108 protein-coding genes and 2 tRNA genes (2 of these 110 running past the window's edge) are annotated in these 111353 nt (G+C 68.1%); 38 read left to right on the forward strand and 72 right to left on the reverse strand.

Going from position 1 to position 111353, the window contains the following annotated elements; translation table 11 throughout:
* The 3 genes from OJF58_RS25820 to OJF58_RS25830 form a co-directional block, all read right to left on the reverse strand.
* A protein-coding gene (locus tag OJF58_RS25820; protein ID WP_300780737.1) for a branched-chain amino acid ABC transporter permease crosses the window boundary here: on the reverse strand, nt 1-58 show its beginning. It extends 908 nt beyond the left edge of the window; the window shows 58 of its 966 coding nt (coding positions 1-58); its start codon is at nt 56-58; the stop codon falls past the left edge of the window.
* Entirely contained in the window at nt 58-912 is an 855-nt protein-coding gene (locus OJF58_RS25825; RefSeq protein ID WP_300780739.1) for a branched-chain amino acid ABC transporter permease, read from the reverse strand. Before OJF58_RS25825 ends, OJF58_RS25820 begins: the two co-directional genes overlap by 1 nt.
* Before the next feature lie 144 nt (nt 913-1056).
* Nucleotides 1057-2229, reverse strand: a complete 1173-nt coding sequence (locus OJF58_RS25830) for an ABC transporter substrate-binding protein (RefSeq protein WP_300780742.1) — start codon at nt 2227-2229, stop codon at nt 1057-1059.
* A gap of 96 nt (nt 2230-2325) precedes the next feature.
* Here OJF58_RS25830 and OJF58_RS25835 point away from each other — a divergent pair, with 96 nt between their 5' ends.
* Genes OJF58_RS25835 through OJF58_RS25845 form a run of 3 tightly spaced genes read left to right on the forward strand, consistent with a single transcriptional unit; the run spans nt 2326 to nt 5108 of the window.
* Complete coding sequence (locus OJF58_RS25835; protein WP_300780743.1) at nt 2326-3378, forward strand: alcohol dehydrogenase; 1053 nt, start codon at nt 2326-2328, stop codon at nt 3376-3378.
* A complete protein-coding gene (locus OJF58_RS25840; protein WP_300780744.1) occupies nt 3375-4337 on the forward strand; it encodes a class I SAM-dependent methyltransferase in 963 nt (320 codons plus the stop codon). Before OJF58_RS25835 ends, OJF58_RS25840 begins: the two co-directional genes overlap by 4 nt.
* Before the next feature lie 42 nt (nt 4338-4379).
* Nucleotides 4380-5108: a glutathione S-transferase family protein gene (locus OJF58_RS25845; protein WP_300780746.1), complete on the forward strand. Its 729-nt coding sequence runs from the start codon at nt 4380-4382 to the stop codon at nt 5106-5108.
* On the opposite strand, the gene OJF58_RS25850 is transcribed toward OJF58_RS25845, so the two are convergent.
* On the reverse strand, nt 5095-5838 hold the full coding sequence (locus tag OJF58_RS25850) for a TlyA family RNA methyltransferase (protein WP_300780747.1): 744 nt from the start codon (nt 5836-5838) through the stop codon (nt 5095-5097). The genes OJF58_RS25845 and OJF58_RS25850 overlap by 14 nt on opposite strands.
* 132 nt (nt 5839-5970) lie before the next feature.
* Between OJF58_RS25850 and OJF58_RS25855 the strand changes: the two genes are divergently transcribed.
* Nucleotides 5971-6714: an SDR family oxidoreductase gene (locus OJF58_RS25855; protein ID WP_300780748.1), complete on the forward strand. Its 744-nt coding sequence runs from the start codon at nt 5971-5973 to the stop codon at nt 6712-6714.
* Between the two features lie 55 nt (nt 6715-6769).
* The gene (locus tag OJF58_RS25860) at nt 6770-7432 is read left to right on the forward strand and encodes a peroxiredoxin (protein ID WP_300780749.1); all 663 of its coding nucleotides are present in this window, start codon (nt 6770-6772) and stop codon (nt 7430-7432) included.
* Nucleotides 7433-7721: 289 nt separating this feature from the next.
* On the opposite strand, the gene dxs is transcribed toward OJF58_RS25860, so the two are convergent.
* From dxs to OJF58_RS25875, 3 genes are read right to left on the reverse strand one after another with little or no spacing between them, the layout of a single operon-like run.
* On the reverse strand, nt 7722-9635 hold the full coding sequence (dxs, locus tag OJF58_RS25865) for a 1-deoxy-D-xylulose-5-phosphate synthase (protein ID WP_300780750.1): 1914 nt from the start codon (nt 9633-9635) through the stop codon (nt 7722-7724).
* A 44-nt stretch (nt 9636-9679) separates the two neighbouring features.
* Complete coding sequence (locus tag OJF58_RS25870; RefSeq protein WP_300780751.1) at nt 9680-10588, reverse strand: polyprenyl synthetase family protein; 909 nt, start codon at nt 10586-10588, stop codon at nt 9680-9682.
* A gap of 17 nt (nt 10589-10605) precedes the next feature.
* Nucleotides 10606-10860, reverse strand: coding sequence for an exodeoxyribonuclease VII small subunit (locus tag OJF58_RS25875; protein WP_300780752.1), 255 nt, complete (start codon nt 10858-10860; stop codon nt 10606-10608).
* A 266-nt stretch (nt 10861-11126) separates the two neighbouring features.
* Between OJF58_RS25875 and OJF58_RS25880 the strand changes: the two genes are divergently transcribed.
* On the forward strand, nt 11127-12059 hold the full coding sequence (locus OJF58_RS25880) for an IclR family transcriptional regulator (protein WP_300780753.1): 933 nt from the start codon (nt 11127-11129) through the stop codon (nt 12057-12059).
* A gap of 16 nt (nt 12060-12075) precedes the next feature.
* Nucleotides 12076-12552 carry a PaaI family thioesterase gene (locus tag OJF58_RS25885; protein WP_300780754.1) on the forward strand — a complete coding sequence of 159 codons (477 nt, stop codon included), beginning with the start codon at nt 12076-12078 and terminating at the stop codon, nt 12550-12552.
* Between the two features lie 3 nt (nt 12553-12555).
* Here the strand turns inward: OJF58_RS25885 and OJF58_RS25890 are convergent, their stop codons facing one another.
* The 14 genes from OJF58_RS25890 to OJF58_RS25955 all read right to left on the reverse strand — a co-directional run bounded on the left by OJF58_RS25890 (nt 12556) and on the right by OJF58_RS25955 (nt 22955).
* Complete coding sequence (locus tag OJF58_RS25890) at nt 12556-13578, reverse strand: NAD(P)/FAD-dependent oxidoreductase (protein ID WP_300780755.1); 1023 nt, start codon at nt 13576-13578, stop codon at nt 12556-12558.
* 70 nt (nt 13579-13648) lie between these two features.
* A tRNA-Met gene (locus tag OJF58_RS25895) sits at nt 13649-13725 on the reverse strand.
* 62 nt (nt 13726-13787) lie between these two features.
* Nucleotides 13788-14918: a tRNA 2-thiouridine(34) synthase MnmA gene (gene mnmA / locus OJF58_RS25900; RefSeq protein ID WP_300780756.1), complete on the reverse strand. Its 1131-nt coding sequence runs from the start codon at nt 14916-14918 to the stop codon at nt 13788-13790.
* Nucleotides 14919-14962: 44 nt separating this feature from the next.
* Nucleotides 14963-15460, reverse strand: a complete 498-nt coding sequence (locus OJF58_RS25905; RefSeq protein WP_300785420.1) for a glycine zipper domain-containing protein — start codon at nt 15458-15460, stop codon at nt 14963-14965.
* 42 nt (nt 15461-15502) lie between these two features.
* Entirely contained in the window at nt 15503-16156 is a 654-nt protein-coding gene (locus OJF58_RS25910) for a hypothetical protein (protein ID WP_300780757.1), read from the reverse strand.
* Nucleotides 16157-16211: 55 nt separating this feature from the next.
* Nucleotides 16212-16418, reverse strand: coding sequence for a Fe-S cluster assembly protein IscX (gene iscX / locus OJF58_RS25915; RefSeq protein WP_300780758.1), 207 nt, complete (start codon nt 16416-16418; stop codon nt 16212-16214).
* 9 nt (nt 16419-16427) lie between these two features.
* Nucleotides 16428-16763, reverse strand: coding sequence for a ferredoxin family 2Fe-2S iron-sulfur cluster binding protein (locus OJF58_RS25920; protein WP_300780759.1), 336 nt, complete (start codon nt 16761-16763; stop codon nt 16428-16430).
* A gap of 13 nt (nt 16764-16776) precedes the next feature.
* A complete protein-coding gene (gene hscA / locus OJF58_RS25925; protein WP_300780760.1) occupies nt 16777-18672 on the reverse strand; it encodes a Fe-S protein assembly chaperone HscA in 1896 nt (631 codons plus the stop codon).
* On the reverse strand, nt 18669-19181 hold the full coding sequence (hscB, locus tag OJF58_RS25930; protein WP_300780761.1) for a Fe-S protein assembly co-chaperone HscB: 513 nt from the start codon (nt 19179-19181) through the stop codon (nt 18669-18671). The genes hscA and hscB overlap by 4 nt, the downstream gene beginning before the upstream one ends.
* A gap of 20 nt (nt 19182-19201) precedes the next feature.
* Nucleotides 19202-19597 (reverse strand): iron-sulfur cluster assembly accessory protein, encoded by a 396-nt coding sequence (locus tag OJF58_RS25935; protein WP_300780762.1) that lies wholly within the window; start codon nt 19595-19597, stop codon nt 19202-19204.
* A gap of 36 nt (nt 19598-19633) precedes the next feature.
* A complete protein-coding gene (iscU, locus tag OJF58_RS25940; protein ID WP_300780763.1) occupies nt 19634-20065 on the reverse strand; it encodes a Fe-S cluster assembly scaffold IscU in 432 nt (143 codons plus the stop codon).
* Nucleotides 20066-20095: 30 nt separating this feature from the next.
* Nucleotides 20096-21334, reverse strand: a complete 1239-nt coding sequence (locus OJF58_RS25945; protein ID WP_300780765.1) for an IscS subfamily cysteine desulfurase — start codon at nt 21332-21334, stop codon at nt 20096-20098.
* Nucleotides 21335-21352: 18 nt separating this feature from the next.
* Nucleotides 21353-22474 carry a cysteine desulfurase family protein gene (locus OJF58_RS25950; RefSeq protein ID WP_300780766.1) on the reverse strand — a complete coding sequence of 374 codons (1122 nt, stop codon included), beginning with the start codon at nt 22472-22474 and terminating at the stop codon, nt 21353-21355.
* Nucleotides 22475-22481: 7 nt separating this feature from the next.
* Nucleotides 22482-22955, reverse strand: a complete 474-nt coding sequence (locus tag OJF58_RS25955; protein ID WP_300780768.1) for an Rrf2 family transcriptional regulator — start codon at nt 22953-22955, stop codon at nt 22482-22484.
* Between the two features lie 244 nt (nt 22956-23199).
* Between OJF58_RS25955 and OJF58_RS25960 the strand changes: the two genes are divergently transcribed.
* Complete coding sequence (locus OJF58_RS25960; protein ID WP_300780769.1) at nt 23200-23874, forward strand: alpha/beta hydrolase; 675 nt, start codon at nt 23200-23202, stop codon at nt 23872-23874.
* Between the two features lie 11 nt (nt 23875-23885).
* Here OJF58_RS25960 and OJF58_RS25965 read toward each other — a convergent pair whose 3' ends face one another.
* Nucleotides 23886-24968 (reverse strand): anhydro-N-acetylmuramic acid kinase, encoded by a 1083-nt coding sequence (locus OJF58_RS25965; RefSeq protein ID WP_300780771.1) that lies wholly within the window; start codon nt 24966-24968, stop codon nt 23886-23888.
* Between the two features lie 82 nt (nt 24969-25050).
* On the opposite strand from OJF58_RS25965, the gene tyrS reads away from it, so the two are divergent.
* A complete protein-coding gene (tyrS, locus tag OJF58_RS25970) occupies nt 25051-26304 on the forward strand; it encodes a tyrosine--tRNA ligase (RefSeq protein ID WP_300780772.1) in 1254 nt (417 codons plus the stop codon).
* Here tyrS and OJF58_RS25975 read toward each other — a convergent pair.
* Nucleotides 26301-29432 (reverse strand): DUF3971 domain-containing protein, encoded by a 3132-nt coding sequence (locus tag OJF58_RS25975; RefSeq protein WP_300780774.1) that lies wholly within the window; start codon nt 29430-29432, stop codon nt 26301-26303. The genes tyrS and OJF58_RS25975 overlap by 4 nt on opposite strands.
* Before the next feature lie 91 nt (nt 29433-29523).
* Here OJF58_RS25975 and OJF58_RS25980 point away from each other — a divergent pair, with 91 nt between their 5' ends.
* The 3 genes from OJF58_RS25980 to OJF58_RS25990 all read left to right on the forward strand — a co-directional run bounded on the left by OJF58_RS25980 (nt 29524) and on the right by OJF58_RS25990 (nt 33948).
* The gene (locus tag OJF58_RS25980) at nt 29524-32478 is read left to right on the forward strand and encodes a bifunctional [glutamine synthetase] adenylyltransferase/[glutamine synthetase]-adenylyl-L-tyrosine phosphorylase (protein ID WP_300780775.1); all 2955 of its coding nucleotides are present in this window, start codon (nt 29524-29526) and stop codon (nt 32476-32478) included.
* Nucleotides 32475-32951, forward strand: coding sequence for a thioredoxin-dependent thiol peroxidase (gene bcp, locus OJF58_RS25985; protein WP_300780776.1), 477 nt, complete (start codon nt 32475-32477; stop codon nt 32949-32951). The genes OJF58_RS25980 and bcp overlap by 4 nt, the downstream gene beginning before the upstream one ends.
* A gap of 199 nt (nt 32952-33150) precedes the next feature.
* Nucleotides 33151-33948, forward strand: coding sequence for a response regulator transcription factor (locus OJF58_RS25990; protein ID WP_300780778.1), 798 nt, complete (start codon nt 33151-33153; stop codon nt 33946-33948).
* Nucleotides 33949-33967: 19 nt separating this feature from the next.
* On the opposite strand, the gene OJF58_RS25995 is transcribed toward OJF58_RS25990, so the two are convergent.
* Nucleotides 33968-35278, reverse strand: a complete 1311-nt coding sequence (locus OJF58_RS25995) for an MFS transporter (protein ID WP_300780779.1) — start codon at nt 35276-35278, stop codon at nt 33968-33970.
* Between the two features lie 177 nt (nt 35279-35455).
* Here OJF58_RS25995 and OJF58_RS26000 point away from each other — a divergent pair, with 177 nt between their 5' ends.
* Entirely contained in the window at nt 35456-35977 is a 522-nt protein-coding gene (locus OJF58_RS26000) for a pyridoxamine 5'-phosphate oxidase family protein (protein WP_300780780.1), read from the forward strand.
* A gap of 145 nt (nt 35978-36122) precedes the next feature.
* Here the strand turns inward: OJF58_RS26000 and OJF58_RS26005 are convergent, their stop codons facing one another.
* The gene (locus OJF58_RS26005; RefSeq protein WP_300780782.1) at nt 36123-36965 is read right to left on the reverse strand and encodes an amidohydrolase family protein; all 843 of its coding nucleotides are present in this window, start codon (nt 36963-36965) and stop codon (nt 36123-36125) included.
* A 169-nt stretch (nt 36966-37134) separates the two neighbouring features.
* Here OJF58_RS26005 and OJF58_RS26010 point away from each other — a divergent pair, with 169 nt between their 5' ends.
* Both OJF58_RS26010 and OJF58_RS26015 read left to right on the forward strand, forming a co-directional pair.
* Nucleotides 37135-37599: a YbaK/EbsC family protein gene (locus OJF58_RS26010; RefSeq protein ID WP_300780783.1), complete on the forward strand. Its 465-nt coding sequence runs from the start codon at nt 37135-37137 to the stop codon at nt 37597-37599.
* Nucleotides 37600-37647: 48 nt separating this feature from the next.
* Nucleotides 37648-37893 carry a hypothetical protein gene (locus OJF58_RS26015; protein ID WP_300780785.1) on the forward strand — a complete coding sequence of 82 codons (246 nt, stop codon included), beginning with the start codon at nt 37648-37650 and terminating at the stop codon, nt 37891-37893.
* A 22-nt stretch (nt 37894-37915) separates the two neighbouring features.
* Here the strand turns inward: OJF58_RS26015 and OJF58_RS26020 are convergent, their stop codons facing one another.
* Together OJF58_RS26020 and OJF58_RS26025 are read right to left on the reverse strand one after the other, a co-directional pair.
* The gene (locus OJF58_RS26020; protein ID WP_300780786.1) at nt 37916-38116 is read right to left on the reverse strand and encodes a hypothetical protein; all 201 of its coding nucleotides are present in this window, start codon (nt 38114-38116) and stop codon (nt 37916-37918) included.
* An 83-nt stretch (nt 38117-38199) separates the two neighbouring features.
* Nucleotides 38200-40107 (reverse strand): AsmA family protein, encoded by a 1908-nt coding sequence (locus OJF58_RS26025; RefSeq protein WP_300780788.1) that lies wholly within the window; start codon nt 40105-40107, stop codon nt 38200-38202.
* A 158-nt stretch (nt 40108-40265) separates the two neighbouring features.
* Between OJF58_RS26025 and OJF58_RS26030 the strand changes: the two genes are divergently transcribed.
* A complete protein-coding gene (locus OJF58_RS26030; protein ID WP_300780790.1) occupies nt 40266-40508 on the forward strand; it encodes a hypothetical protein in 243 nt (80 codons plus the stop codon).
* A gap of 11 nt (nt 40509-40519) precedes the next feature.
* Here OJF58_RS26030 and OJF58_RS26035 read toward each other — a convergent pair whose 3' ends face one another.
* Entirely contained in the window at nt 40520-41494 is a 975-nt protein-coding gene (locus OJF58_RS26035) for an aldo/keto reductase (RefSeq protein ID WP_300780791.1), read from the reverse strand.
* Between the two features lie 552 nt (nt 41495-42046).
* On the opposite strand from OJF58_RS26035, the gene OJF58_RS26040 reads away from it, so the two are divergent.
* The 4 genes from OJF58_RS26040 (at nt 42047) to OJF58_RS26055 (ending at nt 45314) form a co-directional block, all read left to right on the forward strand.
* On the forward strand, nt 42047-43654 hold the full coding sequence (locus OJF58_RS26040; protein ID WP_300780792.1) for a GMC family oxidoreductase N-terminal domain-containing protein: 1608 nt from the start codon (nt 42047-42049) through the stop codon (nt 43652-43654).
* Nucleotides 43655-43770: 116 nt separating this feature from the next.
* Nucleotides 43771-44319 (forward strand): hypothetical protein, encoded by a 549-nt coding sequence (locus OJF58_RS26045; RefSeq protein ID WP_300780793.1) that lies wholly within the window; start codon nt 43771-43773, stop codon nt 44317-44319.
* Between the two features lie 57 nt (nt 44320-44376).
* On the forward strand, nt 44377-45018 hold the full coding sequence (locus tag OJF58_RS26050; RefSeq protein ID WP_300780795.1) for a phosphatase PAP2 family protein: 642 nt from the start codon (nt 44377-44379) through the stop codon (nt 45016-45018).
* Between the two features lie 131 nt (nt 45019-45149).
* Entirely contained in the window at nt 45150-45314 is a 165-nt protein-coding gene (locus OJF58_RS26055) for a hypothetical protein (RefSeq protein WP_300780796.1), read from the forward strand.
* A 2-nt stretch (nt 45315-45316) separates the two neighbouring features.
* Here OJF58_RS26055 and OJF58_RS26060 read toward each other — a convergent pair whose 3' ends face one another.
* From OJF58_RS26060 to OJF58_RS26085, 6 genes are all read right to left on the reverse strand, one after another.
* Nucleotides 45317-45715 carry a VOC family protein gene (locus tag OJF58_RS26060; protein WP_300780797.1) on the reverse strand — a complete coding sequence of 133 codons (399 nt, stop codon included), beginning with the start codon at nt 45713-45715 and terminating at the stop codon, nt 45317-45319.
* A gap of 17 nt (nt 45716-45732) precedes the next feature.
* Entirely contained in the window at nt 45733-47946 is a 2214-nt protein-coding gene (locus tag OJF58_RS26065; protein ID WP_300780799.1) for a molybdopterin-dependent oxidoreductase, read from the reverse strand.
* A 64-nt stretch (nt 47947-48010) separates the two neighbouring features.
* Nucleotides 48011-49183: an isovaleryl-CoA dehydrogenase gene (locus OJF58_RS26070; protein WP_300780800.1), complete on the reverse strand. Its 1173-nt coding sequence runs from the start codon at nt 49181-49183 to the stop codon at nt 48011-48013.
* A 9-nt stretch (nt 49184-49192) separates the two neighbouring features.
* Nucleotides 49193-49636 carry a hypothetical protein gene (locus OJF58_RS26075; RefSeq protein WP_300780802.1) on the reverse strand — a complete coding sequence of 148 codons (444 nt, stop codon included), beginning with the start codon at nt 49634-49636 and terminating at the stop codon, nt 49193-49195.
* Between the two features lie 67 nt (nt 49637-49703).
* Nucleotides 49704-51989, reverse strand: a complete 2286-nt coding sequence (locus OJF58_RS26080) for an NADP-dependent malic enzyme (protein WP_300780804.1) — start codon at nt 51987-51989, stop codon at nt 49704-49706.
* An 87-nt stretch (nt 51990-52076) separates the two neighbouring features.
* Nucleotides 52077-52161, reverse strand: a tRNA-Leu gene (locus tag OJF58_RS26085).
* A gap of 99 nt (nt 52162-52260) precedes the next feature.
* Here OJF58_RS26085 and lipB point away from each other — a divergent pair.
* Nucleotides 52261-52947 (forward strand): lipoyl(octanoyl) transferase LipB, encoded by a 687-nt coding sequence (gene lipB, locus OJF58_RS26090; protein ID WP_300780806.1) that lies wholly within the window; start codon nt 52261-52263, stop codon nt 52945-52947.
* On the opposite strand, the gene OJF58_RS26095 is transcribed toward lipB, so the two are convergent.
* The 8 genes from OJF58_RS26095 to OJF58_RS26130 form a co-directional block, all read right to left on the reverse strand.
* Entirely contained in the window at nt 52925-53206 is a 282-nt protein-coding gene (locus OJF58_RS26095; RefSeq protein ID WP_300780807.1) for an acylphosphatase, read from the reverse strand. The genes lipB and OJF58_RS26095 overlap by 23 nt on opposite strands.
* A gap of 150 nt (nt 53207-53356) precedes the next feature.
* Complete coding sequence (locus tag OJF58_RS26100; protein WP_300785403.1) at nt 53357-55309, reverse strand: acetyl/propionyl/methylcrotonyl-CoA carboxylase subunit alpha; 1953 nt, start codon at nt 55307-55309, stop codon at nt 53357-53359.
* An 80-nt stretch (nt 55310-55389) separates the two neighbouring features.
* The gene (locus OJF58_RS26105; protein WP_300780809.1) at nt 55390-55608 is read right to left on the reverse strand and encodes a 2TM domain-containing protein; all 219 of its coding nucleotides are present in this window, start codon (nt 55606-55608) and stop codon (nt 55390-55392) included.
* A 10-nt stretch (nt 55609-55618) separates the two neighbouring features.
* Complete coding sequence (locus OJF58_RS26110; protein ID WP_300780810.1) at nt 55619-57151, reverse strand: acyl-CoA carboxylase subunit beta; 1533 nt, start codon at nt 57149-57151, stop codon at nt 55619-55621.
* A 76-nt stretch (nt 57152-57227) separates the two neighbouring features.
* Entirely contained in the window at nt 57228-58100 is an 873-nt protein-coding gene (locus tag OJF58_RS26115; protein WP_300780811.1) for a phosphonopyruvate hydrolase, read from the reverse strand.
* Nucleotides 58100-58819, reverse strand: a complete 720-nt coding sequence (locus OJF58_RS26120) for an ATP12 family protein (protein ID WP_300780812.1) — start codon at nt 58817-58819, stop codon at nt 58100-58102. The genes OJF58_RS26115 and OJF58_RS26120 overlap by 1 nt, the downstream gene beginning before the upstream one ends.
* A gap of 43 nt (nt 58820-58862) precedes the next feature.
* Nucleotides 58863-60887: an AsmA family protein gene (locus OJF58_RS26125; RefSeq protein WP_300785404.1), complete on the reverse strand. Its 2025-nt coding sequence runs from the start codon at nt 60885-60887 to the stop codon at nt 58863-58865.
* A 14-nt stretch (nt 60888-60901) separates the two neighbouring features.
* Nucleotides 60902-61921 (reverse strand): RluA family pseudouridine synthase, encoded by a 1020-nt coding sequence (locus tag OJF58_RS26130; RefSeq protein WP_300780813.1) that lies wholly within the window; start codon nt 61919-61921, stop codon nt 60902-60904.
* 35 nt (nt 61922-61956) lie between these two features.
* Here OJF58_RS26130 and OJF58_RS26135 point away from each other — a divergent pair, with 35 nt between their 5' ends.
* Both OJF58_RS26135 and OJF58_RS26140 read left to right on the forward strand, forming a co-directional pair.
* Nucleotides 61957-62886: a dienelactone hydrolase family protein gene (locus OJF58_RS26135; protein WP_300780815.1), complete on the forward strand. Its 930-nt coding sequence runs from the start codon at nt 61957-61959 to the stop codon at nt 62884-62886.
* Nucleotides 62883-64379, forward strand: a complete 1497-nt coding sequence (locus tag OJF58_RS26140) for a L,D-transpeptidase family protein (RefSeq protein WP_300780816.1) — start codon at nt 62883-62885, stop codon at nt 64377-64379. The genes OJF58_RS26135 and OJF58_RS26140 overlap by 4 nt, the downstream gene beginning before the upstream one ends.
* A 217-nt stretch (nt 64380-64596) precedes the next feature.
* Here OJF58_RS26140 and OJF58_RS26145 read toward each other — a convergent pair whose 3' ends face one another.
* The 4 genes from OJF58_RS26145 to OJF58_RS26160 all read right to left on the reverse strand — a co-directional run bounded on the left by OJF58_RS26145 (nt 64597) and on the right by OJF58_RS26160 (nt 71589).
* Nucleotides 64597-65883, reverse strand: a complete 1287-nt coding sequence (locus OJF58_RS26145; RefSeq protein ID WP_300785405.1) for a replication-associated recombination protein A — start codon at nt 65881-65883, stop codon at nt 64597-64599.
* A gap of 89 nt (nt 65884-65972) precedes the next feature.
* Nucleotides 65973-67334, reverse strand: a complete 1362-nt coding sequence (locus OJF58_RS26150; protein ID WP_300780817.1) for a Do family serine endopeptidase — start codon at nt 67332-67334, stop codon at nt 65973-65975.
* A gap of 39 nt (nt 67335-67373) precedes the next feature.
* On the reverse strand, nt 67374-70808 hold the full coding sequence (locus OJF58_RS26155; protein WP_300780818.1) for an LAGLIDADG family homing endonuclease: 3435 nt from the start codon (nt 70806-70808) through the stop codon (nt 67374-67376).
* 31 nt (nt 70809-70839) lie between these two features.
* Nucleotides 70840-71589 (reverse strand): lysophospholipid acyltransferase family protein, encoded by a 750-nt coding sequence (locus OJF58_RS26160; RefSeq protein WP_300780819.1) that lies wholly within the window; start codon nt 71587-71589, stop codon nt 70840-70842.
* 72 nt (nt 71590-71661) lie between these two features.
* On the opposite strand from OJF58_RS26160, the gene OJF58_RS26165 reads away from it, so the two are divergent.
* Nucleotides 71662-72408 carry a zinc-ribbon domain-containing protein gene (locus tag OJF58_RS26165; protein WP_300780820.1) on the forward strand — a complete coding sequence of 249 codons (747 nt, stop codon included), beginning with the start codon at nt 71662-71664 and terminating at the stop codon, nt 72406-72408.
* The gene (hpt, locus tag OJF58_RS26170) at nt 72408-72971 is read left to right on the forward strand and encodes a hypoxanthine phosphoribosyltransferase (protein ID WP_300780822.1); all 564 of its coding nucleotides are present in this window, start codon (nt 72408-72410) and stop codon (nt 72969-72971) included. The genes OJF58_RS26165 and hpt overlap by 1 nt, the downstream gene beginning before the upstream one ends.
* Before the next feature lie 44 nt (nt 72972-73015).
* Here hpt and OJF58_RS26175 read toward each other — a convergent pair whose 3' ends face one another.
* Genes OJF58_RS26175 through argH form a run of 3 tightly spaced genes read right to left on the reverse strand, consistent with a single transcriptional unit; the run spans nt 73016 to nt 78263 of the window.
* Entirely contained in the window at nt 73016-75556 is a 2541-nt protein-coding gene (locus OJF58_RS26175) for a TIGR02302 family protein (protein WP_300780824.1), read from the reverse strand.
* Nucleotides 75557-75570: 14 nt separating this feature from the next.
* Nucleotides 75571-76836, reverse strand: a complete 1266-nt coding sequence (gene lysA, locus OJF58_RS26180; protein ID WP_300780825.1) for a diaminopimelate decarboxylase — start codon at nt 76834-76836, stop codon at nt 75571-75573.
* Nucleotides 76833-78263: an argininosuccinate lyase gene (gene argH, locus OJF58_RS26185; protein WP_300780827.1), complete on the reverse strand. Its 1431-nt coding sequence runs from the start codon at nt 78261-78263 to the stop codon at nt 76833-76835. Before argH ends, lysA begins: the two co-directional genes overlap by 4 nt.
* 151 nt (nt 78264-78414) lie before the next feature.
* Here argH and OJF58_RS26190 point away from each other — a divergent pair, with 151 nt between their 5' ends.
* Both OJF58_RS26190 and OJF58_RS26195 read left to right on the forward strand, forming a co-directional pair.
* Complete coding sequence (locus tag OJF58_RS26190) at nt 78415-79341, forward strand: glycosyltransferase family A protein (RefSeq protein ID WP_300780828.1); 927 nt, start codon at nt 78415-78417, stop codon at nt 79339-79341.
* 42 nt (nt 79342-79383) lie between these two features.
* Nucleotides 79384-79953, forward strand: coding sequence for a TlpA disulfide reductase family protein (locus OJF58_RS26195; protein ID WP_300780830.1), 570 nt, complete (start codon nt 79384-79386; stop codon nt 79951-79953).
* Between the two features lie 87 nt (nt 79954-80040).
* Here OJF58_RS26195 and OJF58_RS26200 read toward each other — a convergent pair whose 3' ends face one another.
* Together OJF58_RS26200 and OJF58_RS26205 are read right to left on the reverse strand one after the other, a co-directional pair.
* Complete coding sequence (locus OJF58_RS26200) at nt 80041-81564, reverse strand: NAD(P)/FAD-dependent oxidoreductase (protein ID WP_300780831.1); 1524 nt, start codon at nt 81562-81564, stop codon at nt 80041-80043.
* A gap of 12 nt (nt 81565-81576) precedes the next feature.
* Complete coding sequence (locus tag OJF58_RS26205) at nt 81577-83061, reverse strand: M81 family metallopeptidase (RefSeq protein WP_300780832.1); 1485 nt, start codon at nt 83059-83061, stop codon at nt 81577-81579.
* Nucleotides 83062-83092: 31 nt separating this feature from the next.
* Between OJF58_RS26205 and OJF58_RS26210 the strand changes: the two genes are divergently transcribed.
* The 5 genes from OJF58_RS26210 to OJF58_RS26230 all read left to right on the forward strand — a co-directional run bounded on the left by OJF58_RS26210 (nt 83093) and on the right by OJF58_RS26230 (nt 88952).
* The gene (locus OJF58_RS26210) at nt 83093-84028 is read left to right on the forward strand and encodes a hypothetical protein (RefSeq protein WP_300780834.1); all 936 of its coding nucleotides are present in this window, start codon (nt 83093-83095) and stop codon (nt 84026-84028) included.
* Nucleotides 84029-84291: 263 nt separating this feature from the next.
* Nucleotides 84292-85284, forward strand: coding sequence for a quinolinate synthase NadA (gene nadA, locus OJF58_RS26215; protein ID WP_300780835.1), 993 nt, complete (start codon nt 84292-84294; stop codon nt 85282-85284).
* Between the two features lie 11 nt (nt 85285-85295).
* Nucleotides 85296-86837, forward strand: coding sequence for an L-aspartate oxidase (locus OJF58_RS26220; protein ID WP_300780836.1), 1542 nt, complete (start codon nt 85296-85298; stop codon nt 86835-86837).
* On the forward strand, nt 86803-87654 hold the full coding sequence (gene nadC, locus OJF58_RS26225) for a carboxylating nicotinate-nucleotide diphosphorylase (RefSeq protein WP_300780837.1): 852 nt from the start codon (nt 86803-86805) through the stop codon (nt 87652-87654). Before OJF58_RS26220 ends, nadC begins: the two co-directional genes overlap by 35 nt.
* A 191-nt stretch (nt 87655-87845) precedes the next feature.
* Nucleotides 87846-88952 carry an amidohydrolase family protein gene (locus OJF58_RS26230; RefSeq protein ID WP_300780838.1) on the forward strand — a complete coding sequence of 369 codons (1107 nt, stop codon included), beginning with the start codon at nt 87846-87848 and terminating at the stop codon, nt 88950-88952.
* Nucleotides 88953-89102: 150 nt separating this feature from the next.
* Here the strand turns inward: OJF58_RS26230 and OJF58_RS26235 are convergent, their stop codons facing one another.
* The 9 genes from OJF58_RS26235 to OJF58_RS26275 form a co-directional block, all read right to left on the reverse strand.
* Nucleotides 89103-89573 (reverse strand): hypothetical protein, encoded by a 471-nt coding sequence (locus OJF58_RS26235; protein WP_300780839.1) that lies wholly within the window; start codon nt 89571-89573, stop codon nt 89103-89105.
* Between the two features lie 46 nt (nt 89574-89619).
* Entirely contained in the window at nt 89620-90501 is an 882-nt protein-coding gene (locus tag OJF58_RS26240) for a 3-hydroxybutyryl-CoA dehydrogenase (protein ID WP_300780840.1), read from the reverse strand.
* A gap of 9 nt (nt 90502-90510) precedes the next feature.
* Nucleotides 90511-91446 carry an FAD-binding protein gene (locus tag OJF58_RS26245; RefSeq protein WP_300780841.1) on the reverse strand — a complete coding sequence of 312 codons (936 nt, stop codon included), beginning with the start codon at nt 91444-91446 and terminating at the stop codon, nt 90511-90513.
* A 2-nt stretch (nt 91447-91448) separates the two neighbouring features.
* A complete protein-coding gene (locus OJF58_RS26250; RefSeq protein WP_300780842.1) occupies nt 91449-92198 on the reverse strand; it encodes an electron transfer flavoprotein subunit beta/FixA family protein in 750 nt (249 codons plus the stop codon).
* 224 nt (nt 92199-92422) lie between these two features.
* Nucleotides 92423-93010 (reverse strand): cob(I)yrinic acid a,c-diamide adenosyltransferase, encoded by a 588-nt coding sequence (locus OJF58_RS26255; protein WP_300780843.1) that lies wholly within the window; start codon nt 93008-93010, stop codon nt 92423-92425.
* A gap of 4 nt (nt 93011-93014) precedes the next feature.
* Nucleotides 93015-93227 carry an HIG1 domain-containing protein gene (locus OJF58_RS26260; protein WP_300780844.1) on the reverse strand — a complete coding sequence of 71 codons (213 nt, stop codon included), beginning with the start codon at nt 93225-93227 and terminating at the stop codon, nt 93015-93017.
* A 95-nt stretch (nt 93228-93322) separates the two neighbouring features.
* Nucleotides 93323-94744, reverse strand: coding sequence for an NAD(P)/FAD-dependent oxidoreductase (locus tag OJF58_RS26265; protein ID WP_300780845.1), 1422 nt, complete (start codon nt 94742-94744; stop codon nt 93323-93325).
* Nucleotides 94741-95382, reverse strand: a complete 642-nt coding sequence (locus OJF58_RS26270; protein ID WP_300785406.1) for an HAD family phosphatase — start codon at nt 95380-95382, stop codon at nt 94741-94743. The genes OJF58_RS26265 and OJF58_RS26270 overlap by 4 nt, the downstream gene beginning before the upstream one ends.
* A gap of 153 nt (nt 95383-95535) precedes the next feature.
* Entirely contained in the window at nt 95536-96423 is an 888-nt protein-coding gene (locus tag OJF58_RS26275) for a TauD/TfdA family dioxygenase (RefSeq protein WP_300780846.1), read from the reverse strand.
* 90 nt (nt 96424-96513) lie between these two features.
* Here OJF58_RS26275 and OJF58_RS26280 point away from each other — a divergent pair, with 90 nt between their 5' ends.
* Nucleotides 96514-97245 carry a helix-turn-helix domain-containing protein gene (locus tag OJF58_RS26280; protein WP_300780847.1) on the forward strand — a complete coding sequence of 244 codons (732 nt, stop codon included), beginning with the start codon at nt 96514-96516 and terminating at the stop codon, nt 97243-97245.
* A gap of 104 nt (nt 97246-97349) precedes the next feature.
* On the forward strand, nt 97350-98234 hold the full coding sequence (locus OJF58_RS26285) for a phytanoyl-CoA dioxygenase family protein (protein WP_300780849.1): 885 nt from the start codon (nt 97350-97352) through the stop codon (nt 98232-98234).
* A gap of 25 nt (nt 98235-98259) precedes the next feature.
* Here OJF58_RS26285 and OJF58_RS26290 read toward each other — a convergent pair whose 3' ends face one another.
* From OJF58_RS26290 to ccrA, 3 genes are all read right to left on the reverse strand, one after another.
* Nucleotides 98260-98907 (reverse strand): LysE family translocator, encoded by a 648-nt coding sequence (locus OJF58_RS26290; RefSeq protein ID WP_300780851.1) that lies wholly within the window; start codon nt 98905-98907, stop codon nt 98260-98262.
* Nucleotides 98908-98921: 14 nt separating this feature from the next.
* Entirely contained in the window at nt 98922-99620 is a 699-nt protein-coding gene (locus OJF58_RS26295; protein WP_300780852.1) for an HAD family acid phosphatase, read from the reverse strand.
* 347 nt (nt 99621-99967) lie between these two features.
* Nucleotides 99968-101257, reverse strand: a complete 1290-nt coding sequence (ccrA, locus tag OJF58_RS26300; RefSeq protein WP_300780854.1) for a crotonyl-CoA carboxylase/reductase — start codon at nt 101255-101257, stop codon at nt 99968-99970.
* Between the two features lie 206 nt (nt 101258-101463).
* On the opposite strand from ccrA, the gene OJF58_RS26305 reads away from it, so the two are divergent.
* The 3 genes from OJF58_RS26305 to OJF58_RS26315 all read left to right on the forward strand — a co-directional run bounded on the left by OJF58_RS26305 (nt 101464) and on the right by OJF58_RS26315 (nt 102931).
* Entirely contained in the window at nt 101464-102054 is a 591-nt protein-coding gene (locus OJF58_RS26305) for a hypothetical protein (protein ID WP_300780855.1), read from the forward strand.
* A gap of 80 nt (nt 102055-102134) precedes the next feature.
* On the forward strand, nt 102135-102461 hold the full coding sequence (locus OJF58_RS26310; protein WP_300780856.1) for a metalloregulator ArsR/SmtB family transcription factor: 327 nt from the start codon (nt 102135-102137) through the stop codon (nt 102459-102461).
* A complete protein-coding gene (locus OJF58_RS26315) occupies nt 102458-102931 on the forward strand; it encodes an SRPBCC family protein (RefSeq protein ID WP_300780857.1) in 474 nt (157 codons plus the stop codon). The genes OJF58_RS26310 and OJF58_RS26315 overlap by 4 nt, the downstream gene beginning before the upstream one ends.
* A gap of 6 nt (nt 102932-102937) precedes the next feature.
* Here OJF58_RS26315 and OJF58_RS26320 read toward each other — a convergent pair whose 3' ends face one another.
* The 7 genes from OJF58_RS26320 to gltX form a co-directional block, all read right to left on the reverse strand.
* On the reverse strand, nt 102938-103222 hold the full coding sequence (locus tag OJF58_RS26320; RefSeq protein WP_300780858.1) for a DUF427 domain-containing protein: 285 nt from the start codon (nt 103220-103222) through the stop codon (nt 102938-102940).
* 156 nt (nt 103223-103378) lie between these two features.
* Nucleotides 103379-103999 (reverse strand): glutathione S-transferase family protein, encoded by a 621-nt coding sequence (locus OJF58_RS26325; protein ID WP_300780859.1) that lies wholly within the window; start codon nt 103997-103999, stop codon nt 103379-103381.
* A gap of 49 nt (nt 104000-104048) precedes the next feature.
* Nucleotides 104049-104516 (reverse strand): SRPBCC domain-containing protein, encoded by a 468-nt coding sequence (locus tag OJF58_RS26330; protein WP_300780860.1) that lies wholly within the window; start codon nt 104514-104516, stop codon nt 104049-104051.
* A gap of 22 nt (nt 104517-104538) precedes the next feature.
* Nucleotides 104539-105228 carry a DUF899 domain-containing protein gene (locus OJF58_RS26335; RefSeq protein WP_300780861.1) on the reverse strand — a complete coding sequence of 230 codons (690 nt, stop codon included), beginning with the start codon at nt 105226-105228 and terminating at the stop codon, nt 104539-104541.
* Between the two features lie 26 nt (nt 105229-105254).
* The gene (locus OJF58_RS26340; protein WP_300780862.1) at nt 105255-105611 is read right to left on the reverse strand and encodes a metalloregulator ArsR/SmtB family transcription factor; all 357 of its coding nucleotides are present in this window, start codon (nt 105609-105611) and stop codon (nt 105255-105257) included.
* Nucleotides 105612-105817: 206 nt separating this feature from the next.
* Nucleotides 105818-107149 carry a cysteine--tRNA ligase gene (gene cysS, locus OJF58_RS26345; protein ID WP_300780863.1) on the reverse strand — a complete coding sequence of 444 codons (1332 nt, stop codon included), beginning with the start codon at nt 107147-107149 and terminating at the stop codon, nt 105818-105820.
* 248 nt (nt 107150-107397) lie between these two features.
* The gene (gltX, locus tag OJF58_RS26350) at nt 107398-108729 is read right to left on the reverse strand and encodes a glutamate--tRNA ligase (protein ID WP_300780864.1); all 1332 of its coding nucleotides are present in this window, start codon (nt 108727-108729) and stop codon (nt 107398-107400) included.
* A gap of 81 nt (nt 108730-108810) precedes the next feature.
* Here gltX and OJF58_RS26355 point away from each other — a divergent pair, with 81 nt between their 5' ends.
* Complete coding sequence (locus tag OJF58_RS26355) at nt 108811-109785, forward strand: tripartite tricarboxylate transporter substrate binding protein (RefSeq protein WP_300780865.1); 975 nt, start codon at nt 108811-108813, stop codon at nt 109783-109785.
* 6 nt (nt 109786-109791) lie between these two features.
* On the opposite strand, the gene OJF58_RS26360 is transcribed toward OJF58_RS26355, so the two are convergent.
* Together OJF58_RS26360 and OJF58_RS26365 are read right to left on the reverse strand one after the other, a co-directional pair.
* Complete coding sequence (locus tag OJF58_RS26360; protein ID WP_300780866.1) at nt 109792-110241, reverse strand: hypothetical protein; 450 nt, start codon at nt 110239-110241, stop codon at nt 109792-109794.
* A 65-nt stretch (nt 110242-110306) separates the two neighbouring features.
* Nucleotides 110307-111353, reverse strand: the 3' portion of a protein-coding gene (locus OJF58_RS26365; protein WP_300780867.1) for a long-chain-fatty-acid--CoA ligase. The gene runs 666 nt beyond the window's last position; only the last 1047 of its 1713 coding nucleotides appear in the window; the start codon falls outside the window, past its right edge — the gene reads right to left on this strand; it ends in the stop codon at nt 110307-110309.

Raw genomic sequence — 111353 nt, forward strand, 5'->3', positions numbered from 1 at the left:
AGGCGATCTCCAGCCAGCGCCAGCGTACGCGCCGCGCGAGGCTTGTTGCCGCCGCCATCAGCGCGGCCGGGCGAACAGGCCGTGCGGGCGCAGCACCAGCACGGCGATCATCACGAGGTAGATGACGAAGGCGCCGATCGCCGGCACGTAGTACTTGCCGGCCACGTCGGCGATACCGAGCAGCAGCGAGGCGACGAACGGCCCGGCGACCCCCGACGTCCCGCCGACCGCCACGACGATCAGGAAATAGATCATGAATTTCAGCGGGAAGTTGGGATCGAGGCCCAGGATCTCGGTGCCCAGGGCGCCTCCCAGCCCTGCCAGTCCCGAGCCGACCGCGAAGGTGATCGCGAAGACCGTGCCGACCGGGATGCCGAGCCCGCGCGCCACGCGCGCATCGTCCACGGCGGCGCGCAGGCGGCTGCCGAAGCGGGTGCGCGTGAGCCCGAGCTGCAGGCCGATCGCCAGCGCGCCGCACAGCACGATGATGAAGGCGCGATAGATTCCGACATTGACGCCGAGCAGCTCGACGCGTCCCAGCAGCCAGGCGGGAAGCCTGACATTCTGCTGGCTCGATCCCATGGCCCAGGTCGTTCCCGACACGGCCATGAAGACCAGACCGATCGAGAACAGCACCTGATCGAGATGGCTGCGACGGTACATGTGCCGATAGAGCGTGCGCTCCAGGACGATCCCCGCCAGAGCCGCCACGGCGAACGCGACCGGCAGGCAGGCGAGGAACGGCACGCCGGCGCGGTCCATCAGCAGGACCGTCGCATAGCCGCCCGCCATCGCAAAGGCGCCATGGGCAAGGTTGACGAAGTTCATCAGGCCGAGCGTCACGGCAAGCCCGCAGGCCAGCACGAACAGCAGCATGCCGTAGGCCACGCCGTCGAACAGGATCGTGGCCATGGCTAGGCAGCGCTCGACATCACGACGCCGTGCGGTGTCGTTCCGAGGCCGAAGGCCGGGAGATCTTTCCGGCGACGGAAAAGATCCCTCGCTGCGCTCGGGATGACACGGCGCTCCTCGGCGAGCCTGTACGACAATGCCCTGCTACTTCTTCTTCGCCGCCTTCACCGGGTCCTTCACGTTGGGGATGGTCTCGAACTCGACGTTGTAGAGCTCGCCGTCGACCTTCCCGACCTTGCGGATGTAGATGTTCTGGACGATGTCGCGCGTCTGCGGGTCGATCGAGATGGGGCCGCGCGGGCTTTCCCAGGCCATGCCCTTGATCGCCGCCATCAGCTTGTCGCCGTCGGTGTTGCCGTTGGTCTTCTTCAGCGCCGCGTAGATCAGATGCATGCCGTCATAGCCGCCGACCGCCATGAAATTCGGTCGCATGCCGTTGTTGGCCTTCTTGAAGGCGGCGACGAACGCCCTGTTCACGGCGCTGTCGTGATTGGCGGAATAATTGTGCGCATTGATGACGCCGACCATCACGTCCCCCATGCCGTTGAGCTGGTCGTCGTCGGTGACGTCGCCGGTCGCGATCAGCTTGACGCCGGACTTGTCGAGGCCGCGCTCGACGAACTGCTTGACGAACTGCGCGCCTGTGCCGGAAGGCACGAACACGAACAAGGCATCGGGCCTGGCGTCGGCCACTTTCTGCAGCACGGGCGAGAAGTCGGGGCTGCGCATGGGCACGCGCAGGTTCTCGACGATGGTGCCGCCCTCGCCCTTGAACGTCTCGCTGAACGACTTCTCGGCATCGATGCCGGGGCCGTAGTCGCTGACCAGCGTCACCACCTTCTTGATGCCGTTCTTGTAGGCCCATTGCGCCATCGGCACCGACGATTGCGCCAGCGTGAAGCTGGTGCGGGCGATATAGGGCGACGCCTCGGTGATCGAGGACGTGCCGGCGGCCATCACGATCTCGGGCACCTTTGCCTGGGTGGCGATCGGCGCCGTGGCGAACGCCGACGGCGTGATGCCGAAGCCGGCAAGGAAGGCGACCTTGTCGTTGACGACCAGCTCCTGGGCCAGCCGCTTGGTGACGTCGGGCACGCTGGTGTCGTCCTTGAGGATCACTTCCACCTTCTTGCCGGCGACCGTCGTGCCGTTCTGCGCCTGATAGAGCTTCACCGCGGCGTCGATCTGCTTGCCGGTCGAGGCCTGCTGGCCGGTCATGGGAAGGATCAGGCCGACCTTCACCGTGTCCTGCGCGGACGCGACCGAAGGAGCCAGCGCCAGCGCAGCAAGGGCGGCCGTGACGTCACGCCTCAGCATTTGTTTTCCTCCCAAACAATCTTGCGTGGCGAACTACTAGCACAAACCGTCCGCGGATGCTCTATGCTCCGTCGAGCAAAGCAAGGGAGCCGTCGCATGAAGAGCTACAAGGTCGTCGAATTCGGCCAGCCGCTGCAGCGCGTCGAGGAACCGACGCCCGCACCCCAGGGCACCGAGGTGCTGGTCCGCATCACGGCGGCCGGCGTCTGCCACAGCGACGTGCATCTCTGGGAGGGTTTCTTCGACATGGGCGGCGGCAACAAGTACTCGACCGCCAAGACCATGAATCCGCCGCGCATCATGGGTCACGAGATCGTGGGCGTCGTCGAGGCGGTCGGGCCCGACGCGAAGGGCGCCAAGGCCGGCGACAAGGCGGTGGTCTATCCCTGGATCGGCTGTGGCAAGTGCTGGTACTGCGAGAACGGCACGGAGAATCTCTGCCCCACCCCGCGCGCGCTCGGCGTCAACAAGGACGGTGGCTATGCCGACCACGTGCTCGTGCCGCACGCCAAATATCTCTATCCCTACGGCAATCTGCCCGACGAGCTCGCCTGCCTCTATGCCTGCTCCGGCATCACCGCCTTCGGCGCGGTGAAGAAGGCGGTGGGCCACGACGCCGGCCGGCCGATCCTGGTGATCGGCGCCGGCGGCGTCGGCCTGATGGGCGTGCGCTTCGCCAAGGCCGTGCTGGGCCGCGAGCCGATCGTGGCCGACATCGACGAGAACAAGCGCAAGCTCGCTCTGGACAACGGCGCCTGCGCCGCCGTCGATCCGCGCGAGAAGGAAGCGCGCAAGCAGGTGATGGACCTCACCGGCGGCGCCGGCGTCGGCGCGGCCATCGACTTCGTCGGCGCCGAATCCAGCGCTCAGTTCGGCTGGCGCGCGCTGGGTCGCGGCGGGCGGCTGATCGTGGTCGGCCTGTTCGGCGGCTCGTTCAGCGTGCCGATGCCGATGTTCGCCTTCACCGGCAACCAGATCATGGGCTCGGTCACCGGCACGCCGGCCGAGATGAAGGAGATGATGGATCTCGTCACCGCCGGCAAGGCGGCGCCGGTGCCGATCGTCAGGCGCAAGCTCGACCAGGCGGACGCGACGCTGCAGGAGCTGCGCAAGGGCCTGATCATGGGACGCGCCGTCCTGGTGCCGTGAGCCAGGCCGGCGGCGCCCTCGCCTACGCCTTCGATTCCGGAGCGCTCGCCCACAAGCGAGCGTTCTTCTTGCGCGCCGAGCCTCTGCCCTTCGAGGATGTCGATGCCGAGCAATCGTTCCGGCCGGTCTATCTGAGGCTCGGGCGCGCATCGCCACGGATCGAGCGAGGGTCGTACGAACAGGGCCTGGTGCTGCTGACAAAGCACAAGGAGGAGAACTTCGCCAATATCGCCCGCGGCTGGGCGTTGCTGGCCCCGGGCGGCACGCTCGTCTGTGCCGGGGCCAACGAGGACGGCGCCGCCAGTCTGGAGAGACAGGCCGACAAGGTGTTCGGCCTCGCCGGCACGCTGTCCAAGTTCCACAGTCGCGTGTTCTGGTTCGCGAAGAGCGACCGACCGCCGCCCGACTTTTGGCGCGGGCTGGGGCATCTGCAGCCGGTGGCTGACGGGCGTTGGCTCAGCCAGCCCGGCATCTTCAGTTGGGATCGGATCGACGATGGTTCGGCCCTGATGGCGCAGCACCTGCCAGAGGGCCTCTCGGGCCGGATCGCTGATTTCGGCTGCGGCTGGGGCTACCTGGCGCGCCGCGTGCTCGACGGCTCGCCCGGCCTGCAGCACCTCGACCTGATCGACGCCGAGCACCGTGCCCTCGAAGCCGCCCGCGCCAATGTCGTGGACGGGCGTGCGCGGTTTCATTGGCTCGACCTCACCAGCGAGCCCGCGCCCGCGATCTGCGATGCCATCGTCTGCAATCCGCCCTTCCATGCCGGACGCGCCGCGACGCCCGCACTCGGCCAGAAGATGATCGAGGCCGCCGCTCGCGCCCTCAGGCCCGATGGACGCTTCTACATGGTGGCCAACCGCGGCCTGCCCTACGAGGCCGTGCTCGGCGCGCACTTCACGTCGTTCGAGACGCTGGCCGACAACAACAAGTTCAAAGTGACATGCGCCATCCGCTAGCATGGAGGCGATCATGGTTCGAGCTTCCGGAGGAGAGTGCGCATGACGACCGCCATGCCGATCAAGCTGTTCCAGTTTCCGCGCATGTTCGGAATCCCGAACGTCAGCCCGTTCTGCTGCAAGCTCGAGACCTGGTTGCGCATCACGGGCATCCCCTACGAAGTGATCGACACGCCCAACCCGCGCAAAGGTCCCAAAGGCAAGGTGCCGTTCATTGAGGACGGTGGTCGGCGGATCGGGGATTCCTCCCTGATCATCGATCATCTCGTGAGAACCCGCGGCGTCGACCCCGATGCCCGGCTGGATGCCGCGCAGCGCGCGACGGCGCTCCTGGTGCAACGCACGCTCGAGGAGCACTACGCCTTCGTGATCCTCTACACGCACTTCATCCGCACCGAGGGTTGGCAGTGCATGAAAAGCACGTTCGACCGCGTCCCGACCATCGTCCGACCGCTCGTCAGCGGTCTGGTGCGCCGAAACATGCGCAAAATACTGCGTCTGCAGGGTCTGCTGCGGCATTCCGACGATGAGATCATGGAGGCGGCTCGGCGCGACTGGCAGGCGGTCCTCGAGGTCATGGGCGACGGGCCGTTCTTCTTCGGAGACGAACCTGCCGGCGTGGATGCGATCCTGTTCGGCACGCTGGCCACCTCGCTGCTGACACCGGTTCCCTCGCCCGTTCGGGACTTCCTCGGGACCCAGCCCAGGCTCCTTGCCTATACCCACAGCATGAAGGCGCGCTTCTTTCCGGAGTTCGCTACTGGCAGCTGAAGCAGCCGGCGATCAGGAACTCCTTGTTGCCCTCCGCGCCGGTGATCGGGCTCTCCGTCACGCCGAGCACCTGCCAGCCGCGCTGCTCGCCCAGCCAGCGGCGGATCGTATCGCACACTTCTCGATGCAGCGTCGGCTCCCGCACGATGCCGCCCTTGCCGACACGACCCCTGCCCACCTCGAACTGCGGCTTGATCAAGGCCACGAGATGCGCCCCCGGCTTGGCCAGCGCCAACGCCGCCGGCAGGGCGGTGCGAAGCCCGATGAAGGAGGCATCGCAGACGACGAGACCGACCGGCTCGGGAACCTCTGCCGTCGTGACGTCGCGGATATTGGTCCTTTCCAGCGACACCACGCGCGGATCACGGCGCAGCTTCCAGGCAAGCTGGTTGGTCCCGACATCGATCGCATAGACCCTGGTCGCGCCACGCTGCAGCAGGCAGTCGGTGAAGCCGCCGGTCGATGCGCCGACATCGAGCGCGACGCGACCCTCGACCGGAATGGCAAAGTGATCGAGCGCCTTCTCGAGCTTCAGCCCGCCGCGCGAGACATAAGGATGCGGCTGGCCGCGCACTTCGAGCGGAGTCTCGTCGCCCACGCTCTGCCCTGCCTTGTCAAGGCGCCGGTCGTTGGAGAAGACCAGCCCGGCCATGACCAGCCGCTGCGCTGCCGTCCGCGTTTGTGCCAGGCCGCGCTCGACCAGCGCGATGTCGAGCCGTTTCCCCGCCATGGCCGGCTACCCTTCGGGTGGCGAGCAACGGTTGGCCGGCTCGCCGACGATGTTCGACCGATTGCATATCGGCCAGGTGCGATGCATGTCATCCTCCGCCGCCTGCAACCTACCAGACGGGAGCGCCCGGTCATGAGCATGAAACTTCTCGATGGCGAGCGCGCGCTGGTCACTGGATGCGGCGGCGGCATCGGCCGGGGCATCGCCAGGGCGCTGAAGGCCGAGGGCGCCACGGTCCTGGGCAGCGACATTGTCGCGCCGCCGGCCGAAGACGGCATCGACTTCCTCGCCGCCGATCTCGTCGAGGCCGATGGCTGGCGCGTGCTGCTCGACGGCGCCCTGCAACGGCTCGGCTCGATCTCGTTGTTCGTGCATGCCGCGAGCCCGCGGCGCCAGGAGGTCGATACGCCGCTCAATGTCAACGAGCAGGTCTGGGACGCCATGCTCGGCGTCAACCTGCGCTCGGCCTTCTTCCTCGCACGCGAGATCGGCCGGCACATGCGCGACGGCGGCATCCGGGGCCGCATGCTGATGGTGACGTCGCAGCACCGCCTGATGCCGCGCAACCTGCCCCATTACAGCGCCGCCAAGGCCGGCATGACCATGGCGATGAAGGAGCTGGCGCGCGTGCTGGCGCCGCATGGCATCCGGGTGAACGCCATAGCGCCCGGCGCCATCCCCGGCGGCGGGTTCGTCGCCGGGAATCTCGACGAGCTGGTGGCGCAAATCCCGCTCGGCCGTGCGGGCACTCCTGACGACGTCGCACAGGTCGCCGTGGCGATCCTGTCGGAAAGATTTGGTCGCTATGTGGTGGGGACGACGGTAGAAGTCGATGGTGGACTGGGTCTCGCAAGCTGGATTCCTGCTCGGGCTTGACCGCAGGGCAGCGGCGCGTTGAGCTAGTCCATCCATCCACCATTGGGGGTTCATCATGACGTTGCGCATCAATTCAACCGCGCCCGACTTCAAGGCCGACACGACGCAGGGGCCGATCGAGTTCCACAAGTGGATCGGCGACGGCTGGGCGATCCTGTTCTCGCACCCCAAGGACTTCACGCCCGTCTGCACCACCGAGCTCGGCTACATGGCGGGCCTCAAGCCCGAGTTCGACAAACGCAATACCAAGATCATCGGCCTCTCGGTCGACCCGGTCGCCAACCATTCGAAGTGGGCGAAGGACATCGAGGAGACGCAGGGTCACGCCGTCACCTATCCGATGATCGGCGATCCCGAGCTCAAGGTGGCGACGCTCTACGACATGCTGCCCGAGGGCGCCGGCACGACCTCAGAGGGCCGCACGGCGGCCGACAATGCGACCGTGCGCTCGGTGTTCGTCATCGGCCCGGACAAGAAGATCAAGGCGATGCTCACCTATCCCATGAACACGGGCCGCAACTTCGACGAGGTGCTGCGCGTGCTGGATTCGGTGCAGCTCACGGCCAAGCACATGGTGGCGACGCCGGTGAACTGGAAGAACGGCCAGGACGTGATCATCCCGCCGGCCGTGTCGGACGCCGAGGCCAAGACCAAGTATCCGAATGGCTGGAAGACTCTGAAGCCCTACCTGCGGATCGTGGCGCAGCCCAAGGGCTGAGCTGCATCGCGACCTCTGGCGCTGGTCGGCAGGCGACCTCGCACGGGGAATCCTGAACGATGCTCGAGCGGCATCGATCGCTTCGCGCGACTGACGTATGAGCAACTGGAGTTGCGCGCTCCGATGAGCGCTCGGAGGATGCACTGCAACCACTCCCGTGTCATCCCTCGCTGTGCTCGGGATGACACCTATTTTTTGTGGCGCCCAGTGCAGTTTAGTTCCCGAGGGTCGGCGTGGCGGTCACGAACTCCAGTGGCGCGATCTTTCGGCTTCTCCCGAAGCGCCGGTCTCAGCCCCGCGCGCGTTCGGCCTGCCGGCCGAGCGCGGCGAGCGCCGTCGCCACGATATGCGGCGCGTCGAGGCCGGCCCACTCGTACTGGCGCTTGGGCGCGGCATGGTCGACGAAGCGGTCGGGCAGCACCATGGGCCGGATCTTGAGGCCGTGGTCGAGCATGCCGGCCGTGGCCAGGAACTGCAGGACGTGGCTCGCGAAGCCGCCGACCGAGCCCTCCTCCACCGTGATCAGCACTTCGTGCTCGCGGGCAAGACGGCCGATCAGGTCCGTGTCGAGCGGCTTGGCGAAGCGCGCATCGGCCACCGTCGTGCTGAGGCCCTTGGCCGCGAGATCCTCCGCCGCCGCCAGGCTGTCGGCGAGCCGCGTGCCGAGGCTCAGGATCGCGATCTTGCTGCCTTCGCGCAGGATGCGTCCCTTGCCGATCTCGAGCGGCGTGCCCTTCGCGGGAAGCTCGACCCCGACGCCTTCGCCACGGGGATAGCGGAAAGCCGACGGGCGGTCGTCGATCCTCGCCGCCGTCGCCACCATGTGCATCAGCTCGAGCTCGTCGGCCGCGGCCATGACGACGAAACCGGGCAGGCAGCCGAGATAGGCGACGTCGAAGCTGCCGGCATGGGTGGCGCCGTCGGCGCCCACGAGCCCTGCGCGGTCGATGGCGAAGCGCACGGGCAGCTTCTGGATCGCCACGTCATGCACCACCTGGTCGTAGGCGCGCTGCAGGAAGGTCGAGTAGATCGCGGCGAACGGCCGGAAACCTTCGCAGGCCAGGCCGGCAGCGAAGGTGACGCCATGCTGCTCGGCGATGCCGACGTCGAAGCAGCGGTTGGGAAAGCGCTCGGCGAACTTGTCGACGCTGGTGCCGGACGGCATCGCCGCGGTGATGGCGACGATCTTGTCGTCCGTCTCCGCCTCGGCGATCAGCGCCTTGGCGAACACCGCCTGGTAGGCCGGCGCGTTGGCCACCGGCTTCGCCTGCTTGCCGGTGATGACGTCGAACTTCACGACACCATGATATTTGTCGGCGCTGTTCTCGGCCGGCGGGTAGCCCTTGCCCTTCTGCGTGACCACATGGACGAGGATCGGCTTGTCGAGGTCGCTGTCGCGCGCGTTCTTCAGGATCGGCAGAAGATGGTCGAGATTGTGACCGTCGACCGGACCGACATAGTAGAAGCCGAGCTCGTCGAACAGCGTGCCGCCGGCCACGAAGCCGCGCGCGAACTCCTCGGCCCGCTTGGCCGCCTTCTCGAGCGGCCTCGGCAGGGCTTCCGCGAACGACCGGCCGATATTGCGCAGCGTCACATAGGGCCGGCCCGACAGGAGGCGTGACAGATGGCCCGACATCGCGCCGACCGGCGGGGCGATCGACATGTCGTTGTCGTTCAGCACGACGATCAGCTTGCTGCGCAGGGCGCCGGCATTGTTCATCGCCTCGTACGCCATGCCGGCGCTCATCGCCCCGTCGCCGATGACCGCCACCACGCGGTTGTTGCGGCCGGCGAGATCGCGACCGACGGCCATGCCCAGACCGGCCGAGATCGAGGTCGACGAATGCGCGGCGCCGAACGGGTCATATTCGCTTTCGCTGCGGCGCGTGAATCCCGACAGCCCGCCCTCCTGGCGCAAGGTGCGGATGCGGTCGCGCCGGCCGGTGACGATCTTGTGCGGGTAGGCCTGGTGGCCGACGTCCCAGATCAGCCGGTCGCGCGGCGTGTCGAAGATGTAATGCAGCGCCACCGTGAGCTCGACCACGCCGAGACCCGCACCGAGATGGCCCCCCGTCACGGACACGGCGGAGATCGTCTCCTGGCGCAGCTCGTCGGCGAGCTGGCGCAACTGGTCGGGCCGCAACCGACGGATGTCGGTGGGCGTGGCGACCGTATCGAGAAGCGGCGTGGTGCTTTGAGTCATGAAACTGGTGTGCCCTTGGAACTCACTATAGCCTTCTGCTACGTTCAGGCGCGCCGCGAAACGACAAAATCCGCCGCCTGCCTCAGCAAATGCGCGGCAGGGCCGAAGGGTTCAAGATGTGCCTTCGCCTGGGTCGCCAGCAACATCGCCTGGGCGCGGGCCCGTTCGAGGCCGAGAATCGACACGAAGGTGGCCTTGCCGGCCGCCCGGTCCTTGCCGGGCGTCTTGCCGATCTCCTCCGCGCTGCCTTCGACATCGAGCAGGTCGTCGACGATCTGAAACGCGAGGCCGAGGTCGTGTGCATAAGCGGACAATGCGAGCCGCGACGGCTCGGCCGCCTTGCCGAGGATCGCGCCGGCGGTGCAGGAGAAGGAGATCAGCGCCCCCGTCTTGAGCCGCTGCAGGCGCGTGATGGCACCGATCGACATGTCCGGTCCCTGCGTCTCGGCCAGCAGATCGAGCATCTGGCCGCCGACCATGCCATGGGCGCCGGCGGCCTTCGCGAGCTCGGCCACCAACACCGTCCGCACCGCCGGATCGCCATGCGTGTCCTCGTGCGCCAGCACCTCGAAGGCGAGCGCCTGCAGGGCGTCGCCGGCAAGGATGGCCGTCGCCTCGTCGAACTGCTTGTGGCAGGAGGGCTTGCCGCGCCGCAGGTCGTCGTCGTCCATGGCGGGCAGATCGTCGTGGATCAGCGAATAGGCGTGCACGAACTCGATGGCGCTGGCGGTGCGCATCGCGGCGAGCGCGCCGACCTTGAACAACGTGGCGCCTGCCAGCACGAAAAAGGCCCGCAGGCGCTTGCCGCCGCCGACGCTCGAATAGCGCATCGCCTCGAACACGCGGGCTTCGCCGGTTTCCCCCTTGGGAAGCAGGCGTTCCATGGTGTGCTCGACCGACTCGGCGGCAAACGCCAGGGCGGCACTGAAGTCGCGATACGACGACAACGGCATGGGAAGCGGGATCGGCCTCAGGTCAGCTCGGCAGGCTGGCTGCTGACCGAGCCATCCGCGGCGAAGACGATCTTCTCCACTTTCATCTTGGCTTCCGCAAGCTTCTGCTCGCAGTGCTGCTTCAGCAGGGCGCCACGTTCGTAGGCCGAAATGGCCTCGTCCAGCTTCACCTGCCCGCGCTCGAGCTGCTGGACGATGCCTTCCAGCTCCTTGAGGGCATCCTCGAAGGACAGGCTCGCGATATCCTTGGGCAAGGTCGGTTCTTTGGCCAATTTCGTTCTCTCAGAGTGGGCGGCGCATGCTAGCCGCCGATGCTGGCCGGGGCCAGCGGCGCGGTGGGGAAAGCATGCAAATTGAGCGGCAAAAGGGAAGTCGCGGCCGGTTCGACAACCCCTGAGGCCCAAAACCCGCGATTGCAGCATGGCGGCTTTGCATGTTCGCAGGCCAAAATCGGCTTCGCGGCGTTGCAGCAAGGCTGACGGAATGGCAGCTTTCGGACAGAAAATAAACGGCCATTCACCACAGGAGAAGAACGCACATGGGCAATGTCAGCCACCTCGTCACGCGAACCGCGGCCCTGCAGAGTTCCCTCGAGAATGGACTCGGCGAAGGCCTTCCGTCCAAGGACCGCCAGTTCGTCACCGCCTTGGCACGTGGCCTCGACATCCTCCGCGCCTTCCACGCCGGCGAGGGCATGCTGGGCAACCAGGAGATCGCCCACCGCACCGGCCTGCCCAAGCCGACCGTGGCCCGGCTCACCCATACCCTGACCGAGCTCGGCTACCTCAACTATATTCGTCGCTTCCGCAAATATGAGCTCGGTGCGTCGGTGCTGGCCCTCGGCTACGCGGCGATCTCCAGCATGGACGTCCGCCGCGCCTCGCGCGGCCCGCTCGAGCAGCTCGCGCACGCCCTCAACGCCTCGACCGCGCTGGGCGGCCGCGACCGTCACTCGATGATCTATCTCGAGGCCTGCCGCGGCCCGTCGGTCGTCGCGATCACCCACGACGTCGGCACGCGCGTGCCGATGGCCTCGACGGCGATGGGTCGAGCCTATCTCTTCTCGCTGCCCGACATCGATCGCAACAAGCACATCGACGCCATCCGCCGCCGCTGGCGCGACGACTGGACCAAAGTGAAGACCGGCATGGAGCGCTCGTTCAAGGAGCTGGCCGACCGCGGCTTCTGCGTCACCTGGGGCGACTGGCTGCCGGAGCTCTGCGGCGTCGGTGCACCGCTGCGCAACACCGACGGCACGGCCGCCTACGCCATCAATGCCTCGGCGCCGATCTATCAGATCAGCCGCGACCGGCTCGAGGCCGACTGGGGCCCGCGCCTGGTGAAGGTCGCTCGCGACATCCGTACCGCCATGGCGGCACAGCCCGCGGCGACCCAGCCGATGACGGCCGCGCCCGTGCGTCCGATGATGGGTGGCCAGCGCCCGCCGATGGCCGCGATGGCGCGCCGCTGATATCGCCGGCAAGCAGATGGCAATCCAACGACCGGCCGACGCTCGGCCGGTCGCGCCTTATGAGTTCCGCGGCTTCAACGGTCTGATCGGCCACGAGGTCGTGGCCTGGCGGCCGGGCTTCGTCGAGATGACGCTCAAGGTGCGGCCCGAGTTGTGCAACGCCAACGGCCTGCTGCATGGCGGCGTGCTGATGACGCTGCTCGACTCGGCCAGCGGCTTTGCCTGCACCTTCAACGAAACGGCGACCGCGCGGCGGCTTTCGGTGACGCTCGCCTTCACGACGCAGTTCATCAAGGCCGCGCGCGACGGCGACGTGCTGGCCATTCTCGGCGCCTGGCGCCCCTCGGCCAGCCAGAGCACCTTTGCCGCCGAGACCGAGATCTACGACCAGCGCGACGATCTGATCGCGACCGGCGCCGGGACCTTCCGCTATCTCAAGGGCGAGCGCAGCGACGGCGTGCTGCGGTTTCTCGACCGGCAAGCCGCCGAGTGAGGGTCAGGCCGTCGGCACGCCCGACGTCGTCGAATATTCGAAGTGCAGCGGCTGCTCGGGATGGACCAGCGCATAGGCCGAGCGGGCCGCGATGGCCGCCTCGGCGAAGCCGGTCAGGATGAGCTTCAGCTTGCCGGGATAGGTGACGACATCGCCGATGGCGAAAAGGCCGGGCTTGTCGGTGGCCGCGGTCGCCGGATCGACCACGATCTGGTTGCGCTCGAGCGCCACGCCCCAGTCGGCGATCGGTCCGAGCGACATGGAGAGGCCGAAGAACGGCAGCAGGATATCCGCCTCGATCTTCTTCTCCATCCCGTCGAGCGTGGCGACATTGACGGCCGTGAGCCGGCCGTCGGCACCGTCGAGGCTGTGAAGCTGATACGGAACCACGAGGTCGACCTTGCCCGCCTTTGCCAGCGCCCTGAGCTTCGCCTCGCTCTCGGGCGCGGCGCGGAACTTGGCGCGGCGATGGACCACCGACACGCGCCCCGCGATCTCGCCGAGCGACAACGCCCAGTCCACGGCGCTATCGCCGCCGCCCGCGATCACGACGCGCTTGCCGCGAAACGCCTCGCGCTGCGTGACATAGTAGAAGACGCTTTTTCCTTCGAACGTCTCGATGCCGTCGAGCGGCGGGCGATTGGGTCCGAAGGCGCCGACGCCCGCCGCCACGATCACGGCCCTGGCCTGCAGGACGGTGCCCCTGGAGGTGGTCAGCCGCCAGAAGCCGCCGGTCGTCGCCTCCAGCGACTGGACCTGCTGGCCGAGATGATAGACCGGATGGAAGGGCGCGGCCTGCGCGCGCAGCCGCACGATCAACTCGGCGGCCTCCAGGCGCGGAAAGCCGGGAATGTCGTAGATCGGCTTTTCCGGATAGAGCGCCGTGCATTGGCCGCCGACATCGTCGAGCACGTCGACGACGTGGCACTTGAGCCGCACCATGCCGCACTCGAACACGGCGAACAGGCCGACCGGCCCTGCGCCGACGATGACGACGTCGGTCTGGTGCGTGTGTCCGTTGGTCATGATCCTAAGGTGGCGGAGCCGCGCCACAAATGAAAGGCCCCGGCCGGACGATCGACCGAGGCCTGGAATTTGGTAGCTGGGGGCGGACTTGAACCGCCGACCCCGGCATTATGAGTGCCGTGCTCTAACCAGCTGAGCTACCCAGCCATGGGTGCGGGCTTTTATGCGGGTCCGGCGCGCAGAGTCAAGGAAGCGGGGATGGTCGAGCTTCAGGCCGCGAAGCGCCGGATGAAGCCGCCGCCCAGGACGCGGCTGCCGGCCGCACCGTCGTAGATGACGCAAGCCTGGCCTGGCGAAACGCCGATCTCGGGTTCGGCGAAGCGGACGGCAAGCGAAGCGGCCTTGCGGAAGACCTCGGCGGCACGCAGCGCCTGCGAGGAGCGCACACGCACCCGGACGGGCAGCGGCGCGAGCAGATCCGGGCCGAGCCAGTTCACGTCGTCGAGATCGATCTCGTGTCGACCGAGCGCCTCTCGCGGCCCGACGACGACGCGGCGCGTCTCCGGCTCGAGCCTCACGACATAGCGCGGCTCGCTGTCGGTGCCGTTGCACCCGCCCAGCGCCAGGCCGCGGCGCTGGCCGACCGTGAAGCCCATGACGCCGTCGTGCCGGCCGAGGACCTTGCCGGCCATATCGACGATCTCGCCCGGATCGTTCGCCTCGGGCCTCAGCTTCTGCACCACTGAGCGATAGTCGCCGTGCGGCACGAAGCAGATGTCCTGGCTGTCGGGCTTGTCGGCCACGGCGAGTTCGAAACGCTCGGCGAGCGCCCGCGTCTCGCTCTTGGACAGAGCGCCCAGAGGGAAGCGCAGGAGGTCGAGCTGTGCGGCCGTGGTGCCGAACAGGAAATAGCTCTGGTCGCGCCCGGGATCGCTGCCGCGATGGAGCTCCGGCCCCGCCTTTCCCATCACGCGACGGACATAGTGCCCGGTCGCCAGCGCATCGGCGCCGAGGTCCCGCGCCGTCGCGAGCAGATCGCGGAACTTCACCGTCCGATTGCAGGCGATGCAGGGGACCGGCGTCTCTCCGCGCACGTAGGAGTCGGCGAAGGCGTCCATCACCTCGCTGCGGAAGCGGCTCTCGTAGTCGAGGACGTAGTGCGGGATGCCCAGCCGGTCGGCCACCTCGCGGGCGTCGCGAATGTCCTGCCCGGCGCAGCAGGTCCCGGTCCTGCCTGTCGCTTCGCCGTGATCGTAGAGCTGCAGCGTGATTCCCACGACATCGTAGCCCTGCTCCTTCAGGAGCGCCGCCACGACCGACGAATCGACGCCGCCCGACATGGCGACGACCACGCGGGTCTCGTCCGGCGCCTTGTCGATATCGAGGGAATTGCGGGTCATGGCCGGGCCTATATAGGCGCCGGGATCGAGGCCCGCCAGCGCCGCTAGTCGCGGCGGTAGCTGGTGTCGCGCACCGCCTTGGCCACCCCGTTGCGGTCGTAGACGATCACCACCCGATCGCCCATCTGCACGTCGCCGTCGTCCGGCTGGGCGATCGTCACGCGCGAGCCGTCGTCCTTGCGCACCGTGACCTCGATGCCGCGGCGATAACCGCTGTTCTGGTCGACCGCCGTGCCGGCGATGCCGCCCGCGACCGCGCCCAGGAGGCCACCGACGACGGCGCCGCCGACCGAGTTGGTGGTGGCGGCGCCGATGGCCGCGCCGCCTGCGGCACCCAGGCCGCCGCCGACCATGGTGCCGTTGTTGAGGCCGGACCGGCCGCGCAACGGCACCTCGCGGATCGAGACGACCCGGCCGGTCTCGCCGCGATAGCCGCCGGCGCTCTGGACGACGCCGGGTTGCACGCCCTGGCTCTCACAGGCTCCGAGCATCGTCGCGAGCGCCAACGGCAGAAGCAAACCGAGAAGCCACTTCGCAGACATCGCTCTATCCTCTTTCGATTTGGGGCACAGGACGCCCCAAATCTAGTCGGTGTTACGCGAAGTGTCGCGCACGACTTTCGGCACCCCGTCGCGGCCCTGGACGATCTGCACCCGATCGCCGAGCTGGATATCGCCATCGTCACGCTGCGCGACCGTGACCTTCTGGCCGTCGTCCCTCTGCACCGTCACCTCGATTCCCTGGCCGCCATAGGCGCCGCCGCCGTGATGGCTGTCGAAGATCGTGCCCACGATCGCGCCGCCGATGGCGCCGAGCAGGCCGCCCACGATGCCGCTGCCCAGCGTATGGCCGGTGACCGCCCCGATCGTCGCGCCGCCCGCGCCGCCCAGCAGACCACCGAGCATGGCACCGTTGCCCGACCGTCCTCCCGAGCCGCGAAGACCGACCTCGTTGATCGACACGACGCGGCCCCTCTCGCCGATCGCGGCCGCCTGCGGCTGCGAGCCGGCATATGTCGGCCCCGACATCGGCCCGCCGGTCGCCGACGCGTTCTGAACATAGCCCTGGTTGGAGCCATAGCCGGGATTGGGCACGTAGGTCTGGCTTGCGCCGGGATAGCCCGGCGACGGGCCGGATCGGCTGACAATGCCGGGCTGGACGCCGTTGGATGCGCACGCCGCAAGGCCTGCTGCCATCACGAGTGGCAGCGCCGATCTCAGCAAGCTGTTGCCCCTCATAGTCCCCTCCAGCACCACTGTACGGAAGGAATTGAGACCGATTTGGGGCAGTCCGTCAGCCTCTCTCTTCGATCCAGGCGGCCTGGATCGCTTCGAGGATCTTCTCGTTGGAGCGCCCCGCGTCGTCGTCGAAGTCCGGCAATTCCATCACCCAGCGGTGCAAATCGGTGAATCGCAGATTGACATTGTCGGCGTCGGGATGGCGTTCCTCAAGCTCTATCGCGATATCTTGAACGTCGGTCCAGCGCAGCTTCCGGGCCATTGCCTCCCCCTACTTGTCGACCATCATGTTGCGGGTCGCCGCGGGCAGTTTCACGACCAGCCCGTCGAGCGCTTCGCTCATGCGGATCTGGCAGCCGAGGCGCGACGTATGGGTCAGCCCGAAAGCGAGGTCCAGCATGTCCTCCTCGTCCTCGCTCGCCGGCGAAAGCTTGGCGAACCATTGCGGTTCGACGACGACATGACACGTCGAGCAGGCGAGCGAGCCTTCGCAGGCCCCCTCGATATCGACACCGTTGCGATGGGCGATCTCGAGCACCGACAGGCCGATCGGGGCATCCACCTCCTTGCGCGTCCCGTCCTTCAGAATGAACGTCATCTTCGGCATCGAAACGACCTCGTCACTCTCCGACCCGGCGTTCCAGGTCGCTCATCGACAGCCCCGACAGCGCCTCGCGGATGCCGCGATCCATGCGCCGTTCGGCGAACGGCTTGGCAAGCGCCTCGAGAGCCTCCGCCGCGGCATTGATCTCCTCGCGATCCTCCCCGGCCATCGCCGTCTCGAGGCGGCGGCGCGCCTCGTCGAGCACACCGCGCTCCTCGTCCGAGAGCAGATTGCCATCCCTGGCGAGCGCGCCTTCGAGCGCCAGCAGGTTCCGCCGGGCTTCGATCCGCGCCTCCGTCAGCAGACGCTGCGTCATGTCCTCCTCGGCATGCTCGAGGCTGTCGTAGAGCATGTCGGCCATGTCCTCGTGGCTGAGGCCGTAGGACGGCTTCACCTCGATGCGCTGCGCCACGCCCGTGGTGCGCTCCTGCGCCGACACGGTGAGCAGACCGTCGGCATCGACGGCGAAGGTCACGCGGATGCGCGCAGCGCCCGCGGTCATGGGCGGGATGCCGATCAGCTCGAAGCGGGCGAGGCTGCGGCAATCGGCGACCATCTCGCGCTCGCCCTGCACGACATGGATCGCCATCGCCGTCTGGCCGTCCTGATAGGTGGTGAACTCCTGCGCGAGCTGCACCGGGATCGGCGTGTTGCGCGGCACGACCTTCTCGACGAGCCCGCCCATCGTCTCCAGCCCCAGCGAGAGCGGCGTGACGTCGAGCAGCAGCGTATCGGAGCCGCCGGTCAGCGCCTCGGCCTGCAGGGCCGCGCCCAGCGCCACGACCTCGTCGGGATCGATGTCGACGAGCGGCGGCTTGCCGGTCATCTCGGCAACGCGGCGGCGCACCAGCGGCACCCTCGTCGAGCCGCCGACCAGCACGACGCCGTGGATCTCGCCGGCCGCCATCGCGGCATCGGCCAGCACGTGCCGCGCGATCTCGATGGTGCGGCGGACAAGGCCGTCGATCATGGCGTCGAACTCGGCGCGGGTGATCGCATGGAAGGATGGCACGCCGCCCAGTTCCAGGCGCCCCGAGGTCCTGTCGCGCTCGGACAACTGCTCCTTCATCTGCCGCGCGAGCGCGAGCGCCGTCTTCACCGCGCCCTCGTCGATCTGCTCGGCGATGCCGTCGCGCTTGCGCTCGGCCAGCATGCGCTCGGCCAGCGCGCGATCGAAATCGTCGCCGCCCAGCGCCGTGTCGCCGCCGGTCGCGAGGACCTGGAACACGCCCTTCTCCAGCCGCAGCAGCGAGAAGTCGAAAGTGCCCCCGCCGAGGTCGTAGACCGCGTAGAGCCCCTCCGATCCCTTGTCGAGACCGTAGGCCAGGGCCGCCGCGGTGGGCTCGTTGACCAGCCGGAGCACCTCGAGCCCGGCGACGCGCGCGGCGTCGCGCGTGGCCGTGCGCGCGGCATCGTCGAAGTAAGCCGGCACGGTGATGACCGCGCGCTCCACGGGCTTGTCGAGCGCCGCCTCGGCGCGTTGACGCAAAGCCTTCAGGATCTCGGCCGAGATCTCGACCGGCGAACGGGGCTTGCCGGCGATGCGCAGCTTCACCATGTCCGTCTCGCCGCTGCCCGGCTCGATCTCGTAGGGCAGCACGCCGGCCACCGCGTGGAGATCGGCCGCACCTCGTCCCATGAGGCGCTTCACCGATGCCACCACATTACGGGGCTCCTGCGCCATCAGCACGCGCGCCCGATCGCCCACCACGACGCCGCCCGACTGCGGGTAGCCCACCACCGACGGCACCAGCGACCGGCCCGTCTCGTCGTGCAGGGCGGCGGGCTTGCCGTCGCGTGCGATCGCCACCACGGAATTGGTCGTGCCGAGATCGATGCCGACCGCCAGCGTGCCCTCGCCGGCATGTGGCAGGGGCGTCTCGCCCGGTTCGTGGATCTCAAGCAGGGTCATGCCTTCGCTCGTTCGAGATTGGTCCGTCGCGCCCGCGCTTCCTCGGCGAACTTGTCGAGATAGCGCAGGCGAAGGAGCGCTTTTCTGAGAGCGCCCCTGTCGTCCCGCGAGAACAAACCGGAGAGGGCCGACAGCGCATTCGCCATGTCGCCGCGCGCCTTCCCGGCCAACGCCTCGACGGCCTCGATCGTGTCCGCCTCCTGCAACGCCTCGCGCGCCTCCATGGCCTCCATGAGAAGCTCGGGATCGTCGATGGTCTTGCCGTCACCCGGGAGCTCGACCCCCTTGAGGCCCGCGAGATAGATCGCGCGGCTCAGCGGGTCCTTCAGCGTGCGGTAGGCGTCGTTCAGCGCCGCCGCCTCGGCGGATGCCCGCGCCTTCTCCTCAGGCGGTCTGGCGACGAAGCGGTCGGGATGCCACTGGCGCTGTCGGGCGAAGTAGGCCTTGTCGAGCTCGGCGGCCTCCAAATCGAGCGCCGCCGGCATTCCCAGCCGCGCGAAATGATCCATGATCCCGACGCTTCGGTCTGTCAGACGTGAAAGGACTCACCGCAGCCGCAGCGCCCCTTCTCGTTCGGATTCCTGAACACGAAGCCCGACTTCAGCTTCTCTTCCGTATAGTCCATCTCGGTGCCGATCACGAACAGCGAGGCCTTGGGATCGATCAGGAGCTTGATCCCCGCCGTGTCGACCACCTCGTCCATCGGCTCCTGCTTGTCGGCGAATTCCAGCGTGTAGGAGAGACCGGAGCACCCCTTGCTGCGCACACCGATGCGGATGCCGGCGGTCGGCTTGCCGCGGCCTTCGATCAGCGCCTTCACCCGCTCGGCCGCAGCCGGCGTCACCGTCATCACCTGCGGGCGCGGACGGCGCGGCCTCGGCGCTACGGCAGGCTTGGGGGCATCCGTGACGATCGGCGTGCTCATGAACTCTGCTCCGAACTCGATATCATCACCTGGCCGTTACTTGGCGGCGACGGTCACCGTCTCGTCCTGCGTCGCAGGCTCCGCCTTCTTCGCGGTCTTGGCGCGATAGTCGGCGATGGCGGCCTTGATCGCATCCTCGGCCAGGACCGAGCAGTGAATCTTCACCGGCGGCAGCGCCAGGTGCTTGGCGATGTCGGTGTTCTTGATCGTCTCGGCCTCGTCGATCGTCTTGCCCTTCACCCATTCGGTGACGAGCGAGGAGGAGGCGATCGCCGAGCCGCAGCCGAACGTCTTGAACTTGGCATCCTCGATCAGGCCGTCGGCGCCGACCCTGATCTGCAGCTTCATCACGTCGCCGCAGGCCGGGGCACCCACCAGACCGGTGCCGACATCCTCGGAATTCTTGTCGAGCGACCCGATGTTGCGCGGGTTCTCGTAGTGATCGATCAGCTTCTCGCTGTAGGCCATGACATTCTCCTCAGAGCTCTTCCGGCGACGCTAGTGCGCCGCCCATTCGATGGACTTCAGGTCGATGCCCTCCTGGGCCATTTCCCAGAGCGGGCTCATCTGCCGCAACTTGGTGACGTGGCGCACCAGCTCGTCGACCGCCGTGTCCACTTCCTGCTCGGTCGTGAACCGGCCGAGGCCGATGCGCAGCGACGTATGCGCCAGTTCCTCGTCGACGCCGAGCGCGCGCAGCACGTAGCTCGGCTCCAGCGAGGCCGACGTGCAGGCCGATCCGGACGAGACCGACAGCCCCTTGATTCCCATCATCAGCGACTCGCCCTCGACATAGGCGAAGCTGATGTTGAGATTGCCCGGAATGCGCTGGTCGAGGTCGCCGTTCACGTAGATTTCCGGCAGCCTGGCCTGCAGCCCTTTCAGCATGCGGTCGCGCAGCTTCGTGAGCCGCCTGGCCTCGGCGTCCATCTCCTTCATGCAGATCTCGGCGGCCTCGCCGAGACCCACGCACAGCGGCGTCGGCAGCGTGCCGGAGCGGAAGCCGCGCTCCTGGCCGCCGCCGTTGATCAGGGCGACCAGCCGCACGCGCGGCCTGCGACGGACATAGAGCGCACCGATGCCCTTGGGTCCGTAGATCTTGTGGCCCGAGATGCTCATCAGGTCGATGTTCATGGCGTTGACGTCGAGCGGGATCTTGCCCGCCGCCTGCGCGGCATCGGTATGGAAGAACGCGCCCTTCTCGCGGCAGATCTTGCCGATCTCGGCCAGCGGCTGGATGACGCCGATCTCGTTGTTCACGGCCATCACCGACACGACGACCGTCTTGTCGGTCACCGCCGCGCGAAGCGTCTCGAGATCGACCAGGCCGTTCTTCCGCACCGGCAGATAGGTGACCGCGAAGCCCTGCTGCTCGAGATGGCGGCAGGTGTCGAGCACGCATTTGTGCTCCGTCACCGTGGTCACGATATGGTTGCGCCGATCCTTGTAGAACTCGGCAACGCCCTTGATCGCGAGGTTGTTCGATTCGGTGGCGCCCGAGGTGTAGATGATCTCCTTCTCGTCGGCGCCGATCAGCTTCGCGACCTGCGCCCGCGCCTTCTCGACGGCCTCCTCGGCCTCCCAGCCGTAGGCATGGCTGCGCGAATGGGCATTGCCGAACTTGTAGGTGAAGTACGGCATCATGGCTTCGAGGACGCGCGGATCGAGCGGCGTGGTGGCCTGATAGTCGAGGTAGATCGGCTGATCGTTGCGCCGGATCTGTGCGAAAGCGTTCATGCTAACCCCTTGAAATCCCTACGCAGCCTGGGCCCGGGAGATATCCGAGTGCGCTACTCGGACATATAGGTCCCGCCAGGCGGCGATCAAGCGTTCGATATCCCCGGGAGTCGTATTCCAGCCGAGGCTGATGCGGATGGCGGTGGCCGCCTCGGCTGCAGGCACGCCCATGGCCTCCAGCACGGCCGACCGTCCGACCTTGCCGGAAGAGCAGGCCGCGCCTGCCGAGACGCAGATGCCCGCCAGATCCAGCGCCATGACCTGGGTCTCGGCCTTCACACCCGGCATGGACAGGCAGCTTGTATTGCCGACCCGCGGCGCATCCGCACCGTACACAGCGGCACCCGGCGCGATCCGCCCGATCTCGGCTTCCAGCCGATCCCGCAGCCCGGTCACGTCCAGTCCGGAAAGTGCCGCTTCGGCAGCCGCTCCAAAACCGGCGATCCCCGCCACATTCTCCGTGCCGGCGCGCCGATAGCGCTCCTGCCCGCCGCCCCGCCGGTCCGGCTGCAGGGGCGCGCCGTCGCGCACGATCAGCGCGCCCACGCCTGCGGGCCCGCCGAGCTTGTGCGCCGAAAGGCTGAGATAGTCGACGCCCAGCCCGTGGAAATCGACCGCTGCCTTGCCCGCGCCCTGGACCGCGTCGCAGTGCACGAGAGCGCCGGCCGACCGGGCGAGACGCACGACCTCGGCGATCGGCTGCAGCACGCCCGTCTCGTTGTTGGCGAACATCACCGAGACGAGCGCCGGCGAAGCGGTCCCGCCGAGCAGGCGCTCGAGAAGTGCCAGATCGACGACGCCCCGACGATCGACCGGAACGATCCCGGCATCGGGAGCAGCCTTCAGCACGCTGTCGTGCTCGACGGCGGAGACCAGGATCCGTGCCCGCCCGGCACCGGCCAGCGCCATGTTGTTCGCTTCCGTGCCGCCCGATGTGAAGACGACCTCGGACGGCAGCGCGCCGGCCAGAACCGCCACGCTGCGGCGTGCCGCCTCGATGCGGGCGCGCGCGGCGCGTCCGGCCCGATGGACCGACGACGGATTGCCGCCCAGCCGCAACGCCTCGATCATGGCGTCGAGCGCCACCGGCCGCAGCGGGCTGGTGGCGTTGTGATCGAGATATACCGACCGAGCGCTCATCGGAAAATCAGCCGGCCGCCGCCATCGAATCGTTGTTGGCGGGCGGCGGCGCCTCGGCCAGGCGCGGCGTGATCCTCCGCTCGAGCACGTCCGACAGCGTGACCGAGGCCAGGAACATGTGAATCTGATTGCCCAGCTCCTCCCACAGATCGTGGGTCAGGCACTTGCTGCGGTCGGTCCGGCATCCCGGCGCGCCCATTTCCGTGCAGCGCGTCGCCGAGATCGGCTCGTCGACCGCAAGGATGATCTCCGACACCCGGGTCTCGCTGGAGGCCCGCGCCAGGCGATAGCCGCCGCCCGGCCCGCGCACGCTCTTCACCAGCTCGGCGCGCCGCAGGCGGGCAAAAAGCTGCTCGAGATAGGACAGAGAAATTTCCTGTCGTGCCGCGATGTCCGACAGCGACACGGGCTTGGACTGTGCATGACGGGCCAGATCGACCATCGCCATCACGGCATAACGACCCTTGGTGCTGAGCTTCACAGCATCCTCCTCGCGCCGGACTGACCCGGCTGTCGCTTCCGAACGCCTAAAGGTCTTGAAAACCAAGGCGTTGCTACGATATTCCAGCCCCCCGAAACACAGGAGCCTCGAAAAACCAACTACGTTTGTTGGGTTTAGTAAACCCGACTAGGTTGGTCAAGTATCAAGTAATCCTGCAGAATGCTGCTGTCGGCCACCACCGGCGGCCGTAGGCGGCCAATAATGACGAAGAACCGGAGTCTCCATGCCTGACGTGATGTTTACCGGCCCGGAAGGTCGCCTCGAGGGCCGCTATCATCAGAGCAAGGAGGAGCATGCGCCGATCGCGCTGATCCTCCATCCTCATCCCCAATATGGCGGCACGATGAACCACAAGGTGGTCTTCTCGCTGTTCCACGTGTTCGTGAATCGTGGCTTCTCGGTCCTGCGCTTCAACACGCGCGGCGTGGGGCGCAGCCAGGGCCGCTTCGACAACGGCATGGGCGAGCTGAGCGACGCCGCGGCGGCGCTGGACTGGCTGCAGACGATGAACGCCGACGCCAAGTCCTGCTGGATCGCCGGCTATTCGTTCGGGGCGTGGATCGGCATGCAGCTCCTGATGCGCCGGCCGGAGATCGACTGCTTCATATCGGTCGCGCCGCCGGCCAATTCCTACGATTTCAGCTTCCTCGCCCCCTGCCCGTCCTCGGGCCTGATCGTGGGCGCCGAAAGGGACGAGGTGGTGCCTGTGGCCGACATCCAGAAGCTGGTGGCGCGGCTGTCGCTGCAAAAGGGCATCACGGTGGAATCGCGCACCATCAAGGGCGCCAACCACTTCTTCCACGACTCGCTCGACAAGCTCGCGGTCGAGGTCGACAAGTATGTCGCCCGGTGCCTGATCAACCCGCCCGGCCGGGCAACATCGAACAAGGAACCGTAGCCGGCGACAAGCTACGGCAGGTGCAGGCGGCCGCCCGTCTGCGGCTTCGCCACCCCGGTCGTCGTCGGAAAGGTGAGCGGCAGGCCGCGCAGCGAGCGCACGGCCAGGAAGCCGAAGGCCTGCGCCTCGATCGCATCGCCATCCCAGCCCAGCGAGTCGGCGGCAAGGACCCGGCCCTGCGTCTCTTCCGCGATCGCCCGCAGCAGCGTCGGATTGCGGGCGCCGCCGCCCGAGATGATCCACTGGGTGACGGGCTGCGGAAAATGACGGGCTGCGAGCGCGATCCCGCGCGCCGTGCCGCGGGTGAGCGTGGCCGCTCCGTCGGCGACACCGAGCCCATCGGCCCACGAGTCGTTGAAGTCGCCGCGATCGAGGGACTTCGGCGGCCTGCGGCTGAAGAAGCGATGCTCGCTGAAACGCTCGAGCCGCGCGCGATCGACCTTGCCTGCGGCGGCCAGCGCGCCGTCCCGGTCGAAGCGGGCGCCGGCCCGCCGCACGCACCAGTCGTCGATCGGGGCGTTGCCGGGGCCGGTATCGAAAGCGAGCAGTGTCCCGTCGGCCCCCACCCAGGTGACGTTGGCGACGCCGCCGACATTCACCACGGCCAGCGGCCGGCGAAGGTCGCGCGCGAGGGCGGCATGGTAGACGGGCACGAGCGGCGCCCCCTGCCCGCCCGCGGCCACATCCGCCTGGCGCAGATCATTCACCACTTTCACGCCCAGCGCCTTCGCCAGCGCCGCGCCATCGCCTATTTGCCAGGTGAACTGCTTCTCGGGCCGGTGCGTGATCGTCTGCCCGTGAAATCCCACGACCCCGAGCGACGGGAGCGCGATGCGGTGCGTTTCCGCGGCACGCCGCACCGCCTCGATATGGGCGTCGGTGACCGCCCGTTCGGCCGCGCGCGTCGCGTCGTTGGCGGTCTCCATGCCGAACGCCGCCCGGATGAGCCGCCGGGTCTCGTCCGGATAGGCAATAGTGGCGCTGGGGCCGACCGAGGCGATCTGCTCGCCGTCGGTCTCGATCACAGCCACGTCGATACCATCGACCGACGTTCCGCTCATGAGGCCGAGGGCGCGCAACACAGGCGCAGACATCCGGTATGCGTTCCGTTGAGGGACTGGCCGGCCCGTGTTACACCGCCCGCCCTTCACGGACAAATCGCCGGGCGGAGAGATGGTGGCGGGCTTCAAGTCGGATTTCATGCGGATCGTGCACGAGCGCGGGATGGTGCATCAGTGCAGCGACGCCGCCCGCCTGGACGAGCTTCTCGCGAGCGGCATCCGCACCGCCTATATCGGCTTCGACTGCACCGCGGACTCGCTGCATGTCGGCCACCTGCTGCAGATCATGCTGCTGCGCTGGTGGCAGAAATGCGGGCACAAGCCGATCGCATTGATGGGCGGCGGCACGACCAAGGTCGGCGACCCGTCGGGCCGCGACGAGACGCGCCAGCTTCTCACGGTCGAGCAGATCGACGCCAACATGGCGAGCATCCGCAGGAGCTTCGCGAACTACCTCGCCTTCGGCGACGGCCCGACCGACGCGCTGATGGCCAACAACGCCGACTGGCTCGACACGCTGCTCTACATCCCGCTGCTGCGCGACGTCGGCCGGCATTTCTCGGTCAATCGCATGCTCACCATGGACTCGGTGAAGCTGCGGCTGGAGCGCGACCAGCCGCTCTCCTTCCTCGAGTTCAACTACATGATCCTGCAGTCCTACGATTTCGTGGAGCTGTTCAGGCGCCACAACTGCATCCTGCAGATGGGCGGCTCCGACCAGTGGGGCAACATCGTCATGGGCGCCGATCTCGGCCGCCGCATGGCCAACGCCGAGCTGTTCGCGCTCACATCGCCGCTGCTCGCGACGGCCTCCGGTGCCAAGATGGGCAAGACCGCGGCGGGGGCGGTCTGGCTCAATCCCGACCGGCTGAACCCGTACGACTTCTGGCAATACTGGCGCAACAGCGAGGATGCCGACGTCGGCCGCTTCCTCAGGCTGTTCACCGAGTTGCCGCTCGGCGAGGTCGCGCGCCTGGAGGCGCTCGGGGGCCAGGAGATCAACGAGGCCAAGAAGATCCTGGCGACCGAGGTCACGCGGCTGGCGCACGGCACCGCCGCGGCCGAGCAGGCGGCCGAGACGGCGCGGCGCACCTTCGAGGAAGGCGTCAGGGCCGACACGCTGCCGACCGTCGATGTCGCGCGCGCCCGGCTCGCCGCCGGCATCGCAGCCTTCGAGCTCCTGCACGAGGCGGGGCTGGCGGAGAGCCGCAACGCGGCGCGCAAGCTCATCAAGGGCGGCGGCGCGCGGTTGAACGACGCGCCCATCGCGTCGGACATTGCGCTGATCGGGGAAAGCGATCTCGACGGGGCCGGCACGCTGAAGCTATCCGCCGGCCGCAAGCGGCACGTGCTGGTGCGCGCCGGCTAAGGCGCGGGCTTCGCGGGCGTGGTCAACGACGGCGTGTCGTCACGGCGAATGAACAGCTCGCGCAAGGCGCCCGGCGTGATCGCCGACATCATGTTGATGTCCGACTTGAGATCGTCGAACGGACCTTCGAGGCGATAGGCGATGGCGAACAGGCCGGCGTCCTTGCCGCCGGTGAGCAGCGGCCCAAGCAGCGGCACGTTCGACAAGAGGTTGTTGAGCGCGAAGGCGGGCACGACGACGCCGCGCAGCCGCGCCGTGTCGGCGGCAAGATCGAGCCAGCCGGCCGTCGTGAGGCCAATCGACCTGCCGCTGGTGCGCCCTCCCTTGATCTCGACGCGATCGCCGGTCTTGACGATCTGCGCTTCCAGCCCGTCGAACTGCTGCAGCGCGTTGCCGGCGCGGCTCAAGCCGTCGATCGTCGAATTGAGCGTATCGACGCCGTTGCGCGGCGTCGTCTTGTGCAGCCGATAGGGGCCGAGCGTCAATGTGCCGGTGAGCGGCGCGCCGGCAGAGCCGTCGTCGAAGCGGCCGCCGAAATCGAGGGCCCCGCCGGCAAGGCCGTCGAGCCAGCCGGCCTCGTGCAGGAGCTGGCCGAAGTCTGCCACATGAAGCGCGACCGTTCGCGCGGCGGCCGCGGGCCGGACCTGAAAGGTCGTGCCGCGTCCGGCGCCGAGCCGCAAGTCGGCTGAGACGATGCGATCTCCCGCCATCTCGAACCGGCCCGCGAGCGCTCCCAGGGAACCGCGCTGCACCAGCACCTGGTCGAGGCCGACCGTCACGCGCGTGCTGGATTGCGCCTTCTGCGCCGCGCCGCCGGGCGCCTTGGCGCTCTCGTCACGTGTCTTCAGCGCCTGCCGCACCCGCCCCAGCTCGATCGACCGTCCGCGCAGGTCGATGTCGACGCCGCCGACGCGGCGGCGCCAGTCCAGGGCGACGTCCGTCCGGCCAAGCGCCAGCTTGCTGAACGTCACCTGCTGGATGGAGTCCTCGCCGTTGAGCCGCACCGCACCCTTGGCCGCCAGATCCGCCGCGCCGCCATCGAACTCGGCCGAAGCCAGCTTGCCGCCTGCCAGGAATTTCAGGCCGAGATCGACGCGACCGTCGGCCCCCGCCTCCTTGCTCCAGCCGAGCTGCGGCACCGACGCCTGCGCGCGCTTGAGATCGAAGCGCCCCTGCAGCTCGCTCGTGCCGTTGGCGGCGACCTGATAGGCAAGGCTCGTGATGCCGATCGGGCCCGTGAGGTAGGGCTCGAGCGAGGGAAATCCGGCCTGGCCGACCAGAGCGGCCGGTATCGTTCCCTTGAGCTCGTAGCGCCGGCGGAAGGGCACCTTGGAACCGAACCGCTCGCGCCACACGATGTCGACCGGAGACCCGTCGAGCTTGCCGGCCCCGGCGACATCGAGCTGCGAGTTCTCGTAGAGAACGCGGCCGGTCGCATCGGCGAGATCGACGCTGCCGACGGCGTCCTGCAGCGAGAAGCGCGACAGTTCCGCCTCGGCCCGAATGTCGAGGTCGGCCACCGTGATGGCGTTCAGCAGCGGAAAGGAGAGCGCGAGATCGACCGACACGTCGCCACCCACGCGCCGCGGATCGTAGAGCACGTCCTTCGGCAGGCCGAGCTGGCGGCGTGACAGGAGCGCGATGGCGGCCGATGCCGGGCCGGTGATCGGGATGCGCAGCTTCGCCGTCTGCGGCGGCTGCGACTCGAGATCGAGGAGATCGATCGTCGTCCCGTCGATCGACAGCCCCACTCCCGATCCGTGTGCCACGTCGAAATGGAGCGTGCCGTTCTCGTATCGCGCCGTGCCGGTCACTCCCTCGATCTCCGGCATATGCGGCATGTAGTGCACCCGCATGCCGCGATAGTCGAGGGACGCCACCATCCGGTCGGCCTCGAGGCGCGAGAGATCGTCGCCCGGCATGCTGAGACCGAAGTCGGCGGTGACGTCGAGCGTGCCCTTGCTGAGATTGGCGATGGCCCATCGCCGTCCGCCCTCGGCGAATTCCAAAGGCCAGTAGTCGGCCAGCCTGTCCACCGGGATGCCGCGGACCTCGGCCCGGCCGGAGAAGGTCTGGCCCTGCCCGGTGCGCATGCCGGAGCCGGCCAGCGACAACTCGGCCGCGCCGAGGCCGATCCGGACATGATCGATCCTGACGGTATGGGAAGCCGCATCGACCGAGGCGGCGGCATCGACGGAGCGGACCTCGTGCGCGACCGGCAGGATGCCTGGCAAGGTGAGCGTCCCGGCGCCGCCGGTCACCTCGACCGCGATGCTCTGGATGTCGCCGTTGCCGGCCGCCTCGATGCGCATCCGGCCGGACAAAGGAACGTCGACGCCGCGCAGCAGCGCCGCATCGGGCGAAAGGCTCGCCAGCATCGCCGGCTTGAGGCCGTCGATCTTCGCTTCCAGGGAAATCCGGCTGCGATCGCGGCCATACTTGCCGGACAGCGCCACCTCGACCGGGCCGCTGCCGTTGTCGAAGCGTCCGTCCGCCGCGATGGCGATGCCGCTTTCGTCCCGCTTCAGCCGCGCCTGCGCATCGTCGGCCTTCCACACGACGCCGCTCGGCACGTCGCGCAACGCGACACGAGCATGCTGCACGACGACGGTATCGAGCTGGCCGAGCAGCGTGTCGTGATTGGGTTCGGCCAGAAGCTGCCCGATCAGGAGATCGACGACGCTCGTCTGCGAGGACGAACCCGATTCCGCCAGCACGCGCTGCAGCATGCCGCCCTTGCGGTCGATATCGGCATTGAGTGTCGGCCGATCGACGACGATGGAGGTCGGCAGGAACCGCGCCTTGAGCACGCTCTGCGGCTCGAAGGACAGCGCCACGCTCGGCGCCGTCGCGACCGTCCGCTTGTTCTCGTCGACGACATGCAGGCCGCTGAATACCAGCCGCATCGGCCGCGTCACGCCGCCCCATTCGGCGTGGATGTGATCGGCGGCGACGGCCATCCGGCCGCCCGACGTGGCGATCTCCTGCGAAAGCGGCGAGCGCAGGAAGTCGAGATCGACCGGCCCGAAGAAGAGGAGCCGCAGGCAAACGCCGAGCACCAGGGCTGCCAGGATCGCCGCGCCGTAGCCAACGATGCGTCCGATTCCGCGATATACTTTTCCGACCAAAGCTCTTCCGCTTCTCTAGCGTTCTTGACGATGACGGCAAGGCCGGGCAAGCGTGCCGGTGTTGTCGACAATCTAGCTGCCGCTCCATCCGATGTCTTGGCTTTCGACCGCCCGCCTGCCACGCCCGCATCACGCAGATCGACTCGCCGTCGCCTGGATGCGGTGGGACGAGGCGGCCGAAAGACCCGAAGATGCCGCCGCCGTCGGGCTCCTCGAGGCGCTGTTCGGCAACAGCCCCTATCTCACCGAGACGGCCCTAAAGGACCCGGCCTTCATGGCCGATCTATGGCGTCACGGACCCGATGCGGCCTGCGCGGCGTTGAACGACGCACTCGCCTCGCTGCGCAGCCGTGCGCGCGACGGCGCCGACCCCGGCGAGGTCGCCCAGGCCTTGCGGCGCCTGAAGAGGCAGGTGGCGCTCGCGGTGGCGGCTGCCGATATCGCCGGCGTGTGGCCGCTCGAGAGAATCACGGGCACCCTCAGCGCCTTCGCGGGCGGCGCGCTCGACGCCCTGGTCGATGCGATCCTGCTGCAGCTCGGCCGCAACAGCCAGCTTGCCATCGACGGCGATCCCGATGCCGCCGCCTTCACCGCGCTCGGCATGGGCAAGCTGGGCGCCGGCGAGCTCAACTACTCGAGCGACATCGACCTGATCCTGCTGTACGACCGCGAGGCGCCGGCGCTCGCCGGCGACGAGCACGTGCCGCAGCAGTTCGTGCGCGCCGCCCGGCTCCTCGTGCAGCTCCTGTCGGAGACCTCCGCCGACGGCTACATCTTCCGCACCGACCTGCGGCTCAGGCCCGATCCCGGCTCGACGCCGCTCGCGATGTCGGTCCAGGCCGCCGAGCTCTACTACGAAAGCGTCGGCCAGAACTGGGAGCGCGCGGCGATGATCAAGGCGCATCCCGTCGCCGGCAACCGGACGGTCGGCGAGGCGTTCCTGGCCGAGCTGCGGCCCTATATCTGGCGCCGTCATCTCGACTTCGCGGCGATCCACGATATCCATTCGATCAAGCGGCAGATCGACGCCCATCGCGGCGGCGGCACGGTGGGCGTCCCCGGCCACAACGTGAAGCTCGGCCGGGGCGGCATTCGCGAGATCGAGTTCTTCGCCCAGACCCAGCAGCTCATCTTCGGCGGCCGCAATCCGGCGCTGCGCCTGCGCGGCACCTGCGACACGCTGAGGGCGCTTGCCATGGCGGGCCACATCACTTCGACGGTGGCCGACGAACTGACCGAAGCCTATCGCTTCCTGCGCCGGGTCGAGCATCGGCTGCAGATGGTCGATGACCGACAGACCCACAGTCTGCCGGCCGACGAGGCCGGGCTGTCGGCGATCGCCACGTTTCTGGGCTATGCAGATCGCGCGGCTTTCGAGCGCGAGCTCCTGGCGCGGCTGCGCTCGGTGGAAAGCCACTATGCGCGGCTCTTCGAGGAAGCGCCGAGTCTGGCCGGTCCCGGCGGCAATCTCGTCTTCACCGGCATCGAGGACGATCCGGGCACGCTGGACACGCTGCGCGCCCTCGGCTTTCGCGACCCGTCGGCTGCCGCCGGCATCGTGCGGCGCTGGCACCATGGCCGCTATCGCGCCACCCGCTCGGCGCGGGCGCGCGAGTTGCTCACCGAGCTGATGCCGGCGCTGCTCGAGGCGCTGGGCACCAGCGCGGCGCCGGACCAGGCTCTGCTCAACCTCGACTTCTTCCTCGCCAACCTGCCGGCGGGGGTGCAGCTCTTCTCGCTCTTCAAGTCGAACCCGGCGCTGCTCGAGCTGGTGGCGACGATCATGGGCAGCGCGCCCGGCCTTGCCGCCCATCTGGCGCGCCGCACCCTCCTCCTCGATTCGGTCCTCTCCGGCAGCTTCTACACGCCGCTGCCGCCGGCGCCGGTCATGACCGCGGAACTTACCGCCGCGCTCACGGCCGTCGAGACCGAGCAGGACATCCTCGATGTCGCGCGGCGCTGGGCCAACGACCGACGCTTCCAGGTCGGCGTGCAGCAGCTCAAGCGCATCGTGCGTCCGGCGCAGGCCGGCGTCGCCTATTCCGACATCGCCGAGGCCACCATTTCCGCGCTCTGCGATCGCGTCGAGCGGAGCTTCGCCGAGGTCCATGGCGGCTTTCGCGGCCGGCGCCTGGCCGTTCTCGGCCTCGGCAAGCTCGGCAGCCGCGAGATGTCGGCCACCTCGGATCTCGACCTGATCTTCGTCTACGACGTCCCCGCCGATCTCGAGGCATCGGATGGCGTCCAGCCGCTGCCGCCCATCCAGTACTACACGCGCCTCAGCGCCAGGATCGTGACCGCGCTCACGGCGCTCACCAACGAGGGCGCGCTCTACGAGGTCGACATGCGCCTGCGGCCGTCGGGGCACGCGGGCCCGCTCGCCAACTCGCTCGAAGGCTTCGAGAGCTATCATGCCCAATCGGCGTGGACGTGGGAGCACCTTGCGCTGACGCGGGCGCGCGTGATCCACGGCCCGGCCGCCCTCGCCGAGCGCCTGGCGGACATCGTTAGGACGACCCTCGGCCGCGAGCGCGATCCCGTCGGCCTGGTGCGGGACGTGGCCGACATGCGCGATCGCATCGCGCAGCATGCGCCGCCCAAGACCGCCTGGGACTTCAAGCATCTTCCCGGCGGCCTGTTCGACATCGACTTCGTCGCCCAGTATCTCGCCCTTCGTCACGCCGCGACGCGACCGGACATTCTCGATCCCCATCCCGCCGAGATGCTGCGACTGGCGGCGCGGGCGGGCTTCCTCGATCATGAGGATGCCGAACGGCTCCGCGCCGTGCGGCAGCTTCTCTCCGACGTGCAAAGCCTGCTGCGCCTGACGCTCAACGGTGACGAGGCGACCTTCGACGAAGCGAAAGCCCCGGAGGAACAGCGTCGACTCATCGCCGAGACCGAGGGCGCCGCCGGTCTCGACGAACTCGCCGCGCGCATCGCCGACGAAACCGCGGCGGCGCATGCTATATACCGCCGCCTGATCGAGGAGCCGGCGCGGTCGGCCGGATGGCTGCCGCGGCGGGAGCGGAGGAACGACACATGAGTGCCAGCGACGACAGGATGGAGGGGAGGAAGGCCCCCGACTTCACGGCGCCGACCGATGGCGGCGGCAAGCTCGAGCTTTCCGGATTGCGCGGCAAGCCGGTGGTGCTCTACTTCTATCCGAAGGACGACACGCCGGGCTGCACGGCCGAGGCCTGCGGCTTTCGCGACGCCGCGCCGGATTTCAGGAAGCTCAAGGCGCAGGTGGTGGGCGTGAGCAAGGACAGCGTCGCTCGCCACGACAAGTTCAAGGCGAAGTACGACCTGCCCTTTCCGCTGGTGTCCGACGAGGACGGCAAGATCTGCGAGAAGTACGGCACCTGGATCGAGAAGAGCCTGTACGGCCGCAAGTACATGGGCATCGATCGCGCGACCTTCCTGATCGACAAGGACGGCGTCGTGCGCAAGGTCTGGCGCAAGGTCAAGGTTGCGGGCCATGTCGACGCGGTGCAGGAGGCGCTGCGGGCTCTTTGATCGCTGCCGAGTGCGGCTTCGTCACGTGTTCTGCGAGACCAGATCGGGCAAGCCCGCTAAGGTTGTGACCAATTTGCGGTAGCCTTTGCGGGCTCTTCTAGATCACAGGGCATCTGGCATATGTTCCCCCTGGGTGTGTGGAGGGAACTCCAAAGGGGGTATTTGGGGGGCCTCTCCACAAGATTGTGGAGGGAAAATAATGTTGCAGATATCGGGCCAGGTGGGGCCTGCGAAAACATTTGGGTCCGTTTCGGGGAATACCAGCAATCAAATCCGTCTGATCTTCGTCGATGACGACGACGACTTCCGCGAGGCGGCATCGGCCGAGCTCGAGGATCTGGGTTTCGCGGTCACGAGCTATCGCGACGGCGCGGCGCTGCTGGCGGCGGTCGGCGAAGGCGTCTCGGCCGACGTGATCGTGCTGGACTGGAACATGCCGGAAATGACCGGCATCGAGCTGGTGCCGCGGCTGCGTCGCCAGGGCGTGCGGCTTCCCGTGGTGTTCCTGACCGGCCGCTCGACGCCGCACCTCGAAAGCGCCGCACTGGACCATGGTGCGCTCGACTTCGTCGACAAGGCGCGCGGCATGCCGATCCTGGCGCGACGCGTGCGCCTGATCGTCGAGTCGTCCAAGCGGCCGGCGGAGCTCGCGGTCGACGAGACGATGCACTGCGGCAAGCTGCAATTGAAGCCGCGCATCAGCCGCGCCTTCTGGGACGGCACCGACGTCAATCTGACGCTGACGGAGTTCAACGTCGTGCGCCTGCTCGCCTCGCGGGTCGGCGATCACGTGAGCTATCGCGCGGTGTACGACTGCATGCATCACGTGGGCTTCATCGCCGGCAGCGGCGAGCATGGCTATCGCACCAACGTGCGATCGACCATCAAGCGGATCCGCAACAAGTTCCGCGTGATCGATCCGACCTTCGCCGAGATCGAGAATTATCCCTCGTTCGGCTACCGCTGGGGCGGCGAGCGCAAGGTGGCCGCCGCCTAGCGGGTATCGGTCTCGGGCCTCATCTCTCGAGTTGGCGGCCGCGGCTTTCGGGCACGGCCAGCATGGCAATGAGGGAGATGAGGCTGGTCGCCGTCACATACCAGGCTGGCGAGCTGGGATTGCCCGTCGCGCCCAGCAGCCAGGTGATGACGAACTGGGTGCTGCCGCCGAACAGCGACACGCCGACCGCGTAGGCGATCGAGAGGCCGGTGGCGCGAATGGTGCGCGGCAGCAGCTCCGGAATGGCCACGAAGCAAGCGGTGGCGCTGATCGCCGTGAGGCCCGTCAGCGCGATCGTCGTCGCGTAGAGTGTCGCCGGCCCCGGCCACAGATCGATCAGCAGGAAGAGCGGCCAGGTCGCGATCGTCAGTGCAAGCCGCGGCAGAAGCATCACCATGCGCCTGCCGTGCCGGTCGGCCAGCCATCCTCCCACCAGCGCGAAAAGGAAAGTGCTGACGCCGCCGATGACCGTCGCGGCGAGCGCGGTCGATGCCGGAAAATGCAGCGTCGCGATCGCATAGGTGGTCATGTAGTTCGCGGCGTAGGTCGAGACCGTGGCGCCCATGATGATCAGCACGGCGATCAGGATGAACCCGCTGTACGCCCAGACATCGGCCCGTTCCGGCTGCGGCTCGGCGACTTTCCGCTTCGGCGCCTGCAGCGTCTCCGGCATGGCGCGCCGCAGGAACAGCGCGACGGGGATGAGGGCGAGGCAGAGCACGAACGGCACGCGCCAGCCCCAGGCGGCCAGGTCGGCGGGCGACAGCAGGTACGAGAGCAGCAGGCCGCAGCCGCTGGCGGCGAGCGCCGCCAGTCCCTGGCTGGCGAGCTGCCAGCTCGAGTAAAGGCCGCGCTTGCCCGCCGGCGCGATCTCGATCAGGAAGACGCTCGCCGGACCAACTTCCCCGCCCAGCGCCAGGCCCTGCACCAGCCGGCAGACGACGACGATGATCGGCGCGGCGATGCCGATCGAGGCGTAGGACGGCGTGAGCGCGAGCGCCATCGTTCCGGCCGTGATGAGCACGATCGTGAGCAGCATCGCGGGCTTGCGGCCGGCGCGGTCGGCATAGGCGCCGATGATCACGCCGCCCAGCGGCCGGAACACGAAGCCCACGCCGAACACCCCCACCGACAGCAGCAGGCTCATGAAGGGGGTTGAGGCCGGAAAGAACGTGCGGCCGATATAGACCGCGAAGTAGGCATAGGCGATGAAGTCGAAGAACTCGATCGCATTGCCGGCGACCGTGGCCGCCACGACCTTGATCGGCACCCGCTTCGCCGCCCTGCTACCCGCCCCGGAGCCCGTCTCGAGCGGAACCGTCGTCTGCATTCACTTCCCCACCGGTCAAAGTGCACAGCCTAGCATAGTTAGCGGGCGGAGGCGCACAGGAACCGCAATAAATTCGTCTAATGACCTGATTTTCAAGCAGAAAACAGCAAATCAGCGCTGACGATGACAAATGATCTACACTCGCTGCCAACGATAACGGCAGGAGCAGGAGGGAACATGACAAGCATCACAGTCGCGAAGTTCCGGGACGTCTCCGGCGGCCTGCAGGAAGGCCAGTTCGCCGTCGGCGAGCGGATCGGCATCAAGGGTCTGTCCGACCTCGACCCGGTGTACAAGGCGCTGCTCGATCGGCCGATCACGGTCACGCTCGGCCTGATCGGCCCCGACGGCCGGATCGGGCTCACGCCGATGTGGTTCGACTACGAAGGCGACAAGGTGCTGGTGAACACCGCCTCGCATCGCCGGAAGTGCGAGTGGATCCGCAGGAATCCCAGGCTCACGATCCTGATCGTCAATCCCGACAATCCCTATCACTGGGTCCAGCTCAAATGCACCGTCGAGCGCGAGGAGCGCGAATGGGATCGCGGCGGCGAGCGCGTCACCCGGCAGCTCGACAAGATCTGGACCAAGTATACCGGCAATCCGCCGCCCTACGGCTTGCGCGATCCGGCGATCGACGAGAAGCGCGTGCTCTTCGTCTGCAACGTCGATCGCATCGCGACCTTCGGCCGGCCGTGAGATGCAGGCCGCGATTCACTCCCATGTCATCCCGAACGAAGTGAAGGGGATCCTTGATCGATGCCACAAAAGATCCCTCGCCCAGCTCGGGAGGACACAGGCTTGTGGCCACCGAGCATGACAGAGCGCGGCAGCAGTCGCGAGATCAGCGCTTCTTCGGCGCCCAGCCGTAGATCTTCTGCAGCGCGCCGCCCATCAGCATGGCGCGATCGCCATCGGACAGCCGATCGGTGACGCGAAAGGCCTCGACGCCCTGCCTGTAGGTGAGCAAGCCCACCGCCCGTGTCCAGTCGGTGCCCCAGAGGCAGCGATCGAGTCCAAAGCTGTCGAAGATCTTCGCGAGCGGATCCCAGATGTCCTTGTAGGGAAAGGGCTGATGGGAGAGCGTGCAGGCGCCGGTGATCTTGACCGCGACGTTCTTGTGGGCGCTGAGCGCCAGGAGCTTCGGCAGGTCGGCCCACGGCTGCGGCGGCGCCGGCGGCGCGAACGGCTGCTGCAGCCCCAGGTGATCGATCACGAGCTGCGTGTCGGGATTGCGCGCGGCCATCTGGCCCGCCTGCTCAAGCCTTCCCCAGCACAGCAGGTTGACCGGCAGGCTGTGCCTGGCCGCGGCGGCCAGCACGCGATTGATGCCCGGATCGGCCGCATCCGTCGACACGTCCGGTCGCATCATGATGCGGATGGCGACAGTGCCGTCCATTTTCGCCCACTCGGCGATCGTCTCGGCGACCTTTGGATCGTTCGGATCGACCGGCTTGATGACGGCGAACCGGTCGGGGTGCGCCTTGCGGACCGCGAGCGCATAGCTCGCGTCCCAGCGATACATGGTGAAGACCGAGACGAGCAACGCGCCGTCGACGCCGACCTCGTTCATCGCCTTCACCATGTCCGCGCCGGTCACCTCGGGCGGACCGGCCAGCACCTCGTGCCACGGACGCCCCGGATGATTGCGCTCGTAGCAATGAACCTGGGCATCGATGACCGGCATGACTTCTCCTCCGTTTGGTTTGGCGGCGAGGCTAGGCTCTGGCCCACGCGCCTTCAAGCGCAGGGCCTGCAACGGCCATTGTCCCTATCGACTGGCGAACCGGCATGGCAGGCCCGGCCGCGATCGAGCATAGTTCCGGGCCTTGCCCACCCGATAGAGTTGCCGAGACATGACCGTCGAGACCGTACGCGCCTTCCTCGCCAGCCACGCCCCCGATATCGAGATCGTCGAGCTCGACGGCAGCACCGCGACGGTCGAGCTGGCCGCCAGGGGACATGGCGTGACGCCGGCGCAGATCGCCAAGACGCTGTCGTTGCGCATCCGCGATCGCAATCTTCTGGTCGTGACCTGCGGTGACGCGCGGCTGAACAACCGCAAGGTAAAGGACGTGCTGGGCGGCAAGGCGAGCATGCTCGCGGCCCCCGACGTGCTCGCGCTCACGAGCCATCCGGTGGGCGGCGTCTGCCCGTTCGGGCTCACGACGCCGCTGCCCGTCTACTGCGATGTCTCGCTGCAGGCTTTCGACGAGGTGCTGCCGGCCGCCGGCTCGGCCAACAGCGCGTTGCGCATCGATCCGAAGCGGCTGGCGACGCTCGTCGGCGCCGAGTGGGTCGATGTATGCGACCGCGGCTGAGCGGACAGGACCGTTGATCGACGGTCAAACGGCGCTAAGCTCGGCGGCATGAAGCGGACCCTCCTCATCGCCCTTCTCGTCGCCGGCTGCTCGAGCAGCAATCTCGAGACCTCGCGTGGCCCCAACGGCGAGACCATCACCGGCAATGCCGTGTCGGTTCAGGTCACGAACGCCACGAACGCGCAGGCCGCCTTCTCGCTGGCCGAGAGCTACTGCCGCGACAAGCGGCGCGCCGCGCGCTTCGTCGCCCAGACCGGCACGACCGCCGCGTTCGATTGCGTGAAGACCGAATAGCGTCCTGTCCGGCGCCTCGGCATCAGCTCTTCACCGTCAAGTCCACGGCACGCGCCTTGTGCGCGTAGACGTCGATCCTGGCCCACATGCGGCCGCGCACGACCTGGTCGGCTTCCTCGGCGGTCGTGAACGGGCCATGCCAGACCATGGTTTCGGGGATGGGCTTGTTCCAGTTGGCCCGGCCATTCTCGATCTGATACTCCGCCTCGAACACGAACCACATGCGCCGCTCCGCGATGGCTTCGCCGCACCCGCAGAGCACGGCTGACGCCGCTGCATACACCGGCCGCCGCGACCGACAAAGCGTCAGGGCTTGCCGGACAGCAGCCGCTCGGTGAGCGCCTGGCAGGCGACATCCCTGGCGTCGCCGATCACGGGATGCGGGATTGGAACCTTCACGGCGATCACGGGCTTGCGGATCTTGCCTTTCACCGTCACCGGCCCGTGCAGATCCAGGAGATCGAATTTCTTGGGATCCGTCGTGATGGTGACATCGACGACCTGAGATCGCAGACCGACCCGGCCCTCGACATGCAGGACCGACTTCTGCGTATCCAGAACGGTCTTCTCGAAGGTCGCCGTGCCCCGCTCGATGTCGAGGCGGCCTAACGCGCAGTGAATGGGAATGCGGTGATCGCCCGTCACGTAGAGCACCAGTGCATCGACGATCTGCAGGCCGGCGAGGCTGACCATCAGGTCGCTGACCGAGCCGCCGGCCATCGCAAGCGCGACCTGGCCGTTCGCCCCGCCCATGATCTCGGCCAAGGAGCGGCCGGCGCCGGCGATCGAGACTCGTCCCTGGATCTTGCCCCTGGTGGCATCGAAGAAGCGCGAGCCACGGAAGAAGGCGCCGAAGTCGAGGTTCCTGAGCGCAAGGTCGGCACGCACTCTCGGCGTGTCGGCGTGTGCGTCGACCCGGATCTCGCCACTGGCGCCGCCGCCGGCAATCGCCAGGTCGAGCGGATGGACCGTAGCCACGCCGTTCTCGACATGGACGCTCAGGGCGAGCGCCGTCACGGGAAGATAGGAAGGAGCCACGACACGTCTGGCGTCGAGCGAGACGTCCATGTCCATCGCTCTCAGGCGTTCGAAATGGAGCGGCACATCCGGGAACAGCTCGCCCTCGGCCTCGAGTTTCCGTTCGGTCGCGGCCTGCTGCTGCGAGACGTTGCCGCGCTTGCCCGGCGAGGCGCCGACGACCGGCGCGAGGTCGGCAAAGGCGAGATGCTGCGAGACCAGCCGGGCGGTGAGATGCGAAGGCGTCCGGCGCTCGTCGATCGCGATGTCACCGGCGAGGTCGCTGTCACCGACGTGCCAGGTCGATCCCGTCACCTTCCAGATGCCCGGCTCACGATCGAGGCGGCCGGTGATGCGATAGGGTGAGGTGCGCGGGCCCGGAATGCCGAGCAAGGGATAGACGTCGGCGAGGTTCGGGCCGGCGAGCGTGATGTCGACGTTCGCCCCCTTCCACTGGATCGGGTCCTGCAACGTGCCCTTCACCGTGAGCCTGGTCGCGCCGTAGGCGATGTCGAGAGCGACCGGATAGGGCTTGTCGGTCTGCCGCAGCATGAGCGCCGAGCCGCCCACGAAATGCGCCTCGAGCGGCTGGTTCTCGAGCTTGCCGGCAAGATCGAGCTTTGCCTCGGGCTGGCCGCCGGCCTCGCCTGTCGCCGTCGAGATCGTGCCGCCGAGCTCGATCTTGCGCTCGAGGTCGCTGTAGCCCACGCGCCCGTCGTCGATCTCGAGCCGGCCGACGAGCGGCGTCTGGTGCCGCTCCCTGGGCGCCACCGCCTTTGCCGCCCCCACCGTCACCGGGCTCTGGCCGAAGTCCCAGTTCGTCTGGCCCTTGTCGTTGCGCTCGATATAGACCTCCGGCTTGCGCAGGGTGAGATGCGGCAGCACGAAATCGCCGCGCAGCAGCGGCCAGAGACGAATGTCGAAGTCGACTTCGTCGGCCTTCAGCATGTACGGGGCCTTGCCCCAGCTCGAATTGGCCACCTGGACGTTCTCGAGCCGCACGTGCGCCGTGCTGCCCCAGTCGATCCTGATGTCGCCGATGGTCGTCGTGCGGCCGGAGTAGGCGCTGGCGCGGCCTTCGACCTGGCTGCGGACCCAGGTGGAGGTCGCGAACAGGTAGAGCGCGCCAGCGGCGACCACCCCGAGCACGACGAGGATGCCCGCCGACCAGCCGAGGATCTTCGCGATGCGCGCCATGGCCTCCAACAGCTCTGCTCGCGAGGGCGAACGATCCGGCCGTCCGGCGGTTCCTCCGCGGGAGCCAATTGAGGCAACACGGGGGCGGCGAGCGTCGAATCCACAGAAACTTTTGCGGCCCGATTTCGTTGATTTCACCCGTTCGAAAGGAGAACGACATGATCAGGATCTCGATGATCGTCTCGGCCGCGCTGGCGCTGGCGGCATCGACCGCCATGGCGCAGACCAACGTCGCCTCCGCTCCTCGCGGTGACGCTGCCACTAGGATGCAGGTGCGCCCGCAGCAGGCCCAGGCGCCTCGCCTCGACGAGCGCGCGGCGAACACCTTCATCTTCGACGAGTACGGCAACGTCTATGACAGCCGCGGCGACATCATCAAGCCGCGGCCGCTGAAGCACTAGTCGCGCTTGCCTCAGGCCCTCGCCGCCTTCTGCTCTTCCGAGCGGTCGGTGGCGGGGGGCGGCGTGCGGGAGAGATCGGCGATCTCCGCCCGCAGCGCCGGCGTCATGTCGACATCCACCGCGGCCAGCGAAGCTCCGAGCTGCTCGACATTGCGGGCGCCGACGATCGGCGAGGTCACGGCCGGGTGTGAGCCGACCCAGGCGATTGCCGTGCTGACCGGATGCAGGCCTTGCTGCCGGCAGAACGCGACATACTTCTCCGCCACCTCGACCATCCACGGCTCGCCATAGCGGGACTCGTACATCTTGTTGGTGCGCAGCCGGCCCGAGGCCTGGCCGAAATACTTGCCCGACAGCAATCCCGCCGCACCCGGACTGTACGGCGTCACGCCGAGGCCGTTGGCTTCGGCCATCGGCAGGATTTCGACCTCGGCCTGGCGCTTCACGAGATTGTACATCGGCTGCAGCACCTGCAGCCTCGCCCAGCCGTGGCGCTCCTCGATATCGACCGCGCGCTGGATCTGCCAGGCCGCCCAGTTGCTGATCGCCGGATAGACGACCTTCCCCGACCGCACGAGATCCTCGAGCGCCCGCATGGACTCCTCGATCGGCGTCAGCTTGTCCCATTGATGCAGGAACAGCACATCGATGCGGTCCGTCTGAAGGCGCTTCAGGCTCGCCTCGACCGCGCGGGCGATGTGGCGGCGGGACAGGCCGCGCGCATTGACGTCCGGGCCGGTCGCATTGAAGCACTTGGTGGTGAGCACCAGCTCGTCGCGATGCCCCTTCATCAGCCGGCCGAGGATCTCCTCCGACTTGCCGTTTGCGTAGGCATCGGCGCAGTCGAAGAAGTTGATGCCGGCGTCGCGGCACGCCTTGTACATGGCCGCCGACATGGGCTCGTCGGCGTCCCCGCCGAACGACATGGTGCCGAAGCAGAGCTCGGAAACGGTGAGCCCGGTCCGGCCGAGAAGCCTGGTTTTCATGCCAGGCCTTCTAGCACGCAGGCCCCGCTGCATCCGGCAGGCAAAAGAAAAAGCCCCGCCTTAGGTGTGTGGTGGGGTTGGCGAGGCTTTGAAACACACACTCAGTTGTCGGACTCGAATCGTAGCCGTCGTAATTTCCCGTCTTCGATCAACCTGTTATGCCATCTTCCTAATCTAATATAAGAGATAACTCAAGTAACTCGTTACTTTCACACATTTAAGTAAATCGTTGATTTGACATGTCTTTCCGGCTGTGACCCCTGTGACAATTCTGTGGTCAAAGTCCTTGACGCAGGTGCGAATTGGCCCCATTGTGCGGGCGTTCGGCGAGACGTTCTACCTTTGGGGGGACGAAGCCCGGGAGGCTTATATTATTCATAGTTTCCGCCGGACAATGGATGGTGCTCTCCCAGTATTTTGAGGGCCCGCAATTTTGTTACTTCTATTTGATCAAGTGCCGCCTCCCGGGCGACCTCCCGATTTCGCTTCTCGAACACTGCACCTCCGCTGCGGCTGGCCTCCAGCCGGAAAAGCCCTACCCTCCCGGCGCGCATGGACGAGGCCTACGATTTCATCGTCACCGGCGCCGGATCGGCGGGGTGCGCCGTCGCCGGAAGGCTGAGCGAGGACGGCCAGCATCGCGTCCTGCTGCTGGAGGCCGGGCCGCGCGACATCTACCCCTGGATCCATATCCCGCTCGGCTACCACAAGACCTTCAACAATCCGCGCGTGAACTGGATGTTCGACTCCGAGCCCGAGCCCGAGCTCAACGACCGCATCCTGTACCAGCCGCGCGGCAAGGTGCTGGGCGGCACCAGCTCGATCAACGGCATGGTCTATATGCGCGGCAACGCCGCCGACTACGACGAGTGGCGGCAGCGCGGCTGCGAGGGCTGGGACTACGAGTCGGTCTTGCCCTATTTCAAGCGTGCCGAGGACAATGTGCGCGGGGCCGATGCCTTCCACGGCACCGGCGGACCGCTCAAGGTGAGCGACCACCGCTGGCAGCCAACCCTCGCCCGTGCGATGCACGACGCGGCCGTGCAGGCCGGCATCCCGGCCAATCCCGATTTCAACGGCGCCCGCCAGGAAGGCGTAGGGTACTACCAGACCACCATCGACAAGGCGCGCCGCTGGTCGAGTGCGCGCGCCTATCTCGGCAATGCGCGCCGACGCCGGAACCTCACGATCGCCACCGGCGCCCATGCCACGCGCATCCTGATCGAGAAGGGTCGCGCGGTCGGCGTCGAGTATCGGACCCTCGCGGGCCTCGTGCGGGCCACTGCGCGGCGCGAGGTGATCGTGTCGGGCGGCGTCTACGGCTCGCCGCAGCTCTTGATGCTCTCGGGCCTCGGTCCGGCCGAGCACCTCAGGCGGCACGGCATCGCGGTGGTGCGCGACATGCCGGGTGTCGGAAGCCATCTGCACGATCACTTCAACACCTACGTCGCCTATCGTTGCGCCGAGCCGGTCACCATGAACGATCTCGCGATCAGCCTGCGCCATCGCCTGAAGGCGGTGCTGCAGTACGCCTTCGGCCAGACCGGGCCGCTCGCCAGTATGGGCCTGTTCGTCGGCGCGCTCGTGCGAAGCGACAAGCGGCTGGAGCGGCCGGACCTGCAGATCAACATGTTCGCCTGGGCGGTGAAGGAGCGGAACCGCAACGGCGTCGTGCCGCAGCCCTTCTCCGCCTTCGGCCTCAGCCCCGTGCATCTCAGGCCCGACGGTCGTGGCACGGTGCGCCTCAGGTCGCCCGATCCATTGGCAGCGCCCGAGATCCGCTTCAACTTCCTGAAGAGCGCCTACGATTTCCAGGCGCTGATCGAGGGCATGCGGATCTGCCGCGAGATCGCGCGCCAACCGGCGCTGAGGCCGTTCGTCGTCGAGGAAATCCTGCCCGGCCCCCATGTCGTCGGCGAAGCCGATCTGAGGGCGGATATCCGCGCGCGCGGCGTCTCCAACCTCCATCCCGTCGGCACCTGCCGCATGGGTCGCGAGGTCGACGCCGTGGTCGATCCGCAGCTCCGCCTGCTCGGCATCGCCGGCCTGCGCGTCGCCGACGCCTCGATCATGCCGACGATCGTCGCCGGCAACACCAACGCGCCCTCGATCATGATCGGCGAGAAATGCGCCGATATGGTGCGGGCCGCCGCGCGATAGCGTCCACGGCATCCCACCGAAGATCCTCCCGTCGCCGGCTGCCGGCGCTGGACAGAAGCGGCACCCGCGTCGTTAGATGATCCCGGGGAACGGCCCGGCAACCTGGGGATGCGGCCGTGAGACGAAAACTGACGCGCGGATCGGTGTGGGGGGCGCTGGCCATGGCATTCGCCCTGGCAAGCCTCATTCATTGGCGGCATGAAGTCCAGCAGGTGGCCTATCAGGCTGCGGCCGGCGCCGCGCGATGGGGAAAGGCCGGCAGCGCCTTCCTCGTCCTGCTGGTTCTCGCGATCGCAGGACTGGTGCTTCTCTACGCGGCTTCGTGGATGGCACGGCGCCTTGTCGCACCCGGCCTCGGCTGCACCTTCGACAAGCTCACGCCCGAGCAGAAGCGGTTCCTCGGTGTCCAGTTCATGAGTGGCCTGCGCCGCGTCGAGGTGCCGCTCATCACGACCCGCCAGCGGTGGTTCGAGAGCCTGGTGAGCCTGCGCTACGTGGAACGTCGCGAGATCCCGCTGCAGCCGGATCAGACCCGGCCCTACGACCTGCCCGGAACGATGCCTTTCGAGGTGACGGCGGCCGGCTGGCGGGAGCTGCGCCGGAACCTGGCGCGCGACGGGACGGCGGCTGGCCGGGGCCTCGGCACCGGCGCGGCCGGGTGGTGACCGCACGCCGCGGGCGGGCCGGGTTTTGTCGCACCGAAAACACATGTCGATGCTTGGATGCACGCCGGGCTTCGCTATTGTCCGCGGCGACGGATGTTCAATCTCCATTCCATAATCGACTTCATAACGGACTTCGGCGATCAAGCCGTCATCCTGCCGCTGGCGGCGGCCATCGCCCTGATCTTCCTGGTGTCGGGCTGGCGTCGCGGCGCCCTCGCCTGGACGGTTGCCGTGGGCGCCACGCTCGGCCTGATGCTGGTGCTGAAGCTCGCCTTCCTCGCCTGCGGCCATCTGATCCCCGCGGCGGGCATCGTGAGCCCGAGCGGGCACACGGCGGCGGCGGCCGTCGTCTATGGCGGGCTGGCGGGCATCGTCATGCGGTCGGTCACCAGCAACAGATACTGGCTGATCGCCTGCACGCTGGCCGTCGCCGTGCTCTGCGCCATCGTGTTCGGCGCGTCGCGGCTCAGCCTCGGCGTGCATTCGCCGGCGGAAGTGCTGGCCGGCGGCATGATCGGCGTGGGCGGCGCCGTCTCCTCCACGGCGTTCGCCGGCGTCCCCTCGCCCAGGGTCCGGCTCTGGCACGTGCTCGCGGTCGGGCTCGTCATCCTGATCCTGCTGCATGGCACGCACCTGCCGGCGGAGGACACCATCAAGTCGATGGCCTTCACCTTCTGGCCCTTCTCCGCCTGCCGTTGACTGTGGCCTGCCGGCCACACCGGCGAAGGAAGTGAAGGAGGGATCGCAACGTCCCTCGAAGGTCACTCGCCGTCCTCTAGAATGCGGCGAAAGAATGAACGCCACGCCCGTCTCTCCCCCGGAGACCAACAATGGCCAACTACGATCACATTCACGACGACAACATCGTGCCGCTGTTCGAGGACATCCTGATCCGCCGGCGCGACCACCGGCTGGCGGTGGGCCGGCTCGACGGCCTCAGGGCGCGGCTGCGGCGCGCCTGGGGTCTGGCGCTCGTCTGGCGCCGTGCTGGCTGAGGTCAGGCGCCGTCGGGGTAGCTCGCAATCTCGACGAGATTGCCGTCCGGATCGTAGCAATAGACGGAGGTCATCGGCCCCAGCGCCCCGATCTGCTGCGAAGGACCGCGCTCGATCTTCACGCCGCAGGCCTCGAGATGCGCCATCACCTCGTCCGGCCGCTGCCGGGTGATGAAGCAGAGATCGAGCGCGCCGGGGCCGTCGTTCTCGACCGACCACCAGTCCTTCTTGCCGCTCGGCCGGACGTTGAACTTCTGCCGGCCGAACTTCAGCGCCGTATGCCGATAGTCGCCGAACTCCTCGCGCGTCATGCCGAGCACACGCTGGTACCACGCCACCGTGGTCTCGACGTCCCGGCAGTTCAGCACGATGTGATCGACGCGATCGATGGTGATGGGCATGGCCATGCCTCCTTGTGTCAAGCCGCCCGCTCGACCTCGACCAGATTCGTGTTGTAGGTCGTGGCGCCGCAGGGGGCGGAGCGGTCGGCGGTGAGCGCGTTGGCGCAACCGCTCGTGTCGGTGCCGCGGGCGTCGGGCGTGAACCAGGCGCCCTCCTTGATCGAGACGACGCCCGGCGCGATGCGCGCCGTGACCTTGACCGGCAGCCGCGTCGATCCGCGGTCGTTGAAGACGCGGACCATCTGGCCATCGGCGATGCCACGCGCCGAGGCATCGGCCGGGTTCATCCAGATGTCGTCGGGATCGACGCGCGCCAGCAGTGGCTGGTTGCCGTGGATCGAATGGGTGCGCGCCCGCGACTTGGGACTGCAGAGCATCAGCGGATGGCGCGGCTCGGGCCCATGCGGCTCGATCCAGGTCGGGATCGGCGGGATGCGGCCGAGACCGTAGGGGTCGGGCCTGGCCGCGAGCGTCATGGAATAGATCTCGATCCTGCCGGAGGGGGTCGTGAACGTGTGGTTCTCCGGATCGCGGATCTGCGCGGCGAAGGCGACGGCGTCGTTCGGCGGCGCCAATCGCGCGACGCCGTTCTCCGCGAAGGCGTCGAAGTCGTCGATCGCGTCGCGCGTGAGCTCGCGCAGCCATTCCTCCTCGCTGCGGTCGTTGTAGTCGGCGATACCGACGCGGCGCGCGAGCTCGGCGAAGATGTCGATGTCGTTGCGGCATTCGTACATCGGCGCGATCGCCTGCTTCATGTAGATCGCGTAGTGCCCCGCGCCAGCCCACGGCGTGTGCACGTCGTTCCGCTCCCAGAAGGTGGTCGCCGGCAACAGGATGTCGGCATGGCGCGCGGTCGGCGTCACGAAGTGGTCCTGCACGACGATCAGCTCCACGCCATCCAGCGACGCCGCCATCTTGTTGGCGTTGGGGCACTGGTTGAAGAGATCGCCGCCGGCCGAATAGATCATCCGGATGTCGGCCGGATAGCCGCCGGCCCGGCCGCGCGCCAGCAGGTCGGCCAGCAACGGCGAGGAGACGCGGGCGTCGATCGGATTGTCGCCGGTCGGCAGGCTCCGGATGCCGCAGCGGCCGGTGGCGCCGTTGCTGACGCCGGAGTTGCCGCCGGCGATGCCGACATTGCCGGTGATGGCGGCGAGTGCATAGGCGGCGCGATGGAACTGCTCGCCGAACGCCGTGCGGCCGGGCGCATAGCCGCACTGCAGGGCCGCAGGCTTGGCTGTGGCGAACTCGATCGCGAGGCGCCGGATCGTCTCCGCCGGGATGCCGCAACGCGCCTCGGCCCATTCCGGCGTCTTCGGCACGCCGTCGCTCTCGCCCATCAGGTAGGCGCGATAGGAGGCGCCGGCCGGCGCGTCCGCTGGCAGGTGCGCCTCGTCGAAGCCCAGCACGTGGCGATCGCAATAGGCCTGGTCGTGCAGGCCCTCGCTCACGATCACCTGGGCCATCGCGATCAGCGCGGCCGCGTCGGTCGAGGGCCTGATGAAGATGTGCTCGTCGGCCAGCGCCAGGCTGGTGCGCGTGCGCCGCGGATCGACGCAAACGATGCGCACGCCCTTCTTCCTCGCCTCCTTGAGATATTGCAGCGTGCCGGTACCGAAGGTGCCGTCGCCCGGGCTCCAGCCCCACATCAGGATCAGCTTCGAGTTCACGTAGTCGGTCGGCTCGCGGCCGGCGCTCTTGTACTCGGCCCTGGCGCCGAAGGTCATGCGCACGGCGAAGATCTCGGCCTCGGCCGACATGTTCGACCAGAGATCGGTGCAGCCGCCGAACTTGTAGAAGAAGCGCTTGGCGACGCCGCCGCCGTGCAGCATCGAGAGGCTGCCCGAGCGCGAGGCGTTGAGGATGGCGGCGTTGCCGTGCTCGCGGCGGATGCGCAGCATCTCGCGCGCCACATGGTCGAGCGCCTCGTCCCACGAGATCCGCTCGAATTGCCCGGCGGCGCGCGGGCCGGTGCGCCGCATGGGATATTTCAGCCGGTCCGGATGATAGACCCGCTCGATCTGTCCCACGCCACGGGCGCAGGCATGGAGCGCCGGCAGCTCCGGCCGCCAGCGCGCCGGGTCGGTCGAGATTTTGACGATGCGGCCCTCGACCACATGAGCGTTCACCACGCACCGTCCGCCGCAATTGTGCCCGCAGGTGCTGGTGACCACCGTCTCGCCCGCCCGGCCGGGGCGGCGCGGCCTCTGGTAGATCGTCTGATCCGGCATTCGTCGCGACCTCTTGCGCAGAGCGAGGTTAGCGCGTCATGTCTCGCGGCGTCACCCTCCGCGATCAGGCCGTCTCCGCGAACAGCTCGCGGCCGATCAGCATGCGGCGGATCTCGCTGGTGCCGGCGCCGATCTCGTAGAGCTTGGCGTCGCGCAGCAGGCGGCCCGTCGGATAGTCGTTGATGTAGCCGTTGCCGCCCAGGAGCTGGATCGCGTCGAGCGCCACCTGGGTCGCCTTCTCGGCGGCGTAGAGGATCGCGCCGGCGGAATCCTTGCGCGTCGTCTGGCCGCGATCGCACGCCTTGGCCACGGCATAGACGTAGGCCTTGCAGGCGTTCATGGTCGTGTACATGTCGGCGAGCTTGCCCTGCACGAGCTGGAACTCGCCGATCGGCTGGCCGAACTGCTTGCGCTCGTGGACATACGGCACCGCGATGTCCAGCGCCGACTGCATGATGCCGAGCGGCCCGGCGGCCAGGACGGCGCGCTCGTAGTCGAGCCCGCTCATCAGCACGTTCACGCCCTTGCCGACGGCGCCCAGCACGTTCTCCTCGGGGATCTCGCAATCCTCGAACACCAGCTCGCCGGTGGAGGAGCCCCGCATGCCCATCTTGTCGAGCTTCTGCGCCACCTTGAAGCCCTTGCGGTCGGTCTCGACGATGAAGGCCGTGATGCCGCGCGGCCCGGCCGCGGGATCGGTCTTGGCATAGACCACGATCACCTGCGCGTCGGGGCTGTTGGTGATCCACATCTTGGTGCCGTTCAGCACATAGCGGTCGCCCTTCCGGTCGGCCCGCAGCTTCATCGACACCACGTCGGAGCCCGCCCCGGACTCGCTCATGGCGAGGCTGCCGACATGCTCGCCCGAGATCAGCCTGGGCAGGAAGCGCTTCTTCTGCTCGTCGCTGCCGTTGCGGCGGATCTGGTTGACGCAGAGGTTGGAGTGCGCGCCGTAGCTCAGCCCCACCGCCGCCGAAGCGCGGCTCACCTCCTCGACCGCCACCACGTGCTCGAGATAGCCGAGCCCCGCCCCGCCGTATTCCTCCTCGACCGTGATGCCGTGCAGGCCGAGCGCGCCCATCTTCGGCCAGAGTTCGCGCGGGAAGCGGTCGGTCCTGTCGATCTCGGCCGCGATCGGCGCCACCTCCTCCGCGGCGAAGCGCTGGATCTGGTCGCGCAGGGCGTCGGCGGTCTCGCCCAGCCCGAAATCGAACGGCGGCATGGCATTGGGGATCATGTCTGTTTCCTAGGACGGTTTGTCGGTCTTGACGTTGAGGCCGATCAGCTTCCATTCGCCGTCGGACGGAATGAACTCGAGGGCGAAGATCACGCGCATCGGCTCGGTCGGGAAGTAGCCGTTCACCAGCAGCTTGCCGTCCTTGTCGATGGCCGGCGCCGGCTCGTAGACCGGCTTCAGCGCCGCGACGACGTCGATGTCGATGTCCTGATCGGCGAATTTCCTGAAGATCTGCTTCAGCCGGTCGGGCGGGAACTGGTCGCGGAACGGCTTGGAAAGCTTGGCATGGAAGACGGCGTAGTTGCCGGTCACGTTGGCGTCGTTCCAGGTGAGCAGCGTGGATTTCACCAGCGCCTCGAGCGCGCGCTCGCTCGGCACCTTGTTCTGCGCCAGGGCGCCCGAGGCGGCGAGGAGCGTCAGAAGCAGCCCGGCGATTCCGGCGATGGCGCGCATGATTTCCCTTCCTCCTGCCGGTCACGATAGCGCGCCGTCTGCCGGAAGCGAAGCTTGCGCCGCAGGTTCAGTCCTCGGCCTCGGCGATGCGCTGGGCCTCGACGACGGAGAGCGCGGTCATGTTGAGGATGCCGCGCGCCGTCACCGAGGGCGTCAGCACATGCGCCGGCCGCGCGGTGCCCAGCAGCATGGGGCCGATATGCAGCCCGTCGGCGGCGGTCTTGAGCAGGTTGAAGGCGATGTTCGCCGAATCGAGCGTCGGGCAGATGACGAGGTTCGCCGCATGCCTCAGGCGCGAGTTGGGGAAGACATTCTGGCGGATCTCGGGATCGAGCGCGGCGTCGCCGTGCATCTCGCCGTCGACCTCGAGCGAAGGCGCGCGCTGGTGCAGGATGCGCACCGCCTCGGCCATCTTGCGCGCCGAGGGATGATCGGAGCTGCCGAACAGCGAATGGGAGAGCAGCGCCACCTTGGGCTGCACGCCGAAGCGCAGCACCTCGTCGGCCGCGAGCAGCGTGATGTCGGCCAGCGTCTCGGCGTTGGGATCGTCGTTCACGTAGGTGTCGGCGATGAACAGCGAGCGTGTCGGCATCACCAGCAGGCTGAGGCCCGCCATGTGCCGCACGCCCTCGCGTGTGCCGATCACCTGTCGCACATGGTTGAAGTGCGTGCGGAAGCGGCCGTAGGCGCCGGCGATCATGGCGTCGGCGTCGCCCAGCCGTACGGCGAGCGCCGCGATCAGGGTCGGGCTCGAGCGCACCAGGTTGCGCGCCGTGGGCTCGGTGACGCCGCGGCGCTCCATCAGGCCGTGATAGGCGCCCCAGTAACGGTTGTAGCGCGGGTCGCTGGCGGGATCGATGAGCTCCACGTCGGTGCCCGGCGTGAAGCGCAGCCCGAGCCGCTGGGCGCGGCGATGGATGACCTCGGGACGGCCGATCAGGATCGGCACGGCGATCCGCTCGTCGAGCATGATCTGGGCCGCGCGCAGGACGCGATCATCCTCGCCGGCGCTGAAGATCACCCGCTTGGGCGCGCTCCTCGCCTGCTCGAAGACCGGGCGCATGGCGAGGCCCGACTTGAAGACGAACTGGCTGAGCTGCTGGCGATAGGCGTTGAAGTCGGCGATCGGCCGCGTCGCCACGCCCGACTCCATCGCCGCCTTCGCGACGGCGGGCGCGAGCTCGACGATCAGCCGCGGATCGAACGGCTTCGGGATGATCTGGTTGGGCCCGAAGCCGCCGCCACCGGCATCGCCGAAGGCGCGCGCCACGACTTCCGACGGCTCCTTGCGCGCGAGCTCCGCAAGCGCCCGCACGCAGGCGATCTTCATCTCGTCGTTGACGATCGTAGCGCCGACATCGAGCGCGCCGCGGAAGATGTAGGGAAAGCAGAGGACGTTGTTGACCTGGTTCGGATAGTCGCTGCGCCCGGTCGCCATGATGGCGTCGTCGCGCACCGCGGCCACCGCCTCGGGGCTGATCTCGGGGTTGGGGTTGGCGAGCGCCAGGATCAGCGGCGCGGACGCCATGCGCGCCACCATCTCGCCCTTCAGCACGTTGGCAGCGGAGAGGCCGAGGAAGATGTCCGCGCCGCCGATCACCTCGCCGAGCGTGCGCGCCTCCGTGTCGCGGGCGTAGCGCTCCTTCCAGGGATCCATCAGCTCGTTGCGGCCCTTCCAGACGACGCCCGCAATGTCGGTCACCCAGATGTTCTCGCGCGGCAGGCCGAGCTTCTCGAGCAGGCCGAGGCAGGACAGCGCCGCCGCCCCGGCACCCGAGGCGACGAGCTTCACCCTGGCGATGTCCTTGCCGACCAGCGACAGGCCGTTCAGAACGGCGGCGCCGACGATGATCGCGGTGCCGTGCTGGTCGTCGTGGAACACCGGGATGGCCATGCGCTCGCGCAGCTTCTGCTCGACGTAGAAGCATTCCGGCGCCTTGATGTCCTCGAGGTTGATGCCGCCGAAGGTGGGCTCGAGCGCCGCCACGATGTCGACCAGCTTCTCCTGGTCGAGCTCGGCCAGCTCGATGTCGAACACATCGATGCCGGCGAACTTCTTGAACAGCACCCCCTTGCCTTCCATGACCGGCTTGGCGGCGAGCGGGCCGATGGCGCCCAGCCCCAGCACGGCGGTGCCGTTGGTGACGACCGCGACCAGATTGCTGCGGGCGGTGAGTTCGGCCGCGGTCGACGGATCGCGCACGATCTCGTTGCAGGCGGCCGCCACCCCCGGCGAATAGGCCAGTGACAGGTCGCGCTGCGTGGCCAGCGGCTTGGTCGGGACGACCTCGATCTTGCCCGGCCGGGGAACGCGGTGGTAGCGGAGCGCGCTGTCGGTGAGTTCGTCCGTCAACCTCGTCCTGCCCTCGCGCAACAAACAAAAAGGGCCGCCAGAATGGCGGCGGCTCGACAGCTACCTTTTCGATCGAACCGGCGAGTTTGGTGCGGCCAAGAAGACTCGAACTTCCACGCCTTTCGGCACTAGCACCTCAAGCTAGCGCGTCTACCAATTCCGCCATGGCCGCGCCGGATCGATGGGCCGGGGGGATACCAAATAGCCCTCGCAGTGGCAAGGCAGCGCTGGCGGGCTTGCGCCGGGCTGCCCGAGCGCCGATTCTGCCGACATGATCCCGCCCGAATGGCGCATATCCGACCGCCCCGTGCCATATGGGGAGGCGGTGGCCGAGATGGAAGCCCGTGTCGCCGACATCCGCGCCGGCCGCGCGCGCGAACTTTTATGGCTGCTCGAGCATCCGCCCCTCTATACCGCGGGCACCAGCGCCAGGGCCGCCGACCTGATCGAGCCGGCCCGCTTTCCAGTGCACGTCGCCGGCCGCGGCGGGCAGTACACCTATCACGGCCCCGGCCAGCGCGTGGTCTACACGATGCTGGATCTCCGGGCCCGCCGGCAGGATGTGCGGCGGTTCGTGTCCGACCTCGAGGAATGGATCATCCGCACCCTCGCCCGCTTCGGCGTCACGGCCGAGCGCCGCGCCGGCCGGGTGGGCGTCTGGGTCATGCGGCCCGACAAGCCGGCCCTGCCCGACGGCAGTCCGCGCGAGGACAAGATCGCGGCCATCGGCATCCGCATTCGCCACTGGGTGTCGTTCCACGGCCTGTCGATCAATGTCGAGCCGGACCTTTCGCACTATGCCGGCATCGTGCCCTGCGGCATCGCCGGCCATGGCGTCACGTCGCTGGTCGATCTCGGCCTGCCGGTCACCATGGCCGCCCTCGATGCGGCGCTGGCCGCGACGTTCGACGAGGTTTTCGCCTCGCCCTCGACGGTCAGGCCGTCGGCAGCCGCCTGAAGCCATCCGGCAGGATGTCGAGATCGACCGGCTCGACCTCGATCTCGTCCACGCGCGCGAGCGGCGGACCCTGCCGGCAGGCATCGATCATGGCGCCGACGGCGGCATCCTCGCCTACGATCAGAGCCTCGACCGCGCCGTCGCCACGATTGCGCACCCAGCCCGCGAGCCCGAGGCTTCGGCCGGTATCGACGACCCAGTCGCGGTAGCCCACGCCCTGCACCCGGCCTGTGATGGTGAGCCGCGCCTGCAGCGCCATCGTCAGCCCTTGCTCAGCAAGCCGGTGTCATCCCGAGCGCAGCGAGGGATCTTTGATCAGCGCTGCAAAGGATCCCTCGCTGCGCTCGGGATGACACGGCAATGGCTAAAGCCCATGGCTTGCTTTTTGTCAGCAGAGGCATCGCAAACCTCATGCGAATTCGAGGATCTTCTGGTCGACCTTCAGGTTGTCGCCGGGCTTGGCGTGCAGGACCTTCACCGTGCCGTCCTGCACGGCGCGCAGCACGTTCTCCATCTTCATCGCCTCGACGACGGCCAGCGCCTCGCCCGCCTTGACCTCCTGCCCCTCGCTGACCGCGACCGACGCCAGCAGGCCGGGCATGGGCGAGAGCAGAAATTTCGAGGTGTCGGGCGCGGCCTTCACCGGCATCAGCGCATAGAGTTCGGCCTGGCGCGGCGTCAGCACCAGCGCCTCGGCCTGGCCGCCGGCATGGATCAGCCGCCAGCCCGAGCCCGCGGTGTCGACCTGCACGACGACGGGCTGGCGGTCGATCGTCGCCCGCAACAGGGGCTCGCCGGGCGACCAGCCGGTCTCGATCTCGAGACGGCGCCCGCCGGTCTCGACCGTGAACTGGCGCCCGCTGCCCGCGATCGCCACCTCGATCGGCGCGCGGTTCAGCATGACGACACGCGCGTCGTGGACCGCACCGGCGCGATGGCCCTGGACGCGATCCGCCACGGCGGCGACGGCCGCCAGGATCGCGGGATCGCGCGGCGGCAGGTGCGCGGCCGAGAAGCCGCCCTTGAATTCCTCGGCGATGAAGTTGGTGGTGAGCCTGCCCGCGACGAAGCGCGGATGGGCCATCAGCGCCGCCAGGAACGGCACGTTGTGCGACACGCCGCGGACATAGAACTCGTCCAGCGCGCGGCGCATGCGCTCGATCGCCTGGTCGCGCGTCCTGCCGTAGGAGCAGAGCTTGGCGATCATCGGGTCGTAGAACATCGAGATCTCGCCGCCCTCGTAGACGCCGGTATCGACGCGCACGTCGGCGCCGGGCTCGGGCTCGCGATACTTCACCAGGCGGCCGGTCGAGGGCAGGAAATTGCGGAACGGGTCCTCGGCATAGAGCCGCGCCTCCATCGCCCAGCCGTCGAGCTTCACGTCCTTCTGCTGCAGCGGCAGCTTCTCGCCGGCGGCGACGCGGATCATGAGCTCCACGAGATCGAGGCCGGTGATCAGCTCGGTCACCGGATGCTCGACCTGCAGGCGGGTGTTCATCTCGAGGAAATAGAAGTTGCGGTCCTTGTCGACGATGAACTCGACGGTGCCGGCGCTCTTGTATTTCACCGCTTTCGCCAGCGCCACGGCCTGCTCGCCCATGGCCTTGCGCGTCCTGGCGTCGAGGAACGGGCTCGGCGCCTCCTCGATCACCTTCTGGTGGCGACGCTGGATCGAGCACTCGCGCTCCCAGAGATAGAGGCAGTTGCCGTGGCCGTCGGCGATGAGCTGGATCTCGATATGGCGCGGTTCCTCGACATACTTCTCGATGAACACGCGATCGTCGGCGAACGAGGATTTGGCCTCGTTGGTCGCCGAGACGAAGCCCTCCTTGGCCTCGTTGTCGTTGTAGGCGATGCGCATGCCCTTGCCGCCGCCGCCCGCCGATGCCTTGATCATCACCGGATAGCCGATCTGCCGCGCGATCTTGACCGCCTCGCCGGCGTTGGGGATGGCGGCGAGATGACCGGGCACGGTGCTGACGCCCGCGGCCTGGGCGAGCTTCTTGGACTCGATCTTGTCGCCCATGGCGTAGATCGCATGCGCATCCGGGCCGATGAAGGTGATGCCCGCCGCGGCGAGCGCCTTCTGGAACGCCTCCTTCTCCGACAAGAAGCCGTAGCCCGGATGCACGGCCTGCGCGCCCGTCTGCCTGCAGGCCTCGACGATCCTGTCGATCAGGAGATAGGACTGGGTCGCGGGCGGCGGGCCGATGAAGACCTTCTCGTCGGCCTCGCGCACATGCAGCGCGTCGGCATCGGCCTCGGAGTAGACGGCGACGGTCTTGATGCCGAGATGCCGGCAGGTACGGATGACGCGGCAGGCGATCTCGCCGCGGTTGGCGATCAGGATCTTGTCGAACAGCCTGCCCGGTGAGGATGTGGCCGTGGCCGCGTCGTCGTTCGGCGTCGTCTTCTTCGCGGCCTTGCTCTTGGCAGCCATGCTCACTTTCCTTCCTTGTTCCGGTCGAACAGGCCCATGGCCCAGGCGGTATGCGCGGCGATCAGAGGCATCCAGACGATCAGCACCCACAGCCACCACGGATAGCGGCTGGTGAAGATCGCATTGACGGCGATCAGCACCAGGAGCGCGAACAGGGCAACGATCACGTGCAGGCGCACCGAGCGGTTCCGGCGCATGCGCTCTTCCGGCGGCAGGCTCACAGCGGCCTCCTCACAGCGGCGGGTTCCCGTGCTTGCGCCACGGATTCTCGAGCTGCTTGTTCGCCAGCGTGGCGAGCGCGCGGCAGATCCGCCGCCGCGTGCCGTGCGGCATGATCACGTCGTCGATGAAGCCGCGGTTGGCGGCGACGAACGGATTGGCGAACTTCTCGCGATATTCCTCGGTGCGCGCCGCGATCTTGTCGGCGTCGCCGATGTCGGAGCGGAAGATGATCTCCACCGCGCCCTTGGCGCCCATCACCGCGATCTCGGCGCCCGGCCAGGCATAGTTCAGGTCGCCGCGCAGATGCTTGGAGGCCATGACGTCGTAGGCGCCGCCATAGGCCTTGCGGGTGATCACCGTCACCTTCGGCACCGTCGCTTCGGCATAGGCATAGAGCAGCTTGGCGCCGTGCTTGATGATGCCGCCGAATTCCTGCGCCGTGCCGGGCAGGAAGCCCGGCACGTCGACGAAGGTCACGATCGGGATGTTGAAGGCGTCGCAGAAGCGCACGAAGCGCGCGCCCTTGCGCGAGGAATCGATGTCGAGGCAGCCCGCCAGCACCATCGGCTGGTTGGCGACGAAGCCCACGGTGCGGCCCGCCATGCGCCCGAAGCCGACCACGAGGTTGCCCGCCCATTCCGGCGAGAGCTCGAAGAAGTCGCCCTCGTCGGCGACCTTCAGGATCAGCTCCTTGATGTCGTAGGGCTTGTTGGGATTGTCCGGCACCAGGGTGTCGAGCGAGAAATCGTCGCGATTGGCCGGATCGTGCGTCGGCCGGACCGGCGCCTTCTCGCGATTGCTGGCCGGCAGGAAGTCGACGAAGCGGCGCAACTGCAGGAGCGCCTCGACGTCGTTCTCGAACGCGAAGTCGGCGACGCCCGATTTCTGCGTGTGGGTGAGCGCGCCGCCCAGCTCCTCCTGGGTGACCGTCTCGTGCGTCACGGTCTTCACCACGTCCGGGCCGGTGACGAACATGTAGGAGCTGTCCTTCACCATGAAGATGAAGTCGGTCATGGCCGGCGAATAGACCGCCCCGCCGGCGCACGGGCCCATCACCATCGAGATCTGCGGGATGACGCCGGAAGCGAGCACGTTGCGCTGGAACACGTCGGCATAGCCCGCCAGCGAATCGACGCCCTCCTGGATGCGCGCGCCGCCCGAATCGTTGAGGCCGAGCACCGGCGCGCCCACCTTCATGGCCATGTCCATGATCTTGCAGATCTTGGCGGCGTGCATGCCCGACAGCGCGCCGCCGAACACCGTGAAGTCCTGGCTGAAGACATAGACCAGCCGGCCGTTGATCGTGCCGTGGCCGGTGACCACGCCATCACCCGGCACCCTCTGGCCTTCCATGCCGAAATCGATCGAGCGGTGCTCGACGAACATGTCGTATTCCTCGAACGAGCCGGGATCGAGCAGCACATCGATGCGCTCGCGCGCCGTCAGCTTGCCCTTGCCGTGCTGCGCCTCGATGCGGCGCTGCCCGCCGCCCAGCCGCGCCGCGCTCCGACGCCGCTCGAGCTCCTCCAACATCTTCTGCATTCAGAAACTGGCCCTCCATGGCCCGGCTGGTTTTAGAGCCAGTCCGCGCGCCTTGTCATCCCGCGCGTCCGTGTTCTCACCGCAGGAACCGCCTCTCGTTCTCCTTCACCTTGCTCATGCCCTGCAACTCGAACACCTCGTCGACGGTGGCGATGTCCGATTCGACGCCGTGGATGCCGCCGTCCTGGCGGATCCGGGCGAAGGTCTTGCGCATGGCGCCCACGGCGGCGCGGATCGCATGGTTGCCCCAGATCAGCAACCCGATCTTCTTCAGCTCGCGCACCCGCGCCACGGTCATCTGCGGATAGGCCGTCGGCACCAGGGCGACCGGCACCGCGCCGTCCCAGGCCTGCACGAAGGCCTCGATCTCGTCCGGCGTCTTCTGCCTGGAATGGACCAGGATCATGTCGGCGCCCGCGGCCTCGTAGGCCCGCGCGCGCTTCAGCGCCTCCTCCTGGCCGAGACCGGCGATCAGGGCCTCGGTGCGGGCCACGATCACGAAATCCCTGTCGCGCCGCGCCGTGCGCGCGGCATCGATCTTGCCCTGGAACTCCTCGACGCGGACCATGTCCTGGCGGCCGCCCGCGATCAGGCTCGTGACCTTGGGGAAGCTCTTGTCCTCCATCACGATCGCCGCGGCGCCCGCGCGCTCGTACTGCTCGACGGCATGGAGCACGTTGATCGCGTTGCCGAAGCCCGTGTCGATGTCGGCCACGACCGGCAGGCCCGAGCGCTCGACCATGGCGCGCGTCATGTCGAGATGCTGGGTCATCGACACGATGCTGACGTCGGGCACGCCGTACATCGCCGAGAGCTCGAAGCCGGAGGCCCAGATCGCATCGAAGCCTGCCTCGGCGGCAAGCATCGCCGAGAGCGGGCTGTGCGCCGCCATGGCCTCCACGAGGCCCTTCCTCGCCAGGACCTGGCGGAATGTCGTGCCCGCGCCCATCATTCTCCTCCCAATCGCGTCTCTTCCAGCAGCGACAGGAAGCGCGCCGCCGCGTCGATGTCCTTCCGGATGCCCTTGTGACGCTCGGCGGCGATCGGATCCTCGCCCCAGCGCTCGATCTGGTACAGCTCGTCGAGCTCGGCCGCGTCGAATGCCTGCCCGGCCGAGAGGCGGCCCTCCGCCACCGCAAGCGCGATGACCAGCGAGCCGGCGATGTGCGTCAGGTTGTAGAGCGCCGACAGGGCCATGTCGCTGTGCGCCGCGACCGCGCCCCGCAGCGCGGTGACCGAGTCGGCCGGCTGGTCGACGAAGCTCGTCCCCGACACCACGACCAGCCGCGCGCCATAGCGCTCGGCCGCCCAGTCGAGCAGGGCCTGCCAGGTGTCGTGCTGGCGCTTCACCAGGCTCGCAGGATCGGTGGCGCGATAGCAGAGCAGGTCGGAGCCGGCATACCTCGCCGTCTCCTCGACCACGCGCGCGCGCTGCGTCGTCACGCGGTCGAGGCCGGTCGCGGCGAGCCGGGTGAGCGGCAGATGGGCGACATTGATCTCGGCCCCGTCCGGCACCTCGTTCCATTCCGCCGCGATGGCCTCGGCGAGCGCGCGCGTCGGCGCGAGCAGGATCGACTTGGCGGGAGTGCGCATCGGGCGGCCGTCGAGCAGGATCCGCCAGCCGCCGTCCGCCGGCTCGATGCCGGTCTGCCTGTAGAAGCGCTTCATCGCGACCGGCTTATACGCCGCGAGCGCGCCTCGACAAGGGCGGTCAATGCCGGCGGCGGCCGCGCTCGGCGGCCGGGCGCGGCTTGCGCGTGGTCTTCTTGTCGTGCTGCTCGACCACCGGCGTCGGCAGTTGCGCCCGAAGTCCGGGTCGCATGCCGTCCACCCGCTGCGCCAGCAGCGCGCAGGCATTCGCATTCGGCTGTCGTGCGAGCTGGGCGAATGTGCCGGCGAGGCTCGGCACCGGACCGGCGCCGACCAGGAGCTTGGCGAGGCCGGGCTCGAGCTCGCCGGTGGTCTGCCGCGCCGTACCGCCCTTGATCCGAAGCGGCGAAGCGAGCTTCGCGCTGTGCGCGTTGCGCGCTTCCGGCGCGAGGATGAACTCCCATCCCTCATTGCGGAACGACACATAGCCGCCGCCGATCACGATGGCGCCCGGCGTGTCGACCACGAGGCGGCGCAGGTTGGCGACGCCGCCCTTGACCTCGAAGCCGCCGGCCAGGCAGTTGACCGGCACGCCGCCCTCGCCGGCGCCCAGCAGGTGCTGCGTGTCGGCCGGCCAGCCCGCGAGCGACTCGCGCGGCCACGCGCCCTTCCCCGCCGAGACGTCGATCGTTCCGCTGGCGGCATTCAGCGCGTCGTGCGCCGTGCGGCCGGTGCCGCGCAGACGCAGATCGATGTCGCCCACCATGTCCTTGAGCCCGAGGTCGAGTCCCAGCAGAGCCGACAGATCCTCGAAGGACACGCGGCTTGCCGTGCCGGTGAGCGTCGTGAGGCCGAGGCGGCCGGACGGATCGTGGACCAGGTCGAAGCCGACCGAGCCGTTGCCGGTCGCGGCGGCGCCGCGCAAGGTGAAGCGCTTCTCGCTGGCGTTCAGGCTGACCGAGGCGTTCTGCACCTTGTCGGAAAGGCCCGTGACCTCGGCGGCGTGTGCCGTCACCGCGAGTTGCGAGCGGCCGAGCCAGCGCGCCGTGAAGGGATTCGTCGGCAAGAAACGACGCGCCTGTGGCGGCTGCCCGTCCGCCTTCGCATCGCTCGCCGGCAGCGCGTGCAGGCCCGCGAGGTCGATCCTGCTCGCGTCGATGTCCACCGTCGCGTAGGGCGTGCCGCTGCGGGAGACGCGGAACAGGGCCTCGCCGGCGAGCTCGCTGTTGCCGACCTTGAGCGAGGGGACCTCGACCTTGAAGGCGCCGCGCAGCCTGAAGGTCTTCGCGGTGAAGGAGTAAGGGCCGCCGCTCGGCAGCGGCAGGCGAAGATACGGTCCCAGCGTGGCGAGGTCGGCGCCTTCGCCGGCGATCTCCAGGTTCGTGCCCTTCTGCGCCCCACTCGTCCCCTTGACGGTGATGTGGCCGTCGCCCAGCCGGCCTTCCACATCGATATTGCCCGGCAGGCCGCGCATCCAGCCGTCGAACGTGCCGATCGTGCCGGAGAGCTCGAACGACGTGGCGCGCGGCGCACCGAGGCGTGCCCGCATCTGCAGTGTCTGTCCCGACGACGGCGCGCTGAAGGTCGCGTCCGCGACGTTCAGGACAAGCGGCGTGCGCCCGGGGCTCTCGACGATCGACAGCACCGAGTCGCGCACCTCGATGGTCTCGATCCACGGGAAGGCCGGGTTCGGCTTCAGGCGCAGCGACCGGTTCTCGTAGGGCCTGGGGCCCGAGCCGTCGGGCGGCGGCAGCATCTCGAGGTTGCTGTCGCCGATCTCGTTGTACTCGACCTGGATGTCGGCGCCCTCGAGCACCACACGCGAGACCTTGACCTCGCCCAGGAAGAGCGAGAACGGATCGAGATACATCGTGATCTTGCGCACTTGCGCCAGATCGGGCCGCGATGCCCACGGCGCGTTGCTGAGGGTCACGCCCTCGGCCACCAGCGCCGGCTCGCGGCCGATTTTGATCGACAGCGGCACCTTGGTCTTGATCTCGCGGCCAGTGACTTTGTGGATGCGCTCGGCCAGCCGCGCCTCGTAGTGCGACAGGTCGCGCGTGCTGCCCCACACGACGGCTCCCACCGCGGCCAGCGGCACGCTGATGACGATGATCCAGGCGATCCGGCGCCAGGGAATACGCACAGCCAATTTTCCGCTCAATCGCCCGAGGCCGATGGCTTGGCCGACGACTTGGCCGACGCGCCGGTCGAGAAGCCGAATGCCTCGACGGTACGGCGGAAGTGAGGCGGCGGCTCGGCCTCGAGAACGAGCTCGCCCTTGCCCGAGGGATGAGGCAGCGCGATGCGCCGCGCATGGAGATGGAGCCGGCGCGCATCGGCGACCGCCGCCAGCAGGGCCTCCTCGCCGCCGTACTTGCGGTCGCCCAGGATGGGGCAGCCGATCGCGGCGCAATGGACGCGAAGCTGATGCGTGCGGCCGGTGCGCGGCCAGAGCGCAAGCAGCGCCGCGCGCTTGCCGGCGCGGTCGAGCTCGCGGAAATTGGTCAAGGCCTTCTGCCCCGCCTCATGGTCGACCTGCATGGTCTCGCGGTCGCGCGCGCCCGGCCGCTTGGCGAGCGGCAGGTCGATCGCGCCCTCGGCGCGCGGCGGCACGCCGACCACGACCGCCCAATAAAGCTTCTCGGTCTCGCGATCGCGGAAGGCCTCGGCGAGACGCTTCGCGGCCTGCCCGGTGCGCGCGACCAGCAGCAGGCCCGACGTGTCCTTGTCCAGCCGATGGACCAGCCGCGGCCGCTCGTCGTAGCCGAAGCGCAAGGCGTCGAGCATGCCGTCGACGTGACGCTCCGTGCCGCTGCCACCCTGCACGGCGAGGCCGGGCGGCTTGTCGAGCGCGATCACCTCGGCATCGCAATGGACCACCAGCCGCCGGATCTCGGCCGCGTCGCGCTCCGAAAGCCGCGGCCGGTCCCTCGGTCTCGCCGGCGGCGGGGCCGTGACGCCGGGCGGCAGACGCACGGTCTGGCCGGGCTCGATGCGGTCCTTGCCCTCGACGCGCCGGCCGTCGATGCGCACCTGGCCGGTGCGCAGAAGCTTCTGCAGCGCGCCATGGCCTAGATCGGGGAAATGCCGCTGGAACCAGCGGTCCAGCCGCAATCCCGCCTCGTCGGCCGAGACCGCGCGCGTCTGGACGTGGCCGCGGTGAGGACTGTCGCTCATGGCGCGCAACCTAAGGGACAAGCTAAACATGGTCCATGGAATCGGTGTCCTTCGACACGTTGACCTTCGATCATCCGACGGCGTGTCGCCCTGCCCGGGTAACGGCGACGCTGCACCTCCCGACTGCCGGCGCGTTGCCCTGTCCCTGCATGGTGATCCTCTCCAGCAGCGCCGGCGTCCAGCGTCATCGCGAGCACTATTATGCACAGGCGCTCAACGACGCCGGCACGGCGGCGCTCGTCATCGACAGCTTCGGCGGCCGCGGCGTGCGGCGGACGGTCGCCGACCAGAGCCTGGTGTCGGCGGCGCAGATGGAGGGCGATGCGCTGGCCGCGCTCGCCCTGCTGCGATCGGATCCGCGCCTCGATCCCGGCCGCATCGGGGTCATGGGCGTCTCGAAAGGCGGCGGCGCCACGCTCAACGCCGCCATCGCGGTCCGCCAGCGCTGGCGCAACGGCTTCACGTATCTGTTCGATCTCCATGTCGCGATCTGTCCCGGCGCCACCAGCCAGCATCGCGATCCGACGACACATGGCCGGCCGATCTATTTCATGCTGGCCGGCCGGGACGACTACACGCCAGCACCGCTCGCAATCGAGTATGCCGAGCGCATGCGCGCCGCCGGCAACCGGCGCATCAGGGTGAAGGTCTATGGCGGTGCCCATCACGGCTGGGAGTCAGTCGGTCCGGTGTTCGACATCAAGGACGCCGAGAACTGGTCTTGCTGCCGCAACTTCATCGAGGACGACGGGCGGCATTTCGTGCCGGCCGCCGGCCGCACCTTCAGCGAGCCCGACTACCAGGCCTGGGCGCGCCTTCACTGCGTGACTCGGGGCGCTCGCGCGGGCGGCGGGACTGTTGCATTGAAGCAACGCGCAACAGCGGATTTGCTCGATTTTCTCGCACTCGAAGGCTTCGCGCCTCAATGGACGTCCCGGCGTTTCGCCGCTATAAACGGGTTGTGAGGCGCGCGTATTTTTTCATCGTCCTTCTGGCCTTCGTGGCCCCCGCCCTGGTGGCGTCTTCCTCTTATGCCAGCGACCGGTTGTGGACGGGATCGCCCGCCGCCGAGGCGCGCACCGAGGCGCTGCTGAACGCCATCCGCGCCGCCGGCGATCACGGCCTGAAGCCCGAATGGTACCGCATCGCCGAGCTCGAGAAGGCGGCCGCCCCCGATGCCGACAAGAACGAGGCCGAGAGGCTTTTGACGGACGCCCTCGTGGCCTATGCGGGCGACGTCTCGACCGGCCGCGTGCGCGCCAACGCCGTCGACAGGGACATCGACATCCCGCAGCGCAGGCTCGATCGCGCGGAGTTCCTGAAGGACGCCGCGAATGCGAGCGACTTCGCGGCCTGGCTCGCCGCGCTGCCGCCCAAGGGCGACTATCCCGTCCTCCAGAAGACGCTCGCGACGCTGCGCGAGAAGCGCACCACCGCCACCTTCACGCGCCTGCCCGACGGCGAGGCCCTGAAGCCCGGCATGGTCGATGCGCGCGTGCCACTGCTGCGCAAGCGCCTTGCCGAGCTCGAGATGACGGTGCCGCCGCCCGGCGCCGTGACCGAGCTCTACGACGAGCCGCTCGTCGAGCTCGTGAAGCAGTACCAGGAGGCCAAGGGCCTCACGGTCGACGGCGTGATCGGCGCCAAGACGATCCGGTCGCTCAACACCAGCCTCGACGACCGCATCGACCAGGTGATCGCCAACCTGGAGCGCCGGCGCTGGCTGCCGGCCGACCTCGGCAGCCGCTACGTGCTGGTGAATGCCGCCGACTATTCGATGGTCTTCGTCGATGGCGGCCAGCCGGTGTTCCGGAGCCTGGTGATCGTGGGCACGCCGCGCAATCCGACGCCCGAGATCGTCTCGACCATGCGCGGTTTCCAGATCAATCCCTACTGGACGGTGCCGCAGTCGATCGCCGGCGAGGAATATCTGCCGCTGCTGCGCCGCGATCCGCATGCGCTCGAGGCCGCGGGCTTCCGCATCTTCGAGAGCTGGAGCGACGACACCAGCGAGATCAACCCGGACATCGTCGACTGGAGTCTGGTCAATCCGCGCGCCTTCCCGTTCCGCATCCGCCAGGACCCCGGGCCGGGCAATGCACTGGGCTACATCTTCTTCCCGTTCTCGAACCGGTACGGGATCTACATGCACGACACGGCGACGCGCTCGCTGTTCTCGGAAGGCAGCCGCAACTTCAGCCACGGCTGCATTCGGCTCCAGAACCCGCTCGACTTCGTCGAGAAGGTGTATGGCGGCCGCGGCGGCTTCGACAAGGAGAGAGTGCGCGCGGCGATCGAGGGCGGCCAGCAGCTCAGCTTCACCTTCCCCGAGCCGGTCCGGCTCTACGTCACCTACCGCACGGTAACCGCCGGCCCCGACGGCACAGTCACCTTCCGCGACGACATCTACGGCCGCGACCGCCGTGTGGTGCAGGCCATGGGCCAGCCCCGGAGCTGAGCGTCGGGACCGCGGACTTCCAGCCCGCTCATGGCATCATCGGCGCGCGGCATTCCTGCAAGGTTGTGTCATCCCGAGCGCAGCGAGGGATCCTTTGTCGGCGCTGCGAAAGATCCCTCCCTCCGCTCGGGATGGCACGACATTGGTTGGGCGCATGATCTTGCTTCTTGTTGGCGGCGCGCTCCCTTGAGCGGGCTGGAAGCCCGCGGTCCCGGTCCTACCGCTTCTGCTCCCTGAGTTTCTTCCAATATTCCAGGCGCTTCAGGATCTCGCGCTCGAAGCCACGCTCGACCGGCCGGTAGAACGTCTCCCGCGCCATGCCGTCGGGAAAGTAGTTCTGGCCGGAGAAGCCGTCCTCGGCGTCGTGGTCGTACTGATAGCCCTTGCCGTAGCCGATCTCCTTCATCAGCCGCGTGGGCGCATTGAGGATGTGCATCGGCGGCGCCAGCGAGCCCTGCTCTTTCGCCGCGCGGCGGGCGGCGCCGAACGCGACATATCCCGAATTCGACTTGGGCGCGGTGCCGAGATAGATCACCGCCTGCGCGATCGCCAGCTCGCCTTCGGGCGAGCCGAGCCGGTCGTAGGTGTCCCACGCCGCCAGCGTCTGCGTCAGCGCATCGGGATCGGCCATGCCGACGTCCTCGACGGCAAAGCGCACCAGCCGGCGGGCGATGTATTTGGGATCCTCCCCGCCGTCGAGCATGCGCGCGAACCAGTAGAGCGCGGCGTCGACGTCCGAGCCGCGCAACGACTTGTGCAGCGCGCTGATCAGGTTGTAGTGCGCCTCCTGCGCCTTGTCGTAGAGCGGCGCGCGCTTCTGCAGGAGCGTCGCCAGCCGCTCGGGCGCCACGGGCCCCTCCTCCTTGAGCTCGGCGAGCTGCTCGGCAAGCCCGATCAGGTAGCGGCCGTCACCGTCGGCCATGGCGAACAGGGCCTGCCGTCCCGCCTCGTCGATCGGCAGCTTGCGGCCGAGCGCCGCTTCGGTGCGGGCGAGCAGCGTGGCGAGCGCCGCATCGTCGAGCCGGCGCAGGACCAGGACCTGGCAGCGCGACAGCAGCGCGGCATTGAGCTCGAAGGAAGGATTCTCGGTCGTGGCGCCGACCAGCGTCACCGTGCCGTCCTCGACATAGGGCAGGAAGCCGTCCTGCTGGGCGCGGTTGAAGCGGTGGATCTCGTCGACGAACAGGAGCGTGCCCTTGCCGTCCCGCCGCCGCTGGCGCGCCGCCTCGAACACCTTGCGCAGGTCGGCGACGCCGGAGAAGACCGCCGACAGCGGCTCGAAATGGAGATCGGAGGCCTCGGCAAGCAGCCGCGCGATCGTCGTCTTGCCGCAGCCCGGCGGGCCCCACAGGATCAGCGACGAGAGCTTGCGCGCCGCCAGCATGCGGCCGAGCGGGCCGTCGGGCCCCAGCAGGTGATCCTGCCCCAGGATGTCCGTGAGCTTCCTCGGCCGCAGGCGTTCGGCCAGCGGCGTGGGGGCAAGGGACGCGAAGAGTTCGGCCATGGCAGGATCGACCAGCAGATCAAGGGAGCGCGCCACTCCAGTGGCGCAATCATGGGCGCCACTGGAGTGGCGCGCTCCGATGAGACTTATTAGCGAAACTGCATCGTCGAGACCATGCCCTCGCGGCCGATGCTGAGGCTCTGGATGCCTGCATCGATCCGGCGCTTGAGCTCGGCCACGCTCTTCACCTCCTCGCCGTTGACCGCGATCACCATGTCACCGGGCCTGATGAAGCGGGCGGCGTAGGAGCCCGGCCGGACCTCAACCACGGCGACACCCGGACGCCATTCGATCAGGCCCATCTCCTCGGCGACTGCCGGCGAGAGATTGACCACCGTCGCGCCGCTCAAAGGCTGGCGGCCGTCGAGCACCGAGCGGTCGCGCGGCGGATCCTCGGGCGGCGCCGCCAGGGGCACCTGCAAGGTTATCTCCTTGCCGCCGCGGATGATGTGGACCGGGACCGTCTCGCCGACGCTGAGCGTCGCCAGCCGGAACCGGAGGCTCGGCACGTCGTCGATCGTCTGGTCGCGCAGGCCCACGATCACGTCGTTGCGCTTGAGGCCTGCGCGCGCCCCCGGCCCGTTCGGGAACACGTCCTTCACCACCAGTCCGGCCGGCCGCGGCAGATTGAGTCCGGCCGCGAGATCGGGCGTCACGGGTTGCATGGAGATGCCGAGCCAGGGCCGCACGATGCGGCCACCCTTCTCGCCGGTCGCGATCACGCGCGCCACGATGTTGGAGGGCGTGGCGAAGCCGATGCCGACCGAGCCGCCGGTCTGCGAGTAGATCGCCGTGTTGATGCCGATCAGCCGTCCGTCGAGGCTCACCAGGGCGCCGCCCGAGTTGCCGGGATTGATGGCCGCGTCGGTCTGGATGAAGAAGGTCGAATCGTTGACGCCGCCGGTGGAGCGGGCCACCGCCGAGACGATGCCGCCGGTCACGGTCTGGCTCAGGCCGAACGGATTGCCGATCGCCAGCACGATGTCGCCTACCTCGATCGAGTCGGAATCGCGCAGCTCGAGAAAGGGGAACTTCTCGCCCTCGCCGTCGATGCGCAGCAGCGCGAGGTCGTAGCGGTCGTCCTGGGTGACGAGCTTGGCCTCGAACTCGCGCCGGTCCGAGAGCACGACGCGGATCTGGTCGGCGCCGCGCACGACATGGGCATTGGTGACGATCAGGCCGTCCGCCTTGACCAGCACGCCCGAGCCCAGCGAGTTCTGCACCCGCGAGCCACCCGGCGGCATGCCGGGAAACGGAAACGGCAGGCGGCGCTGCACGCGCATCGTCGTGGCGGTATAGATGTTCACCACCGCCGGCGAGACGCGCTTCACCAGCGACGAGAACGAAAACTGCAGGTCGCTTCGGCTGCTGGGCAAAGGCTGCGCGTCCGCGGCGACCGCCACGAGACAGGCGGCCATGACCAGGGCCGCCACGATCATCCGCCGCAACATACGTCTCACTTCTCCCCTCGCAGGGTATCCGACCGGAAACTAGCCGCAGCGCGAATAGCCGCAATTGAGGCAGATGTCACAGCCTTCCTGATGGGTAAGTGCAGCCGCCCCGCAATTGGGGCACTGGCCGAGCCTCGGCGACGAGGCACCGGCCGACCCCTCGACCGGCTCGCGCACGCCCGACGCGAGCGCCAGCCGATGTTCCAGCGCCTCCGCCGGACGCGACGGATCGGCCGCGCTCAGAAAGCCGATCTCGATCAGGTGGCGCTCGATCACGCCGCCGATGGCCGCCAGCAGGGACGGCACGTAGCGGCCCTCCATCCACTGGCCGCCGCGCGGATCGAACACGGCCTTCAGCTCCTCGACCACGAAGGAGACGTCGCCGCCGCGGCGGAACACCGCGGAGATCATGCGCGTCAGCGCCACCGTCCAGGCGTAGTGCTCCATGTTCTTGGAGTTGATGAAGATCTCGAACGGCCGGCGGCGGCCGTCCTGCATCACGTCGTTGATGGTGATGTAGATGGCGTGGTCGCTTCCCGGCCATTTGATCTTGTAGGTCTTGCCCGGGAGATCCTCGGGCCGGGCGAGCGGCTGGGCGATATAGACGACCTCGCCGTCGTGCGCCGCGGCAGCCGCCACGGCACGCACCGGCCCGGCGGCCGGCTGCACCTCGAGCACGGCGCCCGTCACCTCGTTCGGCCGGTAGGTGGTGCAGCCCTTGCAGCCCTGCGCGTAGGCTTCCTCGTAGACGTGCTTGAAGGCCTCGAAGGAGATGTCGCGCGGCAGGTTGATGGTCTTGGAGATCGAGCTGTCGACGAAATCCTGCGCCGCCGCCTGCATCGCGAGGTGATCGCCGGGCGACAGCGTCTGGGCATCGACGAAGATGTCGGCCGGCGGTTCGGCCTCGCCCTTCAGCGCCCGCCAGCGCCGCCAGGCGTGATCCTCGACGCTCTCCTCACGCCGCGATCCGTTGGGCTGCAGCACGTGGCGGACATGGCGGAAGGCGAACACGGGCTCGATGCCCGACGAGACGTTGTCGGCCAGCAGCGAGATCGTGCCCGTGGGTGCGATGGAGTTCAGGAGCGCGTTGCGGATGCCGTAGCGGCCGATCGCCGAGCACACCTCCTCCGGCAGGCCGCCGATCGTCTCGCCGGCGAGATAGCGCGCGCGGTCGAACAGCGGGAAGCTCCCCTTCTCCGCGGCGAGATCCGCAGAGGCGAGATAGGAGAGCCGCTGCACCGCCGCCAGCCACTCGCGGGCGAGCTCGATCGCCCGCTTCGAGCCGTAGCGCACGCCGCAGAAGATCAGCGCGTCGGCAAGCCCCGTGACGCCGAGCCCGATGCGCCGCTTGGCCTTCGCCTCCTTCTCCTGCTGCGGCAGCGGGAAGCGCGACACGTCGATCACGTTGTCCAGCATGCGCACGGCGACCGGCACCAGCCGCTCGAGCGCCTCGAGGTCGAGCCGTGCCTGCGGCGTGAACGGCTCCTTCACCAGCACGGCAAGATTGATCGAGCCCAGCAGGCAGGCGCCATAAGGCGGCAACGGCTGTTCGCCACAGTTATGGGCGTAGAGGCCATTGGCATCGAAGGCGTTGATGCCGGGAATCTGCGCATCATAGACCTCGGCCACTCCCTCGGCTTCGATGCTTTCCACTTCGGCGATGAAGCGCTCGCGATTGAGCGCGCGACGATAGGCGGTCAGAAGCCCCCGCAGCCGCAGCATCTTGTCCCTGTCGGCAAAGCCGACCCGTTCGGCGAACAAGCGGACGCCGTCGCCTGCGATCACGAGTTCATGCTGCGCGGCGCACTCGTAAAGCCGCAATCCGCCCTTTCCGTCGGAAATCGGCCGCCGGCCGGCGGCCCGTCGCTCGCGATAGACCACGGATGCGATGCCCAGGCGAAGCAGCATGCGCTGGACCGCCTCCAGCGTGCCCAGATCGTTCTGGCTCAATCGCACGCTGACGCCCTTGGCCTGCGTTCCCTGCACCGACCCATCGGTGTCGAACAGGCCGCGCAGCAGGCCGCGATGGAAATCGGAAGAGGTTCTTTCCATCGCCGGAGTGATCGTCTTGCATCCGGGCGCCAAGCCCAACGTGCCGGCCAGCTTCCTGACCGCGCCGAGCGACAAGCGCCATTCGTCGCGGCCTTTCACTTCCACCCAGCCGGCGAAGTCGGCGCGATGCGGCAGGGCACGCGCCGCCGCCAAGGCCGCCTCCATGATCCCGTTCACCCCCGGGTCGGCGGGCATTCCGTTGGCGGTCGCGGCGGATCTCCACACGCTGATGACCGCCTTGTCGTCCTTCAAGGTGCCGTCGCCCAGCAGCAGGCCGATCAGATAACCTTCGGCCTCGTCGTGATGGCCCTCCCAATGCGGTGCATCGCGATGATCGTGCAGGACGATCTGGTCGCCCGGCCGGAGGTCGCCGGCGGCGACCCATTCAGCGTCGCGCGACCAGCGTGTCAGGCGCGTAACCTTCAGAACGGGATGATCGTCGGTCAGGCGCAGGCTGTATCCCGCTCTGGTGCGCAGGCGCCGCACCCGCCTGGTGCCGGTCGCGAAAAAGCCCGCGGAACTGCTCGGATAGTCCCTGCCATCGACCCTGGCAGCGAAGGGACGTCCGATCAGATCCCGCACCTGCTGCGGCCCCTCGGCGGTATGTATCCAGGTTTCGGCGGTGATGCACGGATTGGTCGCCTGGATGGTCTCGCAATAGTGCAGGTTGTTGCGTCGGTTGACGCGGTCGATGAAGATCACGCCCGGCTCGGCGCAGTCGTAGGTCGCGCGCATGATGCGCTCCCACAGGCCGCGCGCCTTCACCGTCTTGTAGACCTTGCCGGCGAAGACGAGGTCCCAGTCGGCATCGTCCTTCACCGCCTGCATGAAGGCGTCGGTGACCAGCACCGAGACGTTGAACATGCGCAGCCGCGACGGGTCGCGCTTGGCCTCGACGAAGGCCTCGACGTCGGGATGGTCGCAGCGCAGCGTCGCCATCATGGCGCCGCGGCGCGAGCCCGCGCTCATGATGGTGCGGCACATCGCGTCCCACACGTCCATGAAGGAAAGCGGGCCGGAGGCATCGGCGCCCACGCCCTTCACCGGCGCTCCGAGCGGCCGCAGCGTCGAGAAGTCGTGGCCGATGCCGCCGCCCTGCTGCATCGTGAGCGCGGCCTCGCGCACATTCTCGAAGATGCCCGACATGTCGTCGGGGATCGTGCCCATGACGAAGCAGTTGAAGAGCGTCACCGTGCGGCCGGTCCCGGCGCCCGCGATCACGCGTCCGGCAGGCAGGAACTTGAAGCCCGACAGCGCTTCCTCGAAGCGGTCGACCCACAGCCCGGGCTCGCGCTCGGCTGCCGCCAGCGCCCGCGCCACGCGCCGCCACGTCGCCTGCAGGTCGGCATCGGCTGCGCCCGAGGGGTCGCGGAAGCGATATTTCATGTCCCAGATGCGCTGGGAAACCGGGGCCCAATCCATCGTCGAAACGTAAGCGCGGCGTTGGGCGATATCAATGTTCTTTTTTCGTTCCTTCCAATGCCGCATTATCCACCAGTCGATCGGTGGCCGTCTCGATCCGCTCGCGCAAGGTCGCCATGAAAACATCGCGGTCTAGACCCGGCGCAATCGGCGGCAGTACCTCCATGGTGATCGTGCCCGGCCGCTTGACGAACTTCCGACGCCCCCAGAACACGCCGGAATTGAGTGCCACCGGCACGACCGGCAGACCGAGCTGGCGATAGAGCGCCGCGACACCGACGTGATAGGGTCTGCGGGTCCCTGGCGCCACGCGCGTGCCTTCGGGAAAGATCACGATCGACCGGCCGCGGGCCGCCGCCGCCTTGGCCTGGCGGACGAGGCCGCGCAACGCCATCGCACCCTCGCCTCGGGACACGGCGATATTGCCGGCGCGGGCCATCGCCCAGCCGACAATCGGGATGAAAAGCAACTCGCGCTTGAGCACGATCGCGATATCGTCGAACAGCAGGGTGAAGGAAAGTGTCTCCCACGAGGACTGGTGCTTGCAGGCGATGATGGCCGGCCCTGCGGGAAGATTCGCGCGTCCGACGATCCGGTGGTCGAGACGACAGGTGACGCGCAGCCACCACAGCACGAAGGCGACCCAGAGTCGCGCCCAGGCGATGACGGCGCCGCGGGGGAGCAGCAACACCGGCGCGCCGGCCACCGCGATCACTACGCTGCCGGCATACCAGCCGACGTTGAAGCAGAGCGAGCGCAGCCAGAGAGCGAGACCGGACATCTTGTAAGGGCACTTTTAGTGGCATAGTGTCGCCCCGCAAGCACATCTTCTGGTGCGGAGCCGCTCTCCTTCATGATCGTCACCTGTTCCAACTGCAGAGCGCGGTACGCCGTCGATCCTTTGGCGATCGGACCGACCGGCCGCACTGTCCAGTGCGCACGATGCAATCACCGCTGGTTCCAGCGGGCCGAAGGGCCTCCGCCGACGCCCGATATCGTGATCCGCCCCCAGCCCACGGCCACCAACGTGGCCGCCGCGCTGCCGGTGCCCGTCCCGCAGCCGCCCGAACCGAGCTGGGCGCGGCGTCTTTCGATCGCGGCGGTCGTCGTACTGGTCGTCGCGGCCGCGGGCGTCGCGGCCTACCTCCATCGAGGTACCCTGCTGGTCTATGCCGACAAGATCGCGGCCCGTCTTCCCAGCGAGCTGAGATTCTCCCGATCGACGCCTGCGGGGCATGCGCCGACATCCTCTCCAGAGGGCCCGGCGCCGGCGGAGGCGGCCGCACCCGCTGTCCCGCGCGAGGCACCGAAAGCCGACGCGCAGCCTTTGCCCGCCAAGCTCGAGGTCGATCTGGCCATGAGCAAGATCGAGCTGGTCGATGGCCGCTACGTCGTGCGTGGCGAGGTGACCAATGTCGGCGGCAGCCCCGGCACGACCAGCAAGCTCGTCGTGACCTACAAGAAGGGCGACGACGTCCTGGGGACGCGCTCCTATCCCCTTAGGCTGGGCCCGATCGCGGCCGGCGGCCGGCAGAGCTTCAGCCAGACGCTCGACAATCCGCCCGCCGGCGCGACCGACATCGTGCCCTCGGTCGAATAGTGACGCCCGCCCCGCAAGGCAGCCCGGGAGACCACCCGACGGTCAGTGTCCGGTTCTCCGCCGCGGAGATCGCCGCGCGGGTGGAGCTGATGGCCGCCGAGCTCGCGGGCAAGCTGCCGCCCGACACGCTGGTCGTCTCGGTGCTGAAAGGCAGCTTCGTGTTCGCCGCCGACCTCATCCGCGCGCTCAGCCATGCCGGCGCGGACTGGGCGATGGATTTCCTCACGCTGTCGAGCTACGGCGCCGGCACCGAGACGAGCGGCCGGGTCCGTATCGTGCGCGACATCGTGGACGACGTGCGCGACCGCGACGTGCTGCTGGTCGACGACATCCTGGAATCGGGGCTGACGCTGAGCTTCGCGAGGAACCTCCTGAAGGAGCGCGGGGCGCGGCGCGTCTGGGTCTGCACCCTGCTCGACAAGCCGCACAAGCGCCGTGCCGACCTCAGGGCCGATTTCGTCGGCTTCGAGGCGGGCGACGAGTTCCTCGTCGGCTACGGCCTCGACTGGGCCCACCGCTTCCGCGGCCTGCCCTACATCGGCGTGGTGGAGAAGAACGCGTAGCTCCGGGCCGCGGGTGTCATGCTGGAGCGGCGCCCGAGAGATCCTCAATAGATCTTCATCAGGCGGTCGATGTAGTCGAGCTCTTCCTTGGGCCGTTCCATGTCGCCGGCGCGGCGGCGCAGCTCGTCGAGGATCTCGCGACTGCGCTGGCGGTCGAGCTCGAGCGGCACCTTGTCCTGGCCGCTGTCGACCGAATCGCCGTAGTTGCCTTCGGAGCGGCCGAGCGGGTCGCGATCCTCGCCCCGCTTCTCGCGGTCCTCGATCTCGGCGCGGTCCTGCCCGTTGCCCGGGCCGCGCTGGCGGAGCTGCTCGGCGAGATCGCCCATGCCCTGCTGCAGGTTGTCGAGCGCCCGGCGCTGCGAGCGGGCGGCGTCGCGCGGATCGCCGCGCCGCAAAGCTTCCTCAGCCTCGCGCATCGACCGCTCGGCGCGGCCGAGCTGCTCGGGCATCGGCATGCCGTTCTCGTCGAGCCGACGCATGAAGTCGCCGAGCTGGTTGCGCAGCGTCTGCTGGTCGCGGCCCTGCTGCTCGCCCCATTGCTGGCCCTGATCCTGCTGGCCCTGCCCCTGGCCGCGCTGGCCTTGCTGGCCGCGCTGACCCTGCTGCTGCTGGCGGCCCTCACGCTCGGACTCGCCCAGGAGCTGGTTCTGCCGGCGCGACAGGCGATCGAGCTGGTTCATCATCTCGCGGCCCTGCCGGTTGCCCTGCCCCTGCTGGCCCTGCTGCTGGCCGGGCCGCTGCTGCTGCTGATTGGGGTTGGCCAGCATGGGGGTGGCGTTCTGCATCATCTTGCGCAGCTCGTCGAGCAGGCGCTTGGCCTCCTCGCGCTGGCCGTTCTTCGCCATCTCGCGGATCTTGTCGAGCATGCGCTGCAGGTCGTCGCCGGTGATGACGTTGTTGGGATCGACCTTCTCGGCCTCCTCCATCATCCGCTGGCGCTCCGCCGGATCCTTCATCCGGTCGGCCAGCTCCTTCTGCCAGCGCGCCATCGAATCGTAGAGCTGCTGGATCAGCCGCTCGATCTCCTCGTCGCCCGCCTGGCGCTGGATGGCGTCGCGCAGGTTCTGCCGCGCCTGCTCGAGCTGGCGCTGGGCATCCGTCATGGAGCCCTCCTCCAGCCGCAAGGCCAGGTCCCAGAGGAGCTTCTGCGTGTCGGCGATCACCGGCTTGTCGCCGTTCTGCTCCAGCCGCGCCGCGCCCAGCCGCAGGCCGAGCTGCACGATGGGATCGTAGCGGTAGCTCTCCGGCCGGCCCTGGATCATGCGCATGCCGTCGGCCACGTCGAGGCGCAGCGCCCTGGGGTCGCGCGTGAGCTGCTTGCGCAAGACGATCAGCGCGCGCGCCGTCGGATCGTTGAACACGCGCTCGGGCAGCAGGAAGCTTTCGACCGAGCTGCGTCCCTTCTGGCCCAGCGCATCGGTGGCGAACAGCATGACGCGCACCTTGAGGCCGGCCCACGGGCTGCTCGTCAGATCGCGCACGAAGCTGTCGCTGACCTTCTTCGGGCTGCCGCCGACCGGCAGGTCGATGCGCATGACCTCCGGCTCGTCGTTGTCGGTCAGCATGTCGGCGCCCAGCACGCTGCCGTCGAGACGGATCTGGAGCTGCACGTTCTTGATGCCGAAATCGTCGCCGGCGATGTAGTCGACCTTGGTCGACCATTTGTCGACGCTGATCGGGCGGCTGAACTCGATGGTCGGCGGCAGGTCGGGAATGACATGCAGCTTCCAGTGCGCCTGCTCGTCGCCGCGCGCCTCGAGGGTGATGTCCTTGCCGGACGCGATCGTCTGCTCGATCTGGTACTTGCCCGGCCCCACGGTCTTGAACTCGGTCGGCTTGTCGTCGATCACGAGCTTGGGCGGATGGCGGCCGCGCGTGTCGTCGACGAAGCCCGCGAGCTTGCTGCCGACCGGCACGCGCAGGAGCTTGTCGCGGTCGGCCATGTCGAGATAGATCGGCGGCAGGCCGGTATATTCGGGCGGCGCGATCCAGAGATTGGCCACGACCGGCGGCGGCGGCGGAAAGGCCGGCGTCAACGCCGCGGCCATGCGGTCGGAGCGCCAGCCGCCGGCGAACACCAGCGCCACGACCAGGGCCAGCACCGGCACCAGCCTGAGCGCCCAGAGGTCGATGCGCGCGACACCCGGATGGGCCGGCTTGTTGCGCAAGGCTGCAAGCCGCTCGGCCTCGCGGCGGCGATGCGCCTGCCACAGCGCCGAGGCCATCGGATCGCTCTCCCCGGCGGCCAGCCGGTCCTGCACCGCGACCAGCGGCCGGTGCGCCACCTCGCTGTCGATCTCCAGCCGGCGGATCGCGGCGTCCCGCTCAGGCCAGTGGAAGCCGCGGAAAGCCCACCATCCCGCGCCCAGCAGGCCGGCCGCGAGGACGGCCAGAAGGCCGGTATGGATCCAGGGATCAAGGCCGGCGAACAGGTCGAAATGCGCGGCGGCGACGAACAGCAGGATGAAGGCCGCGAACGGCATCAGCCGCGGCCACAGCCCCTCCCAGGCGAGCGCAGCCCACGCCAAACCGACTTTGCGGCCGAGGCCCGGCGCTTCGAACGGGGGGGTCTGGCTCGCGTCCATCGCTTCCTTTCGGTTCAGCTCTCCATCCAGGGCGGAAGCCGCTCGGCGGAGATCATCTCCTCGATCGTGGGTCTCGGCCGGGTGACCGCAAATCGCGTGCCCTCGACCATGACCTCGGGCGCGAGCGGCCGGCTGTTGTAGCTCGACGCCATCACCGCGCCATACGCACCGGCCGAGCGTACCATGACGAGATCGCCGGCAGAAAGCGGCGGCAGATCACGGTTCTGTGCCAGGTAATCGCCCGACTCGCAGATTGGCCCCACAATGTCGCAGCGGATCGTGGCGGCATCGGGGCGCGGCCGGCGGACCGGCAGGATGTCGTGCCAGGCCTCGTACAAGGTCGGACGGATCAGGTCGTTCATCGCCGCATCGACGATCACGAAGGTCCTGGAAACGCCCGGCTTCACCAGAATCACCTCGCTCACCAGAACGCCGGCCTCGCCGACCAGTCGCCGGCCCGGCTCGAAGGTCAATTCACAGCCCAGGCCCGCGGTTTCCTTGCCCACAACCTGCATAAAGGCCGAGATCGCCGGAGGTTGCTCGTCGGCGTAAACGATCCCCAGCCCCCCGCCGACATCGAACCGGTCGATGCGATGGCCGTCGGCGCGGAGCTGGCCGATCAGCGCGCGCACCCGCGCGATGGCGGCCCGATAGGGCTCGAGCGTGGTGAGTTGCGAGCCGATATGCATGGCGACGCCGACCACGCGCAGGTTGGATAGCCTGGCGGCCTTGGCGAAGGCGTCGCGCGCGAGATCGATATCGATGCCGAACTTGTTCTCCTTGCGGCCCGTGGTGATTTTCTCGTGCGTGCCGGCATCGATGTCGGGATTGACCCGGATGGTGATGTCGGCCTTCACGCCGAGCTGGCCCGCCACCGCGTTCAGGGTCTCGAGCTCAGCCACGCTCTCGACGTTGATCTGGCCGACGCCGGCCTGCAGCGCCGCCGCCAGCTCGCCCGCCTTCTTGCCGACGCCCGAATAGACGATGCGCCGGGCGGGAATGCCGGCCGCCAGGGCACGGTGCATCTCGCCCACCGAGACGATGTCGGCGCCCGCGCCGAGATCGCCGAAAATCTTGATGACGGCAAGATTGCTGTTGGCCTTCAGCGCATAGCAGACGCTCGCGTTCAGGCCCTTCATGCCGTCGGCGAATTCCCGAAACGCCGCGCGCAGGGCGCCGGCCGAGTAACAGTAGAACGGCGTGCCCACCTGCCGGGCGATGGTCCTGAGCGCCACGCCCTCGGCATGCATCTCGCCGTCCCTGTACTCGAAGAAGTTCATCGGCCGCGCCCCAGGAAGCGGCGCCGCGCCTCCTTCACGGCGCGCGCGACGTTGGCGGGCGCGGTGCCGCCCAGGCTCCGGCGCGCCGCCACGGAGGCCTCGACCGTCAGCACGCGGTAGACGGCGCGCGTGATGCGCGGCTCGACCGCCTGCATCTCGCCGAGCGACAGCTTGTCGAGATCGACTCCCTTGGCCGCCGCCCTGGCCACCAGCGTGCCGGTGACATGATGGGCCTGGCGGAACGGCAGCCCGAGCTCGCGCACCAGCCAGTCGGCGAGATCGGTCGCGACCGAATAGTCGGCCGCCGCGACGGCGCGCATGCGTTCGGGGTTGGCCTCGAGGTCGCGCATCATGCCCGCCATGGCGGCAACGCAGAGCTCCAGGGCATCGGTCGCGTCGAACAGCGGTTCCTTGTCCTCCTGCATGTCCTTGCCATAGGTGAGCGGCAGGCCTTTCATGATGGTGCAGAGTGCCACGAAGGCGCCGACGATGCGGCCGACCTTGCCGCGCACCAGCTCGGCGGCGTCGGGATTGCGCTTCTGCGGCATGATCGAGCTGCCGGTCGTGAAGGCGTCCGACAGGGCGATGAAGCGGAAGGGCGCCGAGCACCAGATGACGATCTCCTCGGCGAGACGCGACAGATGCACGGCGCAAAGCGAGGCGGCGGCGAGGAACTCCACGACATAGTCGCGGTCGGACACCGCGTCGAGCGAGTTGGCCATCGGCCGGTCGAAGCCCAGCGCCTTCGCCGTCTTGCGCGGATCGATCGGATGCGGCGAGCCGGCCAGCGCCGCCGCGCCGAGCGGCGATTCGTTCATCCGCGCCCGGCAGTCGCCGAGGCGGCCGCGGTCGCGGCCCACCATCTCGACATAGGCCAGCAGATGGTGGCCGAAGGTGATGGGCTGGGCCGTCTGCAGGTGCGTGAAGCCCGGCATGATGGTCGCCGCGTATTCCTCGGCGCGGTCGATCAGGGCGGCCTGCAGGTCCTGCAGCATCGCGTCGAGCCGATCGATCGCGTCGCGCGCCCACAGCCGCACGTCGAGCGCCACCTGGTCGTTGCGCGAGCGCGCTGTATGCAGCCGCCCGCCGGCCGGACCGATCAGCGCGGTGAGCCGCGCCTCGACGTTGAAATGGATGTCCTCGAGCCTGGTCGAGAACTTGAACTTGCCGCCCTCGATCTCGGCGCGGATCTGCCGCAGGCCGCGTCTGATGTCGCGGCCGTCCTTGGCCGTGAGGATGCCCTGCGCCACCAGCATGTCGGCGTGCGCCATCGAGCCCTGGATGTCCTGGGCATAGAGCCTGCGGTCGAAATCGATCGAGGCGTTGATCCGCTCCATGATCGCCGCCGGGCCGAGCGAGTAGCGGCCGCCCCACATCGCATTGGGGTCCGTCTTCGTCTTCCGGGTCTTCGTCTTCTGCCGTGCCATAACGCTCGCCAAACCGTCTCGTGGAACGGGCGCTTATGGCACATCCGATGCCCGATTTCCTCCCCTCGGCCCCCTTTTGGACACAGGCTGGACACGGCTCGGGCACCGGCACGCTGCCAAGATCGCGGAATCACTCGTCCAGGCCGGCAGCATGGAACCGAACATCGAGGGAGCCGAGGCTACCCCTCGCCCGACCCTCTCCGTCATGATCCCGACGCGCAACCGGGCCGACAAGGTGCGGCGGGCAGTCGACAGCATCCTCGCCAACTCGTTTCGCGGCTTCGAGTTGATCGTGGTCGATCAGAGCACCGACCCCGCCACCGAACGGGCGCTCGCCGCGATCGACGATCCTCGCCTGCGCTACATCGCGACCAGCACAGTGGGCGCAGCGGTCTCGCGCAATATCGGCATTCGGGCGAGCCGCGCCGAAACCCTGGTCTTCACCGACGACGACTGCGTCTGCGACCGCGACTGGCTGGCCTCGATCCTGGCCGAATATGCCGCCGAGCCCACGGCGCTCGGCATCTACGGCCGCGTGATCCCCTACGGCCCGCCGCAGCCGGGTCTGATCTGTCCCTGCATCAACGAGTCGACCGAGCGGCTGGTGCTCGACGGCCCGGCGATCCCGGCGCAGACGGTGGGCAACGGCAACAACATGTCATTCAGGAAGGAGGTTTTTCGCAGGGTCGGCCTGTTCATGGAGACGCTGGGCCCCGGAACGCCGATTGGCCATGGCGAGGACACCGAGTTCGCCTATCGCGTGCTGTGGTCGCGCTGCAAGCTGGTCTATTCGCCGACGCCGGTGGTGCAGCACGACAAGTGGCTGGACGAGGCAGGATTCGCGAAGTTGATGAAAGAGTCCGTGCGCGGTCTCGGCGCCGTGTTCCTCGCCTACGCCCTTCGTCACGACAGGCTCGCCTTCCTGCAGCTCCTGCGCATCCTCTACCATCTCGCCCGCAATCGGCTGGCGACCGGGTCGGCCCGTGAGGGTCTCGTCTATTTCGCGACGGGCCTGCTGAAAGGACCGAAGTACCGTTTGTCGAGGCCGCCCCGGCTCGACCTCTCGACCGTGGAATGAGCGCCTTCCGGGCGCCTGTCCGCGGGTGGTAGAACGCGCGGCATGACCGTCATGCCTCCTCTCGCCCGGCGCACCGGCCGCCGGCTGGTGCTCGCGAGCCTGCCCATGCTGTTCGCCCTGCCGGCCTGGGCCAATATCGGATCCGGCCTCATCAAGGGTGCGGTACGGCGCTTCCAGCGCACCGAGCCGCCCAAGCCGCTGCCGGACGTCGCCTTCATCGCCGCCGATGGCAAGCCGCTCGCCCTCGCCGACTACAAGGGCAAGGTGGTGCTGGTGAACTTCTGGGCGACGTGGTGCGCGCCCTGCGTCAGCGAGATGCCGAGCCTCGACCAGCTCCAGCAGAAGATGGGCAAGGATGCATTTATCGTCCTGCCGCTCTCGGTCGACGGCCCGACCCGCGCCAAGGTCGTGCCCTTCTACCAGGACAAAAAGCTCACCGACCTCGGCATCTATTTCGACAAGGGCCGCAAGGCCATGCAGACGCTGGGCGTCAGCGTGCTGCCGACCTCCATCCTGATCGACCCTTCCGGCCGCGAGCTCGGCCGCATCGAGGGCGAGGCCGACTGGTCCGCCCCCGAGGCGGCGGCGCTGATGAAGGCGGCGGGCGGCTGACGACCACCCTACTTATTATGCAATACCGGTGCCATCCCGAGCGCAGCGAGGGATCTTTGGGATCCCTCACTGTTCGGGATGACACGGTCAGGCCGCCGTCACGGCCACTTTGCCGCCATACACGAACGCCGCATCGTCGAGGTCGATCGCCGGGAACTCGTTCTTCTCGCGCCAGTAGTCCTGGGTGTGCTGCCATTCGCGCTTGGCGCCGCGCTTCGGCAGCAAATGCAGGCCGCGCATCACGTAGCCGGGATTGAAGTTGTCGGTGTCGATCCAGGGCAGGAGCGGCATGTCCTTGTCCTCCGGGCGCAGCGCGACCTCGACCCGGCTTGCGCCCTTCTCCTTCATGTGCTCGAGCAGCCGGCAGACGAAGTCGCCCACGAGGTCGGCGCGCAGGGTCCAGCTCGCGCGGAAATAGCCGAACACCCAGACCATGTTGGGCACGCCGGTGAACATCATGCCGCGATAGGTGACGGTGTCGGCGAAATCGAGCGGCTTGCCGTCGATCTCGAAGGCGATGTCGCCCAAGACGTTGAGATGGAAGCCGGTCGCGGTGACGATGATGTCGGCCTCCAGCACCTTGCCCGACTTCAGCGCGATGCCGGTCTCGGTGAAGCGCTCGATCTCGTCGGTCACGACCGAGGCCTTGCCGGCGCGGATGCCCTGGAACAGGTCGCCGTCGGGCACGAAGGCGATGCGCTGGCGCCACGGCCGGTAGCGCGGCGTGAAGTGCGTGGCGATGTCGTAGTCGGGTCCGACATAGGCGCGCACGCCGGCCAGCAGCTCGTCCCTCACCTTGTCCGGCTCCTCGAACGAGCGGCGGGTGAAGACGGCCTGGTCGTGCAGGATCTTGCGCCGCACGATCTCGTGGATCCAGCTCTCGTCGACCTCGAGCTGGCGCAGCGTGTCGGCGAGGTCGTTGGCGTTGCGCGCCGGGATGAAATAGGTGGGCGAGCGCTGCAGCATCGTGACATGGGCGCAGTCGTCCGCGACCGCCGGCACCACCGTCGCCGCGGTGGCGCCCGAGCCGATCACGATCATCCGCTTGCCCTTGTAGTCGAGATCGTCGGGCCAGGTCTGCGGATGGACGATGCGGCCCTTGTAGTCGGCCATGCCAGGCCATTGCGGCGTGTAGCCCTCCGAATGGCGGTAGTAGCCCTGACACATCCACAGGAAGTTCGCGGTGACGCGGAAGGATTCACCCGTATCGCTGCGGGTGCCTTCGATCGTCCAGAGATTGTCGGCGCTCGACCAGCGCGCCGAGGCGATGGCGTGGCGATAGCGGATATGGCGCGCGAGGTCGTTCTCCTCGATCACCTCGCCCATGTAGCGCAGGATCTCCTCCGCCGTGGCGATCGGCGCGCCGGTCCAGGGCTTGAAGCGATAGCCGAAGGTATAGAGATCGCTGTCGGAGCGGATGCCGGGATAGCGATGCGTGATCCAGGTGCCGCCGAAGCTCTCCTGCGATTCCAGCACCACGAAGCTCCCGGGGCACTGGGTGCGCAGATGGTAGGCGCCGCCGACGCCGGAAATGCCGGCGCCCACGATCAGGACGTCGAAATGCTCGGTAGTCGTTGCCGCTGGACGGGCGGACGTGAGCGTGTCGGGCATGGGATACCGTGCTTATGGAAATTGCGGGGTGCCGTAGGGATAGAACTTCTTCAGGTCTACGTGCTGATAGGGCAATCCGTCCAGCCGTACAGTTCCGAGATACGGCTGGTCCGGTTCGACCAGCAGAATTGTCTTGGCGAAGCCGCTGTCGTCGAAGCCGCGGCGGAAATGCACCCGCGACTTGATCGCGATCACCTTGAAGCGGGCGAGGTCGACGGCAAACCCCTCGAAGTCGGACGGCTCCATGACCTGGGTGAGATAGCGGCTGAGCAGCAGCACATTGCCGCGGCCGAAGCCGACGCCGACCCAGAACATGCCGTGCGCCTCCGTCACGCCCACGACCTTGCCCTGGACGCGCACCGGTGGTCCGGCCGATTCGTCGACCCGGCCGCCCACCTCCATGTCGAACGGATCGCCCGCCTTCACGCCCTTGGCCGCAAGCGCGTCGATCGCCTGGGCATCGGCGACGGTGGCGATCAGCACGTCCGACAGATCCTGCGCGATCACCTCTTTCAGGGTCCAAGTGGCATAGCCCGAGCGGTCGCTGTGATCCGCCAGCACGACCGGCGTCGCGCCGCGCGCCACCGCCTCCTTGGCCAGCTTCACGCCCTCGGCGATCCGATGGACGGTCGCCGACTTCAGCAGCGCCTCGCGCCGCCGCCACGCCCAGGCCGCCATGTCGTCGGCCACCTTGCGGGCGAGCGCCGGATTGCCGTTGGTCATGGCCTGGATCGTCATGCCCACGTCCGGCACGTCGGCGAAGGGAAAGCCGAAGAAGACATTCACATAGACGTCCGGCTCGCGCGCCTCCCATACCAGCGCGCGCTGCACCAGATCCATCCACGGCGAGGCGCCGGTCCATTGCAGGACGGTGGGCGAGATGATCGGCACCTTCACCGTGACGGTGCTCGGCCGGTAGTCGCCGCGGATTGAGCGGACCAACATGCGCGCCGCGCGCTGCCCCTGCAGGTGGCTGTCGTAGTGCGGGAAATACTTCACGGTGAAGGCCATGTCGGCCTCGCGCAGGAATTCCGCGTCCTCGTTGCCGTGCGGATCGAAAGTGCCGACGATGAAGGCCTTGCGGCCCACGACCTCGCGCACGCGCCGCGCGATGTCGGCTTCCGGCCGCGCCACGCCGCGCACGCCCATGGCGCCGTGCAGGCTGAGATAGACGCCGTCGAACGGCCCCTTCGCCTTCAGCCCCGCGATCATCTTGCCGAGGAACGTCTCGTACGCTTCGGTCGTGATCCAGCCCGAGCCGGTGCCGGTGCGCGGCCAGAGCGGCGATTCGATGCCGACCAGCTCGACGCCATCGTATTCGCGCGCCACCTTCACGAACCCGCCCATGTAGGATTTGGCATCGTGCGCCAGCAGCGCCTCGCCCTTCGCCGGCGAGCCCGCGTAGACGAAATCGTCGAGCGTCGTGTCGTTCTTGAGGAAGGTGACGGTCTCGTGGGCGAAGTGCAGGACGGCGATGCGGATCGGCTTCTGGGTCATGCCGGCGAGTTTGGTGCATAATGCGGCGGAGATGAAGCTGCCTTCCGCGACGAGCGCCATCACGATCGAGCTGACCGCGGTGCTCGTGGCGCTGACCGCCAACGAGCCGCAGGTGCTGACGCTGGAAGACGGCGCGCTCCTGCCGTCGGGGCCGTTCGAATCGGAGCATCCGACGCTGCAGACCGGCCTGCGCGCCTGGGTCGAGGCGCAGACCCACCACCCGCTGGGCTATGTCGAGCAGCTCTACACCTTCGCCGACCGCAATCGCGCGGCGGAAGGCGGCCGGCGCATCGTCTCGATCAGCTATCTCGGCCTCACCCGCGAGCGGCTGTCGCGCGGCGCGCGCGATCCCGAGTGGCGCAACTGGTACCGCTATTTCCCGTGGGAGGACTGGCGCCGGGGCGCGGCGCCGGTGGTGGCGAAGGAGATCCTGCCGCGGCTGCGCAAATGGAGCGAGTCGGCCGGCGATGCCGTCCAGAAGCGCGACCGACGCCAGCGTATCGAGATCAATTTCGGCGACGGCAGGAAGCAGTGGAACGAGGACCTCGTGCTGCAGCGCTACGAGCTGCTCTACGAAGCGGGCCTGGTTCCCGAGGCCGGTTCGGCGCGGCATCCGGTGGTCGATCCCCTGCCCGGCATGGCGATGCGCCACGACCATCGCCGCATCCTCGCCACCGGAATCGCGCGCCTGCGGGCGAAGATCAAGTACCGGCCGGTCGTGTTCGAGCTGATGCCCGTGACCTTCACGCTGCTGCAGTTGCAGCGCGCCGTCGAGGCGCTGGCCGGCCGGCCGCTGCACAAGCAGAACTTCCGCCGGCTGATCGACCAGCAGGGCCTGGTCGAGGAAACCGGGGCCATCACCTCGCAGACCGCCGGCCGGCCGGCCAAGCTCTACCGCTTCAGCCGCGCAGTCGTGCTCGAGCGCGCCTTCGGCGGCACCAAGCTCCCGCTCTCACGATCGGTCTGAGACTGCCAACAGATTGGTGCCATCCCGAGCCCGAAACGGACCGAGGCCGGCGACTCCGACGTCTGAGACTACCAACAGATTGGTGTCATCCCGAGCGGAGCGAGGGATCCTTTGTCGGCACGCGAAAGATCCCTCACTGCGTTCGGGATGACACGATGAGTGTGACGCCGCCGCTCCTCAAAACAACCGTAATATCAGCCCTTGACATCTATAATGCTCAATACCAGCATAATTAATACTCTCTTTGAGCATATTGGTGTTGCATGTCCGTTTCCGTACCCTCCCCCGACCCGATGATCCGCACCGCGCCGCTTTACGACCGCGTGAAATCGGTGATCCCCTCGATCGAATGGCCGGCCTTCGCCGAGGACATCGACGCCATCCTGCGGCTGAAGCACAAGCGCGATGCCGTGATCCTGGCGCACAATTATCAGACGCCCGAGATCTTCCACTGCGTCGCCGACATCGTGGGCGACAGCCTGGCCCTCGCCCGCGAAGCGGCGAAGACCGACGCGAAGACGATCGTGCTGGCCGGCGTGCACTTCATGGCCGAGACCGCGAAGCTCCTGAACCCGCGGAAGCGCGTGCTGATCCCCGACCTGCGGGCCGGCTGCTCGCTCGCCGAGTCGATCACGCCGGCCGACGTGCGCCTGCTGCGCGCACGCTATCCCGGCGTGCCGATCGTCACCTACGTCAACACCTCGGCCGCCGTGAAGGCCGAGAGCGACATCTGCTGCACCTCGGGCAATGCGAGGAAGATCGTCGAGAGCCTGGACGCGCCCAAGGTCATCATGTTGCCCGACGAGTACCTCGCGCAGAACATCGCCCGCGAGACCGGCGTCGAGATCGTCACCTGGGCGGGCCACTGCGAAGTACACGAGCGCTTTTCGGCGAAGGACGTCCGCCAGCTCCGCGCAGGCCACCCCGGCGTGGTCGTGCTGGCCCATCCCGAATGCCCGCCCGACGTGGTGGCCGAGGCGGATTTCGCCGGCTCCACCGCGGCCATGGTCGACTACGTCGCCGAGCGCCAGCCGACGCGCGTCGTCCTGATGACCGAATGTTCGATGAGCGACAACGTTGCCGTCCAGAACCCCAAGGTCGAGTTCATCCGGCCGTGCAATCTCTGCCCGCACATGAAGCGCATCACGCTCGCCAAGATCCGGCAGTCGCTTGAGACGCTAAGCCACGAGGTGACGATCGATCCCGCCGTCGCCGAGCCGGCGCGACGCGCCGTCGAGCGCATGCTCGCGATCTGACGGAGGTCACCATGAACGACATCCCCGTCATCGTCGGCGGCGGGCTCGGCGGCCTGATGACCGCACTCTGCCTTGCACCGCAGAAAGTGATCCTGATCGCCAAGGCGCCTCTGGCCGAGGCCGCCGCATCGGCCTGGGCGCAGGGCGGCATCGCGGCCGCAATCGGCGAGGACGACACGCCCGCACTGCATGCCTCGGACACGCTCGATGCCGGCGACGGCCTTGGCGATGACGAAGTCTCGCGCCGCATCACGGACGCCGCTCCTGCCGCGGTCGCGCGCCTGCAGAAGCTCGGCGTGCCCTTCGATCTCGACGCGGATGGCCGACTGGCGCTCGGCCTCGAAGCCGCACACAGCCGGCGGCGGATCGCCCACGTCACAGGCGACGGCACGGGTGCGGCGATCATGCGCGCCGTCGTCGCCGCAGTGCGCCGAGCACCGTCGATCACCGTGATCGAAGGCCTGGAGGTGCGTCGACTCCTCGTCGACGACGGCCGCATCGCCGGATTGCTGGCCGCCGGTCCATCGGGGACACGACTGATGTCGGCCCGCCGCATTGTCCTCGCGACCGGCGGCGTGGGCGGACTCTTCGCCCACACGACCAATCCGTTGGGCGCCATCGGTCAGGGCGTCGCGCTCGCCACCCGTGCCGGCGTGCGGCTCGCCGACATGGAGTTCGTGCAGTTCCATCCCACCGCGCTCGATGTCGGTCTCGATCCCATGCCGCTCGTCAGCGAGGCGGTGCGCGGCGAGGGCGCCGTGCTGATCGACGAGACCGGCCTCCGCTTCATGGAGGGCGAGGGCCGCGCCGAGCTCGAGCCGCGTGATGTCGTTTCGCGTGCCGTGGCCAGGCACATTGCTGCGGGCCATCGTGTCCTCCTCGACGCGCGCCAGGCCATCGGCCGGCATTTTCCCGATCGCTTTCCCGGCATCACCGCGCGCTGCCGTGCTGCCGGCATCGATCCCGCGGCCATGCCGATCCCGGTTCGCCCGGCCGCCCACTTCCACATGGGCGGCATCGCGGTCGATGCACAGGGCCGCAGCACGGTCGACGGCCTGTGGGCCTGCGGCGAGGTCGCAGCGACCGGCTTGCACGGCGCCAACAGGCTCGCCAGCAACTCCCTGCTCGAAGCCGCCGTCATGGCCGAAATCGTGGCCGTCAGTATCAAGGCGACAGACGCACGAGCGCCGCTGCGGACACGGCCGGTCGAACTGCCGCCGTCGGCAGACGCGAGCGCAATCCGGTCTTTGGCCGACGAGACGCTCGGCGTCGTCCGCGATGGCGCGGGTCTCGAAAGGGCTATCGGCGCTCTCGAACAACCCGCCTTCTCGGATGGCGTCTCGGCCGATCCTGCTCTAACCGCGCTCCTCATCGCCATCGCCGCTTGGCGACGGCAGGAAAGCCGTGGCGGCCATTGGCGTCGCGACTTCCCGCAGCACTCGCGCCACGGCGCGCAACGCCAGTTCGTCGAGCTCGATCTCTCGGCCAACCGCATCCTCAGCACATGGAGTTCCATCGATGACCGCCCCCTCCCTGCCCATGCTCATGCTTGAGCCGCTGGTGCGCGCTGCGCTCCTCGAAGATCTCGGCCGCGCCGGCGACATCACCACCGATGCGGTGGTGCCGAAGCAGGCTCGCGCCGAGACGGCGCTGGTCGCGCGCCAGCCGGGCGTCGTGGCCGGCCTCGATCTCGCCGCCCTCGCCTTCCGCCTGGTCGAGTCGGCGATCGAGATCAGGATCGAGCGCTCCGACGGCACGCGGCTGCAGCCGGGCGACCGGATCGCCACCGTCGAAGGGCCGGCGCGCGGCGTGCTGACCGCCGAGCGCGTGGCGCTGAACTTCCTCGGCCATCTCAGCGGCGTCGCCACCGCCACCGCGACGCTGGTCGAGGCGGTGACGGGCCACAAGGCGCGCATCTGCTGCACGCGCAAGACCATGCCCGGCCTGCGTGCGGTGCAGAAATACGCCGTCCGCGTGGGCGGCGGCGTCAATCATCGCCTGGGCCTCGACGATGCGGTCCTGATCAAGGACAATCATGTCGTCGCGGCAGGCGGCGTGAAGCCTGCCGTCCTGGCCGCGCGCAACGCCATCGGCCACCTGGTCAAGATCGAGGTCGAGGTCGACACGCTGCAGCAGCTCGAGGAGGCGCTGGCCGCGGGCGTCGACGCCGTGCTGCTCGACAACATGGATCCGCCCACGCTCGCCGAGGCGGTGCGCATGATCGATGGCCGGGCCGTCTCCGAAGCGTCCGGCCGCATCACCCCGGCCACCGCGCCTGCCATCGCCGCCTCGGGCGTCGACCTGATCTCGGCCGGCTGGCTCACCCACAGCGCCAGCGTCCTCGACATCGGCCTCGACTGGCGGCAGTAGATTCGGGAGCGCGCAACTCCAGTGGCGCTCATCGCCATATGGACCGCGCGCATCCTGCGCGCCTGCCCTGAGGTCATCCGAAGGGCTCATGGGCGGGCTGGAAGCCCGTTGGAGTGGACGGTCCCAATGCCGGCTGGCGGTCGCCGGCAGGCACGCTATCCTCGCCTCAAAAGAACGAGGAGAGGAACGCCATGGCGAACCGCGTCATCGATGCCGACGGGCACATCTGCGAACCGGCCGCGGTCTGGAAGGAGTATGTCGAGAAGCGCTACCGTGATCGCACCATCCGCGTCGAGCGCGAGAGCGACGGGCGCGACTGGGTGTCGATCAACGGCGTCGTCCGGCACAACCTGCGGCCGGCCGCCGCCTGCGTGCCCTGGGGGATGGACGATCCCAGGAACGTGCCGACCTGGGACGACATCCTGCCCGGCTCCTATGACGGCGGCGCGCGCGTCAAGGTGCTGGACGAGGAAGGGATCGAGCGCAGCCTGCTCTATCCTTCGCTCTACCTGATCCAGGGCGACGTCGAGGATCCGGCGGTCGCGGCCGCCACCTGCCACGGCTACAACGAATGGATCGCCGACATGTGCCGCGACGGCCGCGGCCGGCTGCATGCGGTCGGCATCGTGCCGCTGCAGGATGCCGAGGCGGCGGCGCGGGAGGTCGAGCATATCGCGAAGCTCGGGCTCAAGGGTGCCTGCTTCCGCCCGGAGCGCTACAACGGGCTGGCGCTCTACGACGACCGGCTGAAGCCCTTCTGGGAACGGATCGCGGGCAACGGCCTGTTCGCCGCCGTCCATGGCAGCTTCGGGGCGCTGATGCCGAGCTTCGCGACCGGCCGCTACGACAATCTCTTCTTCAGCCACATGATCTGCCATCCGTTCGAGCAGATGGCGGCGCTGCTCGACATCGTTGCAGGCGGCGTGCTGGAGCGCCATCCCCGGCTGCGCGTGGCGTTCCTCGAATCCGGCCTCGGCTGGCTGGAATACTGGATCGACCGGCTCGACGGCCATTTCGAGTCGATGCACCAGCACGTGCCGTGGATGAAGCGCAAGCCGAGCGATCTCTTCCGCGAGCAGTGCTTCATCTCGATCGAATCGGACGAAGCCCACCGCCTGCCGCGGCTGAAGGAGCTCGGCCTGGACGGCTGCGTGTTCTGGGGCGCCGACTATCCCCACTACGATTGCACCTATCCCGGCGCCGTCGCCGACCTCGAGGAGCATCTGGCGCCGCTCGACCCGGCGCTCGCCGAGGGCGTGCGCTGGCGCACCGCCGAACGCTTCCTCGGGCTCGTATGAAGTTCGGCCCGACCGGACGATCCCAGTGGCCGTGTCATCCCGAGCGCAAGCGAGGGATCCTTCGCGATGTCGATCAAAGATTCCTCGCTTCGCTCGGAATGACACCGGAGGTCGGACGACGCCCGCGCGCGGGATGATCGGAAGCTGAAATCAGCGGCCGACCGAGCAGGTCTTCTTCATCTCGGCGCAGACGCGCATCACGGCGGCGACCACGCGCGAGCTCGTCGGGTCCTCGCCACGGCCGGCGGTGCCGGCGATCATGAGCTGCGAGGTCTGGTCGCCGAGCGAGACCACGTTCAGCGTCGCCGTGCGATCGCCCTCCGCCACCTGCAGGCGCATCCCGGCGGGATCGACCATCAGGAGCCGCAGCGTCCTGTTGTTGCGCGCGTGACCGAGCGCGACGTCGAACACCTTGTCGGCCGGCGCCTCGAGAATCACGGTGGCGAAATCGTAGCCCGGCTGGCCGTTCTGGCCCTGCTCCACCATGTGATGGATCCGTTGCGCGGCCTTGCGCGCGACGAATACCCATTGCGCCTCGGCCGGCGCGAACGGCACGACCGCGAGCAGCAGGCCGGCGGCCGACGACAGCGCAACGGAGCGCCGGGCGAAGTTTGTCTTCACGATAGATCCCCTCCCCCTCGATCGAGACCGGGAGGATAGCGGATTTTCAGCGCGTGGGGACCGGGCGCTCGCCGGAATAGTCGTAGAAGCCGCGCTTGACCTTGCGGCCGACCCAGCCGGCCTCGACGTATTTCACCAGCAGCGGACAGGGCCGGTACTTGGAATCGGCCAGCCCCTCGTGCAGCACCTGCATCACCGAGAGGCAGGTGTCGAGGCCGATGAAGTCGGCCAGCTCGAGCGGGCCCATCGGATGGTTGGCGCCGAGCTTCATGCCGGTGTCGATCGCCTCGACATTGCCCACGCCCTCGTAGAGCGCGTAGACCGCCTCGTTGATCATCGGCAGCAGGATGCGGTTGACGATGAAGGCCGGGAAGTCCTCGGCGTTGACCGGCTTCTTCTCGAGCTTCAGCACCACGTCGCGCACGGTGCGGAAGGTCTCCTCCTCCGTGGCGATGCCGCGGATCAGCTCGACGAGCCCCATCATCGGCACCGGGTTCATGAAATGCATGCCCATGAACTTGCCGGGCCGGTCGGTCCCCGAGGCCAGCCGCGTGACCGAGATCGACGAGGTGTTGGTGGCCAGCAGCACGTTCGGCGGCAGGTCGACGCAGAGCTTCTTGAAGATGTCGCGCTTGATCGCCTCGTTCTCGGTCGCCGCCTCGACGATCAGGTCGCAGTCGGACAGCACCTTGTAGTCGGTGCCGACGGCGATGCGGCGCAGGCCCGACTCCTTGTCCTCGGGCCGGATCATGCCGCGGCCGATCTGCCGGTCCATGTTGCGATTGATCGACTCCAGGCCGTTGTCGAGATGCGGCTGATCGACATCGATCAGCCGGATATCGAAGCCCTTGAGCGCACATACATGAGCGATGCCGCTGCCCATCTGGCCGGCACCGATGACGCCGATGCGCTTTATCATGACCGACAACCTCTGCGGTTACTTCTTCTCGACCGCGGCTGTGAGCTCGGGGACGATCTGGAACAGGTCGCCGACGATGCCGTAGTCCGCCACCTGGAAGATCGGCGCCTCCTCGTCCTTGTTGATGGCGACGATGGTCTTGCTGTCCTTCATGCCGGCGAGATGCTGGATCGCGCCGGAGATGCCGACGGCGATGTAGAGGTCGGGCGCGACCACCTTGCCGGTCTGGCCGACCTGGTAGTCGTTCGGCACGTAGCCCGCATCGACCGCGGCGCGGCTGGCGCCGAGGCCCGCGCCCAGCTTGTCGGCCAGCGCCTCGAGCAGCTTGAAGTTCTCGCCGCTCGCCAGCCCGCGGCCGCCCGACACGACGATCTTGGCCGAGGTGAGCTCCGGCCGCTCGCTCTTGGAGAGCTCGGCGCCGACATAGGACGAGAGGCCCTTGCCGCCCTCGCCGCCGATCTGCTCGATCGCGGCCGAGCCGCCCCCCGCCGCCGCCTTGAAGTTGGTGGGGCGGATGGTGACGACCTTGATCTTGTCGGCGGTCTGCACCGTCGCCATCGCGTTGCCGGCATAGATCGGCCGCACGAACGTATCCGGCGAGACGACCTGGATCGCCTCGGAAACCTGCGCCACGTCGAGCAGCGCCGCCACGCGCGGCGCCAGGTTCTTGCCGACCGAATCGGCCGCCATCACGATATGGCTGTAGTTCGGCGCGAGCTTCACCACCAGCGGCGCGATGTCCTCGGCCAGCCAGTTGGCGTAGGCGGCATCCTCCGCCTGCAGCACCTTGGCCACGCCCTGCAGCGCCGCCGCGGCCTTCGCCGCCTCGCCGCAGTTGCTGCCGGCCACCAGCACCGTGACGTCCGAGCCCATCTGGCCCGCGGCGGTCACCGCATTGGCGACGTTGGCGCGGAGCGCTTTGCCGTCATGCGCGGCAACGACGAGAATCGCCATGATCAGATCACCCCCGCTTCGTTGCGCAGCTTGTCGACGAGCTCGGCCACGGTCTTCACCTTGATGCCGGCCTTGCGCTTGGGCGGCTCCTCGACCTTCAGGACCTTGAGCCGTGGCGCGACGTCGACGCCCAGCGCATCGGCGGTCAGCGTCTCTATCGGCTTCTTCTTGGCCTTCATGATGTTGGGCAGCGAGGCGTAGCGCGGCTCGTTGAGGCGCAGGTCGGTGGTGATCACCGCCGGCAGCTTGATCTTGATGTTCTCTAGGCCGCCGTCGACCTCGCGCTTCACCTCGGCGGTGCCGTCGGCGACGTTGAGCTTGTTGGCGAAGGTGCCCTGCGACCAGCCGAGCAGCGCAGCCAGCATCTGGCCGGTCTGGTTGGAATCGTCGTCGATCGCCTGCTTGCCGACGATCACGAGCCCCGGCTGCTCCTTCTCGACCACCGCCTTCAGGAGCTTGGCGACGGCGAGCGGCTGCAGCTCGGCGTCGGTCTGGACCAGCACGCCGCGGTCGGCCCCCATGGCGAGCGCGGTGCGGATCGTCTCCTGGCACTGGGCGGGACCGGCGGAGAAGGCGATGATCTCGGTCACGGCCCCCTTCTCCTTCATGCGGATCGCCTCTTCCACGGCGATCTCGTCGAACGGGTTCATCGACATCTTTACGTTCGCCGTCTCGACGCCCGTGTTGTCGGCCTTGACGCGGATCTTGACGTTGTAGTCGATGACCCGCTTGACCGCGACCAGCACTTTCATCGCGTTACGCCTATTGGTGAGTTGCGGCCGGGCAGCCCGCCCGGCGAAGGGGTTTTCGTGTAGGGGCGTTCAGCCGATCATGTCAAGGCTATGGCGCGCTGCACAAAACCGCATGCCGAAAGAATTTTCTGCGTCGGATCAAAGTGTTAGTTGCCATCCCGGCCATGGGAACCGGAACTCCTGGGACGGCAAAAGATCGCTTGCGCGAGATCGCCCGGCATTGCCTAGCGGCCCTTGCCCGGCGCCCACAGCACATCGGCTGCACCATTGTCGTTCAGGCGCCGCGCGAGCACGAACAGATGGTCGGACAACCGGTTGATGTAGCGGATGGCCTCGGGATTGATCGGTTGCCCGGCCGCGAGGGCGGTCATCCGCCGCTCGGCGCGGCGGGCGACGGTGCGCGCGAGGTGCAGCCAGGCCGAGGCCTCGCTGCCACCGGGCAGGACGAACGAGGTGAGCGGCTCGAGCTCGGCGTTCATCGCGTCGATCTCGCACTCCAGCCGCTCGGTTTGCGACGGCACGATGCGCAGCGCCTCGCTGCTCTCCTTCGCCTCGATCGTGCAGAGATCGGCGCCGAGATCGAACAGGTCGTTCTGGATGCGCTTCAGCATGTCGTCGACATGGGCGCGCGGGACGTCGTTCTTCACCGTGCGGTCGACGGCGGCCCGGGCGAGCCCGATCACCGAGTTCACCTCGTCGACGGTGCCGTAGGCCTCGACACGTAGATCGTGCTTGGCCACGCGCTCGCCGCGACCGAGCGAGGTGTCGCCCTTGTCGCCTCCCCTGGTGTAGATGCGTGTGAGCTTGACCATCGCTTCAGCCCTTGGTCGCCCACCAGAAGACGATCAGGATGATCGTCAGCATCTGCAGCCTTACACGCCACCACATGAGCCTGTTGCTGCCCCGCGCGCGCTCGAGACTGTCGGCCGGACCGCGCGCCATGCCGACAAGGCCGGCGAACAGGACGCCGAGCGTCGACAGGCCGGAGATGATCACCAGGACAAAAAAGATCTCGTTGGCGACGTGCATGTCTTGGTTCCCTTGTCATCCCGAGGGCAATGCCCGAGGGATCTTCGAGGTGATGCAAAAGATCCCTCGCTGCGCTCGGGATGACACCGAAGTCTCTATCGACCATTGTGGCGGCCGGCGCCAGTGCGGGCCTTCGCCCACGGACGCCTCTCGCGGGAAGCGCGCTGGCCCGTCGCCTTCTGAAACAACGCCTCGGCCGTCTGTTCGGCCGACCATAAAGCCGCATGCACGGTACCGTACTCGACCGGCTCGGTCGCCTCGCCGGCGAAAAAGACCCGATCGCCCAGCGGTCGGGCATGGGTGCGCCGGTCCCGGGCGGCGCTGCCGACGCCGGGATAGGAATAGCCGCCGCGCGACCATGGGTCGCTCAGCCAGCGCGGATAGGCCACGGCTTCCGGCCGGGGAAGATCGCGGCCGAACATCTTGCGCAGCGAGTCCATCGCCACATCGACGACCTCCGGCTCGGTCGCCGACCGGTCGAACCGCGCCGCCGCGGACCCGTTGGCGAAGGCGAGCAGGATGGGCAAGCCGGTCTCGTGGTGATGACTCACCCAGGTGTTGAAGGTGCCGCGGCGGTCCGGCGCGTCGGGCAGGCGACCGAACCATTTGGGCTGATCGGGCCAGAAGCGGTGCGGGAAGCGCAGGTAGATCTTGCCCAGCACGCCCGCGCCGTAGCCCATGCGGCCGATGGCGCGGAGCTGATCGTCCGGCGGCAGCGGATCGAAGGTCGGCAGGCCGGCGCGCAGCAGGCCGAGCGGCACCGTGACCACCGCGCGGTCGGCCGCGATCTTCTCGCCGCTCTGCAGGAGCGCCGTCACGCCGGCGCCGGTCCAGGCGATGCGCTTGACGGGCGCCTCGAGACGCACGTCGAGGCCCAGCGCCGCATCCTCGATCAAGGGCTGGAAGCCACCCTTGGGCTGCGCGTTGCGGTCCAGCCCCTCGACCGGCCACCATTCCTCGGCGGCGATGGCCTCGTAGGGCGCGCCCTGCACGCCTTCGCTGCCTTCGATGAAGGTCGCGATCATGAGCCGGTCGATCTCCGGCAGCCACGCTGCGTGCAGCAGCGGATCGACCGCTTCCTTCACCGAGACCGAGCGCGGGCCCCTCACCTGCGCCATCGCCTTGCTCTTCCAGCTCGCCCATTCCATGGCGGCCCTGAAGGCGGCCCGGCCGAGGCGCACCCGCCGGCGCTGCGCCTCGCGCGTCGGCGCGGTGGCGCGCTCGTCGATCAGCAGGCGGTCGCCCTGCGACTCGATCAGCGCGACGCCCAGCCTCTCGCACCAGAGCGCGAGCGGGTTGCCGTCGATACCGTGCACCCACGAGCCGCCGAGATCGACCGGCGCGCCCAGCGACTCGTCGGTCCAGACGCGCCCGCCCAGCCGCGCCCGCGCCTCCAGCACGGTGACGGCGAAGCCGCTGTCGTGCAGCAGCCGCGCCGCGACCAGCCCCGCCATGCCCGCGCCCACCACCACGATGCGCTCGGGCTTGCCCGCGCCCATCGCCCACGAGTCGGTCATCGCAGGACCAGCCCCGGCAGGTGCGCCATGTCGGTGAACAGGCGGCCCCCCGCGGTGGCGAGCTCGTCGCGATCGGCGTACGGCGCGCCGGCATAGGCGAGCACGCGCATGCCGGCGGCGCGGGCCGCCTCGATGCCGGGCACCGAGTCCTCGATCACGACGCTCTCCGCCGGCTTCTCGTTCATCGAGACCGCCGCGTGCAGGAAGAGATCGGGAAAGGGCTTGCCGCGCGAGACCTGGCCCGAGCTGAAGACGCGCCCGCCGAACAGATCCCAGAGCCCCGTCAGGCCGAGCGTGAAGCGCATCTTCTCGACCGATCCCGAGCTCGCCACGCAGGTCGCGCAGCCGGCCGCCTGCAGCGCCAGGATCGCGTCCTTCACGCCGGGCACCGGCTGCAGCGGCGCATCGCGGAAGCTCTGATAGGTGACGGCCTGCATCTTCTCGACGAAGTCGGCAGGCAGCCTGCGGTCCAGCTCCGCCTCGACGATCTCGATGCAGGATTTCAGCGAGCGGCCCATCAGGCGGCGCATGGTCTCGGCGACATCCCAGTCGAGGCCCTGCGCCTTGAGCGCGCGCGAAAGGCTCGCATTGGCCAGCGGCTCGCTGTCGACCAGCACGCCGTCGCAATCGAAGATCACCAGCAAGTTACCGTCCTGCGCGAAGCGAAGGACGGTGCATACACGGAACCGCTCGGAACATCTATCGGTGTCATCCCGAGCGGAGCGAGGGATCTTTTACGGTGCCGATTAAAGATCCCTTGTTCGGGATGACACGGTTTCCTGCATCCGAGGTCAATAAGGCTTGTCGCCCGCCACCGTCACGCGGTTGCCGCTGCGGGTGTGGGGCCAGTAGTCCCACATGGCGCGGTGCTGGACGCAGCGGTTGTCCCAGAAGGCGATCGAGTTCTCGCGCCAGCGGAAGCGGCACTGGAAAAGCGGATTCTCCATGTGCTCGTAGAGATAGCGCAGGATGCCCTCGCTCTCGTCGCGCGGCACGCCCACGAGATGGCGCGTGAAGCCGCGATTGACATAGAGCGCCTTCCTGCCCGTCACCGGATGGGTCCGGATCACCGGATGCTCGGCCCGCGGATAGTTCGGCTTGTCGGCGACGCCGTAGTTGGCGTAGAGGCCGCGATAGACCTGCTCGCCGTCGTGCACCGCCGTCATGCCCTCGAGGTATCTCTTCATGCGATCGGACAGCGCCTCGTAGGCGGCATACATCGAGGCGAACAGCGTGTCGCCGCCGCGCGGCGGGCACTGCTTGATGTAGAGGATGCTGCCCATCGGCGGCTCGGGATCGCAGCTCACGTCGGAGTGCCAGCCCTCGCCGTTGGCGCGCGGGCTGTCCTTGTCGGCATGGATGATCATCAGCTCGGGATGGCCGGGCTCGTGCGGCGCGGCGGGATGGACGTGCAGATTGCCGAACATCCGGCCGAAGGCCAGGTGCTGGTCCGGCGTGATGTGCTGGTCGCGGAAGAAGATCACCAGGTTCTCCGCCAGCGCCCGGTGCACCTCGTCCTGCTGGCGATTGGAGAGCGGCTGGCCGAGGTCGATGCCGCCCAGCTCCGCACCGATGATCGGCGTCAGCTTGTCGACCGTGAGGGTTTCGTACGGCGCGCCCTCCTCCGCCACCTGACGGATCCGGGGGCCTGCGTTGCCGCGCAGCGATCCTTGCATCATGTCCTCCTGCTTTCTGCAAGATTACGCCCGATCATCGCCAGCGGCTGCCCACACGTCGACAGAGTCCGTATTACGGAATAGGCTTGCCTCATGACGGCCATCGTCGAACCGGTGCGCCGAAGCCTTGCGCTCCTGGAGGCGCTGAGCCGCCGCTCGCATGCCACGATCTCGGCGCTGGCCGCCGAGACCGCTTTGCCGCGGCCCACGGTCGTGCGCCTGCTGCAGACCCTCGTGGCGCTGGGCTATGCGACACAGGTCTCGCGCACGCTGGGCTACCGGCTCACCGACCGCGTGCTGGGCCTCGCCCAGGGCATCCGCTTTGTCGACCATTTCGTCGATGTCGCCGCGCCGCACATGCGCCGCTTCACCCAGGAGCACGGCTGGCCGCTCTATCTCGGCACGATCAGCCATCGCGCCATCACCATCCGCTACTCGACCGCGCCGGAGAGCCCGATGTCGTTCGAGCGGGCGGCGCTGCAGCGGCGCAGCCCGATCCTGTCGAGCGCGCTCGGTCGCGCCTGGCTCGCCTTCTGCTCGACCGAGGAACGGCGCAGGGCGCTGCGCGATCTCGGCATCGTCCACGACGCCCGGCTCGCCGCCGCCTTCGCACGCATCCGGCGCGACGGCTACGCCTTCACGATCGTGCCGCGCCAGAGCCGCCTGCAAGGCATCGCCGTCGCGATCCGCCAGGACAAGCGCGTGCTGGGCTGCATCTCCATGCGCTTCCTGCGCTCGGCGATGAGCGAGGCCGAAGCCGGCGCCCGCTACGGCGCGCCGCTCAATGCGCTGGCCGCCGCCATCGCCGGCGATGCGAGCATCTGACGCGGGCATCTGACGCGGGCATGCGATTTCGCCTCTCGACCTCCGACGGCAGCGATCCCGGCTCGCGGGCGTTAGGATGGCGCAAACGACCGACGGAGGAACCGATGAAGCCGCAGGATGTGCTCGCCCACCCGTCGCATGTGCTGACCGACGACCAGCGCCGACGCTTCTTCGACGACGGCTTCGTGGTGCTGCCCGACTATGTGCCGCAGGCGTGGCTGGAGCGTCTGCGCACGGCCACCGCCGAGCTGCTCGACCGCAGCCGGTCGGTCACCCAGAGCGACGCGGTCTACGTGCTCGAGGAAGGCCATTCGGCGGAAGAGCCGCGCCTGCATCGCGTCAGCAGTCCGCAGGACCAGCATCCGGCCTTCTGGGCGTTCATGACCGATCCCGTCATGACCGACCTCGCCGCCGACGTGGTCGGGCCGGACGTCAAGTTCCACCATGCCAAGCTCAACGTGAAGTCGGGCAAGGGCACGCAGGGCTTCGGCCGGCACCAGGACATTCCGGCCTGGCCGCACACCGACTTCAGCCCGGTGACGATCGGCATCTACATCGACGGCTGCACGGCGGACCAGGGTCCGCTTACCGTGGCGCGCGGCAGCCACAACGGCCCGCTCTTCTCCATGTACGACGACGCGGGGAACTTCGTCGTGAAGATCCGGCCGGGCGATCTCGGCTGGCTGAAGGACGAGATGATCGTGCCGATCACCGGTGGTCCCGGCACGACGCTGCTGCTGAACTGCCGCGCCGTGCACGGCTCGGCCCCGAACAAGGCCACGACCGCGCGGCCGCTGCTGCTGCCGGTCTACAGCTCGGCCGATTCCTTTCCCTACACGCCGAGCCCGATCCCGAGCCCGCACCAGGGCGACGTGGTGCGCGGCAAGCCCGCCCGCTTCGCGAGCTTCGACACGCGCCCGGTCGAGATGCCGCCCGACTGGCGCTTCGGCTACAAGCCGGTGTGGGCGCACAAGAAGCCGGCCTATTGACTCCCCGCACCCTGGACTCGATCGATCAGTGGGCGGGGCGCTTCGCCAGAGCGAGGCCGATGCCCAGTGCGATCATCGCGGCTCCAGAGGCTTCCCGCAGGCGCGGTATCAGGGCAGGACGCGCCGCGGCGCCTTTCCGGATGCCGCTCGCCACAAAGGCGACGACGACATCCGCGAGCGTGTTGAGCGCGACGGACACGAAGCCGAGCATCACGAATTGCAGGGCAACCGGACCTTCGGCCGGGTCGACGAACTGCGGAATGAAGGCGAGGAAGAAGGCCGCCGTCTTCGGATTCAGCGCCTCGACCAGCACGCCTTCACGAAACGCGCGCCGCGGCCCGACCGACGGTGCCGTCAATCCATCGAAGCCCGCCAACGCGTCCCGGCGGGCAGACTGGAACGTGCGAAGGCCGAGCCAAACCAGATAGGCAGCACCCACCAGCTTCAGCGCGGTGAACAGTTGCGCACTGGCGAGCACGATGGCGGAAACGCCCAGGCTGCCGGCGAGGACATGAACCAGGCCGCCCAACCCGGTACCGAAGCTGGAGGCTACGCCTTCCGCACGACCGCCGGCGAGCGTGCGCGCGGCGACATAGAAGATGCCTGGGCCGGGCATGACGGCGAGCACGAAAGCCGCGGCGAAGTACAAAGCGAGTTGTGCCGGGTCCGGCATGGTTACGGGCTCCTTCAGGGCACGCGATAGAACGGGTTGGGCAGCAGGAACGTCCTCTCGGCGTGGCCGCCTGCCAGGTCGGAGGGCTGATCGCCCATGTTGGCGACGATCGTGTAGCCCTGCTGCTCGATCTGCGCGCGAATCGGCGCCTTGAAGTCCGATGCCGACGCGAAGTGCGCGCCGTCCGGCACCATGTAGAGATGAGCGTAGCCGGTGTAGCCGGCGCTGGCCAGGTTGCGCTCCGTCGCCGTGCGCTGGTTCTCCGGCCGGCCGGTGATGAAGAACACCTCGACCTTCCGCGCCAGCGCCGACCGGTAGAGCGCGAGCGTCGGGGCGATGGCCTCGTCCACCGCCAGTTGATCCCACGCCGCCCAGCCGCACGGTCCGTCCGATGCGAGATCGCACGGGCCGGCGATCGGCCGCCCGAAATCGTCGCGCAGGATGACCGGCCAGTTGCTGAGCGCGGTGTCGTCGATGTCCAGCACCAGCACCGGCCGCGCGACCTCGGGCGCCCGGCGCTCCAGCCAGCCCCGTGCCCGGTCGGCAACCGTCGCAACGTCGCGATCGTACTGCCCCGACGCCTTGTAGTGCAGCGCCGCGATCTTCGCATCGCCCACATTGGCCGGCTGGCGCACGACTCCCGAAGGCGACGTGTTCGCACAGGCCGCCACGGCGAGTGAAAGACCTATCGCCCAAAAACCCGACCGCTTCATCGCATCTCTCCCCCTTGCTCGCCCGGATCGTGACGGCAAGCGGGATACTAGCGGAAGAACGAAGCGAACTCGCCCTCACGCGCGGAAGGTCACGTAGCCTTCCGGACTTTCTCCGGCGCGATATGCACCCGGTCGTTCCTGAAGCTCATCGGAGCGCGCCACTCCAGTGGCGCAATCTTCTCGTCTCGACACCGCATGAGCCCTTCGGCAGGCCTCAGGGCAGGCGCAACTGGAGTTGCGCGCTCCGATGACGTGTCATCCCCCACGAGCGCGAGGGATCTTTGGTGGCCTTGATCAAAGATCCCTCACTCCGTTCGGGATGACACCAATTGCTGTGTAGCCGGTGCCTACTCCTCCAGCGCGTCCTCGAGGGTGCGCAGGCCGGGGCGCTTGGCCGAGACGAGGACGGCCATGTTGCCGGGCTTGTGCTGGTTCTTCCACATCTTGGTGTGCGCCTTGGGGATGTCGGCCCAGTCGAACACCTCGCTCATGCAGGGGTCGATGCGGCGCTCGACCACGAGCTGGTTGGCCTGGCTCGCCTGCAAGAGGTTGGCGAAGTGGCTGCCCTGGATGCGCTTCTGGCGCATCCACACGAAGCGCGCATCCATCGTCAGGTTGTAGCCGGTGGTGCCGGCGCAGAACACCACCATGCCGCCGCGCTTCACGACGAAGCAGGAGACCGGGAAGGTCTGCTCGCCCGGATGCTCGAACACGAAGTCGACGTCGTTGCCCTTGCCGGTGTGCTCCCAAATCGCCGCGCCGAACTTGCGGCACCTCTTCATGTAGTCGGCGTAGCCCTTCTGGTCGTCGACGTCGGGAAGCTGGCCCCAGCAGTCGAAGTCGTTGCGGTTGATCACGCCCTTGGCGCCCAGCGACATCACGAACTCGGTCTTGGCCGGGTCGGAGATCACGCCGATCGCGTTGGCGCCCGCCGTGGCGATGAGCTGCACCGCCATCGAGCCGATGCCGCCCGCCGCGCCCCACACCAGCACGTTGTGGCCCGGCCGCAGGATGTGCGGGCGATGGCCGAACAGCATGCGGTAGGCGGTGGCGAGGGTGAGCGTGTAGCAGGCGCTCTCCTCCCACGACAGATGCTGCGGCCGCTTCATGAGCTGGCGCGCCTGCACCTTGCAGAACTGCGCGAACGAGCCGTCCGGCGTCTCGTAGCCCCAGATGCGCTGGCTGGTGGAGAACATCGGATCGCCGCCGTTGCACTCCTCGTCGTCGCCGTCGTCCTGGTTGCAGTGGATCACGACCTCGTCGCCCACCTTCCAGCGCTTCACCTTGGCGCCGACCGCCCAGACGATGCCCGAGGCGTCGGAGCCGGCGATATGGAAGGCCTGCTTGTGCACGTCGAACGGCGAGATCGGGATGCCGAGGCCGGCCCAGACGCCGTTGTAGTTCACGCCCGCCGCCATCACGAGCACCAGCACCTCGTCCTCGCCGATCATGTGCGTCGGCACGACCTCGAGCTGCATCGACTGCTCGGGCGGGCCGTGGCGCTCGCGCCGGATCACCCAGGCGTACATGTTCTTCGGCACATGGCCGAGCGGCGGGATCTCGCCGATCTCGTAGAGATCCTTCTTCGGCTGGTTGGCCGTCGGATGCGGCCGCGGGGCGAAAGCAACAACGGTCATAGGCAAGGGCCTCCTTGTGAGGACGACAAGGTTATTGTTGCGGATGCGAGATTGCAATGCACAAAACACGAATCAGGATGATTGCCCGGGGGATGACACAATAAAATTACCCTGCAGGAAGCGCGGCCAGACCCACCGTGCTGGAGGATTGCTTCGACGAATCAGATCGTTATTGTCCGCCGCATCACAGTTGGGGGGTACAGTAGATGACCATCGGTCCGATCAAGGCAGCTCTGGGCGCAACTCTGGTCGGCGCCGCGCTGGCCCTCGCCACCGCCCTGCCCGCCGCGGCGCAGGGCAACCTGCAGGCCGTGCCGCGGGCCGGAGTGTCGTTCGCCAACACCGTCACCACCCCGGCCACGATCAAGTCGATCGACAAGGCGAGCCGCACGGTCACCTTCACGACGGCCGGCGGGGCGACGATCAATGCCGCGGCGGCAGACTCCATCGGCAATCTCGACCGCTTCCCCGCCGGGACGGCCGTCGACGTGAGCTACAACGAGGTCGTCAACGTCCTGAACCTGCGCCAGAAGGGGCCGGGCTCGCGCCTCGCGCGCCAGGAAGCCGGCAAGGACGATGCCGCCGACACGGCGGCCGGCCGCTTCACCATGACGGTGGTCGGGGTCGATCTCGCCACCAACAAAGTGTCGCTGGTCGACAGCGCTGGCGGCGAGGTCCACACCTATGCCGCCACCGAGGTCGCAACCCAGGACATGCTGAAGAAGATCAAGCCCGGCGACACGGTGATCGGCCTGCGCACACCGCTGATGGTGACGGCGATCACGCCGGCGAAGTAGACCCCCGGCTTCCCAATCCCACCTCTTCTCGCAACTGCGGCCGCGGTTGACTCATCGTAAGTCATAACTTACAGTAAGCTATGACCTACGATCACGCTCTGGCAGCGCTGGCCGATCCGACCCGGCGGCGCGTGTTCGAGCAGTTGCGTGGCGGCCCGCGAACCGTCGGCGCCATCGCCCGCAACATGCCGGTCAGCCGCCCTGCCGTGTCGCAACATCTGCGCGTGCTGAAGGAAGCAGGCCTGGTGCGCGACGAGCCGGACGGGACGCGCCGCCTGTACGCCATCGACCCGCACGGTCTCGGGCCGCTGCGCCGCTGGCTGGACCAGTTCTGGGACGAGGCCCTCGATGCCTTCAAAGCCGAAGTCGACCAGAGCACCCGACAATCCAGGAGACGCCAGTCATGAGCCGCACGATTTCCCTCGCGCCCGTCCTCAAGAACATCGACGTCGACGCGCCGCCGGCGAGGGCTTTCAAGATCTTTGCCGGCTTCCGCTGGTGGCCCAGGTCACATTCGATCCTGCCGTCGAAATCTCCCCAGGTGGCCGTCGCTGTCGAACCGAAGGTCGGTGGACGCTGGTTCGAGCGCGGCGAGGACGGCTCCGAATGCGACTGGGGCAAGGTGCTGGTTTGGGAGCCACCGAGGCGAATGGTGATGACCTGGCTTCTGGACAGCACGTTCCAGATCAACCCCAAGGTGGTGACCGAGGTGGAAGTGACCTTCACCGCGATCGGCGTGGACAGGACTCGTGTCGTCCTGGAGCATCGCCTGTTCGATCGCCATGGTGAAGAAGGCGAGAAGGTGCGCGCCGCCGTCGACTCGCCCGACGGCTGGGCGGGCCTGCTGACGATGTTCGCGGAGGCCGCGGCGGCCTGACGCCCGCTAGCGGATCTGGATGTCCTCCCAGAAGCCGATCCAGTGGTCGACCGGCTTCATGCGGGCCTGCGGCGCCTCGTAGGACCAGGCGGCGCGCTTGCTCGCCTTGGCGCCGTCCACGACGTCGTAGAACTGCACGCCGTGCGGACATTTCAGGTCGTTCGCGGTCTTGGGCGTCGCCTGCAGGAGATCCATGCGTACCGAATCGCGCGGGAAGTAGACATAGCCGTCGACTTCCTGCGTGCGATCGCTGTTGGCGATCTCCTTGCCATGCCAGGTTGCCGTCGTCATCGGTCGGGTCCTCGAAATTGCGGGTCGGTGTTCTCAACGCTCGGCCGGGCGCCCATCTCGCGCGTCCGCCGCCTGCAATTAAGTGACGCCTGCCCGGCGCTTGCAACTCCCCGGCGGCAAAAAACCGATCGGCGGCGTTCGCGCCGCGGCGGAACCTCAGGCCGCGAGCTCGGGCTTGGCCGGCGGCGTGGTCGCGATCATGCTGGGACGCGCAGCCATCTCGCCTGCCCAGCGGCGGCAGTTGGGCGCGAGGTCGGCGATCGCCTTCAGCTCGAGGAGGCTGTCGAACCAGAAGAAGGACGGTGCGAACAGGAGGTCGGCGGCGGTGAGCGCATCGCCCGCCAGGAAGCGCGTCCTGGCGAGCTGGCGGTCGAACACCGGGATCACCCGGCGGGCCTTGTCGAGATAGAGCTCTGCCATCTCGGCCGGCACCGGCAGGAAGTCGAAGCGCGCCGCCATGTAGCGCTGCGCCGAGTTCAGCACCGAGTCGCAGACGGCGCCGACCCATTGATCGACGATTGCCGCCTCCCGCGCATCGTCGGGCCAAAGCTTCGGACCGGGAAAGGTGCGGTCGAGATAGCGCAGGATCGCCGTCGATTCGAACAGCGTGAAGTCGCCATGGACCATGACCGGGATCTTGAGCAGCGGGTTGAGCGCTCCCGTCTCGCCCGGCCTGGTCGGCACCAGCTCGTAGTCGATGCCCTTCTCGTGGCAGCCGAGCCGCACCGCCCGCGTGAAGGTGCTGAGCGCCATGCCGTGGATTCTGATATCGGCCATCGCCTTCTCCTTCGTTCACACCGGCTTGTCGCGCGTGGCGCGCGGGGCGTCACGCCGCCTTCCGCAGAAAGACCTCGAGCTTGTCGAACGAGCCGGTCCAACCCTCGCGATGATTCTCCAGGCTGGATGCATCGGCGAACGGGCCGTGGATCAGCGTCAGCTCGGTCCTGTCGCCGAGCGCGCGCAGCTCGATGCGCACCGTCGTCTCGTGGCCGCGCGGCTTCTCGTAGTCGCCGTCGGCATGGTGCGCCCAGGTGAAGACCAGCCGCGCCGGCTTCTCGATCTCGAGATACCTGCCCGACGAGGCGAAGACGCGGTTGTCCGGGCCGTGGTGGCCCCTGATGCGCCAGGCGCCGCCCGGCCGCACGTCGATCACGCACTCGTCGATGGCGACGCCGGGCGGGCACATCCACTGGACGAACTGCTCCCGCTGCGCCCAGGCCGCGAACACGCGCTCGCGCGGCGCGTCGAAGGTGCGCACGAGGCGCAGCATGTTGCTGTCGGTCGCCGTGTCCATGGTTCCTCCTCCCTCGGTCGGTTCAGTACTGATCGTGCCGGCGAACCCACGCCATCGGGAACGGGAGCCCCTCCTCGTCCCGTCCCTTCGACGTCATGTCGAGCAGGTGATAGGCGCCGTTCAGCACGTCGAGGCCGCGCGCGTAGGTCGAGTAGGTGTGATAGATGGCGCCATCCTCGCCGCGGCGGAAGACGCTGACGCCCGGCGCCTCCTCGCCATAGGGCGCGATGGTGCCGAAATTGTACCTGGGCGCCGCCTCGCCCGGCTCGAACGACACGCCGTAGTCGAAGTTGAAGTCGCCGCCGAGCGACGACACCCAGCGCAGGCTCCAGCCCATCCGCTTGCGGTAGGCCTCGAGCCTGGCGATGGGCGCGCGCGAGACCAGGACGAGCGTCGTGTCGCGGTGCGCGAGATGCGTGTCGATGCCGTTGAAGTTGTCGCTCCAGAACGAGCAGCTCGGGCAGCCCTCGTTCCAGTCCGGCCCGAACATGAAATGCTGGACGATGAGCTGGCCGCGGCCGGCGAAAAGATCGCCCAGCGTCACGCGTCCTTCGGGCGCCTCGAAGACGTAGTCTTTCTCGACGCGCTCCCACGGCAGCTCGCGCCGCTCGCGCGCCAGCTCGTCGCGCAGCCGGGTAAATTCCTTCTCCTTCGCGAGATGGGCCTTGCGCGCCTTCAACCACTCTTCGTGCGAGACAATGCGTGGTGTCATCCCGTCCTCCGTTGGCCTGGGATCGGTCAGGAGCGGCGGCGCCCCCGGCCCTTCTCCTTCGCGGGCTTCGGCGCGGTGCGCTTGAGGAACGCATCGAGCCGGTCGAACTGCGCCTCCCAGAAGCGGCGGTAGAACTCGATCCAGTCGGCGGCGGCGCGAAGCCCCTCGCCGCGCAAGGTGCAGCGCCGCCACTGCGCCTCGGCCTGGCGCTCGATCAGGCCGGCATCGGTCAGAACCCGCAGATGCCGCGAGACCGCGGGCAACGACATGTCGAACGGCTCGGCGAGCTCGCCCACCGTGGCGCCGCCGCTGGCGAGCCGCGCCAGGATCGCCCGGCGGGTCGGGTCGGCCAGGGCGGCGAAGGTCTGGGAAAGCGGGTCCATATTTAACGGATAGGTTAAATACAGATCGCGGCATGGTCAAGCTTCCAAGCGGCTCGATCGCGGTGTCGTGAAGAGAAGAAGATTGCGCCACCAACAAGGAGCGAGATCAGGCATTCGACCGTCTCGTGTGTAGCGAGGGATCCTTCGCAGCGCCGATCAAAGATCCCTCGCTCCGCTCGGGCTGACACCGGAGCAAATGGGAGAAGCTATCCGCGCTTCCAGGTCGTGCCTTCGGGGCCGTCCTCGAGGATCACGCCCTGGGCCTTGAGGTCGTCGCGGATGCGGTCGGCCTCCTTGAAGTTCCTGGCCTTGCGCGCTGCCTGGCGCGCGGCGATCGCCGCCTCGATCTCGGCGTCGCTCGGCCCCGAGACGCCCGCCGGCATCCAGCGGAACCAGCGATCCGGGTCCTCCTGCAAAAGGCCGAGGGCATTGGCGCCGGCGCGCAACGCGGCCGATCCTCTGAGCTGATGCAGCGCGGCGATCGCCATCGGCGTGTTGAGATCGTCCGACAGCGCGTCCTCGACCGATTGCGGCACAATGTCTGCGGCGGGCGCATTTTCCGCCCTCAGCGCATTGTACCAGTGGTCGAGTGTCGCCCTGGCCTGCTGCAGGCCCTCCTGCGTGAAGTCCAGCGGCTGGCGATAGTGCGCCGTGAGCAGCAGCAGGCGGATCACCTCGCCCGGATACCGGTCCAGCAGTTCGTGCACGGTGAGGAAGTTGCCGAGCGACTTGCTCATCTTCTCGCCCGAGATGTTGAGGAAGCCGTTGTGCATCCAGTACTTCGCCATGATGCGGTGACCGAAGGCGCTGCGGCTCTGCGCGATCTCGTTCTCGTGGTGCGGGAAGATGAGGTCGAGGCCGCCGCCGTGGATGTCGAAGGTCTCGCCCAGCAGCGCGGCGCTCATGGCCGAGCATTCGATATGCCAGCCCGGCCGGCCGCGGCCCCACGGGCTCGGCCAGCCGGCCTGGTCGTCGGCCGAGGGCTTCCACAGCACGAAGTCCGCCGGGTCCTTCTTGTAGGGCGCCACCTCGACCCGCGCTCCGGCGATCAGTTCGTCGCGCGGCTTGCGCGAGAGCCGCCCGTAGTCGGCCATGCTGGGCACGCTGAACAGCACATGGCCGTCCGCGGCATAGGCATGGCCGCCAGCGACCAGGCGCTCGACCAGCGCGATCATCCGGCCGACATAGTCGGTGGCGCGCGGCTCGTGGTCGGGCGCGAGCGCGCCCAGCCGGCGCATGTCGCTGCGATAGGCCTCGGCGGTGCGCCGGGTCAGCGCCTCGATCGGCTCGCCGCTCTGGGCGGCGCGCGCCATGATCTTGTCGTCGATGTCGGTGATGTTGCGCACATAGGTGACGCGCGGATAGCGCCGCTTCAGCAGGCGGTAGAGCACGTCGAAGGCGACGACCGGCCGCGCATTGCCGATATGGACGTCGTCGTAGACCGTCGGACCGCAGACATAGAGCCGCACATGCGCCGGATCGAGCGGCACGAACGGCTCCTTCTCGCGCGACAGCGTGTTGTAGACGACAAGGGACATCGCCCTTCCTCCCGATTCACATGCAGACGAGTTCCGACAGCCCGCGACCGGGCCTCAGACCTCGATACATCGCGCGCCGAACGCGGCCGGGAGAACAAATGACGACATGCGGCCTATATATGCGATGCGTTCGCGCTCTGCAAAGGCGTTTCGGAGAAAGATCCCTCGCGGCGCTCGGGATGACACAGTCTTCTCGAGCAAAGAAAATCGTGTCGTCCCGAGCGCAGCGAGGGGGATCTTTCCTGTCGCTAAGCCGCTTGCCCCAGCAGCCGCGCCGCCGCCCTGGCGCGGCCGATCAGGGGCAGGAGCCTCGCCATCTCGGGGCCGGTATCGCGGCCGGTGAGCGCGAGCCGCAGCGGATGGAACAGCGCGCGGCCCTTGCGGCCGCTCGCCGCCGAGAGGGCGCCGGTCCAGATCTTCCAGGTGCCCTCGCCCCAAGGCTCGACCGGCAGCGCCTTCGCCGCCTCCCGCAGGAACGGCGCATCCTCGATCGCGGGCGCGATCGGGCCGTGCACGACCTCGGCCCAGACGCTGGCGTCGGCAAGCGTCGCGAGATTGCCGCGCACGGCGAGCCACAGCGCCTCGTCGACACTGCCATCCAGCCGATCGCGCACCGCTTCGTAGGGAAGCATGTGCAGCGTACGGGCGCTGAGCTGCCTGAGCTCCTCTTCCGAGAAGCGCGCGGCGGCGCGGCCGACGCGCGCGAAATCGACCGTCGCGACCAGCGCGTCGAGCGAGGCCACCGGCTCGACCGGATCGGCCGTGCCGAGCCGTGCCAGCAGCGCATCGATCGCCAGCGCCTCGATGCCGCGTTCGCGCAGGTCGGCGATCGAGAGCGAGCCGGCGCGCTTGCTGAGCCCGCCACCTGACGCATCGACCAGCAGCGGCAGATGCGCGAAGGCCGGCACGGCGGCGTCGAGCGCACGGAACATCTGGATCTGCGCGCCGGTGTTGGTGACGTGATCCTCGCCGCGGATCACGTGCGTGATGGCGAAGGCGATGTCGTCGACCACCGAGGTGAAGCTGTAGAGATAGGAGCCGTCGGCCCGCACCAGCACCGGATCGCTCTGGCTCGCCTCGTCGACATGCTGGGGCCCGCGCACCAGATCGTCCCAGCGCACCGCCTCGGAGGCGAGCCTGAAGCGCCAGTGCGGATGCCGGCCCTCGCCTTCGAGCTTGCGGCCCGCCGCCTCGTCGAGCCTGAGCGCCGCGCGGTCGTAGACCGGCGGGCGGCCCTGCGCCAGCAGCCGCTTGCGCTTGAACTCGAGCTCCTCCGGCGTCTCGTAGCAGGGATAGAGCCGGCCCGCCGCGATCAGCCGGTCGCGCGCTTCGTCATAGTGCGCCAGCCGGTCGGACTGGCGCTCCCTGGCGTCCCAGGCGAGGCCCAGCCACGCGAGGTCGCGCTCGATCGCGGCTTCGTACTCGGGCTTGCTGCGCTGCCGGTCGGTATCGTCGAGGCGCAGGACGAACCGGCCGCCGTGGCGGCGGGCATAGAGCCAGTTGAAGAGTGCCGCGCGGATGTTGCCGACATGCAGCAGGCCCGTGGGGCTCGGCGCAAAGCGGACGCGGGGGCCGGACATGGGGCCGACTTGTGGCGATGCCGGATTGGCGGGTCAAGCAGGCTTCGCTAAGGTCGCGGCCAAAGACAGGGAGAGTCCAGAATGAAACGCCGTCACCTTCTCGCCGCGGGCCTCGGCACGCTCGCCGCCCCGCGCCTCGTGCGCGCCGATGCCAGGTATCCCGAGCGGACGGTCCGCCTCGTGATCCCGTTCGCGCCCGCCGGGCCGACCGACATCATCGGCCGCATGGCCGCCGAGAAGCTCACGCCGCTGCTCGGCCAGACCGTGATCGTCGACAACAAGGCGGGCGCCGCGGGCTCGATCGGGGCGATGGAGGTCGTGCACGCCAAGCCGGACGGCTACACGCTCCTGTTCGCGACCTCCTCGACGCACGCCATCAACCCGACGGCCTATGCCAAGCCGCCCTACGATCCGGTCAAGGACTTCACGCCGATCTCCTCGATCTGCGTCAATCCGCTGGTACTGGTCGCGCATCCCTCGATGCCCGACTCGGTGGGCCGCCTCGTCGAGCTGATGAAGAAGAACCCGGGCAAATATTCCTACGCCTCGTCGGGCATCGGCAGCATCCTCCACCTCGCCGGCGAATACTTCAAACGCGAGGTCGGCGGCATGGAGGTCGTGCACGTGCCCTACAAGGGATCGGGTCCGGCGATCCAGGACCTGCTGGCGGGCAACGTCGCCTGGATGTTCGAGACCTTCAGCACCACGCTGCAGCAGCATCGCGCCGGCAAGCTGCGCATCCTGGCCTTCGCGCATTCCGGGCGCGCCGCCGTCGCGCCCGAGATCCCGACCATGACCGAGGCCGGCGTCAAGGGCTACGAGGCCTATACCTTCAACCTGATCCTGGGGCCGGCCGGCACGCCGAAGAACGTGGTCGATACGGTCGACCAGGCGTCGCGCAAGCTGATCAAGGATCCCGGCGCCATCAAGTTCCTGCAGGACATCGCGGCCGTGCCCGCGGCCGACACCTCGCCCGAGCGCACGGCCAAGTTCATCAAGGACGAGCTGGCGAAATGGGCTCCGATCATCCACGCCGCGGGCGTGAAGATCGAGTAGTCGCCATCACCGCGGCATAGGCGTCGGCGTGGCGGGCGGAGCCTCGCCGGGGGTCGGCACGAGCGGCGCCGGCAGCGACGGCGGCGGCGCGCCGCCCGGCACCATGGTGGCGGCGCCCGGCCCGGTTCCATAGCCCTGTCCGGCGCCTTCGCTTGGCGTCATGACGTTGCCCGAGGCTTCGGTGCCGATGCTGCTGATGTAGTAGCCCGCCACCGGGTTGGAGGTCTGGTTCGCCGTCTTGGCCTGGATGTCCACTTCCTGGATGCGCCGGCCGCTCTTGTCGAGGCGGTAACCCTCCGCGTCGAGTTTTACCCCGGCATTGTCGATGATCGCGCCGTCCGGCGCCTTGCGGTACGGTGGCGGCACCTTCTGAAGGGAATAAAGCGGTGTCGGCGTGTTGCAGCCCGCCAAGGCGAGGCCCGCCGCCGCCAGCACCATCAGACGCATCGCCGTCATTCCCTCTCCCCGGTTCGAGGGCGGCATCATAGCCGGAACCACGCTCCCTGAAACCCTGCTCCGTGTCATTCCACGACGGTCCGTCGGGCCGCCTTCTTCACCATCGCGTCGCGCAGCTCGCGGCGCAGGATCTTGCCGATGTTGCTCTTGGGCAGCTCGTTGCGGAACTCGATGTATTTCGGCCGCTTGTAGCCAGTGAACTCGCGCTCGCAGAAGGCCTCGAGCGCCTCGCGCGTGAGCTTGGGATCGCGCTTCACGACGAACAGCATGACCGCCTCGCCCGAGCGTGCATCGGGCACGCCGACGGCGGCGCATTCGGCCACGCCGGGATGGCCGGACACCACGGCCTCGATCTCGTTGGGATAGACCTTGAAGCCCGAGACCACGATCATGTCCTTCTTGCGATCGACGATCTTCACGTAGCCGCGCTGGTCCATCACGCCGATATCGCCCGACTTGAAGAAACCGTCGGCCGTCATGACCTTGGCCGTCTCGTCCGGCCGCCGCCAGTAGCCCTGCATCACCTGCGGGCCGCGGATCGCGATCTCGCCCGGCGCGCCGAGCGGCACCTCCTGTCCCTGATCGTCGAGAATCCTGATCTCGACGCTCGGCATCGGCAGGCCGATGGTGCCGGTATAGGCCTCAGAGTCGGTGGGATTGCAGGTGACGCCGGCCGCCGTCTCGCTGAGCCCGTAGCCCTCGACGATCGGGCAGCCGGTGACGGCGAGCCATTTCTGCGCCACCGCCTCCTGCACCGCCATGCCGCCGCCGTTGGTGATGGCGAGGCCGGAGAAGTCGAGCTTCGCGAAGTCGGCGCGATTGGCCAGCGCATTGAAGAGCGTGTTCACGCCCGGGAAGATGTTGATGCGGTATTTCGCCAGCGTCTTCACCGTGCCCGCGAGATCGCGCGGATCGGGAATGAGGATATTGAGCGCGCCGGTGCGCATGCCCAGGAGCCCGCAGGCGACGAAGGCGAAGACGTGATAGAGCGGCAGGGCGCAGACGATGGTGAACTGGCCGGTGAGCTTCTTTCGCCCGAGGCCGGGCCGCATCCAGGCCTCGGAGGCCAGCAGGTTGGCGACGATCGTGCGATGGAGCAACGTGGCGCCCTT

The organism is Enhydrobacter sp. (assembly GCF_030246845.1).
Classification (GTDB): Bacteria; Pseudomonadota; Alphaproteobacteria; order Reyranellales; family Reyranellaceae; genus Reyranella.

Coding starts and splice junctions, on each gene's coding strand:
- OJF58_RS25825 (WP_300780739.1), bottom strand. CDS start 912: ATGGCCACGATCCTGTTCGACGGCGTGGCCTACGGCATGCTGCTGTTC.
- OJF58_RS25830 (WP_300780742.1), bottom strand. CDS start 2,229: ATGCTGAGGCGTGACGTCACGGCCGCCCTTGCTGCGCTGGCGCTGGCT.
- OJF58_RS25835 (WP_300780743.1), top strand. CDS start 2,326: ATGAAGAGCTACAAGGTCGTCGAATTCGGCCAGCCGCTGCAGCGCGTC.
- OJF58_RS25845 (WP_300780746.1), top strand. CDS start 4,380: ATGACGACCGCCATGCCGATCAAGCTGTTCCAGTTTCCGCGCATGTTC.
- OJF58_RS25850 (WP_300780747.1), bottom strand. CDS start 5,838: ATGGCGGGGAAACGGCTCGACATCGCGCTGGTCGAGCGCGGCCTGGCA.
- OJF58_RS25855 (WP_300780748.1), top strand. CDS start 5,971: ATGAGCATGAAACTTCTCGATGGCGAGCGCGCGCTGGTCACTGGATGC.
- OJF58_RS25860 (WP_300780749.1), top strand. CDS start 6,770: ATGACGTTGCGCATCAATTCAACCGCGCCCGACTTCAAGGCCGACACG.
- dxs (WP_300780750.1), bottom strand. CDS start 9,635: ATGACTCAAAGCACCACGCCGCTTCTCGATACGGTCGCCACGCCCACC.
- OJF58_RS25870 (WP_300780751.1), bottom strand. CDS start 10,588: ATGCCGTTGTCGTCGTATCGCGACTTCAGTGCCGCCCTGGCGTTTGCC.
- OJF58_RS25880 (WP_300780753.1), top strand. CDS start 11,127: ATGGGCAATGTCAGCCACCTCGTCACGCGAACCGCGGCCCTGCAGAGT.
- OJF58_RS25885 (WP_300780754.1), top strand. CDS start 12,076: ATGGCAATCCAACGACCGGCCGACGCTCGGCCGGTCGCGCCTTATGAG.
- OJF58_RS25890 (WP_300780755.1), bottom strand. CDS start 13,578: ATGACCAACGGACACACGCACCAGACCGACGTCGTCATCGTCGGCGCA.
- mnmA (WP_300780756.1), bottom strand. CDS start 14,918: ATGACCCGCAATTCCCTCGATATCGACAAGGCGCCGGACGAGACCCGC.
- OJF58_RS25905 (WP_300785420.1), bottom strand. CDS start 15,460: ATGTCTGCGAAGTGGCTTCTCGGTTTGCTTCTGCCGTTGGCGCTCGCG.
- OJF58_RS25910 (WP_300780757.1), bottom strand. CDS start 16,156: ATGAGGGGCAACAGCTTGCTGAGATCGGCGCTGCCACTCGTGATGGCA.
- iscX (WP_300780758.1), bottom strand. CDS start 16,418: ATGGCCCGGAAGCTGCGCTGGACCGACGTTCAAGATATCGCGATAGAG.
- OJF58_RS25920 (WP_300780759.1), bottom strand. CDS start 16,763: ATGCCGAAGATGACGTTCATTCTGAAGGACGGGACGCGCAAGGAGGTG.
- hscA (WP_300780760.1), bottom strand. CDS start 18,672: ATGACCCTGCTTGAGATCCACGAACCGGGCGAGACGCCCCTGCCACAT.
- hscB (WP_300780761.1), bottom strand. CDS start 19,181: ATGGATCATTTCGCGCGGCTGGGAATGCCGGCGGCGCTCGATTTGGAG.
- OJF58_RS25935 (WP_300780762.1), bottom strand. CDS start 19,597: ATGAGCACGCCGATCGTCACGGATGCCCCCAAGCCTGCCGTAGCGCCG.
- iscU (WP_300780763.1), bottom strand. CDS start 20,065: ATGGCCTACAGCGAGAAGCTGATCGATCACTACGAGAACCCGCGCAAC.
- OJF58_RS25945 (WP_300780765.1), bottom strand. CDS start 21,334: ATGAACGCTTTCGCACAGATCCGGCGCAACGATCAGCCGATCTACCTC.
- OJF58_RS25950 (WP_300780766.1), bottom strand. CDS start 22,474: ATGAGCGCTCGGTCGGTATATCTCGATCACAACGCCACCAGCCCGCTG.
- OJF58_RS25960 (WP_300780769.1), top strand. CDS start 23,200: ATGCCTGACGTGATGTTTACCGGCCCGGAAGGTCGCCTCGAGGGCCGC.
- OJF58_RS25965 (WP_300780771.1), bottom strand. CDS start 24,968: ATGTCTGCGCCTGTGTTGCGCGCCCTCGGCCTCATGAGCGGAACGTCG.
- OJF58_RS25980 (WP_300780775.1), top strand. CDS start 29,524: ATGTCTTGGCTTTCGACCGCCCGCCTGCCACGCCCGCATCACGCAGAT.
- bcp (WP_300780776.1), top strand. CDS start 32,475: ATGAGTGCCAGCGACGACAGGATGGAGGGGAGGAAGGCCCCCGACTTC.
- OJF58_RS25990 (WP_300780778.1), top strand. CDS start 33,151: ATGTTGCAGATATCGGGCCAGGTGGGGCCTGCGAAAACATTTGGGTCC.
- OJF58_RS25995 (WP_300780779.1), bottom strand. CDS start 35,278: ATGCAGACGACGGTTCCGCTCGAGACGGGCTCCGGGGCGGGTAGCAGG.
- OJF58_RS26000 (WP_300780780.1), top strand. CDS start 35,456: ATGACAAGCATCACAGTCGCGAAGTTCCGGGACGTCTCCGGCGGCCTG.
- OJF58_RS26005 (WP_300780782.1), bottom strand. CDS start 36,965: ATGCCGGTCATCGATGCCCAGGTTCATTGCTACGAGCGCAATCATCCG.
- OJF58_RS26010 (WP_300780783.1), top strand. CDS start 37,135: ATGACCGTCGAGACCGTACGCGCCTTCCTCGCCAGCCACGCCCCCGAT.
- OJF58_RS26015 (WP_300780785.1), top strand. CDS start 37,648: ATGAAGCGGACCCTCCTCATCGCCCTTCTCGTCGCCGGCTGCTCGAGC.
- OJF58_RS26020 (WP_300780786.1), bottom strand. CDS start 38,116: ATGTGGTTCGTGTTCGAGGCGGAGTATCAGATCGAGAATGGCCGGGCC.
- OJF58_RS26025 (WP_300780788.1), bottom strand. CDS start 40,107: ATGGCGCGCATCGCGAAGATCCTCGGCTGGTCGGCGGGCATCCTCGTC.
- OJF58_RS26030 (WP_300780790.1), top strand. CDS start 40,266: ATGATCAGGATCTCGATGATCGTCTCGGCCGCGCTGGCGCTGGCGGCA.
- OJF58_RS26035 (WP_300780791.1), bottom strand. CDS start 41,494: ATGAAAACCAGGCTTCTCGGCCGGACCGGGCTCACCGTTTCCGAGCTC.
- OJF58_RS26040 (WP_300780792.1), top strand. CDS start 42,047: ATGGACGAGGCCTACGATTTCATCGTCACCGGCGCCGGATCGGCGGGG.
- OJF58_RS26050 (WP_300780795.1), top strand. CDS start 44,377: ATGCACGCCGGGCTTCGCTATTGTCCGCGGCGACGGATGTTCAATCTC.
- OJF58_RS26055 (WP_300780796.1), top strand. CDS start 45,150: ATGGCCAACTACGATCACATTCACGACGACAACATCGTGCCGCTGTTC.
- OJF58_RS26060 (WP_300780797.1), bottom strand. CDS start 45,715: ATGCCCATCACCATCGATCGCGTCGATCACATCGTGCTGAACTGCCGG.
- OJF58_RS26065 (WP_300780799.1), bottom strand. CDS start 47,946: ATGCCGGATCAGACGATCTACCAGAGGCCGCGCCGCCCCGGCCGGGCG.
- OJF58_RS26070 (WP_300780800.1), bottom strand. CDS start 49,183: ATGATCCCCAATGCCATGCCGCCGTTCGATTTCGGGCTGGGCGAGACC.
- OJF58_RS26075 (WP_300780802.1), bottom strand. CDS start 49,636: ATGCGCGCCATCGCCGGAATCGCCGGGCTGCTTCTGACGCTCCTCGCC.
- lipB (WP_300780806.1), top strand. CDS start 52,261: ATGATCCCGCCCGAATGGCGCATATCCGACCGCCCCGTGCCATATGGG.
- OJF58_RS26095 (WP_300780807.1), bottom strand. CDS start 53,206: ATGGCGCTGCAGGCGCGGCTCACCATCACAGGCCGGGTGCAGGGCGTG.
- OJF58_RS26110 (WP_300780810.1), bottom strand. CDS start 57,151: ATGCAGAAGATGTTGGAGGAGCTCGAGCGGCGTCGGAGCGCGGCGCGG.
- OJF58_RS26115 (WP_300780811.1), bottom strand. CDS start 58,100: ATGGGCGCGGGCACGACATTCCGCCAGGTCCTGGCGAGGAAGGGCCTC.
- OJF58_RS26120 (WP_300780812.1), bottom strand. CDS start 58,819: ATGAAGCGCTTCTACAGGCAGACCGGCATCGAGCCGGCGGACGGCGGC.
- OJF58_RS26130 (WP_300780813.1), bottom strand. CDS start 61,921: ATGAGCGACAGTCCTCACCGCGGCCACGTCCAGACGCGCGCGGTCTCG.
- OJF58_RS26135 (WP_300780815.1), top strand. CDS start 61,957: ATGGAATCGGTGTCCTTCGACACGTTGACCTTCGATCATCCGACGGCG.
- OJF58_RS26145 (WP_300785405.1), bottom strand. CDS start 65,883: ATGGCCGAACTCTTCGCGTCCCTTGCCCCCACGCCGCTGGCCGAACGC.
- OJF58_RS26150 (WP_300780817.1), bottom strand. CDS start 67,334: ATGTTGCGGCGGATGATCGTGGCGGCCCTGGTCATGGCCGCCTGTCTC.
- OJF58_RS26155 (WP_300780818.1), bottom strand. CDS start 70,808: ATGGATTGGGCCCCGGTTTCCCAGCGCATCTGGGACATGAAATATCGC.
- OJF58_RS26160 (WP_300780819.1), bottom strand. CDS start 71,589: ATGTCCGGTCTCGCTCTCTGGCTGCGCTCGCTCTGCTTCAACGTCGGC.
- OJF58_RS26165 (WP_300780820.1), top strand. CDS start 71,662: ATGATCGTCACCTGTTCCAACTGCAGAGCGCGGTACGCCGTCGATCCT.
- OJF58_RS26175 (WP_300780824.1), bottom strand. CDS start 75,556: ATGGACGCGAGCCAGACCCCCCCGTTCGAAGCGCCGGGCCTCGGCCGC.
- lysA (WP_300780825.1), bottom strand. CDS start 76,836: ATGAACTTCTTCGAGTACAGGGACGGCGAGATGCATGCCGAGGGCGTG.
- argH (WP_300780827.1), bottom strand. CDS start 78,263: ATGGCACGGCAGAAGACGAAGACCCGGAAGACGAAGACGGACCCCAAT.
- OJF58_RS26190 (WP_300780828.1), top strand. CDS start 78,415: ATGGAACCGAACATCGAGGGAGCCGAGGCTACCCCTCGCCCGACCCTC.
- OJF58_RS26195 (WP_300780830.1), top strand. CDS start 79,384: ATGACCGTCATGCCTCCTCTCGCCCGGCGCACCGGCCGCCGGCTGGTG.
- OJF58_RS26200 (WP_300780831.1), bottom strand. CDS start 81,564: ATGCCCGACACGCTCACGTCCGCCCGTCCAGCGGCAACGACTACCGAG.
- OJF58_RS26205 (WP_300780832.1), bottom strand. CDS start 83,061: ATGACCCAGAAGCCGATCCGCATCGCCGTCCTGCACTTCGCCCACGAG.
- OJF58_RS26210 (WP_300780834.1), top strand. CDS start 83,093: ATGAAGCTGCCTTCCGCGACGAGCGCCATCACGATCGAGCTGACCGCG.
- nadA (WP_300780835.1), top strand. CDS start 84,292: ATGTCCGTTTCCGTACCCTCCCCCGACCCGATGATCCGCACCGCGCCG.
- OJF58_RS26220 (WP_300780836.1), top strand. CDS start 85,296: ATGAACGACATCCCCGTCATCGTCGGCGGCGGGCTCGGCGGCCTGATG.
- nadC (WP_300780837.1), top strand. CDS start 86,803: ATGACCGCCCCCTCCCTGCCCATGCTCATGCTTGAGCCGCTGGTGCGC.
- OJF58_RS26230 (WP_300780838.1), top strand. CDS start 87,846: ATGGCGAACCGCGTCATCGATGCCGACGGGCACATCTGCGAACCGGCC.
- OJF58_RS26245 (WP_300780841.1), bottom strand. CDS start 91,446: ATGGCGATTCTCGTCGTTGCCGCGCATGACGGCAAAGCGCTCCGCGCC.
- OJF58_RS26250 (WP_300780842.1), bottom strand. CDS start 92,198: ATGAAAGTGCTGGTCGCGGTCAAGCGGGTCATCGACTACAACGTCAAG.
- OJF58_RS26255 (WP_300780843.1), bottom strand. CDS start 93,010: ATGGTCAAGCTCACACGCATCTACACCAGGGGAGGCGACAAGGGCGAC.
- OJF58_RS26260 (WP_300780844.1), bottom strand. CDS start 93,227: ATGCACGTCGCCAACGAGATCTTTTTTGTCCTGGTGATCATCTCCGGC.
- OJF58_RS26265 (WP_300780845.1), bottom strand. CDS start 94,744: ATGACCGACTCGTGGGCGATGGGCGCGGGCAAGCCCGAGCGCATCGTG.
- OJF58_RS26275 (WP_300780846.1), bottom strand. CDS start 96,423: ATGATGCAAGGATCGCTGCGCGGCAACGCAGGCCCCCGGATCCGTCAG.
- OJF58_RS26280 (WP_300780847.1), top strand. CDS start 96,514: ATGACGGCCATCGTCGAACCGGTGCGCCGAAGCCTTGCGCTCCTGGAG.
- OJF58_RS26285 (WP_300780849.1), top strand. CDS start 97,350: ATGAAGCCGCAGGATGTGCTCGCCCACCCGTCGCATGTGCTGACCGAC.
- OJF58_RS26290 (WP_300780851.1), bottom strand. CDS start 98,907: ATGCCGGACCCGGCACAACTCGCTTTGTACTTCGCCGCGGCTTTCGTG.
- OJF58_RS26295 (WP_300780852.1), bottom strand. CDS start 99,620: ATGAAGCGGTCGGGTTTTTGGGCGATAGGTCTTTCACTCGCCGTGGCG.
- ccrA (WP_300780854.1), bottom strand. CDS start 101,257: ATGACCGTTGTTGCTTTCGCCCCGCGGCCGCATCCGACGGCCAACCAG.
- OJF58_RS26305 (WP_300780855.1), top strand. CDS start 101,464: ATGACCATCGGTCCGATCAAGGCAGCTCTGGGCGCAACTCTGGTCGGC.
- OJF58_RS26310 (WP_300780856.1), top strand. CDS start 102,135: ATGACCTACGATCACGCTCTGGCAGCGCTGGCCGATCCGACCCGGCGG.
- OJF58_RS26315 (WP_300780857.1), top strand. CDS start 102,458: ATGAGCCGCACGATTTCCCTCGCGCCCGTCCTCAAGAACATCGACGTC.
- OJF58_RS26320 (WP_300780858.1), bottom strand. CDS start 103,222: ATGACGACGGCAACCTGGCATGGCAAGGAGATCGCCAACAGCGATCGC.
- OJF58_RS26325 (WP_300780859.1), bottom strand. CDS start 103,999: ATGGCCGATATCAGAATCCACGGCATGGCGCTCAGCACCTTCACGCGG.
- OJF58_RS26330 (WP_300780860.1), bottom strand. CDS start 104,516: ATGGACACGGCGACCGACAGCAACATGCTGCGCCTCGTGCGCACCTTC.
- OJF58_RS26335 (WP_300780861.1), bottom strand. CDS start 105,228: ATGACACCACGCATTGTCTCGCACGAAGAGTGGTTGAAGGCGCGCAAG.
- OJF58_RS26340 (WP_300780862.1), bottom strand. CDS start 105,611: ATGGACCCGCTTTCCCAGACCTTCGCCGCCCTGGCCGACCCGACCCGC.
- cysS (WP_300780863.1), bottom strand. CDS start 107,149: ATGTCCCTTGTCGTCTACAACACGCTGTCGCGCGAGAAGGAGCCGTTC.
- gltX (WP_300780864.1), bottom strand. CDS start 108,729: ATGTCCGGCCCCCGCGTCCGCTTTGCGCCGAGCCCCACGGGCCTGCTG.
- OJF58_RS26355 (WP_300780865.1), top strand. CDS start 108,811: ATGAAACGCCGTCACCTTCTCGCCGCGGGCCTCGGCACGCTCGCCGCC.
- OJF58_RS26360 (WP_300780866.1), bottom strand. CDS start 110,241: ATGACGGCGATGCGTCTGATGGTGCTGGCGGCGGCGGGCCTCGCCTTG.